Source organism: Clostridium magnum DSM 2767 (genome assembly GCF_001623875.1).
Classification (GTDB): domain Bacteria; phylum Bacillota; class Clostridia; order Clostridiales; family Clostridiaceae; genus Clostridium_AM; species Clostridium_AM magnum.
This window is the reverse complement of record NZ_LWAE01000004.1, coordinates 115,344-230,686: the sequence shown is the minus strand read 5'-3', so window position 1 is coordinate 230,686 and position 115,343 is coordinate 115,344. Positions and strand designations below refer to the sequence as shown.

At 33.1% G+C, this 115,343-nt stretch carries 95 protein-coding genes, 6 rRNA genes, 3 pseudogenes, 2 riboswitches and 1 other annotated feature (1 of these 107 only partly in view); of the genes and pseudogenes, 88 read left to right on the top strand and 16 right to left on the bottom strand.

Annotation, left to right across the window (positions count from 1 at the left end):
* The first annotated feature begins 159 nt into the window (after positions 1-159).
* The 26 genes from CLMAG_RS17860 (at position 160) to CLMAG_RS17735 (ending at position 25,136) form a co-directional block, all read left to right on the top strand.
* A complete protein-coding gene (locus CLMAG_RS17860) occupies positions 160-1,677 on the top strand; it encodes a cobyric acid synthase (protein WP_066625692.1) in 1,518 nt (505 codons plus the stop codon).
* 11 nt (positions 1,678-1,688) lie between these two features.
* On the top strand, positions 1,689-2,678 hold the full coding sequence (cbiB, locus tag CLMAG_RS17855) for an adenosylcobinamide-phosphate synthase CbiB (RefSeq protein ID WP_066625689.1): 990 nt from the start codon (positions 1,689-1,691) through the stop codon (positions 2,676-2,678).
* Between the two features lie 50 nt (positions 2,679-2,728).
* On the top strand, positions 2,729-3,832 hold the full coding sequence (locus CLMAG_RS17850) for a pyridoxal phosphate-dependent aminotransferase (protein ID WP_066625686.1): 1,104 nt from the start codon (positions 2,729-2,731) through the stop codon (positions 3,830-3,832).
* A gap of 12 nt (positions 3,833-3,844) precedes the next feature.
* A complete protein-coding gene (locus tag CLMAG_RS17845) occupies positions 3,845-4,564 on the top strand; it encodes an energy-coupling factor ABC transporter permease (RefSeq protein WP_066625683.1) in 720 nt (239 codons plus the stop codon).
* A 3-nt stretch (positions 4,565-4,567) separates the two neighbouring features.
* Entirely contained in the window at positions 4,568-4,867 is a 300-nt protein-coding gene (locus CLMAG_RS17840) for an energy-coupling factor ABC transporter substrate-binding protein (RefSeq protein ID WP_066625680.1), read from the top strand.
* Positions 4,830-5,531, top strand: a complete 702-nt coding sequence (cbiQ, locus tag CLMAG_RS17835) for a cobalt ECF transporter T component CbiQ (protein ID WP_242873070.1) — start codon at positions 4,830-4,832, stop codon at positions 5,529-5,531. Before CLMAG_RS17840 ends, cbiQ begins: the two co-directional genes overlap by 38 nt.
* A gap of 47 nt (positions 5,532-5,578) precedes the next feature.
* Positions 5,579-6,778, top strand: a complete 1,200-nt coding sequence (hemA, locus tag CLMAG_RS17830) for a glutamyl-tRNA reductase (RefSeq protein ID WP_066625678.1) — start codon at positions 5,579-5,581, stop codon at positions 6,776-6,778.
* Positions 6,736-7,389, top strand: coding sequence for an NAD(P)-dependent oxidoreductase (locus CLMAG_RS17825; protein ID WP_073393183.1), 654 nt, complete (start codon positions 6,736-6,738; stop codon positions 7,387-7,389). The genes hemA and CLMAG_RS17825 overlap by 43 nt, the downstream gene beginning before the upstream one ends.
* Positions 7,390-7,403: 14 nt before the next feature.
* A complete protein-coding gene (gene hemC / locus CLMAG_RS17820; protein ID WP_066625676.1) occupies positions 7,404-8,276 on the top strand; it encodes a hydroxymethylbilane synthase in 873 nt (290 codons plus the stop codon).
* 12 nt (positions 8,277-8,288) lie between these two features.
* Positions 8,289-9,746, top strand: coding sequence for a uroporphyrinogen-III C-methyltransferase (gene cobA, locus CLMAG_RS17815; RefSeq protein ID WP_066625674.1), 1,458 nt, complete (start codon positions 8,289-8,291; stop codon positions 9,744-9,746).
* A gap of 60 nt (positions 9,747-9,806) precedes the next feature.
* Positions 9,807-10,775 (top strand): porphobilinogen synthase, encoded by a 969-nt coding sequence (hemB, locus tag CLMAG_RS17810; RefSeq protein WP_066625671.1) that lies wholly within the window; start codon positions 9,807-9,809, stop codon positions 10,773-10,775.
* A gap of 218 nt (positions 10,776-10,993) precedes the next feature.
* Positions 10,994-12,262, top strand: a complete 1,269-nt coding sequence (gene hemL / locus CLMAG_RS17805; protein ID WP_066625668.1) for a glutamate-1-semialdehyde 2,1-aminomutase — start codon at positions 10,994-10,996, stop codon at positions 12,260-12,262.
* Between the two features lie 64 nt (positions 12,263-12,326).
* A complete protein-coding gene (locus tag CLMAG_RS17800; protein ID WP_066625665.1) occupies positions 12,327-13,658 on the top strand; it encodes a cobyrinic acid a,c-diamide synthase CobB in 1,332 nt (443 codons plus the stop codon).
* A gap of 232 nt (positions 13,659-13,890) precedes the next feature.
* Positions 13,891-14,970: a nicotinate-nucleotide--dimethylbenzimidazole phosphoribosyltransferase gene (gene cobT, locus CLMAG_RS17795; RefSeq protein WP_066625661.1), complete on the top strand. Its 1,080-nt coding sequence runs from the start codon at positions 13,891-13,893 to the stop codon at positions 14,968-14,970.
* A 173-nt stretch (positions 14,971-15,143) separates the two neighbouring features.
* Positions 15,144-15,767 (top strand): precorrin-8X methylmutase, encoded by a 624-nt coding sequence (locus tag CLMAG_RS17790; protein ID WP_175562186.1) that lies wholly within the window; start codon positions 15,144-15,146, stop codon positions 15,765-15,767.
* Between the two features lie 337 nt (positions 15,768-16,104).
* Complete coding sequence (gene cbiD / locus CLMAG_RS17785) at positions 16,105-17,184, top strand: cobalt-precorrin-5B (C(1))-methyltransferase CbiD (RefSeq protein ID WP_066625658.1); 1,080 nt, start codon at positions 16,105-16,107, stop codon at positions 17,182-17,184.
* 19 nt (positions 17,185-17,203) lie between these two features.
* Positions 17,204-17,830 carry a precorrin-6y C5,15-methyltransferase (decarboxylating) subunit CbiE gene (gene cbiE / locus CLMAG_RS17780; protein WP_066625655.1) on the top strand — a complete coding sequence of 209 codons (627 nt, stop codon included), beginning with the start codon at positions 17,204-17,206 and terminating at the stop codon, positions 17,828-17,830.
* 31 nt (positions 17,831-17,861) lie between these two features.
* On the top strand, positions 17,862-18,431 hold the full coding sequence (cbiT, locus tag CLMAG_RS17775) for a precorrin-6Y C5,15-methyltransferase (decarboxylating) subunit CbiT (protein ID WP_066625652.1): 570 nt from the start codon (positions 17,862-17,864) through the stop codon (positions 18,429-18,431).
* 30 nt (positions 18,432-18,461) lie between these two features.
* Positions 18,462-19,148, top strand: a complete 687-nt coding sequence (locus CLMAG_RS17770; protein ID WP_066625648.1) for a cobalt-factor II C(20)-methyltransferase — start codon at positions 18,462-18,464, stop codon at positions 19,146-19,148.
* A 71-nt stretch (positions 19,149-19,219) separates the two neighbouring features.
* On the top strand, positions 19,220-19,996 hold the full coding sequence (gene cobM, locus CLMAG_RS17765) for a precorrin-4 C(11)-methyltransferase (protein ID WP_066625646.1): 777 nt from the start codon (positions 19,220-19,222) through the stop codon (positions 19,994-19,996).
* Positions 19,977-20,996, top strand: a complete 1,020-nt coding sequence (gene cbiG / locus CLMAG_RS17760) for a cobalt-precorrin 5A hydrolase (protein ID WP_066626272.1) — start codon at positions 19,977-19,979, stop codon at positions 20,994-20,996. The genes cobM and cbiG overlap by 20 nt, the downstream gene beginning before the upstream one ends.
* A 40-nt stretch (positions 20,997-21,036) precedes the next feature.
* The gene (gene cobJ / locus CLMAG_RS17755) at positions 21,037-21,753 is read left to right on the top strand and encodes a precorrin-3B C(17)-methyltransferase (protein WP_066625643.1); all 717 of its coding nucleotides are present in this window, start codon (positions 21,037-21,039) and stop codon (positions 21,751-21,753) included.
* Positions 21,754-21,775: 22 nt separating this feature from the next.
* Positions 21,776-22,582 (top strand): sirohydrochlorin cobaltochelatase, encoded by an 807-nt coding sequence (locus CLMAG_RS17750; protein WP_066625641.1) that lies wholly within the window; start codon positions 21,776-21,778, stop codon positions 22,580-22,582.
* 18 nt (positions 22,583-22,600) lie between these two features.
* Positions 22,601-23,362, top strand: a complete 762-nt coding sequence (locus CLMAG_RS17745; RefSeq protein WP_066625639.1) for a cobalt-precorrin-6A reductase — start codon at positions 22,601-22,603, stop codon at positions 23,360-23,362.
* A 133-nt stretch (positions 23,363-23,495) separates the two neighbouring features.
* Complete coding sequence (locus CLMAG_RS17740; RefSeq protein WP_066625630.1) at positions 23,496-24,332, top strand: GHMP family kinase ATP-binding protein; 837 nt, start codon at positions 23,496-23,498, stop codon at positions 24,330-24,332.
* A 288-nt stretch (positions 24,333-24,620) separates the two neighbouring features.
* Positions 24,621-25,136, top strand: a complete 516-nt coding sequence (locus CLMAG_RS17735) for a cob(I)yrinic acid a,c-diamide adenosyltransferase (RefSeq protein WP_066625627.1) — start codon at positions 24,621-24,623, stop codon at positions 25,134-25,136.
* 388 nt (positions 25,137-25,524) lie between these two features.
* Here the strand turns inward: CLMAG_RS17735 and CLMAG_RS17730 are convergent, their stop codons facing one another.
* Positions 25,525-25,944 (bottom strand): TOBE domain-containing protein, encoded by a 420-nt coding sequence (locus CLMAG_RS17730; RefSeq protein ID WP_066625625.1) that lies wholly within the window; start codon positions 25,942-25,944, stop codon positions 25,525-25,527.
* Positions 25,945-26,343: 399 nt separating this feature from the next.
* On the opposite strand from CLMAG_RS17730, the gene CLMAG_RS17725 reads away from it, so the two are divergent.
* Positions 26,344-27,312: a substrate-binding domain-containing protein gene (locus CLMAG_RS17725; RefSeq protein WP_066626268.1), complete on the top strand. Its 969-nt coding sequence runs from the start codon at positions 26,344-26,346 to the stop codon at positions 27,310-27,312.
* A gap of 106 nt (positions 27,313-27,418) precedes the next feature.
* Here the strand turns inward: CLMAG_RS17725 and CLMAG_RS17720 are convergent, their stop codons facing one another.
* From CLMAG_RS17720 to modA, 3 genes are read right to left on the bottom strand one after another with little or no spacing between them, the layout of a single operon-like run.
* Positions 27,419-28,483: a sulfate/molybdate ABC transporter ATP-binding protein gene (locus CLMAG_RS17720; RefSeq protein ID WP_066625622.1), complete on the bottom strand. Its 1,065-nt coding sequence runs from the start codon at positions 28,481-28,483 to the stop codon at positions 27,419-27,421.
* Complete coding sequence (gene modB / locus CLMAG_RS17715) at positions 28,467-29,171, bottom strand: molybdate ABC transporter permease subunit (RefSeq protein ID WP_066625618.1); 705 nt, start codon at positions 29,169-29,171, stop codon at positions 28,467-28,469. The genes CLMAG_RS17720 and modB overlap by 17 nt, the downstream gene beginning before the upstream one ends.
* Positions 29,172-29,212: 41 nt before the next feature.
* Entirely contained in the window at positions 29,213-30,040 is an 828-nt protein-coding gene (gene modA / locus CLMAG_RS17710; protein ID WP_066625615.1) for a molybdate ABC transporter substrate-binding protein, read from the bottom strand.
* Between the two features lie 558 nt (positions 30,041-30,598).
* Between modA and CLMAG_RS17705 the strand changes: the two genes are divergently transcribed.
* Both CLMAG_RS17705 and CLMAG_RS17700 read left to right on the top strand, forming a co-directional pair.
* On the top strand, positions 30,599-31,450 hold the full coding sequence (locus CLMAG_RS17705) for a YitT family protein (protein ID WP_066625612.1): 852 nt from the start codon (positions 30,599-30,601) through the stop codon (positions 31,448-31,450).
* A gap of 423 nt (positions 31,451-31,873) precedes the next feature.
* A complete protein-coding gene (locus tag CLMAG_RS17700) occupies positions 31,874-33,907 on the top strand; it encodes a cell wall-binding repeat-containing protein (protein ID WP_139264194.1) in 2,034 nt (677 codons plus the stop codon).
* Between the two features lie 496 nt (positions 33,908-34,403).
* Here the strand turns inward: CLMAG_RS17700 and CLMAG_RS17695 are convergent, their stop codons facing one another.
* Positions 34,404-35,195, bottom strand: a complete 792-nt coding sequence (locus CLMAG_RS17695; RefSeq protein WP_066625609.1) for a metal ABC transporter permease — start codon at positions 35,193-35,195, stop codon at positions 34,404-34,406.
* Between the two features lie 30 nt (positions 35,196-35,225).
* Positions 35,226-35,870, bottom strand: coding sequence for a metal ABC transporter ATP-binding protein (locus CLMAG_RS17690; protein WP_066625606.1), 645 nt, complete (start codon positions 35,868-35,870; stop codon positions 35,226-35,228).
* Between the two features lie 200 nt (positions 35,871-36,070).
* Between CLMAG_RS17690 and CLMAG_RS17685 the strand changes: the two genes are divergently transcribed.
* From CLMAG_RS17685 to CLMAG_RS17650, 8 genes and pseudogenes are all read left to right on the top strand, one after another.
* Positions 36,071-37,000 carry a metal ABC transporter substrate-binding protein gene (locus CLMAG_RS17685; RefSeq protein ID WP_066625603.1) on the top strand — a complete coding sequence of 310 codons (930 nt, stop codon included), beginning with the start codon at positions 36,071-36,073 and terminating at the stop codon, positions 36,998-37,000.
* Between the two features lie 200 nt (positions 37,001-37,200).
* Positions 37,201-38,576: pseudogene (locus CLMAG_RS17680) on the top strand (PhoH family protein).
* Positions 38,577-38,816: 240 nt separating this feature from the next.
* Positions 38,817-39,824, top strand: coding sequence for a phosphodiester glycosidase family protein (locus CLMAG_RS17675; RefSeq protein ID WP_066625595.1), 1,008 nt, complete (start codon positions 38,817-38,819; stop codon positions 39,822-39,824).
* Positions 39,825-40,030: 206 nt separating this feature from the next.
* Positions 40,031-41,059 (top strand): hypothetical protein, encoded by a 1,029-nt coding sequence (locus CLMAG_RS17670; protein WP_066625593.1) that lies wholly within the window; start codon positions 40,031-40,033, stop codon positions 41,057-41,059.
* Positions 41,060-41,231: 172 nt separating this feature from the next.
* Positions 41,232-41,876: a site-2 protease family protein gene (locus CLMAG_RS17665; protein WP_066625591.1), complete on the top strand. Its 645-nt coding sequence runs from the start codon at positions 41,232-41,234 to the stop codon at positions 41,874-41,876.
* Between the two features lie 303 nt (positions 41,877-42,179).
* Positions 42,180-42,815 carry a tRNA (guanosine(46)-N7)-methyltransferase TrmB gene (gene trmB / locus CLMAG_RS17660; protein ID WP_066625585.1) on the top strand — a complete coding sequence of 212 codons (636 nt, stop codon included), beginning with the start codon at positions 42,180-42,182 and terminating at the stop codon, positions 42,813-42,815.
* 24 nt (positions 42,816-42,839) lie between these two features.
* Positions 42,840-43,649, top strand: a complete 810-nt coding sequence (locus tag CLMAG_RS17655; RefSeq protein WP_066625583.1) for a hypothetical protein — start codon at positions 42,840-42,842, stop codon at positions 43,647-43,649.
* A 164-nt stretch (positions 43,650-43,813) separates the two neighbouring features.
* Positions 43,814-44,185: a DUF3232 domain-containing protein gene (locus tag CLMAG_RS17650; RefSeq protein WP_066625581.1), complete on the top strand. Its 372-nt coding sequence runs from the start codon at positions 43,814-43,816 to the stop codon at positions 44,183-44,185.
* Between the two features lie 108 nt (positions 44,186-44,293).
* Here the strand turns inward: CLMAG_RS17650 and CLMAG_RS17645 are convergent, their stop codons facing one another.
* Positions 44,294-44,695 carry a hypothetical protein gene (locus CLMAG_RS17645; protein ID WP_066625578.1) on the bottom strand — a complete coding sequence of 134 codons (402 nt, stop codon included), beginning with the start codon at positions 44,693-44,695 and terminating at the stop codon, positions 44,294-44,296.
* A 371-nt stretch (positions 44,696-45,066) separates the two neighbouring features.
* Here CLMAG_RS17645 and CLMAG_RS17640 point away from each other — a divergent pair, with 371 nt between their 5' ends.
* A complete protein-coding gene (locus CLMAG_RS17640; protein WP_066625571.1) occupies positions 45,067-46,236 on the top strand; it encodes an iron-containing alcohol dehydrogenase in 1,170 nt (389 codons plus the stop codon).
* 196 nt (positions 46,237-46,432) lie between these two features.
* Here the strand turns inward: CLMAG_RS17640 and CLMAG_RS17635 are convergent, their stop codons facing one another.
* Positions 46,433-47,509 carry an AI-2E family transporter gene (locus CLMAG_RS17635; RefSeq protein WP_066625568.1) on the bottom strand — a complete coding sequence of 359 codons (1,077 nt, stop codon included), beginning with the start codon at positions 47,507-47,509 and terminating at the stop codon, positions 46,433-46,435.
* Between the two features lie 16 nt (positions 47,510-47,525).
* Entirely contained in the window at positions 47,526-48,416 is an 891-nt protein-coding gene (locus tag CLMAG_RS17630) for a DUF2156 domain-containing protein (RefSeq protein WP_066625565.1), read from the bottom strand.
* A gap of 204 nt (positions 48,417-48,620) precedes the next feature.
* On the opposite strand from CLMAG_RS17630, the gene CLMAG_RS17625 reads away from it, so the two are divergent.
* From CLMAG_RS17625 to CLMAG_RS17605, 5 genes are all read left to right on the top strand, one after another.
* Positions 48,621-50,792, top strand: a complete 2,172-nt coding sequence (locus CLMAG_RS17625) for a methyl-accepting chemotaxis protein (RefSeq protein ID WP_082831988.1) — start codon at positions 48,621-48,623, stop codon at positions 50,790-50,792.
* Positions 50,793-50,960: 168 nt separating this feature from the next.
* Positions 50,961-51,704, top strand: coding sequence for an elongation factor P 5-aminopentanone reductase (gene ymfI / locus CLMAG_RS17620; protein WP_066625563.1), 744 nt, complete (start codon positions 50,961-50,963; stop codon positions 51,702-51,704).
* 110 nt (positions 51,705-51,814) lie between these two features.
* Entirely contained in the window at positions 51,815-53,461 is a 1,647-nt protein-coding gene (locus CLMAG_RS17615; RefSeq protein WP_066625561.1) for a methyl-accepting chemotaxis protein, read from the top strand.
* 168 nt (positions 53,462-53,629) lie between these two features.
* The gene (locus tag CLMAG_RS17610) at positions 53,630-53,971 is read left to right on the top strand and encodes an SdpI family protein (protein ID WP_066625559.1); all 342 of its coding nucleotides are present in this window, start codon (positions 53,630-53,632) and stop codon (positions 53,969-53,971) included.
* Between the two features lie 57 nt (positions 53,972-54,028).
* Positions 54,029-54,349 carry a DUF1540 domain-containing protein gene (locus tag CLMAG_RS17605; protein WP_066625557.1) on the top strand — a complete coding sequence of 107 codons (321 nt, stop codon included), beginning with the start codon at positions 54,029-54,031 and terminating at the stop codon, positions 54,347-54,349.
* Between the two features lie 52 nt (positions 54,350-54,401).
* Here the strand turns inward: CLMAG_RS17605 and CLMAG_RS17600 are convergent, their stop codons facing one another.
* Positions 54,402-54,947, bottom strand: coding sequence for an NADH peroxidase (locus CLMAG_RS17600; protein ID WP_066625555.1), 546 nt, complete (start codon positions 54,945-54,947; stop codon positions 54,402-54,404).
* A gap of 118 nt (positions 54,948-55,065) precedes the next feature.
* Entirely contained in the window at positions 55,066-56,352 is a 1,287-nt protein-coding gene (locus CLMAG_RS17595; protein WP_066625553.1) for an SH3 domain-containing protein, read from the bottom strand.
* 348 nt (positions 56,353-56,700) lie between these two features.
* Between CLMAG_RS17595 and CLMAG_RS17590 the strand changes: the two genes are divergently transcribed.
* From CLMAG_RS17590 to CLMAG_RS17540, 11 genes and pseudogenes are all read left to right on the top strand, one after another.
* On the top strand, positions 56,701-59,103 hold the full coding sequence (locus CLMAG_RS17590) for an ATP-dependent DNA helicase (protein ID WP_066625550.1): 2,403 nt from the start codon (positions 56,701-56,703) through the stop codon (positions 59,101-59,103).
* A gap of 66 nt (positions 59,104-59,169) precedes the next feature.
* Positions 59,170-59,808: an HD domain-containing protein gene (locus tag CLMAG_RS17585; protein ID WP_066625548.1), complete on the top strand. Its 639-nt coding sequence runs from the start codon at positions 59,170-59,172 to the stop codon at positions 59,806-59,808.
* Between the two features lie 383 nt (positions 59,809-60,191).
* Complete coding sequence (locus CLMAG_RS17580; RefSeq protein ID WP_066625546.1) at positions 60,192-60,623, top strand: hypothetical protein; 432 nt, start codon at positions 60,192-60,194, stop codon at positions 60,621-60,623.
* A 187-nt stretch (positions 60,624-60,810) separates the two neighbouring features.
* A complete protein-coding gene (locus tag CLMAG_RS17575) occupies positions 60,811-61,479 on the top strand; it encodes a L,D-transpeptidase family protein (RefSeq protein ID WP_066625543.1) in 669 nt (222 codons plus the stop codon).
* Positions 61,480-61,643: 164 nt separating this feature from the next.
* On the top strand, positions 61,644-62,054 hold the full coding sequence (locus CLMAG_RS17570) for a DUF3888 domain-containing protein (RefSeq protein WP_066625540.1): 411 nt from the start codon (positions 61,644-61,646) through the stop codon (positions 62,052-62,054).
* Positions 62,055-62,240: 186 nt separating this feature from the next.
* Positions 62,241-62,504, top strand: a complete 264-nt coding sequence (locus tag CLMAG_RS17565) for a spore germination protein (RefSeq protein ID WP_066625537.1) — start codon at positions 62,241-62,243, stop codon at positions 62,502-62,504.
* Positions 62,505-62,509: 5 nt separating this feature from the next.
* Positions 62,510-62,971 (top strand): annotated as a pseudogene (locus tag CLMAG_RS35030) (spore germination protein).
* Between the two features lie 30 nt (positions 62,972-63,001).
* Positions 63,002-63,253, top strand: coding sequence for a hypothetical protein (locus CLMAG_RS17560; protein ID WP_066625535.1), 252 nt, complete (start codon positions 63,002-63,004; stop codon positions 63,251-63,253).
* Between the two features lie 44 nt (positions 63,254-63,297).
* Positions 63,298-63,930: a GerAB/ArcD/ProY family transporter gene (locus CLMAG_RS17555; RefSeq protein WP_082831986.1), complete on the top strand. Its 633-nt coding sequence runs from the start codon at positions 63,298-63,300 to the stop codon at positions 63,928-63,930.
* A gap of 169 nt (positions 63,931-64,099) precedes the next feature.
* A pseudogene (locus tag CLMAG_RS17550) lies at positions 64,100-65,434 on the top strand (Ger(x)C family spore germination protein).
* A gap of 83 nt (positions 65,435-65,517) precedes the next feature.
* Positions 65,518-65,715: an alpha/beta-type small acid-soluble spore protein gene (locus CLMAG_RS17540; RefSeq protein WP_066625525.1), complete on the top strand. Its 198-nt coding sequence runs from the start codon at positions 65,518-65,520 to the stop codon at positions 65,713-65,715.
* Positions 65,716-65,832: 117 nt separating this feature from the next.
* On the opposite strand, the gene CLMAG_RS17535 is transcribed toward CLMAG_RS17540, so the two are convergent.
* Positions 65,833-66,534, bottom strand: coding sequence for a response regulator (locus tag CLMAG_RS17535; protein ID WP_066626260.1), 702 nt, complete (start codon positions 66,532-66,534; stop codon positions 65,833-65,835).
* 278 nt (positions 66,535-66,812) lie between these two features.
* Between CLMAG_RS17535 and CLMAG_RS17530 the strand changes: the two genes are divergently transcribed.
* Complete coding sequence (locus CLMAG_RS17530) at positions 66,813-67,670, top strand: YitT family protein (protein ID WP_066625524.1); 858 nt, start codon at positions 66,813-66,815, stop codon at positions 67,668-67,670.
* 100 nt (positions 67,671-67,770) lie between these two features.
* Here CLMAG_RS17530 and CLMAG_RS17525 read toward each other — a convergent pair whose 3' ends face one another.
* From CLMAG_RS17525 to CLMAG_RS17515, 3 genes are all read right to left on the bottom strand, one after another.
* Positions 67,771-68,424: a DUF4397 domain-containing protein gene (locus tag CLMAG_RS17525; protein WP_066625522.1), complete on the bottom strand. Its 654-nt coding sequence runs from the start codon at positions 68,422-68,424 to the stop codon at positions 67,771-67,773.
* Between the two features lie 179 nt (positions 68,425-68,603).
* Positions 68,604-69,062, bottom strand: coding sequence for a hypothetical protein (locus CLMAG_RS17520; protein WP_066625520.1), 459 nt, complete (start codon positions 69,060-69,062; stop codon positions 68,604-68,606).
* A 151-nt stretch (positions 69,063-69,213) separates the two neighbouring features.
* A complete protein-coding gene (locus tag CLMAG_RS17515; RefSeq protein WP_066625518.1) occupies positions 69,214-70,122 on the bottom strand; it encodes a peptidoglycan-binding domain-containing protein in 909 nt (302 codons plus the stop codon).
* Positions 70,123-70,838: 716 nt separating this feature from the next.
* On the opposite strand from CLMAG_RS17515, the gene CLMAG_RS17510 reads away from it, so the two are divergent.
* The 4 genes from CLMAG_RS17510 (at position 70,839) to alr (ending at position 77,195) form a co-directional block, all read left to right on the top strand.
* A 16S ribosomal RNA gene (locus CLMAG_RS17510) occupies positions 70,839-72,348 on the top strand.
* Positions 72,349-72,578: 230 nt separating this feature from the next.
* Positions 72,579-75,482: ribosomal RNA gene (locus tag CLMAG_RS17505) — 23S ribosomal RNA — on the top strand.
* A gap of 263 nt (positions 75,483-75,745) precedes the next feature.
* Positions 75,746-75,862, top strand: a 5S ribosomal RNA gene (rrf, locus tag CLMAG_RS17500).
* The 16S, 23S and 5S rRNA genes sit together here, the layout of an rRNA operon.
* 148 nt (positions 75,863-76,010) lie before the next feature.
* A complete protein-coding gene (gene alr, locus CLMAG_RS17495; protein ID WP_066625515.1) occupies positions 76,011-77,195 on the top strand; it encodes an alanine racemase in 1,185 nt (394 codons plus the stop codon).
* 80 nt (positions 77,196-77,275) lie between these two features.
* Here the strand turns inward: alr and ndk are convergent, their stop codons facing one another.
* Entirely contained in the window at positions 77,276-77,695 is a 420-nt protein-coding gene (gene ndk / locus CLMAG_RS17490; RefSeq protein WP_066625512.1) for a nucleoside-diphosphate kinase, read from the bottom strand.
* 215 nt (positions 77,696-77,910) lie between these two features.
* Between ndk and CLMAG_RS17485 the strand changes: the two genes are divergently transcribed.
* The 29 genes from CLMAG_RS17485 to orr all read left to right on the top strand — a co-directional run.
* A complete protein-coding gene (locus tag CLMAG_RS17485; RefSeq protein ID WP_066625509.1) occupies positions 77,911-78,318 on the top strand; it encodes an FMN-binding protein in 408 nt (135 codons plus the stop codon).
* Between the two features lie 63 nt (positions 78,319-78,381).
* Positions 78,382-78,617, top strand: a binding site (T-box leader).
* A 264-nt stretch (positions 78,618-78,881) separates the two neighbouring features.
* Positions 78,882-80,312: an anthranilate synthase component I gene (trpE, locus tag CLMAG_RS17480; RefSeq protein ID WP_066625506.1), complete on the top strand. Its 1,431-nt coding sequence runs from the start codon at positions 78,882-78,884 to the stop codon at positions 80,310-80,312.
* Entirely contained in the window at positions 80,313-80,903 is a 591-nt protein-coding gene (locus CLMAG_RS17475; protein ID WP_066625503.1) for an anthranilate synthase component II, read from the top strand.
* Positions 80,884-81,897, top strand: coding sequence for an anthranilate phosphoribosyltransferase (gene trpD / locus CLMAG_RS17470; protein ID WP_066625500.1), 1,014 nt, complete (start codon positions 80,884-80,886; stop codon positions 81,895-81,897). The genes CLMAG_RS17475 and trpD overlap by 20 nt, the downstream gene beginning before the upstream one ends.
* 69 nt (positions 81,898-81,966) lie before the next feature.
* On the top strand, positions 81,967-82,746 hold the full coding sequence (gene trpC / locus CLMAG_RS17465) for an indole-3-glycerol phosphate synthase TrpC (RefSeq protein WP_066625489.1): 780 nt from the start codon (positions 81,967-81,969) through the stop codon (positions 82,744-82,746).
* Between the two features lie 3 nt (positions 82,747-82,749).
* Entirely contained in the window at positions 82,750-83,409 is a 660-nt protein-coding gene (locus tag CLMAG_RS17460) for a phosphoribosylanthranilate isomerase (protein WP_066625487.1), read from the top strand.
* On the top strand, positions 83,406-84,575 hold the full coding sequence (trpB, locus tag CLMAG_RS17455; protein ID WP_066625485.1) for a tryptophan synthase subunit beta: 1,170 nt from the start codon (positions 83,406-83,408) through the stop codon (positions 84,573-84,575). Before CLMAG_RS17460 ends, trpB begins: the two co-directional genes overlap by 4 nt.
* Before the next feature lie 107 nt (positions 84,576-84,682).
* Positions 84,683-85,477: a tryptophan synthase subunit alpha gene (gene trpA, locus CLMAG_RS17450; RefSeq protein WP_066625478.1), complete on the top strand. Its 795-nt coding sequence runs from the start codon at positions 84,683-84,685 to the stop codon at positions 85,475-85,477.
* 150 nt (positions 85,478-85,627) lie between these two features.
* Positions 85,628-85,729, top strand: a riboswitch (purine riboswitch).
* A 122-nt stretch (positions 85,730-85,851) separates the two neighbouring features.
* Positions 85,852-86,424, top strand: coding sequence for a xanthine phosphoribosyltransferase (locus tag CLMAG_RS17445; protein WP_066625468.1), 573 nt, complete (start codon positions 85,852-85,854; stop codon positions 86,422-86,424).
* A 177-nt stretch (positions 86,425-86,601) separates the two neighbouring features.
* Positions 86,602-88,881, top strand: coding sequence for a sensor domain-containing diguanylate cyclase (locus CLMAG_RS17440; protein WP_066625465.1), 2,280 nt, complete (start codon positions 86,602-86,604; stop codon positions 88,879-88,881).
* A 205-nt stretch (positions 88,882-89,086) separates the two neighbouring features.
* On the top strand, positions 89,087-90,052 hold the full coding sequence (locus CLMAG_RS17435; protein WP_242873069.1) for an FIST C-terminal domain-containing protein: 966 nt from the start codon (positions 89,087-89,089) through the stop codon (positions 90,050-90,052).
* A 260-nt stretch (positions 90,053-90,312) separates the two neighbouring features.
* A complete protein-coding gene (locus CLMAG_RS17430) occupies positions 90,313-91,098 on the top strand; it encodes a DUF2278 family protein (RefSeq protein WP_066625460.1) in 786 nt (261 codons plus the stop codon).
* A 567-nt stretch (positions 91,099-91,665) separates the two neighbouring features.
* Positions 91,666-93,175 (top strand): 16S ribosomal RNA (locus tag CLMAG_RS17425).
* Positions 93,176-93,444: 269 nt separating this feature from the next.
* Positions 93,445-96,348: ribosomal RNA gene (locus CLMAG_RS17420) — 23S ribosomal RNA — on the top strand.
* A gap of 263 nt (positions 96,349-96,611) precedes the next feature.
* Positions 96,612-96,728 (top strand): 5S ribosomal RNA (rrf, locus tag CLMAG_RS17415).
* A 415-nt stretch (positions 96,729-97,143) separates the two neighbouring features.
* Positions 97,144-97,235: riboswitch (glycine riboswitch) on the top strand.
* A gap of 73 nt (positions 97,236-97,308) precedes the next feature.
* On the top strand, positions 97,309-98,415 hold the full coding sequence (gene gcvT / locus CLMAG_RS17410; RefSeq protein ID WP_066625457.1) for a glycine cleavage system aminomethyltransferase GcvT: 1,107 nt from the start codon (positions 97,309-97,311) through the stop codon (positions 98,413-98,415).
* A 57-nt stretch (positions 98,416-98,472) separates the two neighbouring features.
* Entirely contained in the window at positions 98,473-98,847 is a 375-nt protein-coding gene (gene gcvH, locus CLMAG_RS17405; RefSeq protein WP_066625448.1) for a glycine cleavage system protein GcvH, read from the top strand.
* 10 nt (positions 98,848-98,857) lie between these two features.
* Positions 98,858-100,201 carry an aminomethyl-transferring glycine dehydrogenase subunit GcvPA gene (gene gcvPA, locus CLMAG_RS17400; RefSeq protein ID WP_066625445.1) on the top strand — a complete coding sequence of 448 codons (1,344 nt, stop codon included), beginning with the start codon at positions 98,858-98,860 and terminating at the stop codon, positions 100,199-100,201.
* Entirely contained in the window at positions 100,201-101,661 is a 1,461-nt protein-coding gene (gene gcvPB, locus CLMAG_RS17395; protein ID WP_066625443.1) for an aminomethyl-transferring glycine dehydrogenase subunit GcvPB, read from the top strand. Before gcvPA ends, gcvPB begins: the two co-directional genes overlap by 1 nt.
* 203 nt (positions 101,662-101,864) lie before the next feature.
* Complete coding sequence (locus CLMAG_RS17390) at positions 101,865-103,262, top strand: sigma-54 interaction domain-containing protein (protein ID WP_066625440.1); 1,398 nt, start codon at positions 101,865-101,867, stop codon at positions 103,260-103,262.
* A gap of 602 nt (positions 103,263-103,864) precedes the next feature.
* Positions 103,865-105,256: a sigma-54 interaction domain-containing protein gene (locus tag CLMAG_RS17385; protein ID WP_066625437.1), complete on the top strand. Its 1,392-nt coding sequence runs from the start codon at positions 103,865-103,867 to the stop codon at positions 105,254-105,256.
* A 284-nt stretch (positions 105,257-105,540) separates the two neighbouring features.
* The gene (locus CLMAG_RS17380) at positions 105,541-106,956 is read left to right on the top strand and encodes an APC family permease (RefSeq protein WP_066625436.1); all 1,416 of its coding nucleotides are present in this window, start codon (positions 105,541-105,543) and stop codon (positions 106,954-106,956) included.
* Positions 106,957-107,350: 394 nt separating this feature from the next.
* Complete coding sequence (ord, locus tag CLMAG_RS17375) at positions 107,351-108,409, top strand: 2,4-diaminopentanoate dehydrogenase (RefSeq protein WP_066625430.1); 1,059 nt, start codon at positions 107,351-107,353, stop codon at positions 108,407-108,409.
* 553 nt (positions 108,410-108,962) lie between these two features.
* Positions 108,963-109,256, top strand: a complete 294-nt coding sequence (gene ortA, locus CLMAG_RS17370; protein WP_066625428.1) for a 2-amino-4-oxopentanoate thiolase subunit OrtA — start codon at positions 108,963-108,965, stop codon at positions 109,254-109,256.
* Positions 109,257-109,272: 16 nt separating this feature from the next.
* Positions 109,273-110,685: a 2-amino-4-oxopentanoate thiolase subunit OrtB gene (gene ortB, locus CLMAG_RS17365; RefSeq protein ID WP_066625426.1), complete on the top strand. Its 1,413-nt coding sequence runs from the start codon at positions 109,273-109,275 to the stop codon at positions 110,683-110,685.
* An 11-nt stretch (positions 110,686-110,696) separates the two neighbouring features.
* Positions 110,697-111,062: an ornithine aminomutase subunit alpha gene (locus CLMAG_RS17360; protein ID WP_066625424.1), complete on the top strand. Its 366-nt coding sequence runs from the start codon at positions 110,697-110,699 to the stop codon at positions 111,060-111,062.
* The gene (gene oraE / locus CLMAG_RS17355; RefSeq protein ID WP_066625421.1) at positions 111,062-113,266 is read left to right on the top strand and encodes a D-ornithine 4,5-aminomutase subunit OraE; all 2,205 of its coding nucleotides are present in this window, start codon (positions 111,062-111,064) and stop codon (positions 113,264-113,266) included. The genes CLMAG_RS17360 and oraE overlap by 1 nt, the downstream gene beginning before the upstream one ends.
* Positions 113,267-113,382: 116 nt before the next feature.
* Positions 113,383-114,756 carry a GlmL-related ornithine degradation protein gene (locus CLMAG_RS17350; protein ID WP_066625419.1) on the top strand — a complete coding sequence of 458 codons (1,374 nt, stop codon included), beginning with the start codon at positions 113,383-113,385 and terminating at the stop codon, positions 114,754-114,756.
* Between the two features lie 110 nt (positions 114,757-114,866).
* A protein-coding gene (orr, locus tag CLMAG_RS17345; RefSeq protein WP_066625416.1) for an ornithine racemase Orr crosses the window boundary here: on the top strand, positions 114,867-115,343 show its start. The gene runs 615 nt beyond the window's last position; the window shows 477 of its 1,092 coding nt (coding positions 1-477); its start codon is at positions 114,867-114,869; its stop codon lies off the right edge, out of view.

Genomic DNA, 115,343 nt, shown 5'->3' with positions numbered 1-115,343 from the left:
CATCGGATAAACTTTCGGAGGGAGAGTACTTTTAATTTGAGTGCTTCCGGCTTTGGCCGGTTTTTTAGTTAAAAGCAGTAAACCTTCAAGGTTTACTGCTTTTTTATTACATAGTTGGGAAAATGAGCTTTAATTATAAAAAACTAGGGGGAGTTTATTATGGCTAAAATAATGATTCAAGGAACAGGTTCTTCAGTGGGAAAAAGTGCTTTAGTTGCAGCACTTTGTAGAATTTTTAAGCAAGATGGATATTCAGTGTGTCCTTTCAAATCACAAAACATGTCTTTAAATTCATATATAACTTTGGATGGTAAAGAAATGGGTCGAGCTCAAGTGCTTCAAGCTTATGCAGCTGGACTTCAACCAGAAGCTTATATGAATCCAATACTTTTAAAGCCTACATCAGATAAAAAGTGTCAGGTTATAGTCAATGGTAAGGTATATAGTAACAGCACTGCAATGGAATACCACAACATGAAGATTCAATTTAAAGATATGCTTAAAGAGCACTTTCAAAATATGGAGAAACAGTTTGATATAATAGTTATGGAAGGTGCAGGAAGCCCAGCTGAAATAAACCTAAGAGATAGAGATGTTGTAAATATGGGAATGGCTGAACTTGTTGATGCTCCTGTGCTTTTAGTTGGAGACATAGATAAAGGTGGGGTTTTTGCATCACTTGTTGGTACAATGGTACTTTTTACAGAAGAAGAAAAAAGTAGGGTTAAAGGAACTATAATAAATAAATTTAGAGGAGATGTTGAAATACTAAAACCAGGCCTTAATATGCTTGAGGATATAGTTAATATACCATGTGTTGGTGTAGTTCCTTATTTTTATTTAGCACTTGAGGATGAAGATGGTGCAGTAGAATTTAATACAAAGGTAACGGCGCCTATAGACATAGCTGTAATTAAACTTCCTCATATATCAAACTTTACAGACTTAGATGCGTTAAAGATAGAAGAGGATGTTTCAGTAAGATTTATCACTTCAGTAGAAGAGTTTGGAACTCCAGACTTGCTTATAATTCCAGGAAGTAAAAATACTATTGAAGATTTATTGAAATTGAGAGAGTGTGGACTTGAGAGACGTATTAAAGAATATAGTGAAACAGGACTTACAATCGGGGTATGTGGAGGTTATCAGATGCTTGGAAAGCTGATAAAAGATCCATATGGTGTAGAGACTGATGTAAAAGAAGTAGAAGCAATGGGGATTTTAGATATAGAAACCGTTTTCGAAGAAGAAAAGGTAACTACAAGGGTTAATGCGGAGAGCATAGAAGAGTTTAACACCTATAAAGATGATAACTCTACAGAAAATAGAAAACTTAATGTGTACGGTTATGAAATTCACATGGGAGTATGTAATTACGGGAAAAGTGCACAACCTTTATTTAAAATTGTGGATAAAAATGGAGAAAAGGTTAATATAGAAGATGGTGCGATAAATACAAAAGGAAATATTATGGGAACTTACATACATGGGGTATTTGATGGAGTGGATTTTAGAGAATATATTATAAACAAAATCAGATTACAAAAGGAAATGAAGTGTAAGGCTTCTTTAACTTATGAGAATCTCAGAGAAAAAGAATTGGATACACTTGCAGATATCGTTAGAGAAAACATGGATATAGATAAAATTTATGATATCATGGGTATAAGAAGATAGGAGGATTTATTTTGATAACATCTTTCTTTGCTATTAATGCTATATCAATACTTTTAGCAGTAATAATAGATTGGATAATTGGAGATCCAATTTGGTTTCCACATCCAATCATATATATAGGAAAGCTTATAGCTTTCTTAGATAAAAAGGGAAGAAAGCTCTGTAAAACTGATAAAGGTATAAAAGCCTTTGGAGGATTTATCGTAATTACAGTGGCAGCCATAACTTTTATAATACCTTTTGCCATTCTTATGTTAGTAAAGCAAATTACGTGGTTATATATTGTTCTAAATGTTCTAATAATATGGACGACTTTAGCAGCAAAGTGTTTAAGTGAGGAAGCAAAAAAAGTATATTATGCATTGAGAAATAAGGACCTAGATGATGCTAGAATAAAGCTTTCATATATAGTTGGAAGAGATACAAAGGAGCTTACTGATAAGGAGATAATAAGGGCGGATGTTGAAACTGTAGCAGAAAATACAGCGGATGGAATAATAGCACCTCTGTTTTATGCAATTATTGGAGGAGCACCTCTTGCTATGATGTATAAGGGCATAAATACAATGGATTCAATGCTTGGATACATGAATGAAAAGTATAGACATATAGGATTTTTTCCAGCCAAAGTAGATGATGTATTTAATTTTATACCTGCAAGAGTTACAGGTCTTCTCATATGTATGGTTTCTTTTGTAGTAAAGGGTAACATATTTACAAGCTTTAAAATAATGATCAGAGATAGAAAGAATCACAAAAGTCCTAACTGTGCATATCCTGAAGGAGCAGCAGCAGGTGCTATGGGAGTACAATTAGGAGGTACCAATGTTTATTTTGGTGAGGTTGTGTATAAGCCTACAATTGGAGATAAAGTAAAGGAGTTAAGCTTTGAACATATAAATGATTCCATAAAGCTTATGTATGCGGCAGAGGCGCTAATGATGGTTTTGTATCTGATTGTATTTTGGGTGATTAATGTTCTACCATATAGCTGTTTTTAGAAGCCTAACAAATGTAGAAAATGAAAATAATAGTATAGGAAGTGATAACATTGGAGCATGGTGGAGATGTATATACTGAGGGAATTTTAAAGGGAAAGGAACTTATAGATTTTAGTTCAAATATTAACCCACTGGGAGTACCAAGTAGCTTTAAAGAAAACATAAATGAGGCCTTGGAAAGTATGGAAAGGTATCCAGATGTTAAATATAGAAATGTAAAAAAGCATCTAAAGAATTATATGAAATTCAGTAGCAGCTATTTTGATTCTGAGAATCAATCTTTGCAAAAGTATATAATAGATGAAGAAGATATAGTTATTGGAAATGGTGCGGCTGAAATTATAGACTTGGCTATTAGTTGCTTTAAAAACATATGTATAGTGGTACCATCCTTTATTGAATATGAAAAAAATGCTGTAAAATGGGAATGTGAAATAGAATATTCTTATCTAAAAAAGAATATGGACTTTGATTACAAAGATATACTTTCTAAAATGAAAAATTCAGAAGCTTTAATTATAGGAAATCCTAATAATCCTAATGGAAATGTAATAGATAAGGATAAATTTAAGGCCATTATAGATTATTGTCAGAAAAATAATAAAGTTATTTTAGTAGATGAAGCTTTCAGCGAGTTCACAGGAAAAAGAGGATTTAGCCTTTTGAAGGATATGGAAAATAACCATTGTATTTTCATAATAAAGGCTTTGACAAAATTTTATGCAATGCCAGGAATAAGAATGGGATATGGTGTAAGTAAAAATAGAGAATTAATAAAAAAAATACAGGAAAAACAGAATCCCTGGAATATAAACTGTTTTGCAGAAGTAGCAGTAAAATATGTTCTAAAGGATCAGCAGTATATAGAAGAGTCGTTAAAATGGATTGAAGAGGAGAGAAGTTTTATAACACATAAGTTAAAAAATATAGGTTTCATAGAAAAAGTTTATACAACTTATAGTAATTTTGTACTATGCAGGCTTAAAAATATGGACTGTAATAAGTTATACGATCTATGCTTAGAACAAGGAATTGCAATAAGAAAATGTGATAATTTTAAGGGGTTAAATGAAGAGTATGTAAGGTTTGCAATTAAGGATAGACAAAGCAATGAAAAAATTATTGAAGTATTAAATTCTATAAATCATTTTTAGGGGGAGAAAGATATGAAAAAAAGAAATACTCTATTCATGTGTCTAGCCTTGATTATGGCTTTAAGCACTAATGTATATGCAATGCACATATCAGAAGGATTTCTACCACCAATGTGGTGCGGGGTATACTTTGTTCTTTCAGCACCTTTTATAATTATAGGTATAAAGCAAATAAAGAAGAAGACAGTAAAAAGCAGGGATTTAAAAATGCTTTTAGGTTTAGTAGCAGCATACTGTTTTATATTATCTGCTATGAAATTACCATCTGTTACAGGAAGCAGCTCTCATCCTACGGGAACAGGACTTAGTGCTATGTTGTTTGGTCCTTTTGTTACAGCCGTGATAGCAGTATTAGTGTTAACATTTCAAGCTATATTACTTGCACACGGTGGAATAACTACGCTAGGAGCTAATGTCTTCTCTATGGGAATCGTAGGACCTATAGTGTCTTTCCTAGTATTCAAAGTAGTGAAGAGTAAAAATAAAAAGTTAGCAATATTTTTAGGAGCTATGCTTGGAGATTTAACTACTTATTTAACTACATCAGTACAGCTAGCGTTAGCCTTTCCAGCTCATACTGGTGGAGTTCTAGCTTCATTTATAAAGTTTGTTTCAATATTTGCCATAACACAGATACCTTTGGCTATAGTAGAAGGTATAGTAACTGTTATGATATTTGGATTTATAGAAAGCTACTCATCAAAAGAACTAAAAGATTTAAGAGAGGTGTAAGCTTTGAAAAAGAAAAACTTGATTTTAAGTGTTATATGTGTGTTCTTAATAGTAGGGTCTTACTGTATAGGATCAATTAGAGGTGGAGAATTCGGAGGCGCAGATGATCAAATACAAGAGACTGTTAAGGAAGTAAATGGTAATTATAAGCCTTGGTTTAATCATGTATGGGAACCGCCATCAGGAGAAATAGAAAGTCTATTATTTGCATTACAAGCTTCTATAGGTGCTGTATTTATAGGATATTATATAGGAAAGAAGAAAAATGCTAAGACTAATAATGGCGCTGTCAAGAACCAGTAGGATAGCTTTCATACATCCTGTAGAAAAAGTATTTTTAAGTATATTGCCTATTATAATTATAGGATTTACTAATAGAAGCATTCCTATAATTATAAATATAATTATATTTATTCTTTTGCATATGCTTTGTAAAAATAATAAAAATGTAGTTATTAAATTCGCTTTTGAGATTGCTGTTTTTGCAGCTATTTCATCCATAACTTTTGTGCTAGATTATGGTTTAAGTTATTGTGGAGTAGTTATACTTAAGAGTTTATCTGCAGGATTATGTTTATCTTTCTTTGCATTGACTACCCCTATAGATGACGTTTTAAATATTATGGCTAAAAATAAATGGCTAAAGGACATATGTGATATAGCTAAGACTATGGAAAGATTTTTAGTAGTTATAAATGATGAGTATTCAATTTTGTACAATTCCATTAAAAGTAGAGGTGGATTTGATAATTTTAAATTAAAAATAACAAACACAGGAAAAATGGCAGGGCTTTTATTTGTAAATACCATGCATAGATGGAGAAATATAAAGGATGGTATTGATAGTAGAGGTTATAGAGGATATATGCCTTATCTAGTAAAGGATTTTAATTTTTCATACTTAAGGATGGGAAGTATATGTATATATATATTTAGCTTAGCTATGATTATATATATAAAAGTATGATAAATAATAAAAAGCTTTAATTCTAAGTATAATTAGGGGTTGATGTTATGATACAGCTTATAGCACTTAAAGACGACGTAAAGCTTGAAATAAGGGAAAAGTTTTCTGTAATACAGAAGCGTTGTGAAAATTCCCTAAAAAACTTATCAAAAATATGTGATGAGGTACTTATAATAAGTACTTGTAATAGAACGGAGATATATTTTAGCTCCAAGTGTGAAGATTCAAGTATAGTTGAAGAAATATTTGAGGTTTTAAACTGGGATAAAGAATTAGTGGAATATATTTTCCATTACAAAGAAAAACAAGTTACAAAACATCTTATGAAAGTAGTTTGTGGCTTTGAATCTTTGATACTAGGTGAAGATCAAATATTAGCACAGGTAAAAGAGGCTTATGAAACTGCAATGAAGGCAAAAACAATACACAAGGAATTGCAAAAGCTTTTTCATCTTGCAGTAACCTGTGGAAAAGAGTTTAGGACTGAATCCAACTTATATAAAATACCAGTGTCATCTTCTTCTATAGCAGTTAGTGAAAGTAGAAAAAAAGGCATGAACAGATTTATGATATTAGGTTTTGGGGAAGTTGGTCAGTTAACTGCTAAATATATAATGTCAGGAGCCTTTGAGGTTCTGTATATAGCAGTAAGAGATCCTAAAGTAGTGAATATTGAGGATGGTAGAGTAAGAGTAATACCTTTTGAAGAAAAGATAAAATATTATGAAGAAGTAAATTGTATAATATCATGTACTTCAGCACCTCATATTGTAATAAAAAAAGATGATTTGCCTAATAATAGAAGGATGATTTTATTTGATTTAGCAGTTCCAAGAGATTTAGACAAGGATGTAAGTACTTTAGGAAATGTTCAGGTATATGATATTGACACTGTCAGTCGTATGGATGATAACAATAGAAAATTGAGAAAAAACATAATGAAGGAAAATAAGTTTATATTAGATAAATACATAAAAGAGTTTGAGGAATGGCAAAGTTTGCAAAGTATTTCTCAGGAAATAATAAAGTTAAAGCAATCTGGAGAAAGAGTATATAAAGATAGATATAAAACCTTTAAAAATAAAAGAGGAACAAAAGACACTGATAAACTAGCAGAAATGTTATTAAAAAGTACATCAGATGCTTTTATAAATAGAGCTATAGATGTATTAAAAGAGGAGCAGTTGAAGGGAAGTGTCAATGAGTGTATGAGGATAATACAAAAGATATTTTATGTAGCGGAATAGAATATACAATGCTTTCCCTTATATCCGAAAAGATAAATGTACTTATTGTAGGCGGTGGAAAGGCTGCATTAACTAAAACACGGACTTTTGCAAAGAGAGGGTGCAAATTATCCATTGTATCGAAGGAATTCTTAGAAGAATTCGAAGGATTAGAAAACTGTAACAATATTAATTTTATAGTTGATGAGTATAATAAAAAATATATACAGGATAAACATCTTATTATTATTGCTACTAATTCTGAGAAAGTAAATGAACAGATAAGAATTGACTGTCAGCAACTATATAAGTTATTTATAGATTGCAGTGATCCAAAAGAGGGAACATGTATTACACCTTGTCAAAGGAATACTGAAAACATCTTCTTTGGGTTACATACAAAAAGCGTTAGCCCTAAAACTTCAGTCTATTTATCAAATAAAATAAAAAATGAACTGAAAAAATATGATGAATTTATAAGCTTTTCATCTTCTGTTAGAAATAGAATTAAAGAATGGCATAAAAAACAAGAAATAATGAATTTTATATGCTCAGATGATTTTTATTTCTTTTATGAAAAGGAAAGAGAAAAAGTTATATTAAAAATGTTTTATGAAGAACTTAAAGATTAGGATGGTGATATATTTTGACTCTAAAGATAGCAACTCGTAGAAGTAAGTTGGCTCAGGTTCAAGCAGATACTGTAATAGGGATGCTGAAAGAACAGCATAATGCAGAAGCGGAAAAACTCCTTATTGAAACTACAGGAGATTTAAGGTTAGATGTAACTTTAGATAAAATAGGTGGAAAAGGACTTTTTGTTAAAGAAATCGAGATGGCGTTATTTGAGGAAGAAGCTGACGCAGCTGTACATAGTATGAAGGATGTACCCTTCGAAATTCCAGAGGTATTTGAGATGATAGCGATTCCACAAAGAGAAGATGTAAGAGATGCCTTTGTATCTATAAGTGGTGTACATTTTCAGGAATTAAAAAAAGGAGCCAGGATAGGTACAAGTAGCAACAGAAGAGCTGACCAGTTAAAATTATTAAGACCTGATTTAGAAATAGTACCTATAAGAGGTAATGTTCAGACTAGAATTGATAAAATTGAAAGAGAAAATTTAGACGGTATAATACTTGCAGCAGCTGGACTTAAGAGACTTGGAATGGAAAACATTATTACTGATTATTTTGCTGTAGAAGATATGATACCGGCAGTGGGACAAGGAGCTTTAGGAATAGAGGTTAAAAAGAATAGTTTAAATGGAGAATTATTTAAAATACTTGATTGCCCAGAAGCGAGAATATGTGTAGAGGCAGAAAGAAGCTTTATGAGGGAATTAAAGGGTGATTGTCATTCAACTATAGGAGCCTATGCGGAATTAGAAGGAAATATGATTAATATTGTAGGAATATTCCAGATAGGAACTAAATTAATAAAGAAAGATATAAGAGGAAGAAAAGAAGATTATTTAGAATTAGGTAAAAATTTAGCTAAAAAAATATTAGGTGCATAGGGGTGACTTAAAATGGGAAAAGTTTATCTTATTGGGGCAGGTCCTGGAGATGAGGAACTTATAACACTAAAGGCTGTAAGAAAGTTAAAAGAATGTACAGCAGTAATGTATGACAGATTATCAGGCACAGGGGTTTTAAAGTATTTAAATGAAAACTGCAAGCTATACTATTGTGGAAAAGAACCAGGCTGTCACTATAAAACTCAAGATGAAATAAATGATATGCTTGTACAATTAGCTAAAGAAGGGCACATAGTTGGAAGAGTTAAAGGTGGAGATCCTTACATATTTGGAAGAGGTGGGGAAGAAGCTTTAAGACTTATAGATGAAGGAATAGAGTTCGAAGTTGTTCCTGGTATCACCTCACCAATTTCAGTATTAAATTATGGCGGAATACCTGTTACTCATAGAAAAATTGCTCAGAGCTTTCATGTGTTTACTGGAATGAGTGCTGAAAAGTTAAATATGAACTGGAAGGCAACAGCTACAATTGGTGGAACACTTATATTTTTAATGGGCTTTGAAAACTTAGGTTTTATATCTGGAAAACTAGTTGAAAATGGAATGAGTGAAAGCACACCTTGTGCTGTGGTAATGAGAGGAACTACTGCTAAACAAAGAAAAGTAGTAGGTACACTAGCAGATATAAAGGAAAAAGCTACAGAAGCGGGGCTGCATTCACCTTGTATAATAGTAGTTGGTGAAGTTGTTAAGTTCAATGATAAGTTAAATTGGTTTGAGAAGAAGCAATTATTTGGAAAAAATGTGTGCATCACACGTACGAAAGAACAGTCAAAAGAAATAAGAGAAAAATTAATAGATTTAGGAGCTCAGGTTACAGAAATAAACTCTATAGAAATAAAACGCACTACTGAGAATCTAGATGAGTTTGTAAATAAATTAAGTGATTATGATTACATCGTTTGTACTAGTGTAAATGGGGTAAATAGCCTATTTGATTATTTAAGTGATAAAAACTATGATGTAAGAAAAATAAAAGGAACCTTTGCAGCTATAGGTCCTGCTACAGAAGAAGCAATTAAACAAAGGGGTATTATCCCAGAAGTTGTTGCAGAAAAATTTGTGGCTGAAAGCTTATTCGACGCTATGAAGAATGTTGTAAAACCAGGAGATAAGGTGTTTATACCAAGAGCTAAAAATGCAAGACCTTATTTAGTGGCTGTATTGAAGGAAGCGGGATGCGTAGTTGATGAGTGCCATGCTTATGAAACTGTAACTGGCAGCTCACAAAATAAAGATTCTTTCGAAGAAGTAGATACAGTAATATTTACAAGTCCTAGTACAGTAGAAAATATGATAAAAATAGTAGGTTTAGAATCAATAAAGCAAAAGCGGGTTATATCTATTGGACCTATAACAGGTAAAGCTTTAGAAAAACATGAAATAAGCTTCGAAATCTGTGATGAATACACTACAAAGGGTGTTATAGATAAGTTGCTTGAAAGCTAACATATAGCAAAGAAAATAGTGAATTGTAATAAAAGTAAATTATAAAAGGAGTAATGAGAGATGTTTAGAAGACATAGAAGACTTAGACAAAATGAAGTTATAAGATCTATGGTTAGGGAAACTTTCCTTCACCCAAGTGATTTTATATATCCTATATTTGTTGTAGAGGGAACAAATATTAAGAAAGAAATTTCATCATTACCGGGAAACTATCATTTTTCTATAGATAGATTGCACGAAATAGTAAAAGAAATGACAGAGGTAAGAGTTAAAAGTGTAATATTATTTGGAATTCCAGATCATAAGGATGAATGTGGCAGCGGAGCTTATGATGAAAATGGAATAATACAAAAAGCTATAAGAAAAATAAAGGAATTAAATAAGGACATCTACATTATTACAGACGTTTGTATGTGTGAATATACAAGTCATGGACATTGTGGAATAATTCACGGTGAGGATGTAGATAACGATGAAACTTTAGAATACATAGCTAAAATATCTTTATCCCATGCTAAAGCAGGTGCAGATATGATAGCTCCTTCTGATATGATGGATGGAAGAATAGATGCTATAAGAGATATTCTAGATGAGAATGGTTATAAAAACATTCCTATTATGGCATATAGCGCTAAATATTGCTCAGCTTTTTATGGTCCTTTTAGAGAAGCAGCAGACTCAACTCCTGAATTTGGAGATAGAAAAACCTATCAAATGGATCCTGCAAATGTAAGAGAAGCTATGCTTGAGATTGAAGATGATATAGATGAGGGAGCAGACATTATAATGGTTAAACCAGCACTGTCTTATCTAGATGTAATAAGAGTGGCTAGAGACAGATATGATGTACCAGTAGCAGCCTATAACGTAAGTGGTGAATATGCCATGATTAAAGTTGCAGCTAAGGCAGGACTTATAGATGAAAAAAGAATTGCTTTGGAGATGCTAACATCAATAAAAAGAGCAGGAGCAAAGATGATTATAACTTATTATGCTTTAGAAGCAGCTAGATGGCTAAAAGAAGAATAATGAAGTGAAACTTGAATCAGATGGGGTTTCGTCTACGACCCGGGGCTTTGCCCGTTAAATGCCATTTAGGCATTTAACCCCCAACTGATTCTTAGTTGAACGAATCCAGGGACGTAGCCGCTCGTAACATACACTTTGAAGAAGATGGGAGTATTAGAGCGGGTAGTCATCGGGTAAGATTGGACTATAAAAAGATAAGTAATTGGGAGATGAAGATAGTGAGAAATTCAGATATATTTAATGAATCAAAGATATACATGCCAGGTGGAGTAAACAGTCCTGTTAGAGCCTATGTAGGATTAGATGTAGACCCTCCTGTAATAAAAAAGGGAATAGGAGCACATGTATTTGATGAAGACGGAAAAGAGTACGTAGATTTTATTAGTGCATGGGGACCTATGATATTAGGGCATTGTGATGAAGATGTAGTAAAAGCAATAAAGGATACAGTAGAAGATGCAATATCCTTTGGTGCACCTACAGATCTTGAATTAAAATTGGCAAAGCATATATGCACTACAATAGACAACGTGGATATGATCAGAATGGTAAACTCTGGGACAGAGGCTACTATGAGTGCCGTGAAGGTTGCAAGAGGATGTACTAAAAGAGATAAAATTATAAAATTTGCAGGCTGTTACCATGGACATTTTGATGGATTTTTAGTAGAAGCAGGTTCAGGAGTACTTACATCAAATATACCGGGCTCACCAGGAGTACCAAAGGGTAGCATAGAAAATACTTTAATTGCTCAGTACAATGATATAGGAAGTGTTAAGGAACTTTTTGAAAAGTATCCTGAAGATATAGCAGCAGTTATCATAGAACCTATAGCAGGAAATATGGGAGTTATACCTGCAAAGCAGAAGTTCCTAGAGGACTTAAGAGAACTTTGTACAAAACATGGAACTATACTAATATTTGATGAAGTTATGACTGGATTTAGGGTAGCTTATAAAGGAGCTCAAAGTCTTTATGGAATAAAGCCAGATTTATCAACTTTTGCTAAGATTATGGGTGGTGGGCTTCCATCTGGTGCGTATGGTGGAAGAAGAGATTTAATGGAACAGTTAACACCTATGGGGCCAGTTTATCAGGCAGGAACTATGTCTGGAAGTCCTATAGTTATGGCGGCTGGATATGCAACAGTTACAAAGCTTTATAATAATCCACATTACTATGATTATATGGATAAAATAGCAGAAAAACTTCAAAAAGAAGCAGAAGAAGTAGCTAAGGAAAAAGGTCTTCCTCTAGTTATAAATAGACGTGTAAATATGATGACTATGTTCTTTAATGAAGGCGGAGAAGTTACTAATTACAAGCAAGCAAAAGCTTGTGATACTAAATTATATGGAAGATTCTTTGAACATATGCTAAAGGGTGGAATGTTTATGTCACCATCACAGTTTGAAGCTATGTTCATAGGCGTAAAGCACACAGAAGAAGATATAGAAAAATTTATAGATTTAGCGAGAAAGTTCTAAATTTAATACTTTGCTTAGCACTGGTAGTGTAATACCAGTGTTAAGCAAAAAGGTGGTGAGGTAGTTGAAGGGATTGGTTATATCTTCCAATAGCAGTGGCGGAGGAAAGACTACTGTAACTTTGGGAATTATGAAGGCTTTGATGAAAAAGGGATTCGATGTACAGGGATATAAGGTTGGGCCAGATTACATAGATCCTGCCTTTCACAGTTATATAACTGGTAAAGCTTCAAGAAATTTAGATTTGTTTCTTATGGGTGAAGAAGGAGTTAAAGCATCTTTTTCAAGAGGTATAGGTGACTTAGGTATAGTAGAAGGTGTAATGGGACTTTATGATGGTAAAGGTATAGACTCGGAATACTCTACTGCTCATGTAGCTAGAGTTTTAAACCTTCCAATACTATTAGTTATAACACCTAAGGCTCAAAGTGCTACATTATGTGCTGAACTTAATGGGTTATTAAATTTTGAAAAAGTTAATATATCTGGAGTTATATTTAATAATATAAGTGAAAAGTATTATAAATTACTAAAAGCTGCAGTTGAGAAAAATTGTAATATTAAGGTCTTCGGATATGTACCTAAGAATGAAAAGCTCTCTCTGAAGAGTAGACATTTAGGTTTAGTGCAAAGTAGCGAAGTTGATGATTTAAAGGAAAAAATAGATTTATGTAGTGATTTAATACTGGAGCATGTAGATGTGGAAACTCTTTTAGGTTATTTCAAAAAGACTGAAAATTATGATGATAAGTATCATTTGGAGAGTAGGGCAATAAGAATAGCAGTAGCGTACGATAAGGCTTTCAGTTTTTATTATAAAGAAAATCTAGAACTTTTAGAAGAGGCAGGCGAAGTTGTATATTTCAGCCCCTTAAAGGACAAAAAACTACCGGATAATATAGATTTTCTCTATATCGGCGGTGGATATCCTGAGGTTTTTATAGAAGAGCTTAGCAAAAATAAATCAATGCTTAATAGCATAAAAGAGAGCTTGGAAAAAGGCTTAAAATGCTACTCCGAATGTGGCGGTCTAATGTATCTTACTGAAGCTATAGAAAGTATAGATGGAGAAAAAAATTTTAGCACTGTAGGTTTTTTTAAAGGAACTACTCATATGACAAAGACTCTTCAAAACTTTGGGTATGCTAGGATTAAGGTAGAAAAGAAGAATAATGTTTTGTCAACGGGTATGGAAATAAACTGTCATGAGTTTCATAAATCTTACGTTAGTTTAGAGGATGAAAAAGTTTATCTTCTTACAAAAGAAATGTATGATGGGGAATTAAAAAAATGGAATTGTGGGTATGTAAAAAATAATGTATTAGGAGCTTATGGACATGTTCATTTCTTCGGCAATATAGATATATTAAAGAACTTGTTGAATTTAGATGTTTAAACTAAGGTCCTGAGCTGTTACATGTATTGATATGAGCATCACTTCGACACTATTAACAACTTTAAATTTTCTTAAGTACCTTGCCAAGAGCTAATTTAAAATTGTTAAATGTGCTATCTGGGATACTTATATCAATACATGTAACTACTAAGATATTAGATTACAAACACCTATCTAAATAATACTATGAGATTATATAATATATTGGATGTAAGAAAAAAGGGGGAAAAACATGGGATTATTAGAAGAAACACTGATTAGCATAAAGCCAGCTAATAAAGAAGTAGTAGAAAAAGCATGGAATATAATAGATGGTCTTACAAAACCAATAGGAAGCTTGGGAGAATTAGAAGAAATAGCTGCAAAAATATCAGGAGTTACAGGAAAAACATATAACAAAATAAATAAAAAAAGTGTAGTTATTATGTGCTCAGATAACGGAGTTTGTGAAGAAGGAGTAAGTAATAACCCTCAGGAAACTACAGCTATAGTTACTAATAATTTTACAAAAGGTATAACTGGTGTATGTGTTTTATCTCAGTTCGCCAATTCAGATGTTACTGTAGTAGACGTAGGCATAAAAAGTGATATTAATAATCCTAAAGTAATCAATAAGAAAGTTGAATATGGAACAAAAAATATTGCTAAGGAAGCAGCAATGACTAGGATACAGGCTATACAAGCTATTGAAGCAGGTATAGAAGTTGTGGACAACTTGGTTAAAGATGGATATGACTTGCTAGGTACAGGTGAGATGGGAGTTGGTAATACAACTACTAGTGCAGCAGTACTAAGTGCTTTATCAGATTTTCCAGTTGATGTTGTAGTAGGAAAAGGTTCAGGCCTTACAGAAGAACAATATGTAAATAAAAAAATGGTGGTACAGAGAGCCATTGATATAAATAAACCAGACAAAAATGATCCTATAGATGTTTTATCTAAAGTTGGAGGATTTGATATAGCTGGAATCTGTGGTTGCTTTTTAGGAGCTGCAAAGAATAGAACTCCTATAGTAATAGATGGGTTCATATCTTCAGCAGCAGCAGTATGTGCTTGTAGATTAAACCCTAAGGTTAAAGATTTTTTATTTCCCTCACATCTTTCAGCAGAGCCAGGCGCTGAGTATATGATGAAGGAGTTAGGTTTAAGCCCAATGCTTAATCTAAGAATGAGATTAGGGGAAGGTTCAGGATGCCCTTTAGCATTCAATATTATTGAAGCAGCACTGCATGCTATGAATAATATGGCCACCTATGAAGAGGCAGCACTAAATAGAAGCGCTTATGTAGATATTAGAGAGAAAAAAAATTAAGTTCATCCGATAACTAACTGCCACTAATCCCCCTGCTTTTTCAAGCGGAGACATAAGTGGCACTAAGTTCCTGGATTCGTTCAACTAAGAATCATATGGAGTTGAAACACCATATGATTCAAGTTTCACTTCATATAGATAATAAGCTAAAGTTAAGGAATGGAGAAGGATATATTATGGATTATATAAAAGTTCCTATGGACATAGAAAAAAGAAGTTTTGAAATAATCGGAGAAGAAATGGGCGACCATAATTTTTCTGATAGGGAACTTCAAATAATAAAGAGAGTAATACATACTACAGCGGATTTTCAATTAAAGGATTTGACATATATTAGAGAGGGATCAATAGACAGTGCCCTTGAATTATTCAAAAAAGGTGTAACTATATATACAGATACTAATATGGCTGCATCAGGCATCAGCAAAGCCACACTAAAAAAATTAAATTGTAAAGTAGAGTGCTATGTGGGAAGGGAAGATATTGCGGAGATTGCTAAGGAAAGAGGAATCACTCGTTCCATGGCTGCGGTAGAAAAGGCAGTAGAAGAAGGCGTAGAATTTTTTGTGTTTGGTAATGCGCCAACAGCCTTATTTAAGCTTAAGGAGTTTACAATAGCAGGAAAAGCAAATCCTAAGTTTATAATAGGTGCACCTGTAGGATTTGTAGGGGCAGCTGAATCAAAAGAAGAAATAGAAAAGTTAGATATTCCTATGATAACTATAAGAGGAAGAAAAGGTGGAAGTAATATAGCAGCAGCTATAGTTAATGCACTTATGTACATGATAATTAGATAAGTGTCCTCGAAAGTTAATTTCGCGCCAGGTATATATAATCAACTCTTTCATACATTTAACTGCCATCAAGTACTCTAAAGATTATAAATTCAGAAAGCCTAAGAACTTATGTTAACTCGCTTGATGCTCAAACAAACAAAAGTTCTAAGTCTTTCTTAATTTATAATCTAAGAGTACTAAGAAGTCAGTTAAATGTATTTTCAGAGTTGATTATATATACCTTCACAAAAATAACTTTCAAACTTATTTGTCTAAATAAATGTAAGAAAAATGAAGCTAGCTGAAGATTTTGTTGAAAGAAGCAAAAATTACGAACCACTCATGAGAAGGTGATATTATGTTAGATATGTACGTGAATTGTGATGGAAAAAGGCTAAGGTGTGGTTATACCACTGGTTCTTGTGCAACTGGAGCGGCGAAGGCGGCGACTCGGATGCTTTACTTTGGAGAGGAACTGAAAGAGATAAAAATAGACACTCCGAAGGGAATAGAGCTTTTACTCCCTATAGAAAAGATAAACCGGGGAGAAAACTATGTTGAGTGTTGTGTGGTGAAGGATGGTGGAGACGATCCTGATGCTACTCATGGTTTGGAAATATGGGCAAGAGCAGAAAAAAGAAATGATGGGTATACTTTAAAAGGTGGAAAAGGTGTTGGTGTAGTTCATAGTGATGGTCTTTATGTAAAAAAGGGTGAACCAGCTATAAATCCAGTTCCACGAAAGATGATAGAAAAAGAAGTAAAAGAAGTACTTCCTAAGGATAAAGGAATAGAAATAACTATATTTGTACCTAGAGGGGAAGAAATAGCAAAGAAAACCTTCAATCCAAGACTTAATATACTAGGTGGAATATCCATACTTGGAACTACAGGTATAGTAATGCCTATGTCTGAAGAAGCTCTTATGCAATCTGTGGAACTTGAAATGAATCAAAAGGTTGCACAGGGACAAAAGAATTTAATACTTTTGTTTGGTAATATGGGAGAAGATATGGCAAATAAGCTTGGGCTTGACAAAGATAAGATGGTTATAATGTCTAACTATGTTGGGTTTGCTTTGAACTGCTGTATGGGTAGAGACATAAAGAAGATTGTTATGGTTGGTCACATAGGTAAGCTATGCAAGATTGCTTCAGGATGCTTTAATACTCACAGTAGAGTTTGTGATGTGAGATTAGAAACTCTAGCATTAGAACTTGCTCTAATGGGAAAAGATAAAGAGTTAGTTGAAAAAGTTTATAATGAAGAAACTACTGAGGGGGCTGTAAGACTTCTTGGAGATGGATATGAGGAACTGTATAAGAATATAGGGATTAAGGTTAAAAAGAAACTAGAACAGTATACATATGATACCATTGAAGCGGATGTCATTATGTATTCTATGGATAGAGGAATATTGTATAACAGTGTAGAATAAAAGGAATAGAGGTTTTATTATGAGTAGCAAGGTATATGTGGTAGGCATAGGTCCTGGGAATAGGGATTATATAATACCTAAGGCTGTAGATATCATGAAAAAATCTGATTTAATTGTTGGGTTTGAAAGAGCTATTGAAAGCTTGGATTTCATTGAAGGAAATAAAATTGTTGTGAAAAAGCTTTCAGAAATAATAAGTTTGGTTAATTCAGATAAATATGAAAATATATCAATAGCAGCTTCAGGAGATCCTCTTTTTTATGGTGTGACTGATTATTTAAAAAAGAATTACTCCGAAAATATTGAAGTAATACCTGGGCTTAGTTCTTTTCAATATATGATGGGAAGGTTAGGCAAGAGCTGGCAGGGCAGTTTCCTAGGAAGTCTTCATGGAAGAGAGGAAAGTTTCCACCAAATAGTAGAAACAAGTCCTCTTTCAATATGGCTTACAGATACTAAGCATTCCCCTTCCTACATGTGTAATGTATTAGAACAAAAGGGTATTAAAGCAAAGATTTATGTAGGGGAGAATCTTTCTTATGATGATGAAAAAATCACTATAGGAACTATAGAAGAAATGAAGAATATGGAATTTGGTAATTTATGTGTAGTGGTAGTAGAAAACTTAAGTAAGATTACTATGTAATTATATTTCATCTCAGGAGGAGAATCTATTTATGATTTATATAAAAGACGAAGAATTTATTCGGGGCGATTGTCCTATGACTAAAGAAGAAGTAAGAATTCTAAGTACTGCAAAGATGCAGTTAAAAGAGGACTATAAAGTTTTGGATATTGGAGCGGGCACAGGATCCGTAAGTATACAAGTAGCTAAAATCTGTACTAAGGGTGAGGTAGTGGCTGTAGAAAAGGATGAGGAAGCATTAAAAGCTATAAAAAATAACATCGAAAAATTTGATGTTTCCAATCTAACCGTCATATCCGGTGAAGCTTTAGAGGTGGAAGAAAAAATAGATATGCTATTCGATTCCATATTCATTGGAGGAAGCGGTGGAAATATAGAAGACATAATTAAACGTTGTCATTTAAAACTAAAGAGTGGATGTAATATGGTTTTGAATTTTATTACACTAGATAATCTATATAAATCTATGAGTACTTTAAAAGCTTTAAATTACGACATTGAGTGTATACAGGTTTCTATAAATAAAACTAGAGGAAAAAGCTATATGATGTCTGCAAATAATAGTATATTTATTTTAACAGGAACAAAGCCAGAAAATTAATAACATAAAGGTAGAAGGGCGGGAACAGATATGGAAAGTAACACTAAAAAACTAGGAACTTTATACGGCATAGGTGTTGGACCAGGAGATGAGGAACTACTAACCCTTAAGGCTGTAAATACTATTAAAAAATGTCCAGTTATAATAGCACCATCTGCAAAGGATGGAGGAAGCAGTATAGCTTTAGATACAGCTAGAAACTTTATAAGTGAAGAACAAGAAGTTATAATAAAACATTTTCCTATGGGTGGAGAAGAGCAGGAAGAAAAAATATATCAAGCCTTTAAATTTATAGAGGAAAAGCTTCATGAAGGGAAAGATATAGCATTCTTAACAATAGGTGATCCTTTTGTTTACAGTACTTATATATATCTATTAAGGTATATAAAAGAACAAGGATACAATACTGAAACAGTACCTGGGATTACTTCTTTCTGTGCAGCAGCTAGTCTTGCAGGAGAGATGATAGTTATAGGAGATGAAAGGGTTACAATTTTTCCAGCAAATCAAGTAGATAAAATAACAGATGAGAAATTTGTAGTAATAATGAAAGTATATAGATTGGAAGAGCAGGTTCTAAATACTCTTGAGGAAAAAGGATTTAGATATGTATTTGTAAAGAGAGCCTATAGAGAAGGACAGCAGGTACTTAGAGATAGAGAAGAAATATTACAGAATAGAGACTATATGTCACTTATTTTAGCGCAAAGAGATTAAGGTGTTTTCAAAAACAACTAGTCGCTAGTATATTTCAGATGACTAAACTGATTAAGAAGGAGAGACTTAAGATGGAGAATAAATTGTATTTTATAGGAGCAGGTCCAGGAGACCCAGATTTAATAACAGTAAAGGGAAGAAGAATTTTATCAGAGGCAGATGTAATAATATATGCTGGTTCATTAGTTAGCAATGAACATTTTAAGTATTGTAAGGAGAATGTAGAAGTATATAATTCTGCTTCAATGACTTTAGAAGAAGTTATTGATGTTATAGCAAAGTCTCATAAAGAAAATAAGAAGACAGTAAGACTTCATACTGGAGACCCGGCTATATATGGAGCTATAAAGGAGCAGATGGATGAACTTGAAAAATTAGATATACCTTATGAAGTTATACCTGGTGTAAGTTCATTTACAGCAGCGGCGGCTGCTATACAGAAGGAATTTACTCTTCCTAATGTAAGCCAAACAATCATACTTACAAGAGTAGAAGGTAGAACTCCTGTACCAGAAAAAGAAAATTTAGAAAGACTGGCTAGCATAGGGGCTTCTATGGCTTTATTCCTATCTGTAAACATGATAGATAAAGTTGTTGAAAAATTGAAAAAGGGATATGGAAGAAATGTGCCAGTAGCAGTAATTCAAAGGGCAACCTGGGGAGATCAAAAATGTGTTATTGGAACACTAGATGATATTGCAGAAAAAGTAAAAGAGGAAAATATAACAAAGACAGCTCAGATACTTGTAGGAGATTTTATAAACTGTGAGTATGATAAGAGTCTTTTATACGATGGAAGCTTCACTCATATGTTTAGACAAGGTAAAGATGAAAATAGCAGTAATTAGTGTTACAAAATCTGGAGATGTTATTTCTGGAAAACTAAAACATAAATTAGATATAAATTTGTACTCTAAAACAACTATAAAAGATTTTAGTATTAAACAAATTGCTAAAAAGGTAATGGAAGAGTATGAAGCAGTAATATTTATAAGTTCTACAGGAATAGCAGTTCGTGCTATAGCAGAGCATATAAAATCGAAAGACAAAGATCCAGCAGTATTAGTTATAGATAGCTGTGGGAATTTTGTAATAAGTCTTTTGAGTGGACATTTAGGTGGTGCTAATGAGCTTGCACTAACAATTGCTCAAATGATAAATAGTACACCTGTAATTACTACAGCTACTGATAATATGGGAATAACAGCTCCAGACATGATTGCAAAAAATAACGGGTTATTAATAGATAATCTTAAGGATGCTAAAAATATAGCTGCTTTATTAGTAGATGGGAAAAAAGTGGGTTTTATTGATGATAAATCTAATATATCTATTCCTAAGGGATATACTAATAATTTAGAAGAGTCAGAGGGAATAGTTTATGTTACTAATAAATTATATAACCATATAAGTAACTGCAATCAGAATAATTTATATAATAAAAATAAAGAAATATTTACTCTAAAGTTAGTAAGAAAGGATATAGTATTGGGCATTGGGTGTAGAAAAGACTTTAATTCTGATGACATGAGGCAAACTGTACAAAGTTTATTAAAGGATAGAAATATAGATAAGAGATCTGTAAAATTCATTGGTACAGTGGAAGTAAAAAAAGATGAGCAGGCCATATTAAAACTTGCAGAATATTTGGGCTGTGAGCTTAAAATATTTTCTATTGAGGAGATAAATAAGGTACATAACAAATACGAAGGAAGTAATTTTGTTGAAAAAACTATAGGTGTGAGGGCAGTCTGTGAGCCATGTGTAGAGTTAACAGGAGCAAAACTAATTACTGAAAAAATTAAGGCTAATGGTATGACTGTATGTATAGGAGAGTTGGATATATAGTAAAACAAAAATATAAAATTGCAGAAAAGGAAGTGTTAAAGTGGGTAAATTATACGTTGTTGGAATCGGTCCAGGAGGACTTGATTATATGACTTTAAAAGCAGTAAAAGCCATTGAAGAAAGTGAAGTTATAGTAGGATATACTAAATACATAGAATTCATTAATCCATTAATTAAGGATAAAGCTGTAGTTTCTACAGGTATGCGTGGAGAGGTAGAAAGATGTAAACAGGCATTAGAGCTTGCTAAAGATAAAGTAGTTTCAATAGTAAGTACTGGAGATGCTGGAATCTACGGTATGGCAGGACTTATTTTAGAAATGAGAGAAGATGAGGAGGTAGAAGTAATTCCGGGAGTAACAGCATCCTCAGCGGCAGCTTCAATAGTAGGAGCACCTCTAATGCATGATAATTGTAATATAAGTTTAAGTGACCTTATGACACCATATGATTTAATAAAGAAGAGAGTAAGCTTAGCCGCAGAAGGAGACTTTATTATTTCTCTTTATAATCCTAAAAGCCATGGAAGACCTCTTTACCTTAAAGAGTGTATGGATATAATAAGAAATCATAGACAGGGAAACACTCCTGTAGCTGTAGTTAAAAATGCTCTAAGAGATGGTGAGAAAAGTACAATATTTACACTAGAAACATTTGATGATAGTGAAGTTGATATGTTTTCTATAGTAATAATAGGAAATAGTAAAAGTTATATAAAGGATGGACAATTTATAACTCCTAGAGGATATCAAGTATAATACAAGATCAGAGGTGAAATAAATGAGTGAAGTAAAAAAAGGTATATTAGTAGTAAGTTTTGGAACAAGTTTTTTTGACACATTTAAGGCTTGTATTGAAAGCACAGAGAACAGAATAAAGGAGTGTTTTCCAGAATATGAAGTAAGAAGAGCATTTACTTCGTACATGATACTTAATAAATTAAAGAAAGAACATAACATTCATATAGACAGAACTGAAGAAGCTTTAGAGAAAATGAAACAGGATGGTTTTACTGAGGTTTATGTTCAGCCGCTTCATATCATGCCTGGAGATGAATATGATAAGATAATAAATGGAGTGAACCAATATAAAGAATGCTTTGATAAATTAGTCTTGGGAAGACCTATATTATACAGAGAGAAAGATTATACAATAGCAGTAGAAGCGTTAAAAACTCAGCTTCCACAAATGGATGAAAGGCAAGCAGTAGTGCTAATGGGACATGGATCAACTCATCCAGCTAATGCTTGTTATGCACTACTTCAGTCTATACTAAATGATAATGGGCTGGATAACGTTTATGTGGCAACTGTAGAAGGTTATCCAATGTTAGAAAATATAATTCCTAAATTAAAAGAAAAAAATATAAGAGAAGTTACTTTAATGCCATATATGTTAGTAGCAGGGGATCATGCAACAAATGATATGGCTAGTGATGAAGAAGATTCATGGAAAAGTCAGCTTGAAAATGAAGATATTAAGACCAACATCTATCTTCATGGATTAGGTGAAAATAAAGCTTATCAAGATATATATGTACAGCATTTGAGAGATTGTATTGACGGAAATCCTTTAATGATAGACTAAGATTGGAGATTTCTAATTATGATAGGATTAATTCTTGGAACTTCTGAGGGGAGAAAAATTCTCTCCCTTTTAAACAATCATACAGAAGATATATTTGTTTCTACTGCTACAGAATATGGTGGTGAAATTTTAAAGGATTATAAGTATGCAAATCTAAATACAAAACCACTTGCTTTTGATCAACTAGTAGATACTCTTAGAGAACAGGGAGTAAATAAGCTAGTAGATGCATCTCATCCATATGCAATAGAAATTTCAAAGAATGCTATGAAAGCCTGTGAAATTCTTAGCATAGAGTATATTAGATATGAAAGACCTTCTACTGTAGATAAATTTAGGAATGAAAAATATATCATAGAGGTAAAGGATTATGATGAACTTTATAATAAACTGAAAGATATAGATGGAAATATACTAAATACTACTGGCAGTAGAAATTTGGACAAAATACTAGGGATGAAGCTGAAGAATAGAATAATTCACAGAGTTTTGCCCTCTGTGAAGGTTATGCAGGAATGTATTGATAAAGGTGTTGATATTGAGGACATAATTGCAATAAAAGGCCCTATAAGTTATGAATTTAATTGTGCTTTCATTAAAGAGTATAAAGCTAAAGCTATCATTCTTAAAGACAGTGGAACTGCAGGGGGGACAGAAGAAAAACTTAAGGTCTGTGTAGATAACTGCATATATGCAATTGTAGTTGGAAGAAAATCAGTGGAATATAAAAAAGTCTTTTATAATATAGAAAATTTAGTTGAGTACCTGGTACAAAGCTAAAAGTGTAAAAATTTAGTGCCACTAGTACTTTTGCTAAAGAAGGACTGGTGGCAATTAACTAAGGGCATCTTTGACTTGTTATTTCTTTTCAGATGCCTAAGATAAGAGAATCAGTATGTAGAGGGTGTAGCTTATGGAGTTTACAGTAAATTACCCTGGAAGCTTCGGAGAAGTGCTGCAGGGTAGAATAAATAGCAAAGATCTTTTACTATCTTGTCCAGTAAATGTTTATACTACCGTTAAGGTCTTTGAAAGTAATAATGCTGAGAAAAAATTTAATAATCAAAAATCAGCTGCTTTCCTAAAGAATGTTTTAAAGCTTTGGGACTATGAAGCACACTATAAAGATTTTGATATTGAAATAAATTCTCAAATACCTTATGGCAAAGGCTTAGCAAGTAGTACAGCAGATTTATGTGGAGTATATTATTGTTTACTGAAACTTTTTAACAAAGTATTTAATGAAGAAGAATTAGTAGAACAGTGTATAAAAATAGAGCCCACAGATAGTATTATTTTTAAAAAAATGACGCTGTTTGATTATAAGAAGGGTTTATATAAGAAAACTATGGGGGATTACCTGAATTATAACATACTTGCATTTGAGGGAAATAGGGTTGTAGACACAGTGGAATTTAATAATAAAAATTTACCCTCTCTAAGTGATGTTGATGATTTACTTCCAATCTTAGAAGAAGCTATAAAAGAGAAAAATTTAGAAAAGCTTGCTTATGTATCTACTGAAAGTATTGTAAGAAATCAAAAGAGACTTCAGTATGAATTTTTACAAGAAGTAATAAATATAAAAAATAAGACAGCTGGATTAGGAATAATAGGTGCTCACAGTGGGAACGTTTTGGGAATTATATATGAAGACTCAGCTTCCCTTGATTATGCATTAAAGCTGGGAGAAAAGCTGGATATGTGTAAGATGTATCCTGTGAAAACTTTAAGTAAAATGGACATATAGCTTATTATATTGAAGCAAGATCTTAATTCAGATGGGGATTCTTTTACCCCATCTGAATTTTAGAACTGCGAATGCATGGCTTACTTGGCGTTGAACTCCCAGTTAAGCAGAGAACCAAAATCTACGATTTTGTGTGAATCGGTCAAGCAGACATCCCAAATCTATGATTTGGTGATGGTCGCTTACTCTGTGAGTACTCCTCTGACGCTAGGAAGAGGAGTTTCATATGAAGTGGGAGACTTACGCCAAGTTAGTCAGGTAAAAATCTTTTAGAAAGAAGGAATTATCATGGAAAAAGGGTATATTCAGATTTATACTGGTAATGGAAAAGGGAAAACTACTTGTGCTTTAGGGTTATCACTTAGGGCGGTTTGTGCAGGAAAAAAAGTTTTTTTTGGACAATTTACTAAAGGGATGGAGTATAGTGAATTAAATGCACCTAAGTATTTGACTACCTTTACATTAGAGCAGTTTGGAAGAAATGCTTTCATATTTGGAAATCCAATTAAGGAAGATATAGAATTGGCTAAAAAGGGATTGAAAAGAGCAGAAGAAGTTTTAACCTCTGGAGAATATGATGTTGTAGTTCTAGATGAAATAAATATTGCTATACATTATAAGCTTTTTTCTGTTGAAGAGGTTATTAAAATGTTAGATAAAAAAGCAGAGCATGTAGAAGTAATTCTTACTGGAAGATATGCAGATGAAAAACTTGTACAAAAAGCAGATTTAGTTACAGAAATGAAAGAGATTAAACATTACTATACTCAAGGTGTTCCAGCAAGAAAGGGTATAGAAGATTAAATCAATGGGAGATTCTGCTGAAAGATTAGGTCAGTTAATTTATGGTGTTCCAACAATTTATATATTCTTAAAAACATAATTAAAAAATACACAAAAAATTATAGTTAATATAGCTTAGAACATCCTTTCTTGATTAAGAAAGGGTGTTTTATATTATGGCTAAAATATAACTTATCAATATGTGATAAAATAGAGAGAGGTTTATAATCAAACGTTAGATAAATAAACAAAACGTGACTATATCGTGTTGGAAAAAATAATTTTCAATATTATAATTTATTTATGAAGTGTTATGGGATTTTTGGTTCAGAAATAACGATTGCTTTTATAAAAAATAAGCTGAATTCTATGATTCAGCTTATATGAAAGATGCTAAATTTATAATAAGTTATTCAGTTGCTAACATAACAGAAGTTGATTTAATAATAGCAGTAACTTCTGAACCAACTGCAATTTCTAGCTCTTTAACAGCACTTACAGAGATAGTAGCAGAAACTTTATTACCACCAGCGATTTCTACTATAACTATATTATTAACAGCACCTTCTTTAATTTCAATAACTTTTCCAGTTAGTTGATTTCTTGCGCTAATTTTTAGATTGGAGCTAGCTAACATAACAGAAGTTGACTTAATAACAGCAGTGGCTGTTCTACCAACTACAATTTCAAGGTCTTTAACAGCGTTTAAAGAGATAGTAGATGAAACTTTATTACCACCAGCAATTTCTAATATAACTATAGCATTAACTGCACCCTCTTTAACTTCGATAATTTTTCCGATAAATTGATTTCTTGCACTAATTTTCATAATAATACTCCTTAAATAATATTTTTTTACAATTAATTCATAAATAGTATATCACATGGTGTGATTTTTGACAATGTGTTAATAAAAGCACTTATTTATTGACAAAATGACATTTTTGATAATTAGTGTGTAATTTTATATATAGAAGCTAGTGTGATAATTTATATTTTATTTTTATAGCCTAATATTTATAATTAAATTTTGAAAAATCAAAATTTCATGTCGTATTCCAGCTATTTGTCCTATCTATTGTAAATTTACAATAGATAGGATTTCTCTTAATGGAGACTTTATTTTTTATGTTATCAATAATTGTTAAAATATAAAAAGTAATGATATAATATAATAAGTATAATTTAGTGTTGTTGCTACATTTTTATAGCAAAAGGAGGAAAAATGATCGAAGAAAATTCAGTATTAACACCAGAAGAAGTTGCAGATATATTAAAAATTGCTAAAAATACGGTTTATGAACTCATTAAAAGAGGAGAATTAAACGCATATAAAGTTGGTAAAAAATTTAGGATAGATTTAAAAGATATAGAAGAATATAAAAACAGTAGTAAAAGGAAGAAATCTTCAACATCAGAAAGTCGTCTAAATCAAAATCTTAGTAGTGCTATTTCTAATGCTAATATATTAAAAAGCGAAACAATTTCAGGTAGTGGATTGGTTATTTGTGGTCAAGATTCAGTATTGGATATATTATCCCGTTACCTTGAAGTGCATCCGAAAGGCGTGAGAGCCCTTCGTTCTTACGTAGGAAGCTATAATGGACTGTATGAATTATATAATGGAACAGCTCAAATAGCCACAGCTCATTTATGGGATGGAGATTCTGGAGAATATAATATCCCATATGTTAGGAGAATGGTGCCTGGAGTTCCAACAATAATTGTTCATATAGCATGCAGAATGTTGGGATTCTATGTAGCAAAGGGAAATCCCAAGAAAATTTTATCCTGGGAAGATCTAAAGCGAGATGATATAACAATTGTAAATAGAGAAAAGGGAAGCGGCACAAGAATACTGCTTGATGAACATTTAAGAAAAATTGGAGTCTTAGGAACGCAGATAAATGGATATGAAAGAGAATGCATTTCACATCTAGCTGCAGCTAGTACTGTAGCTAGAGGGGGAGCTGATTTAGGAATTGGTAATGAGATGGCAAGTCTATCTGTAAAAGATGTGGATTTTATTCCTATTCAAAAGGAACGATTTGAGCTTGTAATGAAAAAAGAGGATATGCTCAAAGGTCCATTTCAAGCTATACTTGAAATATTACAATCAGATGGATTTAAATCAGAGCTTAAGGGGATAGGAGGCTATGACCTTGAGGAAACTGGAAAAATAGTAGCGGAGATTTAGAAAAATAACATAATTAAAAATTAGGTAGGGGATAAGGTGCACTCATTTCCTACCTGATTTAAGTTTAATTGTATTTATTAGATTTACTTTTTTAATAATATAATTTTTACTCAGCTAAAAATAGTTGCTCTGGAGAAAGGTGTATATTTAAAGGTTCCTTTAAATCTTTTACTTCTAGCCATTGTTCCCTTGAAATTTCCCAGTGCAAGTTAACAGATTGAAAATATTTTTCTCCTTCAAGTCCTTTTAAGTAAACTGTAACTCCGAAAGGTCCTTCAATTACATAACTAACAACACATTTAAAGGTATTAATGAAATCTTCATTAGGTACAATGGAAATATAATGAGCACGAATCCCTATATAGGAAGTTTCGTTATTTATTTTTTTGCTTACATTAAGAGTACATCCCCAGTCTAATGCCTCGACTATATCTGGTCCTATTAACCTAGTTTTAGATATATTTTTACAGCCTGTAAGTTGAGCAGATGTAAGGTTTGGTGGATTGTCAAATATATCCTTCTTAAAGCCGTAAGCAGTTACCGTCCCTTTTGATATCACGGCTAAGTTATCACATATTCGATATACTTCATCCATATTATGAGATACAAATATTGTAGCGCCCTTATAATCTACAAGAGTGTCTATTAGCTGTCTTTGTACTTGAGATCTAAGATAATTGTCTAAGGCCGAAAAAGGTTCATCTAGCAATAGTATTTCTGGTTTTACAGCTAATGCTCTAGCAAAAGCTGCTCTCTGCTGCTGTCCTCCTGAAAGCTGGTGAGGAAATCTATCCTCAAGTCCATTTAGCTGCATCATATTTATTTTTTCTTCTACTACTCTTTTTTTTTCCTCTTTGCTTAAAGAAGTTAAAGCAAAACTAATATTTTCTGCTATTGTCATATGAGGAAAAAGAGCATAGTTTTGAAATAAAAATCCTACTTTTCTCTTATGAATTGGAAGATTTATACCATTTTCTGAATCATAAAAAATCCTATCGTTTAAAATGATTTTTCCCCGTGTAGGAGTATCTATACCAGCAATGCATCTAAGAGTCATGCTTTTTCCAGAACCTGAGGCACCTAATAATCCCAAAGTACCTTGGTCAATACTAAATTTAACTTTTAAATTAAAATCCGGTAAAGTTTTTTCAATATCAACGTAAAGTCTCATCTGATGTCCTCCTAGTTCCTGACAAAAGTTTTCCCTGATGATCAGTCCAATAATTCATTAAGAACATTACTGTTGCGGAAATGATTACAATTAAAATTACCCATATAAGTGCTTTATCCATTTCTCCACCTTCTGCGGTAAAATAAATGGCTACAGGAATTGTTTGGGTCTTACCAGGTATATTTCCAGCTACCATAAGGGTTGCACCAAACTCTCCAAGGGCTCTAGCAAAAGAAAGTACTGTAGCAGCAGCTATACCGGGCCAAGCTAAAGGCAAAGTAATCTTCCAAAACACTCGCCATTCCGATACTCCAAGAGTTCTTGCTGCATTTACAATATTTCTATCTATCTGTTCAAGGGCAGCACGAGAAGTTTTATACATAAGAGGGAATGAAACCACAACAGCGGCAATAACAGTAGCAGACCAAGAAAATATTATACTAGTATCAAGTTTTAAAAGAATTTTACCCAAAGGTCCATTCATTCCAAATATCAAAAGTAAAAAGAATCCTACCACTGTAGGTGGAAGTACAAGAGGCAAAGTAAATATAGTATCAAGTATGCCTTTTAGCTTACCCTTATAATTTGACATCCATTGTGCTACTGCAAGACCAATAAAAAATGTTATAGCTGTAGCAGTAAGTGATGTTTTTAAAGAAATCCACATAGGAGATAAATCTAGTACCATATTATTTGCCTCCTTCATCATTAGTTTAAATATATTATTTTCTATTTAGTAACTTTAAATCCGTATTTTTCAAATACAGCTTTTCCTTTATCACTAGCTATAAAGTTAAGAAAATCTTTTGCTGCATCTACATTCTTACTATTTTTAATAACAGCTACTGGATATAGAACAGGCTTATGAGTATTTGCTGGTGCAGTAGCTACTATTTTAACTTTATCTGATACTTTTGCATCTGTTTCATAAACAATACCTGCATCTACATTTTTTGTTTCTACCCAAGTTAACACTTCTTTTACATCCTTTGCTAAAACAGCTTTAGGCTGAACTTTGTCCATTATTTTCAAAGAGTTTAAAACATCTTGAGAGTATTGTCCAACTGGTACGCTTTTAGGTTCTCCTAATGCTACCTTTTTAACTTTATCACCTGCTAAATCTGCAAAATCTTTAATTTCTGAAGAATCTTTAGGTGCTATTAATACAACATTATTTTCTAAAAGATTTTTTACTGTATCATCTACTAGGAGATTTTTCTGCTTCAACGCATCCATTTGTTTTGTTGCAGCTGACATAAATATATCTGCTGGAGCCCCTTGTTCTATTTGTTGTTGCAATGTTCCTGAAGCTCCAAAATTGTATGTAATTTTGACATTAGGTTTTTCTGTAGCATAAAGTTTTTGAAGTTCCTGCATAGAATCTTTTAAACTGGCTGCTGCGGATATAGTTAATGTTATATTTTTATCATCTTTAGTTTGAGTTGTAGAATTACTTCCTTGCTGATTTTGAGATTGATTAGTGTTTCCACAGGCAACTGACATAATTATAATAGATAAAATAAAAGGAATAAATAATAGTTTTTTAACAATTTTCATTTTACTACCCCCATCAATAAAGTTTATCATTTTACATGATTTTATATAGTGATACATAATATTAGTGATATAACAGTAATAATTATATTTAATATTATTATTACTAATATGATCAATACCGTTATATTTAGTATTATTATGTTTTATTACGTTTAATTATAGTTAAATATTAGTGTTAATTCAAGTGGTTTTATTTAATATTATGAAAGTTTATACATGGTTAAAATAGGTGTTTGGGTTTTTGGTAATATACCAGTTGGTTTTGGACGAAAAGGCCTGATGGAATTATTTTAATTTTCTGTTATTTGATAAATTAGAATTCATGAGTTTTTATATATTAAATAAAGAAAAGCTATGATTTGTTAATGAATATAAGCTAATGGACTTGCAATTGGATTAATATTTGGATTAATCCAATCACAAGTCCTTTGACACATATTCAAAGCTGTAATAAAATTTATATAGTACATAATAGTTCTAATAAGCAGAGCTAATCAGATGTTGTTGTATATAAGATATTTTGTTGATAAGAAGGATTTTGAGGAGGCATATGAATATATGTTTATTAAAAAAGAAAAAGTATTAAGATTATTAACAGTTATAATAGGTAGTTTGATATATTCTATTGGAGTTAACTTATTTATTGTACCTCATAAGCTTCTTAGTGGCGGAGTAGCTGGTGTAGCAATAATTTTTCAATATCTAACAGGAATACAGTCTGGTTACTTTGTAATTCTTATTAATATTCCTATATTTTTAATAGGGATTAAAGCCATTGATAAAGAATTTGGAGTTTTCAGTTTTATAGGAATGACAGCTATGTCACTATCATTGATATTTACAAGAAATCTTTATAATCTATACTATATACCAGATTCATTAATTGCTTCATTATGTGGAGGATTACTAACAGGTTTAGGTGCAGGAATAATATTTAAAAGTAGAGCATCACAGGGTGGCACAGATATTATAGCTGTAGTAGTTAAAAAGAAGTATGGTATATCTATAGGAAGAATAGCCTTTATGATCAATGTAGTAATAGTTGCAATGGGAATGTTTATGGGAAGTTTAGAAGTAGCTGTTTATACTTTAATTGCAATGTATATGAATGCTACGATAGTTGATAAGTTTATACAAGGGTTTGACAAGGAAAAAGTAGTCTTTATAGTAACTGGAGAATGTGATAAAGTAAAACAAGCTATACTAGAAAGCTTAGGCAGAGGAGTAACCTATCTTTATGGTGAGGGTGCTTATACAGGAGATAGAAAGAAAGTTATTTATTGTATATTAAGTCCTAGAGAGCTGGAAAGAGCGAAAAACTTAATAGAGAATATAGATTGTACAGCAGTAGTGTCAGTTATGGATACAACTGAAGTGCGAGGAAAAGGATTTAGGGCAGCAGCATTTTAAAAAATTCCTTAGTTATATTAATTGTATAGCTAAGGTTTTTTTTATTTACTCAAATATATAAAATCTAATCCAATGTATAACTCCTAAATAGTTTTATCTAATTCAGGTTTTAATTCATAAAACTTACTAATATAGGAACAAACCTTACATTGAATTAGGTATATACATAGGTTAAACTGTCACTATCGTAGGGATTATTTGAAGCAAGATCTTAATTCAGATGGGTATTCTTTTACCCCATCTGAATTTTAGAGCTGCGAATGCATGGCTTACTTGGCGTTGAACTCCCACTTAAGCAGAGAACCAAAATCTATGATTTTATGTGAATCGCTTACTCCTCTGATGGTAGGAAGAGGAGTTTCATATAAAGTGGGAGACTTACGCCAAGTTAGTCAGGTTAAATATTTATAGGAGGGCAATGAGGTGAATAGACGAAAAAGTATTACCTTATTCTTGTCAACTCTTGCAATAAGTATGTGCTGTTTAACTAGCAAAGCTTATGCAGCTTCGCCTATGTTATCATATATTTCGAGACAAGAAGCACAGGATAGAGCATATAAAATGACAGATGCTCTATGGCGCTATGTAAAAAGCTTAAATGGAAATGTTCAAAGTGATATAAAACTACCAGATCAGTTAAAAAATGAGACGAATTCACAGCAAATTGGAATTCCCTATGCATGGGGTGGGTCAGATGGAATTGACACCAGATCAACAAGTCAATGGAGTAACTTTTTTGATGCTATAAATAAAGGTGCCATGGCGGGTAATATTAATTATACTGGCGGATACAAGGCAGGAACAGCAGGAATAGATTGTTCGGGCTTTGTCCAAAGTGTTTTGAAAATTCCTGGAGAAAAACAATCTACTGGAACTCTAGGTAAATATTTAACACCTATATCTATTTATGATTTAAAAAATATGGACGTGCTTCTATATAGTTCATCACATGTAGCGTTCTTCCAATCCTGGGTTTACGATGATTATGGTAATATAATAGGAGCTAATACTATAGAAGCTACTGCCGGAAATTATGATGGAACTGGGCAAAAGGTTAAGGAGTACTATAGATCAAAAGAAGAGATAATGAGCGACTATATCCCTGGAAGGTTTAATGGCATAGGCAGTGACTTTATAGAGAATAATTCGGCTCAACCAACTATAGAAAGTCCATTATATAGACAATCTATAAATAAGAATGATGGTAAGTTATATATTAAGTGGGGGTTTAACGATACTATAAGTGGGGGATATCAAACAGCCTATAGAATCAGGGTTTATAGTGGAGATATAAATCAAAGTAATAATGTATCAGGAAAACTTATTACTCAAATTTCTGAAAATACATCAGCTAATGAAAAAATAATAGCTTTTAATAATATGTCTGGAGGAAATTATTATTTTATTTTAGAAACTAGAAACAGTAGAGGCTACTGGAGTAGTCCTATAGCAACTCCATTTAAAGTGGTAGCGGATATAAACAGTGTACCATCAAAGATTGAAGAAGTTGTAAGATTTGGTGGACAAGATAGATATGAAACTTCTAAATTAATAGCAGAAAATAATTTTGGGAGCAATTTGGATAATGTAATCATAGCTAGCGGTAGTGATTTCCCAGATGGGTTAGTGGGAGTTACCTTAGCCAAGAAGCTTAATGCTCCACTATTACTTTTGGATAAGAGTGTGGAAAGCGAAGGAAGTACAGTTGTATTACAATATATCTTAAATAAGCTTAATAAGAATGGAAATATATATATTCTTGGCGGAGAAGGAGCAGTTAGCCAGTTTTATGTAGACTATTTTATAAAGAGTGGATATTTAAAAAATAATATCATAAGAATTGGTGGAACAAATAGAAATGAAACTAGTGTTAAAATTGCAGAAAATCTAAATTTGTCACAAGGAACTCCTATCGTAATATCTAATGATTCAGCTTTTGCTGATGCTTTAAGTATTTCACCTAAAGCTGGATATAGCCAATGGCCGGTTTTATTGACGTCTTCAAGTAAATTAAGCGAGGATGTAGAAAGTTATATTATAAATATGAAACCATCTGTAGTATATATTGTAGGTGGTAGTGCTGCAGTATCTGAAAGTGTTAAAAATAGAATTAAAGAAATCACAGGATATGATGATAAGAGTATTATAAGATTGGGTGGAAAAGATAGATACGAAACAGTAGAAAAGATCAATAGCCATTTTTATGAAAATAATTTGGACAAGGTATATGTTGCTTCTGGCGAGAATTTTCCAGATTCATTAAGTGGAAGCGTTGTGGCAGCAATACGAGGTAAGCCGTTAGTTCTAGTATCTGAATCTTCTTATATAAGTGGAGCTAGATCAATAAATGATGTTACAGGAAGCAATAAAGTTACCATTAATGTATTTGGTGGAGATAAAATAATAACTAATTATCTCATATCAAAAATCAACAATATATCTTTAAAATTGCAATAAATATAAAAAAATGTTGAAAAAATTTTTTTTAATATTTACCCTAAATTTAGGGATAGTTTCTAATTGAGAGTATCCCTAAATTGGTTTAAGTTTATTTAGGCTTTCGATTAAATAAATTGAAGATATAACTTTAAAATAGTTTTAATGGAATCATGTCTAATACAATCATAAAGTATTATTTATATTATTACATAAACTATAAATGGATAATGAACTTTAAAATTAAATAAAAAAGGAGGAAAATTATGAAAAAAATTTTAGCCTCTCTTTTATTAATTAGTTCTATAATGTGTTGCAATAACTTTGAGTCTGATAACCACCAGAAAGCAAAGCATAGATATGGAGAAAAAATTTTAGTATTTATCCGGTAACTATTTTCTGATTATATAGTGTAAAGATGATTTGTAATTAATTGTTTATAATAAAAATGACCCTTTGGTTAGTAAATTATATATTATTATCAACTAAAGGGTTATTTTTATACCATCTTTCTCGTTCATTTAAAGATTTTTTTGCTTAATAATACTATAAGTAACACTGCAACTGAGGTTAGTGCAATTGTTCCTCCTGGAGCGCTGTTTATAAAGTAGGATAGAAATAAACCAACAATTATATCAATAAATCCAAATATAATAGAAAGTATTAGAGTTGCTTTAAAGCTTCTTCTTAATTGAAGCGCTGCTGCTACTGGCATTGCTATCATTGATGATATAACTAGGATGCCCATAATTCTTATGGAAACGGAGATAGTAGCACCTACAAGCAGAGCAAAAAGGTAATTTATAAGTCTAACTTTTATGCCTGCGATTTTAGCACCATTTTCATCAAAGGTAATATAAAGCAGCTGATTATAAAGTAGAGAAAGTGTTATAACTGATATAATGCTCAATACAAATACGGTATAAAGTTCATTTTTAGATACTGTTAATATACTGCCAAATAAATAAGAATTTACATTGGCATTAGTTCTGCCAGTACTTATCAATGTAATAGCTATACCTATAGCAAGAGTCATAACAATTACAAGAATAAGTTCTGCATATTTTTTATAGTAATCCCTTAAGAGTTCAATTAAAAGTCCACAAACTGATGTAAATAGAAAGGCACATATTATTGGGTTATAACCAAGAATCAGTCCAAGAGAAACTCCAGCAAGAGATGCGTGAGACAAAGCATCTCCCATCATAGAATATCTTTTAAGTACAAGAAACACTCCTACAGCAGGGCACAAAATTGAAATAAATATTCCTGCGATAATTGCATTTTGAATAAAACTATATTGTAACATTAAGTATCCTCCAAAATAAGTTTTTAATTATTATAACATTTCTTTGTATTCATCTATTGGATACAAAGTTGCAGACCCATTCTCCATTAGGCAGATATGGGTTGAATTATCCAATGCCGCTTTTAAATTATGCTCTACAGCTAAAACAGTAATCCCTAGATGTAGATTTAGATGTTTAATTATACTATATATTTCTTGTTGACTTTGTATATCTATGCCTGTAGAAGGCTCATCTAATATGAGTAGTTTTGGATTTCCCATCAAGGCACGAGCAATAAATATCTTTTGCTGTTGTCCTCCAGACATATCGCCTATAAGAGTATTTTTAAAATTTTCCATACCCACAGCTTCAAGGCTATTGAGAATAGATCTTGAGTTTTTTAGCTTTAGTACTTTCATATGACATTTTAACATTTCTGAAACTGTTATTGGAAATTGTGAGTTGAAATTCTCAACTCTTTGAGGTACATAGCCAATTTTTTCAGTATCTAGAGTTATTATTCCACTTAAAGGTTTAAGTAAATTTAATATAAGCTTGACAAGAGTAGTTTTAGCACTTCCGTTTTCGCCAAGGATAGATACGTAACTTCTTTCCATAATGTTTAAGTTTATCTTATCTAGTATATAAGGTGTATTGCCAGTATATGAGAAAATTAAATTTCTAATTTGAATCATAAAAAAATTTTCCTCCAAATATATATAATTTTAGAAAAATTGTAAATAATAACAGATAAATTATATTATTAACATTTATTTAAAGCAATAGTCACTGCTAATTATGATTGACAAAAAAGGATTATAGTACTATTATATATCTAAATGCGAATGATTTGCAATAACCTATTGGTGATAATTTTAAGGAGGATTAAAATATTATGTTTAGAAAAGTAATTTTATCATTAATATCTATAATTTTATTAATGACTTTAGTAGCTTGTGGAGATAAAAATGTTGGTGTTTCTGTAAATGAAAATAATAGTTCGGATAATAACGGAAAAATAAAAGTGGTGGCAAGTTTTAATGCTATGACTCAATTTATAAAAGCAGTTGGTAAAGATAAGGTTGATGTTCAAACAATGATACCAAGTGGAACAGAACCTCATGATTTTGAGCCAAAGCCTAAAGATTTAGAAAATATAAGCAAGGCACAAATTTTTGTATATAATGGTCTTGGCATGGAGAATTGGGTAGATAAAACTATAAAAGCTGCAGATAATAAGAATTTGATAGTAGTTGAAGCTTCTAGAGGAGGTAATCCTATAAAGAACAGCGATGAGGATGCTGTGAAGGAGCATGGTCAGTATGACCCTCACATGTGGATAAGTTTAAGTGGTGCAAAAATAGAAGCTAAAAATATAAAGGATGCTTTAGTTAAAGTAGACCCTTCTAATAAAGATTATTATGAAAAAAACTATAATGAATTTGCATCTAAATTAGACGTAATTTTAAATGATTATAAAACAAAGTTTGATCAAACTTCCAGCAAAAATTTTATAACTGGCCATGCTGCTTTTGCATACTTCTGTAGAGATTTTGGCTTACAACAAAACAGTGTTGAAAATGTATTTGCAGAGGGTGAACCAACTGCTAAAAGATTGGAAGAGCTTGTAGACTACTGTAAAAAAAATGATGTGAAAACTGTTTTTATGGAAGAAATGGCAAGTCCTAAAGTTTCTGAAACTTTAGCTAAAGAGGTGGATGCAAAGGTTGAAAAAATATATACTGCAGAAAGTGAAGAAGACGGAAAAGATTACATAGAAAGTATGAAAGAAAATTTAGATAAGGTGTACGAAAGTTTGAAATAGAACATGTCAAAAGGTTGAATCTAAACTCAATGAGTAGGATTCAGCCTTTTTATTTTATTTGATGACTATCTGCTCTAACACTTTCATATAGCTTAAGTTGTACTTTATAATTTAAAAAAGCATATACAATTTTTAAAAATTAATACATTTATAAAATTTCGTGAATATAATAATAGTAATGGAAGAGGGGAGGAATGGTTTTGAAGAGGACCTATGTTTTAGATACCAATGTTATTCTATACTCACCAGGAGCGATTTTTACCTTTGGAGACAATGATGTAGTCATACCTGAAGTTGTACTTGAGGAACTAGATACTTTCAAAAAAGATAAAAATGATCTTGGAGCTAATGCTAGGCATGCAGCAAGAGTAATTGATAAGCTCAGAAGTGAGGGTAAACTGAGCAAAGGGGTAAAGCTTCCTGGGGGGGAAACCTAAGAGTTGAGATGAATCATTATGATACTAAAATCCCTCCATCCTGGGATAAAGGTAAGCCTGATAATAGAATAATACAGGTATGTAAAGGTCTCAAAGAACAGGGAGAAGATGTTTGTCTTATTACTAAGGACACTTTTGAAAGGATAAAAGCGGATACAGTCAATGTAGATGTAGAGGATTTTCATGAAAAATTCGTACCTGAACATGAAAGTCAATATACAGGGAGAATGGATGTTTACGCTACTTCAGAAAAAATATCAGAATTTTATCGAAATAAATCCATAGAGTCAAAGGATATATCATATTATTCAGAAGAAAGAAATGAATATTTAACTCCAGAACTTTATAAAAATCAATTCGTTATAATTCATGGACTTAATAATCCTAAGCAAACTGCCCTAGGCAGATTTGATGGTGAAAAAATTGTACAATTATATTATAAAGATAGTACACCTTTAGGTATAAGCGCAAGAAATGTAGGACAAAAATTTATGTTAGAGTCTTTAGCTATAGGTGCAGATAAAGCACCACTGGTAATAATAAAAGGACCGGCAGGAACAGCGAAAACTTTATTTTCTTTAGCTGTTGGACTGCATAAAATTATAGAAGAAGGAACAGATCAGTATAGGAGAGTACTTGTATGTAGGCCAAATGTAACTATGGATGAAGAGATAGGATTCTTGCCAGGAACTGAGCAGGAAAAAATATCGCCATTTATGAGACCTGTACTAGACAATCTAGAAATATTAATAGATTCAGACGAAAAAGAGCGATATAAAAATGAAAAAGAGTTATCTGATAAAATTAGAGAGTTATTTGACAGAAGAATTATAACTACAGAAGCTGTAGCCTATTTAAGAGGAAGATCTATAGTCAAGAACTGGGTGGTTATTGATGAGGCACAAAATTTAACACCAAAACAGGTTAAAGCTATTATTACTAGAGTAGGATTTGGTACAAAACTTATATTAATTGGAGATCCAGAGCAAATAGATCAACCATTTCTTGATTCTAGATCTAACGGTCTTTGTTATGCTTCCGAAAAAATGAAAGGGAGCCAATTATGTTATCAAGTTACCTTAAAATACGATGAATGTGAAAGATCTCCACTTGCATATGAAGCCTCCAAGAGATTATAATTGCATTATGCAAATAAACTTATTCGATATGTTTTTAATAAAAAACACTAGAGACGTAACGCCTTTGGTGTTTTTATTTGGATAAAAGTTTAATAAAGATTAAATTGTGGAGTAATTATATTAAGCCCATAAGGCTTATTGATGAACTTTTTATGTATTTATAATTATTTCTATTTAAAAAATATAGCATTTATTGTACAATATTGAGGGATGAGTTTGTAGAAAGGAAAGGTTTAACATATGAATAAAAGAAAAACCGAAGGCAAGAAAATAAGATCCTTTTGGAAAATAGTTTTAGGTTTTTTAATATTTGAGATTATATTTACTGGGGTAACTGCTCCACTTATAATATTTCATGGACCCTTTGACAATGTAAAAAGAACAATAGTAGGTGCTGCTATGACTACTCTGAGTCATCAGTATATTGCTAAAACTTTTTTATCTGATGAAGAAATAAATAATATTTTGAGTGAAAATACTGTAGAAGTAATTGAGCAGGACAGCAACCAACAAATAAAATTTAACAATAATCATGATAGTAGTATTGAAAGAGAAGAAATTAGTGATGGAAGAAAGTTCAAAGGATATATGTTGATTATACATGATCCTAGCAGAGTAAAAGTTGGATTAACCAAAAAGCTTGGTGTACAAGGAGAATTAACTAGCCAGATAGCTAAGGATAAAGGTGCAGTAGCAGCTATTAATGGTGGTGGTTTTACAGATAGTTCTTCAGGAGACAGTAAGTGGACGGGTACTGGAGGAAAGCCAGTTGGAATACTAATGACTGACGGAAAAGTAGTATATAATGATGTAACTGATGAAACTGCTAAGATTGAAGTAATGGCTATGACTAAAGAAGGAGTTCTTTTAGTTGGACAACATAGTTTAGAGGAGATGCAGGAACAAGGCGTCACGGAAGCTATTTCCTTTGGACCAGCATTAGTTGTAAATGGTAGAGGAACTATAAAATCAGGTGATGGCGGATGGGGAATAGCTCCTAGAACTGCTATAGGACAAAGAAAAGATGGAGCTATTCTGTTTTTAGTCATAGATGGAAGGCAAACAAGCAGTGTAGGTGCTACTTTAAAGGATGTTCAGACTATAATGCTTCAGTATGGAGCTATTAATGCTACAAATTTAGATGGTGGTTCATCTTCTACTATGTATTATGAAGGAGAAGTAATAAATAATCCTTGTGATCCCCTAGGAGAACGATCAGTACCATCTATTGTTTATGTAAAGCCTTAGACATCTTCAAAAAACAACTAGTCAATCTGCTAGTCTATTTTGCGTCATACTGCGTCGGCAGAACCCTTAGATAGAATCGGCTATTTGCTGAACCTGTCTCCTTGTCCGACACAAAATATCCGTCGCATCTTTGACTTGTTATTTTCTTTCAGATGTCTTAAAAGCACAGAAGATAATTATTTAGAGGATTTAAAGGGGAATGAGAAATGAAACTTTTTATGAGAATTTTTTTATGGATAATGATATCCCTTGCCGTACAGTTTGCTGGGCTTTTCTATGCGAATAATTATTTATTCACTTCTAATACATCTATACAAACTAAAAAAATAGTAAAAAGTGATGTAAAGAAACCGGATGCTGAAATAAAGGTTCCGGAAAATGCAAAGCATGTTAGCGTTTCTTATGATGCTAGGTATTTGGCTTATTATGATGAAGATATACTAAAAGTTGTTAATGTAAAAACTGGTGAAGAGAAAAATGTAGAGTTTGATGAAGGAGTAAAGGTATCCTTATATAAATGGCTTCCTGATAGAAATAGAATGCTTATAGCTGAAAAAGAAACTTCAAATCGCAGCTCCAACTTTAAATTAGCTTATTATGATGTGGATAAGTCTGTGAAGGAAGATATAAAAGAGTTAGACTGGGCAGACAAAAAGGCAGAGGTTGAAGACATACAGGCATCTCCTTTAACTAATATAATATACGTTAAAGTTGCTAATAGTGGGAAAAGAAGTAGTATTTATTGGATTAACATAATGAAAGAAATGAAAAAAGTTGATACTAAGGGTTCTTACATGATAGGTAAAATAAAGGTTGTCCCTCATGAGGATAATCTTTTATATGAAGATTTGACTTATCACAAAATATATGCAACAGGAAGTGATGAACCTATAACCATAGAGAGTATCAAGACTCCATCTTTATTAGGCGTAGATGATAACGATGTTGCATATATCGGAGATACAGAAAATGACTTAGTTTCTAAAATTTATTATGGAAATGTAAAAGATGAAGGAAGTAAGTTTCAAGTTGTGGATTTAAGGGGTTCTGTAAATAAAAGCGATATATTTATAAATGAACAAGGCAAGATTTATGTGAATGATAATCTTAAAGGAATTGTAAGAGAGTTTGGCAGCGGAAAAGAGTACACTTATCAAGGAACTTTTGTACAGATATATAGTGGTGGTATTATATCTATAAGTGATGGAAAAATGGTGAAAACTCAACTAAATTAATTGAAAGGATTGGTGATAAAGTCTATCACCAATCCTTTCTAAGTATTCTAATCTTAAAGTAAAGTTAATACAGATCTAGTCTAAGTATATTGATTGAGAATTAAAGTAACTTCTGTTATAATTGAGATACTTTTAATTTGAAAATGTTAGCAAAGAGAAGGGATGATTTTATTTGAATAATTGGTTATTGGGAAAAATTCTTGTAATACCGGCTATACTAATAGGGCTTACTTTTCATGAATATGCCCATGCAATAGTAGCTGATAAACTTGGTGATAAAACACCAAAGTTTCAAGGAAGGCTTACGTTAAATCCATTTGTCCATATAGATCTTTTAGGTTTTATAATGATAATGATAATAGGATTTGGGTGGGCAAAGCCAGTAGAAACTAATCCTAGTGCTTTCAAAAATAGATACAAGGATGATTTAAAGGTATCAATTGCAGGACCAATTGCGAATCTAATAGTAGCCTTTTTAGGTGCTATACTTATGGCACTTTTGGCTAGGTTTGGATTGACAGCCTTAAGTGGAATGCCTACGCTTTATGCCATACTTGCAAGTATATTGTCAGCTATAATCAGTATAAATTGTATGCTTTTTATATTTAACTTGCTTCCGATGCCAGGACTTGATGGATTTCACGTTCTAAGAGATTTATTTCCATCAGCATATTATAAAATATCGGAGGCTGTATACAGATACCAACTTATTATACTTCTTCTTTTTATAGCAACTCCATTAGCAAGTTATATAGTGGGAATTCCATCTAGCTTTTTATATAGTATGTTTATGGGGATGGCCAATTTTATAATTTAGTCAAAAGAGGGTAGTTAGCTTGTGAGTTAACTACCATTTTAATTTGCACCTGACTAACTTGGCGTAAGTCTCCCACTTCTTAAAGTGGGAGACTTACGCCAAGTAAGCCATGCATTCGCAGCTCTAAAATTCAGATGGGGTAAAAGAATCCCCATCTGAATTAAGATCTTGCTTCAATAGTTTTTCTTTAATTAAACAATTCCATGCTTATACAATTGACAATATTAATAGAAGAATGCATAATTATTTTGTAGAAAATATGCTAATGATTTAAATTTAACTTAGTAAATTAGGAGGAAACTGATGAGATTAAGAAAAAAGTGGTGGGCTAGACCTGAAATGGAAGCGAGTTCTTTAACAATAGTAAAACCACAGGAACATAAAGGAAAGTGGCATGAGGAATTTAAAAATGACAATGATATATATTTGGAATTAGGTTGTGGAAGAGGTAAATTTATATCTACCCATGCACAGCAAAATCCAGGCATAAATTATATAGGTGTAGATCTTAAGGATGAAGTAATAATATATGCATTGAAAAAGTTGATTGAAGCTGAATTGGAAAATGCAAGAGTTATTCCTATGAATATAGCTGGTATTAGTGAAGTATTTGATAAGGATGAGATTAGTAGAATATACATAAACTTTTGTAATCCATGGCCTAAAGAGAGACATAATAAAAGAAGACTTACTCATACAAAATTTTTGACAGAGTACAAAAAATTTATAAAACCTGGCTGTGAAATATGGTTTAAGACAGATAACGTGGAGTTGTTTGAAGATTCACAGACTTATTTTAAAGAGAACGGTTTTAGTATAGAGTACTTAAGTTATGATTTACATAATAGCGATTTCCAAGGAAATGTTGTCACAGAATACGAAGAGAAGTTCACTTCACTTGGTATGAAGACAATGTTTTTATTAGCAAAGTTGTTGTAGACCACAAATAAGGTTATGAAATATATGAATTTTTTTATTGAGTTATTTATTAGAAGTTTTATTGAAACATTTTATTTACTAGGTGTTATTATATTAATAGGACTGCTTCTTGGTATGCTAAGATCATATTCAATAAGAAATTTACAAAGAAGTTTTGGCAGTAAAGCAGTAATGGTTACCGGAACTATAGGTGTTCCTATCCATGAATTGAGTCATGCCATCTTTGCTTTATTATTCGGTCATAGGATTGCCAAAATAAAATTACTTCAAAAACCAGATGGAAATGGAGTAATGGGATATGTACAACATAGCTATAATCAGCATAGTATTTATCAACAGATAGGAAATTTCTTTATAGGCGTGGCACCAATATTTGGAGGAGTTATTTCTATAATTACGTTAATGCGTTTTATAATACCTCAAGCTTATGATAGATTTATTAGTATACTAACAAGAAGTTTGCAGATTACGGAGTTGAATAAGGCTACAATTCAAGGAATAATTAATTCTTATGAGGGGTTAATAAAAAGTATATTTTCATTCAGTAATTTTGGAAATCCATACTTTTACTTATTTTTATTTATGGCAATATGTATATCTTCTCATATATCTTTAAGTTCTGCAGATATAAAAGGAGCATCTAGAGGGTTAGGGATAATATTTTTAATAATATTATTGTTAAATATATCCGGTTTATCAAAATATGTATTAGCTTTTAACATAATGACATATAACATTTTAATTACAGGTTTTTTAATTGTAGCAGTAATTCTTTCAGTAATAACTTTTTTGGTAAGCTTAATTTTATTAACTATAAGCAAGTTTAGTTCTTAAGATTATTAATATAGGAAAACAATCCCTATCTCGAGAATAAATCGAGATGGGGATTGTTTTATTATAAAATAAGTTGAATATGTGGAATAATTTGTAAAGGTATCATAATTGTGTTAAAATGTTATTGTATAAAAATTGGGAATTGAAGAGTTGGGGGTTATATTATGTTTAGAGAAAAAATCAATGAATTTATCAAAGTTATTTCTGAAACTGAGGATTCCAAATGTTTAGATATGATGGAGGAATTGATAGAGTCTGCTTCTGATTATATGAGAAGGGTAAATGTATTAGAGATTGGAGTTATGGTTGGAAAGTATAGTAAAGAAGGTGATGAATATAGAGAATATATTCAAAAACTTGATAAACAGAGAAGCAGTGCACATAATTCTTTAATATTAAATGTTAAAGTTATAAATAGACTTTGTAGAAATCATGATCTTCCATTAATATACGAGGGAAATGAAGACGATAGAGTAGAAGTAAGTGAATTTGCTCAAAAAGTTGTAGATGAATTATTTAGTACAAGAAGGTTGTAGAAAGTAATGTAATATGGTTGAAATAACGGCATAGATTTGATTTTAGTAAATCTATGCCGTTATTTCGGTATACTCCACTTAATGTAATTATCCGCATGTTTAAATTTTTTAGATGGTGATTTTTCGGTGATTATTTTCAATCAATAAAGTTCGAATTCTATCCTTTATGTATTGATTTTGATAAACAGCATCTGAGTTAAATTTACATTTATTTATTATTGATATAAAAGTTATACTTTTGTTAGCTTTTAATAAGCTGTTAACTGCTCTGTCTATTTTTTTATTTATAATATTTATTTCTTTATAGTATACCATTCTTTGCAGTATGTAATTTCTGAGTTCAGGATACTGCCTTACAACAAAGCGAGTTACTCCTGCCTTTTCAGCAACAATGGCAAATACTAATCTTTCATTTTTAGAAATTATATGTTCAATAGTATTATTAATATCAATTTTATATTCCTCTATATCCTTATAGTATGTATCTATATTATTTAAACAGTTTTCCACTTCTAATCCCCTCATTCGACAGCATTTATCCGATGACTACCCGCTCTAATACTCCCTCTTATCAAAGAGGGAGTAAAGGACGGCTACGTCCCTGGATTCGTTCAACTAAGAATCAGATGGGGGTTAAATGCCTAAATGGCATTTAACGGGCAAAGCCCCGGGTCGTAGACGAAACCCCACCTGATTCAAGTTTCCACTTCATAATTTAATCATATAGCATTATCGATATATTGTAAATCCATTTATTTTCAATTTTAGACAATTTTTGTCTAAGAATACTATACTAATGAATTGTAAAATAAAACTTAATATGATATATTAAGTTAAAATTGATGATGCTAATTTTATGTGAATTTAAAAGGAGTGACACTATGAATAATTTTACATTTAGAAATGCAACTAAAATTATATTTGGTAAAGATACTGAGAACCTTGTTGGCAATGAGGTTAAGCAGTATGCTGATAAAATTCTTCTTTGTTATGGTGGAGGAAGTATAAAAAAAAGTGGTCTTTATGATAGAGTTGTAAAGTCGTTAACTGAAAATGGTATTGGTTTTGTAGAGCTTTCGGGAGTTAGACCTAATCCAAGATTAAGTCTCGTTCGAGAAGGTATAAAGCTATGCTGTGATAATGGTATAAAGTTTATTTTAGCTGTTGGTGGCGGTAGCGCTGCTGATACAGCCAAAGCAATTGCTGTAGGAGTGCCTTATGATGGAGATGTATGGGATTTTAACGAAGGAAAGGCCGTTGTTAAAGAGGCATTGCCTATTGGAGTTGTCTTAACTATACCTGCAACGGGTACAGAAGCTAGTGATAGTGCTGTTATAACAAATGAGGATGGATGGTATAAGAAGGGATTACATTCAGAATTTATTAGACCTCAATTTTCTATTTTAAATCCAGTATTAACATATACGTTACCACATTACCAAACTGCTAGCGGCGCAGCAGATATTATGGCACATATAATGGAGAGATATTTCACTAATGTTGATCATGTAGATCTTACAGATAGATTATGTGAAGCAGCATTAAAGACAATAATAAATAACCTTCCAGTAGTTTTAGAACAACCGGAAAACTATGATGCAAGGGCAGAAATCATGTGGACAGGAACTATAGCTCACAATGATTTACTAAGCACAGGGAGAATAGGAGATTGGGCATCACATAAAATAGAACATGAGTTAAGTGCTATATATGATATAGCTCATGGTGCAGGATTATCCATTGTTTTTCCAGCATGGATGAAATATGTATATAAACATAATATTAATAAATTTGTACAATTTGCAGTAAGAGTGTGGGATGTTGATTTATCTTTTGAATCATCTGAAGTAATAGCCTTAGAAGGAATTAACAGAATGATAGAATTCTTTAGAAAGGCAGGCCTTCCTGTAACTTTAGAAGAAGCAAATATTTCTAGAGATAGATTTGAAGAGATGGCAGATAAATGTACAGCTTCAGATACTAAAACTATTGGAGGTCTTGTAAAACTAGATAAGAAAGATATTATAAACATATATGAATTAGCAAAATAGATTGAATTTTAGCTATGATACTATAGGGTTTTTCGCTAAAAAACTATAGTACCATAGCTTTATTTATCCGATGGCTACCTGCTCTAATACTTCCTCTTCTCAAAGAGTGAGTAAAGAGCGGCTACGCCCCTGGATTCGTTCAACTAAGAATCAGATGGGGATTGAAACCTCATCTGATTCAAGTTTCACTTCATCTTCACTGAAATTTCTTTAATCTATACTCATGCAAATTTATAATTAGAACTTTAATAATCGCATAAATAGGAACTATACAAAAGGCACTGATAGGTCCTCCTAAGGCGATTGCGCCAATAACTAAGAATATATCTGTTAAAGGGTGAATTTTCATTGAGCTTGCCATAATTGCAGGGACGACAACTCTACCTTTTAGAGTTTGAACTATAGCAAATGTAATTGCTAATTTTATTATCATAGAAACCCCCATGCTTAGAGCTATAGCAGTAGGAAAAATCATTGATATAAAAAAGCCTATAAAAGGTATAAAAGCCAAAACAAAAGTAATTGATGATAATAATAAGGCATTAGGAATTCCTATTATTTTGTATCCTATAAATATCATAACTGATAAGGCAAGGGCTACTTTAGCTTGACCGTTAACATATGAACTTAAAGCAGTATTGCTTTCAGAAAGTATTTTGGATAAGATTTCCTTATACTTATATGAAAGCAGGGATAAAACACTAATCTTAAATTTGTGACCATCTTTAAATAAGTAGAATAATATTACAAGTATTAAAAAAACTTTAGAGAATGTATCCATTATATAATTAATAAAAGATAAAAAATCACTTTCAATATTTTGTATGTAGTTCTGAGCAATATTAGTTAATCTCTTATATAAGCTGTTATATAGAAGACTAATATTTATGTATTTATCTATTTTTGAGGCAATTCCATTCAGTGAATTGTTGTTTATCATAATATTACTAAATTGTTTTGTTAACTCATTAAATTGTTGTATCATGTAACTCCAAAAATATGACAATACACCTGAAATAATAAAAGTAGTTATGGTTAAGGTTAGTAATGCAGAAATTCCAGGTTTTAAACCTTTTTTTATAAAAATATCATTTAAAGGCTTTCCTATATAATATAAAAATAATGATATTAGAAAAGGAATTAAAAAAGATTTAGACAATATTTTTATCAATTTATGAATGTAAAACATTTTACCAAAAAGTATTATAGCAAGGAAGCTTAAATTAATAATTACTAGATTTTTTATTGATTTACTAACAAGTATAAAAATCATCTCCTTAAACTTTTAATTAAGTGTTTACAATAAACTTTTTTGCAAACCTTACAGGCATATAAGATGACTTTGCGTGTCTTAAACCTTCAAGGCCAAGGTCTTGTTCTCGATTTATATAAGGAACATCTTTATAGCAGGTTTCCACGAAGGTTTTATTTATAAAGTTAGATAGCCCTCTAATATCAGTATCAGCCTTTTCTATATGGATTATAGCCATGCTCTCATTTACCTTCTCTCCTATGGTAAAAGCTGAAATTTTATCATTTACATATACCACCATGCCTGTGAAATCTAGGTTTGAGCTATTTTTAAGCATTTCTTCTATGGATTTTAGCTCATAAAGCAAGTAGCCCTTACATATATTTTTATGGCACCATTCTCGAGCTGCCCTTATACAAGGCTGGATTAGCTCAGAGGTTATTGGAGCAGTTTCATATTGATAGTTTTTTATAAAATAATTATAATGATTTTTCTTTTTATGAAGTTTTTTACCAGATAAAGTTGCAAGTGCATTGCTTTCATATATATAATCAAAGTTATCTCTATCTTCTTCTATAGTAAAATTAGTATCGCTATAAGTATCTAATATATCTTTAATAAACATCTCTTCTGCATCCTTAAAAAGATATTTTATCTCTAATTGTTTTTTCTGTGCAATTAAAAAATCTGTGAGTTCTTTTAAGTTTTCTTTTTTATAACCAATAGGCTGCATAAAATGAAAATTTCCGTTAAAGTCCATTTTCATAACAATCATTACATCATTATAAAGAGCATATTGTATATCTAAGGCTTTTCTCCATATAAAAAGGTTTGTAAAGGAATACTCACAAGTTTCATAAACATATGGCTTTAAATATTTATCAAACATATCTTTATCTTTAATAGTTAAAGGTTTAAACTCAAGCATATTGGGAACATCCTTTCTCCGAATAATATATACTAAATAGTATTTATAAAAAAACATAATAAATACATTTTAATATAACTTGGCTAATGTTAAATGTTGGTTAAGCATTGGTTAAAACATACAATATTTAATATCAAATAGGGAATATGATGTTACAATGTTTATTGAAACTAGAAGTAATATCCTATCTTAGGGGGAGCAGATATGAAGAAAATTTTAAACACTTTTTTAGTAAAAGATTATTTCAAAAGGATTACAAATTGTATAAAAAAAGAAAATAGATTAAGCTTTCTAAAAAGTATAAATTTGAATTTTATAAATAGTGTAGGAATAAAAATAATGCTTCAGATAACATTACTATTAATAGTTGTATGTGGGGTTTTGGGGGCTGTCTCTTACATTAATTCTTATAAAGCTTTAGAAGATACCATTAGTTCATCTCTTCAATCTAGAGCAATGGAGGCATCTAAGCTTATAAACTCAACCTTAGAACAAGACATAAAAGCAATGAATGAAATAGCTGCAAGACCTGAAATTCAGTCTATGGAAACTCAAACCCAAATGCCAGTACTTATATCACAGGGTAAAAGTTTAGGATATGAAAGCTTAAATATTGTAGAATTAAATGGAATAATACATTTGCCTAGCGGTGCAAAGTCACAAATAGACCTTTCAAGCGAAACTGAGGATGTTAAATATTTAAGAAAAGCTTTATTGGGAATACCATCTATATCTGATCCTATAACTAACGTAGATGGACAGCAAATTATAGCTATTGCAGTGCCTATAAAGGATAAGGATGATGAAGTTATAGGGGTCCTGCTTTCTAATATGTCTATGGCAAAGCTCAATGAGATAGTTCAGAGAACAAAGGTAGGTAATGACGGGTTTTGCTTTATAATAAGAAAGGATGGGACAAAGGTTGCCCATAAGGATTTGAAATTAGTTTTAAATAAAGATAATACTTTTAAAAATGTGGAGAAAGATTCATCTATTAAACCATTAGCAGATTTGGAGAGTAAAATGGTTAAAGGAGAAGTTGGATCAGGATACTATACACAAAGCAACATAGAAATGTTTATGTCCTATGCACCTGTGCCAAATATGAATTGGTATTTAGCTTTAACTATACCTAAAAGTGAGATATTTAGTGCAGCAAATAGTCTTAAATATGAAGCAGCAGTTATTACTATAATATTTATTTTAGTAGGCATGGTTGTAGCATTTGCAATATCTAAATCCATAAAAAATCCATTACTTGAAATTAAGAAATATGCACAAAGGCTTTCAGAATGTAACTTATCTCACAGAATTGAAATTAAAAGAAAAGATGAGTTTGGGCAAACTGCTGCTGCTTTAAATTCTGCAATTGATAGTGTGGAAAAAATAATTTATTATGTAAAAGAAGAAAGTAAAAATACACTTAGTTCGACAAATGATATAAATAATATGCTAATAGATGTACATAAAAGAGTTCAAAGCGTTTCTGAAACATCAGAAGAAATTTCTTCAAGTATGCAGGAATCTTCGGCGACTATACAAGAAGTAACTTCGCAATCTATGATTGTTAGAGAGGAAATAAACAATACAGTTGAAGAAGCAAACCAAGGACTTGAACTTGCAAATAAGATAAAAGATAAAGCTGCTTTAATAAAAGAAGAAACGGAAGAATCTAGATTGAGAATAAAAGAGGCTTATTCAATGTCTAGAAGTAAGGTTAATAAGGCGTTACAAGATGCTAAAGTAGTTAAAAAGATTTCTATTATTGCAGAAAATATAAGGGATATAGCAAAGAAAACAAAGATTTTATCTTTGAATGCTACTATAGAAGCGGCTAAAGCAGGAGAGCAGGGAAGAGGCTTCTCAGTAGTGGCTAAGGAAGTTAGGAATTTGGCAGAACAGTCAGCTTTGGCTGTTACAGATATACAAAATAATATTAAAGGTGTTTTTGCAGCGGTGGGAGAACTTGCAGATTCAGCAGAATTTATACTGAAGGTTATGGAGAATGAAGTTATTAAGGATTATGAAAAAGTTATAAAAATAAGCGAAGATTACAAAGGCGATGGGGAAATTTTTCAACAAGTTATTCAAAGATTTTCAGAGCTATCTACAAAAATATATATGTCCGTAGAAGATATATCAGAGAATATGAGGACTCTGAGTTCATCTGTAAGTAGTTGCACTGAGGCTTCCATAGATATTTCAGGTAACATAGGTGAGATAAGTGAAGAAAATGAACGTATAACAGGTAAGTCTGCTGAGAATGCAGAAGGTGCGGATACTTTGATAATGCTTGTAAGTGAATTTAAAATAAGAGAACAGGATACAGAATATTTAGAGGGAAATTGTGCAACTGAGCAATTAGCCACCGAATAAATTAATATAATAGTTTAAAAGTAAAACTCTACTTAAGTTAAGCAAATTCGTACAAATAACTTGGGTAGAGTTTCTATGTTTTGTAAAGATATGTTGTGGTTTAGCATAAAAAGTAATAAAATATTAAGTGAAACTTAAATTGGGTTGATAAGGAGTGATTACATTTAGATGAAAAGTTTAAGTGGAAAGGTAGCAGTGATTACGGGAGCCTCAAGAGGAATAGGAAGAAGTATTGCAATAGAATTAGCTAAGGCTGGTGCTAGCATAATTGTAAATTATAAAAACAATGAAGAAGCGGCAAAAAATACTTTGGAAATTATAAAGTCATTAGATAGCTTTGGAATCTTAGTTAAAGGTGACGTTAGTATTTATGATGAGGCAAAGTTTCTTATAGACAAGGCTATAGAAAAATTTGGTAAAATTGATATATTAGTTAATAATGCTGGAATATCTAAAATAGGACTATTTATTGATATGAATGAGAAGGAATGGGATAACATAATTGATATAAATCTAAAAGGAGTGATAAATGGTTCTCATAATGCTCTTAAATATATGGTTTCACAAAAAAGTGGAACTATAATCAATATATCTTCTATGTGGGGAAATGTAGGTGCATCCTGTGAGGCTGTATATTCAGCTACAAAAGGTGCAGTGAACTTGTTTACAAAAGCATTAGCAAAAGAAATGGCACCTGCAAACATAAGAATTAATGCTGTGGCACCAGGGGTTATAGATACAGAAATGAATAATTGTTTGAGTGTTGATGAGAAGAAGGAACTGGAAGAGGAAATACCTATAGGCAGATTTGGAGAGGGAGAAGATATAGGTAAAACAGTTGTTTTCTTAGCTAGTGAAGCTTCAAAATACATAACAGGCCAAGTAATCACAGTAGACGGTGGTATGATTTAATTGAATATATGTTTATAAGCTGTTAATGTAAGTATTAGTAAGTTTTATAGGAAAAAATTATATAAATGTGATATAATGATAATTTATAACAAATATGAAGGGGGTAAACTATGGTTTTTAATACGGTAAGAAAAAGAATCAATGTTGGATTTATTTCAATAACTCTTTTGTGTATTTTATCGATAACGGCATTATCAATATATCAGATGATACAAGTAGGTCGAAATCAAATGGCAGGTGATGGTGCAACCATTATATCAGCAATAAGTCTAGATTTAAGTGATTTTACTATAGAGAAGGATTTAGATAAAATAACTAAAGAACTTAAAGATATAAAGAAAAATGGCAAAGGAATATCATATGCTTCCGTAATAGACAATAGTTGCAAGATAATAGCTCATGATGATGACAGTATGTTAGGTAAAAGTTCAGACAGAAGCAAGTTTGCTAAAGTTCTTGATGAAGGTCAAATAGATGGATTTATGTTTGTAAGACCTACAGGTGAGAATGTTTATAATGTATCTGCTCCTATTAAGGAAAATGGCAGAATAGTAGGAGCTGTTTCTGTTGGATTGTCATTAGATACTATGAAAGAAATTACCGAAAAAGGCTATAAATTATTAATTATTATATCATTATTAATCCTCGTGCTATCTATAACTATAGGATCAATAATATCAGTTAATATTTCAAAACCGTTAAAAGCTATACAACATAAAATGGAGAATCTTGCTAGTGGAGATTTTACTGTAAACTTTCATGCTAAATCCACTGACGAGATAGGACAACTTATGACTACATTGGGTTTTGTAGTAGAACAAGTGCGAGAAATTATGGCAAAGATAAGGGGGTCAGTAGAAAATTTAGATAGAATGTCTTCAAATCTTTCAGCTTCTAGCGAGGAAGTATCAGCATCAAGTGAAGAAGTTACAAGTTCGATAGCAGAAGTAAGTAATTCTACCACAAATCAGAGTGAACATATAGAAAATATGACGGATTCACTAGAACATTTTGCAAAATCTCTAGACATAATAGATGATAAGCTCAGAAATGTATCTAAAAGAACTGAAAAAATCAAGGACTCTGCAGATAATGGATCCTTAGAATTAGAGCAGCTTACAAAATCAATAGATGAAATAAGAAGAGAATTTGTAGATACAGAAAAAAGAATCACTTCTCTAAATGAAAATGTAAGTAAGATATCAGAAATAACAGATGTAATTAATGCTGTAGCGGAGCAAACAAATCTTCTTGCCTTGAATGCAGCTATTGAAGCAGCACGAGCAGGTGAATCAGGAAGAGGTTTTTCAGTTGTAGCAGAAGAAATAAGAAAGCTTGCGGAACAAGTTCTGGAATCTTCAAAAAGTATAAATAATATTATTGATACTGTTACCAGTAATACAGAAGATGTTTCTAAGATGACAAAAGAAGTATCAAATAAGATGCAAAACCAGATAAAATCTGTTAATGGTACAGTGGAATCCTTTAGAGATATATTAGCTCAAATAGAGGCTATATTGCCACAGGTTGATAATGTTTATGAAGCACTTGGTAACTCTGTAGAAGAAAAAAATAGAATTTTAGAGAAATCAAGATTAATAGCACAATCATCAGAAACTATAGCAACTTCTTCACAAGAAATAGCTGCAGCTATTGAAGAGCAAAGTTCAGCTACCCAGGAGCTATCTGCTTCTGCTGAAGAACTTAAAAATACAGCAGATATTTTAGCAGAGGGCCTACATAAATTTAAACTGTGAAGTAAAAGTACATTAGGGTGTATTTTATCTATAGCCTAATGTGCTTTTTTATGCATAAAATGGGAAAAACAATTATGACAAATAGGCTAGTTTTTTTTTCAAATTTGTTTTATTATAATGACATGATTATTTGATAAGTAATGTGTTTTAGGAAAGGATGTTAGCGTTATGTTAAATTCGTTGATTTTTGGTCTAGTAACATTAGGTTTTGGGTTAATACCAAAAATAGTAAGACCAAAGAAGATTAATTCTTGGTATGGTTATCGCACAGATATGTCAATGAAAAATGAAGATACATGGTATGAGGGAAATAGACATTCTACAAATCAGTATATAATCGCTGGAATCATATTATTAATATTAGGTAAAATAGGATATACTTTTTTAACTTTTAAAGGTTATTTAGTCCCATTAATAGGTTTTATTCCAGTATTATATTTTACTGTATTTCAAACAGAAAATCATTTAAAAAAGGTTTTTGACAGTAATGGAATGAGAAGAATTGGATAAATATTTTAGTTTCTTATTGGTTAAACTTCTTAATAGATATATTAAGGAGGAGATATAATGGCAAGAATTAATTGTTCCGTTACAAATTGTTCACATAATAACGAAAGAATATGTTACGCTAATGTTATAAATGTTGGGGGAAAAAGTGCAAGAAAAGATAGTCAGACTTCTTGTGGTTCTTTTTTAGATTCTACACTCTATAGTGATCTCACAAATAATGTTAATCAACAGGGTAGTGATTGTAGAGCGATTACATGTAATGTAGGTACTTGTACTTATAACGCGGATAATATTTGTCATGCTGACTCTATACAGGTTAGTGGTGAAAATGTAAATATCTATACAGAAGCTAATTGTATAACTTTTAGAAATGAATAATTTAATTATAAAAAGGGTTCCTTAAAGATTAATATAAGGAACCCTTAATAATTTACATATGAAAGTATCTGTCTAAAAGACCTTTGAAGGCTCTTCCGTGTCTTGCCTCATCTTTACACATTTCATGTACTGTATCGTGAACAGCATCAAGATTTTTTTGTTTCGCAAGGGTTGCAAGTTTTTTCTTTCCTTCGCAAGCCCCATACTCTGCCTCAACTCGTGCCTTTAAGTTTTCTTTAGTATTAGGTTTTACCAATTCTCCTAAGAGTTCTGCAAACTTAGCTGCATGTTCAGCTTCCTCAAAAGCTATTCTCTTATAAGCTTCAGCAACCTCAGGAAAACCTTCCCTATCTGCCTGTCTTGACATGGCAAGGTACATGCCAACTTCTGTACATTCACCCATAAAGTTTGCTCTTAAATCTGCTACCACTTCAGCATCAACATCGTTTGCGACACCGATTCTATGTTCATCTGCCCATGCAAGACCATCCTCTAATTCTTTAAATTTACTTGCGTCAGCTTTACAAATAGGACATTGTTCTGGCGGTTGTTCTCCTTCGTGAATATAACCGCATACTGTACAAACAAATTTTTTCATACTATAATCCTCCTACAAAATATACTTTTCTTCTGTAGTATTTTTCTCTTTTGTAGTTTTTAATCAAAAATTATAATAATTTTATAAAATAAAATTATTATAATTTTCTACTTCATAACTATAGTTTTACATAGTCTGAATGAACATATCCGATTTCAGAACCAAATTTAACCTTATACCAACGGCCGTTATTTCCTAAAATTTCAACTTTGCTTCCATAGGAAAGGGTTGAAAGTACTCGGCCAGTCCAGGGTGAATTTCTTAAATTTAATGTAGAAGATGTATCGCTAAGAACTACAGTACCAACTTTACCTTCAGATACAGAGGTGTTTTGAGGGGGAGTAATATTCTCAGTGCTGGTCTTTGTAGCTTCATAGTTATTTATATATGCAGAAAGAACGTAGCCTACGATACCGTTTGTGTTTATTTTATACCAGCTTCCATCAGAACCTAAAATTTCTATCTTAGTACCATTACTTAAAGTTGTTAGCACTTGGCCACCAGGATTACTCCTTAAGTTTAAATAAGAAGATTTATCATGTAAACTTATAATCCCAGATTTCGAAGCAGATGTGGTAGCTGTACTTAGTGTTTGTGCAGGAGGAGTACTTACACTTGCACTTTTCACACTTATGTATTTTGAACTTACATATCCATAGGAGGAATTGTACTGAATTTTATACCAATCACCAAATTTACCAACTATATTGACAGATGCACCTTTTTTCAGAGAACCTATAACACTGGAAGAGGTATTTCCAGATCTTCTAACATTAAGTGAAGAACTAGAGGTTGAAATATTCACATATCCAGTATCGATTATCTTTTCAGCAACAGAAGATGTTTGTCCACTATTATTTGGTGATTTTGAATTATCGGTCTCAGAATTTTTATCAGTAATATAAATATATCCTTTTAAATATAGATTTCCTCTATTCTTTATTTCTTCAGTGGAAACTGCTTTAATTTTACCATCATAAGCTCCCCTGACACTAAAATTTCCCTCATTAAAATAAATAGTATTTCCTTCTACATTCTCAACAAAACCTACATGGCCATAACCGTAATTTCCACCACCCCATACAACTATAGAATTAGGTTTTGGGTCTGAACCATAGTCGTATGTTTTATCTTTTGCATTAGCATACCACCAATCTACTGCATTTCCATAAAACTCTGTAGGAAGTGAAATCCCCATTTTCTCAAGCACTCTTCCATATGTGAACCAAGTACACTGACCTTTGTATCCATATTTAGTGAAGATATTTTCATCGCTGTTATAAGCGCTGCTTTGCGGATTTGGTGATAATCCAGAGGCATGTACATTATTATGCAATAAGCATTTACTATTCATGATAGCTGCAGATATAAAGAAAGCAAAAACTAATTTTTTAGATTTATTCATGCGAGTAACCTCCTAGGATATATGTGTAAATTAAATTAAAATTTATATTAAAGTTTATATTATTCCAAACTCATTATCGTAATTATTTTTAAAAAGTTAATAGATACTTTAGAATATTTTACTTAAATATATAATATACTTATATATTACCACAAATTTCAGAAGATTTGGAAGTAAACTGGCAAAATTCTTTTTAAATTAAAACTTCTATTAACATTTTATATTGAAAAATAAAATAAGCTTATATAAAATGTTAATTAAAACATCTAGTTATGGTTAACTTGATGTAGATGGTTAATATTAAGTTTAAGTTCACCTGATTTCTTATTTTAGAAAAGAGCTGATTTTGTGGAAAATAATAAAATTAAGATATCCGTAAGAAATTTAGTAGAGTTTGTTTTAAAAAGTGGAGATCTGGATAGCAGATTTACAGGAACCAGTAGAGCGATGGAAGGTACAAAGGCTCATCAAAAGATTCAAAAGGAGTATAAAAATAAATTTTCTAAGGAAAAGCAAATTCCCTTAGAAGAATTTGAAGCAAATAAGAAGATTGAGTATATGGCGGAGGTAATCTTAAAATATGATATAGAATATAAGAATTTTCATTTTATAATAGAAGGTCGTGCAGATGGAATTATAGTAGAAGGCTTGGATATTACTATAGATGAGATAAAGAGTTTAACAAAGCCTTTAGAACTTGTAGATGAAGAGTATAATTATCTGCACTGGGCACAGGCCAAATGTTATGGATATATTTATGCAATTCAAAATAATTTAGAGGATATAAACGTCCAAATAACATATTATAATATAAATAGTGAAGAAACTAAAAGCTTAAGAAAAAACTTTAATGTGAAGGAATTAGAGATATTTTTCTTTAGTTTATTAGATGGATATTACTTTTGGGCAAGCTTTATGAAGGATTGGAAAATCAAAAGAAATTTTTCGATAAAAAAGATGTCATTTCCATTTAAGTGTTATAGAAAAGGCCAAAGAGAGTTAGCTGTAGCAGTTTATGGAACAATAAAAGAGGGAAGAAAAATTTTTGCTCAAGCTTCTACTGGTATAGGTAAAACTATGTCAACATTATTCCCATCCATTAAGGCTATGGGAGAAGGGTTTGTTTCTAAAATATTTTATCTAACTGCTAAAACAATAACTAGAAATGTAGCAGAGGATGCAATAATCAAAATGGCTTCCGGTGGTTTGAGTTTAAAAGTAGTAATTTTGACAGCTAAAGATAAGATATGTTTCAAGGAAAAAACATCCTGTAATCCTGAAGATTGTGAATTTGCTAAAGGTCATTTTGACAGAGTAAATAATGCTATAAGCGAAATTTTAAACAAAGAGAATATTATAAACAGAGAAGTTGTAGTAAAATATTCAAAGCAATTTAGTATATGCCCTTTTGAATTTTCGCTAGATCTAGCTTTATGGGCTGATTGTATTATATGTGATTATAATTATGTATTTGATCCACGAGTATATTTAAGAAGGTTTTTTGATAACGAAGAAGAATACACTTTTCTTATTGATGAAGCACACAACTTAGTAGATAGAGCTAGGGAAATGTTTTCTGCAGAACTTGATAAACAGCCCTTCTTAGAGGTGAAGAAGATAATGAAGAGCAAGGAGCCTAAAATTGCTAAGGCTCTCGATAAAATAAACTCCTGTATGATAAAGTTTAGAAAGCTATGTGAAGAGCAAGAACATAATGTATATATTCAAAAAAGTCAGATGGAAGAGGTATATCCCCTTTTAAGAAGGCTTATATCTGAATCGGAAGAATGGCTTACTAAAAATAATAAGTTAGAGGGGTATGAACAGCTGTTGGAAATCTATTTTAATTCCTTAGCTTTTATTAGAATATCTGAACTGTACGATGACAGATTTATAACTTATGTAGAGAAACAGGGTAGTAATGTAAGAATAAAGATATTCTGCTTAGATCCATCCTATCTCTTAAATGAAAGTATGAAAAGAGGTAAATCTGTAGTTTTATTTTCTGCTACATTATCTCCTATAGGTTATTTTAAAGAAATATTAGGTGGATCAGATAGTGATTATATAATAAGGTTGCCTTCTCCTTTTTCATTAGAAAAAAGAAAGCTTTTAATTGCAGATAGAGTTTCTACAAAATACAAAGATAGAGAAAGTAGTTTAACATCTATTATAGAATACATAGCGGCTATGATTAGTGCTAAGAAAGGAAATTATATAGTATTTTTACCTTCTTATAGTTATATGACGAAAATTTATGAAAAATTTTGTGAAGAATATCCGTTAATTAATACTATGATACAAGAAAGTAATATGATAGAAGAAAATAGAGAAAAATACTTATTTAATTTTAAAGAAGATAATAAAGAAACTTTAGTAGCCTTTGCTGTACTTGGTGGTATGTTTTCAGAAGGTATAGATTTAAAAGGTGATAGATTAATTGGTGCGATAATCGTAGGTGTAGGTCTTCCACAGCTTTGTTTAGAAAGAGATATAATTAAGGATTACTTTAAAGAGAAGAATAATTTTGGGTATGAATATGCTTATATGTATCCAGGTATGAATAAGGTGTTGCAAGCAGCAGGAAGAGTTATTAGAACGGAAGATGATAGAGGTAGTATTCTTTTAATTGATGAAAGATTTGGGAATTCAGCCTATAAAATGATTTTTCCAAAAGAGTGGTATTCAAATATAACTGTTAGAAGTGTTAAAGATATACAAAATAATCTCGCTGAGTTTTGGAGAAAATAAGTTTACTATAGGTATTTTCTAAAAGTACAGATAAGTAAAAAATTATAAAAGAAGGTGAAAGCTTTAATGGAAAATTTAAAAGAATTATTTAAAGAATTTGATAGACATTTAATGTCGGACAAAGAGCCTTCAGAGTATTTTAATAGCTTAATAGAAACTGGAATATTTGAAAATACCTATCCTTTAACAATGTTAGGGGATTTAATAAAAACACCTCAATCCCCAGTGTATCATCCAGAAGGAAGTGTTTGGAATCATACAATGATGGTGGTTGATGAGGCAGCTAAAAGAAAAGATAACAGTGAAAATCCAAAAGCATTTATGTGGGCAGCACTTTTGCATGATATAGGAAAAGGACCAACAACTAAATTAAAGAAAGGCAGAATAACTTCCTATGACCATGATAAAGTAGGGAAAAATCTTTCAGTACAGTTTTTAAATGAATTTGATTGTGATGAAGAATTTATAAAAAAGGTATCAATTATAGTAAGATGGCATATGCATACTTTATTTGTAGCAAAAAAATTACCTTTTGCAGATATACCAGGGATGTTAAAAGAAATAAATGCTCAAGAAATAGCCCTATTTTCATTATGTGATAGACTGGGGAGAGGAAACATTACTCCACAGAAAATTAAAGATGTGGAAGACAATATAGAGGCTTTTATCCGCAAGTGTGAAGAATATGAAACAATTGTAGTGTGAAGTGAAACTTGAATCAGATGAGGTTTCAAACCCATATGATTCTTAGTTGAACGAATCCAGGGACGTAGCCGCTCTTTACTGCAAGTTAAGCAGAGAGCCCAAATCTATGATTTGGTGCGAATAGCTTACTCCTCTGACGTAGGAAGAGGAGTTGTATATAAAGCATAGGAGTATTAGAGCGGCTAGTCATCGGGTGAAGTGAAACTAAAGAGATATTGCAAAATATTAAGCAATATCTCTTTTTTGCATATCTATAATGATTTAATAAAAAATATTGAATTTTAGTAATAATGTAATCTGAATAATCATATGGTAAAATATGTATAATAACCAACAAAATGGTAAGTGTTTCAAATATACTAAATTGTTTAGGAGATGTTATTATGGAAAGGTTAAAATCATTTATAGAAGATATTTTTATGGTATTAATAATACTTTTTATAGTCTGCTTAGCAGGGCTTGTAGATATGAAGGCGGGAGAATCTCCGAAGGCTTCGCCAATCATTAAGGAAATGAGTCAATCGTTGGAGAAGGATCAAAAGTATATTGAAGATATGGGTAATAAAGTGGCTAAAGAAAGTAAAGAGATTGATAGTTGCAAAAAACAAATGGAAGTGATAAAAGCTAGTGGTAATTCTGAGGAATGGAATTACAGTGTAATAAATTATAATAATAAATTAGTCAAGTATAGAAAAGATATGGATGAATATAATGCAAAGCTAGAGGAATATAATAAAAAGTATAATCAATATAAATTACTTGGACAGAAAAATGAAAATATAATAGAATGGGTTAAATCAGTGTTCGGTGTTTAAGAATATTACTATAGAATAAAATTTATCTTAGACAACTGCATATTAACGTAATTAAGTGACATAGATAAAATATTTAATGAGCTATTAAAAACAATTAAAGTTTTAATGGCTCATTTTTGTAATTTATGTTAAAATTTTTGTATAGATGATATTTTGATCTGTGAAATTATAGAGTGGAGTGATCAGTATGAGTAAAAAGTATAAATCTTTTCCTATTATATTTCTAATATTTGGGCTGGTTTTAATTGCACTTATTTCTGGTTATTCAATAAGAAAGCACATAAAAACTATGGATAAGTTAGATCAACAATCAGGTATGGTATCTGCTGAAGCATCAAAGGAAGATAGAAGCGAAGATTCAAAAATATTTTTCAATAAACCTGACGTTATGCCATCTGATTCAATAATAAAAATATATAAGGATAAAAGGATACTAGAACTGTATGGTGATAAAAAACTTATAGGTAGATTTAAGATAGGACTTGGAAGAGACCCATGGTTAGATAAAGAAAAAGAGGGAGATAATAGAACCCCCGAAGGTACATATTATATTTGCACTAAAACTAGCGAGACAAAATACACTTATTTTATGGGGTTAAGTTATCCAAGTACTAAGGATGCACAAAAAGGCCTGGAAAAGGGAATTATAAATCAGGATACATATAATAGAATAAAAAAAGCTATAGACTCAAAACAACAGCCCCCATGGAACACCCCATTAGGTGGAGCTGTAGGTATTCATGGCGGAGGAAATAAGGATAATTGGACTTATGGATGCATTGCTGTGTCAAATGAAGACATTAATATACTTAAACTGTATACTCCTTTTAAGACCCCTGTTGAGATTTATAAATGAAGTGGAAACTTGAATCAGATGGGGGTAGTCATCGGATAAGCTAAGAATTCCTCTAAGAAATTCTATAATGAAATTAAAATTTAAAAACTACTATAATAATTTACATTTAATTAACACAAAATAAAAATAGTAGAAAATAGGAAAGAGGAATTGGAGGCAAAAATGTGAAACGTATATTAATAAAATTTATTTTAGTTTTTATGTGTATAACAAGTATATCTAACATAACTGGATATAGTGTATGTGCAGCTAATCTAAAGGAAGCAAACAGTTTTAGTTTTACGGAGGACAAAGAAGAACTATACGAAGATTTTCTAACTATACTGTTATCTCCATATTTAGATAATGCAATTGAGAGTTACTATGGAAAAACTAAAAAATATAGTGAGGCCAAAATTATAAATATAAAACGTGTTGAGGAGCAATCTTATTATTTTACTGTAACATTTCAAGTAAAGACTTTTGACGATAATAACCTTATTGGGGTAGAGAATATTACTATGAGAAATGATGATGGAGAAATCGAAGTAATCAATTTTATACATCAAGACGTACCTGTTAAAGCTAGTAGATAACTTTTGTCTGTTATATTTTGGATAAAAAGATCAATTGCTAAAATAAAGTATAGTGATTGATCTTTTCTATTTGTAATTTTGTAATGCTATAAGTTAAAATGTATCAAGCACTTTTGATTTAAAGTTTCCTCCTAAAGCACTGTTCATTTATATCTTGAGCATAAAAGTGAAGAAACAAACAGCAGCATGATCATCAAAAGACTTCCTATATCTGAACTTCAATTTGAAACATTTACAGTTGGAAAACTTTCCCGTACAAGTTCAAAGCTTATATGGATCGAAGGTATCTCAAATTGTAAGTTGCTAGATGAGATAAGAAATAGAATCAACAATATAGATATTGATATGGTGGATGGGGTAGGGGTTTTAGCAGAGCTTATTAAGGATAAAGGAACAGGAATATTTCTGTTGGAAGGGAAGGTGTACCATTTCCTTCGATTATTGAGTTAATAGGAATGACTATTATTATTGATATAATCCGGGAAGCGGGAATACGTATGCCAGGAATGATAGGATAGTTTATAGGAACATTAGGAGCTGTTATTATAGGTCAGGCGGCTGTAACTGCAGGTTATGTAAGTGCATCTCTTATTATAGTGGTTGCTTTTTCTGCAATAGCTTCCTTTGCTATTTCATCAACAACAATAGTAAATCCCTCAAGATTGCTTAACTATTTTTTAATACTATTATCTGGCATATTTGGTATGTTTGGTTTTCTGAATGGGATTTTTATTTTTATGTAGTGGATAGCAACATTGGAGTCCTTTGGGATTCCTTATTTATATCCAGTAATTCCAATTGAGTTTGGAGGCTGGAAAGATGTATTTATACGAGCTCCTTTTAGAAAACTACAAGAAAGGTTAAATCTTATGGCACCTAAAAATGACAATAAAACTGGGAATAAAACCAATAAGTAAAATATTATGTAGCACTAGGTAGGGGGGATTGTGGATTATAATAAATTTACAAGAGAGCAAGTACTTTTTCTTATATTTGATGCTGGTTGTGCTAATATGGCATATACTCTTAGTTGGACTGCTTACCTAGCAGAAAGGAGCAGTTGGGTTGTATCAGCTATTGGAATCTTAATGATGATTCCCTTTGCTATAGGAATACTATATATTTGTAAGGATTATAAAGATCATACAATCTTTGATGTTATAGAGGATGGTTTTGGTAAGTTTATATATATATTATAGTAGTTTTAGTCTATTCAGTAATAACAATTGCATTAGGAACTTTTATGACGAATATGTTTATTGGAGCAGTAAAAATATACTTTTTACAATTTACACCTTCATGGATTTTAATGTTATTTATTATATTTATGTCAGCTCTGTTTGTGAATAATCGCACTTTGTTGTTTGGAAGGGTGGCTGAATTATTTACAGCATGGTATATACTTAACTATTTTATTGGATTTTCTCTTTCATTTGTAAAAGAGTTTAAAATTGAGAATATGATTCCTATGTTTGATGTTACCTTGTTAAAATTCTCAGAAGGTGTACTTTTTTCAATGGGAGCCGCATCGGAAATTTTGATGGCTGTAATGGTTATGGCTAAGCATATTCCAGAACCTTATGCCCATCGTAGATGGGTGGTAAGAGGAATGGTATTTTGGGCATCCATATTGTCATTAGCGATGATTATGATGCAGGGAACATCCGGCTATGAATTGTTACAACGTACTGCTGAAGCAGGGGTAGGTATATCAAGGTCAATATATATTGGAGATTTTGTAAGAGGGTTAGAAGTGTTTATTTTAGCGACATATCAGCTTATTACTATATTAAAAATTTCAATATACATATATGGAATATGGATACCAGTAAAAAAATATTTAATGAAAAGTATTCCACTATTATATTATTCTTAATAGCAGTATTAATATTTTTACCATCAGTATGGTTAAATTCATCTAATGATGCATATTTTCTTTCAATATTTACAACTTCATTTATAGTTTTACCCTTTGCAATAATTGTCATGATGCTAGCTTGTTTAGGTATTCGCATAATAAAAAAAAGGTCTGGTGGTGACTAAAATTGAAAAAAATAAGAATTTTGTCAATCATATTAAGTTTAATGTTTTTGTTTACCGGATGTTGGGACTATGCTGAGTATCAGCAAATAGCTCAAATATATTCTTTAGGTATAGATTTTGAAAAAGAAACTAACGACATAACAGCAACCCTCCAATATATTTCAACAGGTAAAGCACAAGGAGGAAAAATAAGTGAGTCAATTACAGGAGCTGCTTATTCCGCTAAGGGCAAGACCATTATGGATGTTTTAAACAAGCTACAGGAGGTGACCTCAGGTAAATTATTTTTTGCTTATCTTCAAGTCTTAGTGATTGGTGAAGATGCTGCAAAATACATATTGAAAGATACAATCAGTCATACAGAGCGTACTCCCAGCATTCGTAATTCAGTTTATGTAATCATTGCACCTGGCAAAGCTGAATCATTAATAAGTACAGTTGATCCTTTTAATCCGGTAGCGTCAGGTAAGAAGATGCGCAATCTATTAAATACATATGAGAATGGGGGGCCTACAATTCCGGTTACTTTCCACCAGTTTATTCAAATGATGGTTAAACCGGGAATAGAGCCTATTGCTTCAAGAGTAATATCTACCGGAGCGAAAAATCCAACATTACAGGATAGTTCTAAAGTCTTAGGTGGAACACATGAAGATATAAAACTTCATTTAGAAAATGAGGGTAATTTTAGAGCTTGGGGACTGGCTGCTTTTAAAAAAGACAAATTTATTGGGTGGTTGAATGATGATGAAAGCTTAGGTTTATCTTGGATAAAAGGGAAAAAGATAACTACCTACAAGAGTACAAAGTCAGCTGAAGAAATTAATTTTAATAGTTCTTATTCAAATAATGTAAATTTTAATCCTGATGTAACAAATATATTATACTTTTATATAACAAGCTCAAAAAGCAAAATAAAAGCTCAAATTAATGATAAGAAACCAGAGATACAGGTTAATCTCAAAGTATAAGCTAATTTGAGAAAGTATTATACAGGTGAAGGTTCAACCTATTTAACTCCTGATATAATTAGGTCAATGGAAAAAAAGTTAGAAAATAGTATAAAATCAGATGTTATGGCTGCAATTGAAAAGGGGCAAAAGGAATTTAAATCAGATATATTTGGTTTTGGTTTTAATTTATATAGACAGCACCCTAGAGAGTGGCATAAAGATTATGAGAAAATATGGGATGATATATTTCCTGATATCCCTATTAAAGTTAATATAGATGCCAAGATTAATAATACTGGGACAAATATCAGAAAGTTTTTTTTAGATAATTATCTTTTTATTTTATCATCCAATAATGATAAAAATTGTGATTTTAACCTATAATTCTATAGACTAATAAATCTATAAATGCACAAACTTTAAATGCAAAGGATAAATATTATAAAATTACAAGGAGGAATAAAACCATGGCAAATAGAAGTAATAGAACATTAGTACCAGAAGCTAAGGCAGGATTAAATCAATTTAAAATGGAATCAGCTAGAGAAGTTGGTGTAAATTTAAAAGAAGGCTACAATGGAGATCTTACTTCTAGGGAAGCTGGATCAGTAGGTGGAAATATGGTTAAAAAGATGGTAGAAGCTTACGAACAAGGTTTAAAATAACAACATAGTAAAAGGCCTGTATCCTGCTATTAAAGGATGCAGGTCTTTTTATAAAAACTTTTTCTATTGTATTCTATGTGGTTCTATTTCTTAAGTGTATATATATAACTTCTAATTTTATATTTTTTCGTTAAATTTATATTTATGTTGGGGTCTTCCAACTTTTCCATATTCAATAATTTTAGATAAATATCCTTGCTTATCCATATATTCAAGATATCTTCTCACAGTAACCCTAGCTATTCTTAACTGTTCGGATAAATCTTCTGCTGTAAAATACACATCTTTATCTTTTTCTAGAGCATTCCATATCCTATTATAGGTATATTTATTAAAGCCTTTTTCAAGTGGATTTGAAGTACTATTATCAATGCTGTTAGCTATATTCCTGCTATTTATAATTAATTTATCTAATTCATTTTGTTCAATAGTTTTTTGATTGCTAAAACTATAATACCTCTCTTTAAATAAATTAAGAGCTTCTTTTAATCGTTCAAAAGTAAATGGCTTTATGAGATAGTCTATAGCACCAAATCTAAAAGCCTCCTGAACTCTTTCGATGGTTTTATCAGCGGTAATAAGAATGATATCTACAAAAATTTCTTCTTTTCTGAGCCATTTTAAAAAATTAAGGCCATTCTCTCCAGGTAAATAAACATCAAGAAGAATTAAATTTATTTTGTGTTTAGATATAAAATCTCTAGCTTCAGTAAGATTACTAGCTGATTTAACTAGATTAAATCCTTCAACTTTTGATAAAAATCTTGAATTTATTTCTCTCACCATAGGATCATCTTCAACAATCATTACTTCAATCATTTTATTTACCATAAAATAATAAACCTCTCTTAAATTAATTTTTGAGAACATTTGCATCTTTAATAATATCAGTAATCACGAAAAAATAAAATATTGTATAAATTAAATCCGTTTGTTAAGAAACTTTGCAGATACTTTAAAAAAAGGAGATTTTGTAAATATCTTATTAATATTCATTACGAAATTTTAAAAATAGACACTTTTAGTGTATAATTAAATTAAGATATGTGTACCAATAGGTATACAGAAAATAACAGATAAATAAAAGGAGGTAATACATGAAAAAAAAGTATAATAAGTATTTTAAGATCATTAGCAGAATTTTCTTTATGACATTCGGTGCAGCTTTAGCATCTATAGCTCTAGAGATATTTCTAATACCAAATAATGTAATTGATGGAGGAATAACTGGTATATCTATTATATTAAACCATCTAACAAAAGCTCAACTTGGATTATTCATATTTATTTTAAATATACCTTTCCTTATAATAGGGTACAAGCAGATAGGAAAAACTTTTACTCTATCAACTTTATATTCCGTAATAATACTATCTGTAGGAGTAACTATTCTTCATCCTGTTGAAAGTATAACTAAAGATATTCTTTTGGCATCGGTATTCGGCGGTATCTTACTGGGAATAGGAGTTGGATTGGTAATTAGAAATGGTGGTTCTTTAGATGGAACAGAAATAGTAGCTGTTATATTAGACAGAAGAACAGGTTTTTCAATAGGCGAAATAGTTATGTTCTTAAATCTATTTATATTAAGCAGTGCAGGCATTGTTTTTGGATGGGATAGAGCAATGTACTCATTAATAGCATATTTTATTGCATTTAAAGTAATAGATATTGTTGTTGAAGGTTTGGACGAAGCAAAATCAGTATATATTGTCTCTGAAAAACATCAGGATATTACAGATGCTTTATTGGCTAGACTTGGAAGAGGTGTAACCTTAATTCAAGGAGAAGGTGGATACAAAGGTGATCCAACAAAAGTAATATATGTTGTTGTAACACGTTTAGAAGTTGCTAAGTTGAAATCTATTGTGCAAGGGCTCGATGAAGATGCTCTTATGACTGTTGGAAGTGTAGAGGCAACTGGTAAGAGATATAAAAAGAAAGCAATCCATTAATTTATGATAAAAAGGCTGAAGTATGTTCATTTTCCATAAACATCTCTCAGCTCTTTTTGCATTTTGCTACATATATATCTTTAAATTTTACTGAACCTTTTTACCTAGGTATAGGGGGAACCTCTTCTATTATAAAGGCTTCTAAAGGTGGAGAACCACCAGCAACACCAACAGTATATATGGCATAATATTTATTTGGCATTAGTTGAACATCTGGTATAGTAAATAATACATTATTAGTACCTGTAGCAATAACCCGAAATGTATAAGTTCCAGGAGGAATACAGGCATATGTTGTATAATCTTCATATTTAACACTACTAAATATTTTGGTACCATCTTGTACTCTAATATCAAGGGGTGGCGAGTTTGGAGATAAATTTATAAGTCTTACACAGGCCCTGTTAAAATTTTGCGGTGTAGTAGGTTCTGGAATAGGATATAGAATTATATTAGGAAAGTATCCTATAGCTGCAATATTATAAACAAATCCAGGAGGAAGAGCTATGGGGGAATCTATTATCGGATTTACATTCTGGCCAGTGGGGTAAACCTTAATATTATTATTTCCTTTAGGAAATATCAGGTATTTGGAGAATTCTTTATAAGCAATATTTTTGGCAATAAGTTTATCATCTAAATAAACATCTATAGGTGGTGAATTAGGTGAAGCGTTAAGTATTCTGGCATACGAATTCATTTGATCAACTCTATAAAAATCATTGCACACATATTGAGAAGGATTATAAAACATAACTATTTATCCTTTCAAATTTCTAAATAATATATTATATGAAAATAAGTGTAACTGTGTGAGTATGATTTTTTATTTAACATATTTAAATGTAGAGACGCACAAAAATATCCATATAATAAAAAATCAGATACCTAGGATTAGGTATCTGACTAAAATAGGTTTCTAGTAAGTTTTCATTAATAGCATGTAAAACTATCTATTTGTCTTAAGTCCATTCCGAAGTACACCCATCTACGTCCATTCCAACGATAACCAGAAACTGACCTTCTTCCTACAAAAGTTAGCCAAGCCCAGAATCCTCTTCCTCTTCGAGGCCAAATATAAACAAATCTGAACACACATCGTCTTATAGTTTGAGGTTCAACTGCCATTACTCCAGGACCGGATTGAAACGTAGCGCTCTGTTTAGATGGTGTGATAGATGGTGGTGGTCCAGAAGGTGCACCGCTGCCTTGAGGTCCGCCTGGTTGGGCAAATGGTGGTCTGCCAGGTTGCCCAAAAGGAGGAGGTGGTGGTGAAAATTGACGATAATAAGGACAATAGTATGGAATATCTGTTGATTCTTCTTCAACCATATCATCTAAAGCATCAAATTCTTCAGGATCTTCGGATCTAAAGTAGTTACAATAATACATGTGTACACTCCTATTTTTTTGATTGCATTATATACTATGCTCTAAATGTTAAGAGTGTTACTATAAAAACTTAAATAAGATTATTCTATTACTACTTGCTCAATACTATTACTTTATTAAAGTCTTATATTAAGCAGAAGGATCGCTATTTCTAAAATACTTTTATAGTTGTTTTGACAGGTATTTCACTTAATAATTCAGCGCCTTCATCGCAAATTCTTAAACCACATCCTGAGTCCTGTTCAGCACAATAGAACACATTAAGACCATCAATTTGGGTGAAATTTTTCATTTCTACCTTATTGAGATTCAGGCTTTTACCTTGAAGTCCGGTTGTATAAAGTCCTTCGTCAATTTCTCCAGAAAGAATATTAAAACATTTAATTTCTCTCCATGTATTATTTTCTTTATAATAAATCCTGCATATGTGGTCAGAGGAGTTCACAGTTATATAGTAGTTAGTGTTTGACTTGAATTTTGCAGTTTCATCAGTTTCACCTTTGACTTTTCCATTAAGTATAGATAACATTTTGCTATCTATTTTACCAGTTATATTTAGACCATTCTTACTTTGAAAGCTTTTTATAGCTAATATGGTATCATAACTAGACAAATTACCATTTATGCTTATATTATAACCTAAAGATACAAGGGTTTTCTGAATTTGAATAGGTACTGGACTAAGGCCGTCTTTATCATCTATAGATCTATTGTTGATATAATTTAATAAAGCACTAGCTGTTCTGGGACCAAAGATACCATCAATACTTATACCTAGCTTTTTTTGTGCATCCTTAACGGCCTCTTCTGTAGCCTTTCCGTATATTCCATCTTCAGCAAGGCCGGCACCGAAGTGTAGATTTAAAGTGGATTGTATATATTTAACAATATCACCCTTGTGATTTAGTTTAATAATTGTTGAAGAATTTTTACTAATATTATATGTAGTAGGATTAGAAGCTTGATTGGTTACTGCCTGCTGAGCATGAACGGATTTTCCGCTTAAAGTTATTCCTGTTGCTATGGATGCTATTACTATTAATTGTTTTGAATTTTTCATTAAAGATATCCTCCTTAAAAAACATAAATACTAAATATATCTGATAGCTCATTGTATCGCTTAGCTTGTTGTATAAAAGATAAAAACTGTATATAATTGTGATTTTATTTCACTTTTGTGGAAATAAGTAAAAATCAAGTAGAATTTTGGTTATCCAGGTAATATATACGTAAGTGGTTAGGGATTTTAAGGGGTAGGTTTAAAAGTTGTATGAGGACTGCCTGTTCTAATTCAGATTTCACTTCATATATCCTCAATTATTAGAGAATAGTCAAGTAAACTGACCTAGGTGTATCTATGGGTCTAATAGAGAGAAAATGTGCGAAATATAGATTATTAATTAACTAGTTTCAAATAAAAGAATATGGCTCTAGAATATAATATTGTAAAAGGTGTTAGAATAACATTCGTTGCTTAATGAGCAGCAAATAAATGGACAAAGAGTAACAGCTAAAAAGTTGTTGACACTAATAAATGTTCATGATATCATGTAAAAGCTGTTAAGAACGTCAGAAAATAAAAAATATTTTAAATGTTCTTGACAAGATAAAATAAACATGATAAACTAAATAAGCTGTCGAGATGAGTCGACATGATCCTTGAAAATTAAACAGAGGTTGAAAGTCAAAATGACTTTTATTAAATAAACTAAACCAGCAATTCTTTAACTACTATATATTAGTAGTGAGTAAAACAGTAATGAGCATTCAAACTTTTAAATTGAGAGTTTGATCCTGGCTCAGGACGAACGCTGGCGGCGTGCCTAACACATGCAAGTCGAGCGATGAAGCCCTTCGGGGTAGATTAGCGGCGGACGGGTGAGTAACACGTGGGTAACCTGCCTCAAAGAGGGGGATAGCCTCCCGAAAGGGAGATTAATACCGCATAACATTAGTTTTTCGCATGAAGAACTAATTAAAGGAGTAATCCGCTTTGAGATGGACCCGCGGCGCATTAGCTAGTTGGTGAGGTAAAGGCTCACCAAGGCGACGATGCGTAGCCGACCTGAGAGGGTGATCGGCCACATTGGAACTGAGACACGGTCCAGACTCCTACGGGAGGCAGCAGTGGGGAATATTGCACAATGGGCGAAAGCCTGATGCAGCAACGCCGCGTGAGTGATGAAGGCCTTCGGGTTGTAAAGCTCTGTCTTTTGGGACGATAATGACGGTACCAAAGGAGGAAGCCACGGCTAACTACGTGCCAGCAGCCGCGGTAATACGTAGGTGGCGAGCGTTGTCCGGATTTACTGGGCGTAAAGGATGCGTAGGCGGATATTTAAGTGAGATGTGAAATACCCGAGCTTAACTTGGGTGCTGCATTTCAAACTGGATATCTAGAGTGCGGGAGAGGAGAATGGAATTCCTAGTGTAGCGGTGAAATGCGTAGAGATTAGGAAGAACACCAGTGGCGAAGGCGATTCTCTGGACCGTAACTGACGCTGAGGCATGAAAGCGTGGGTAGCAAACAGGATTAGATACCCTGGTAGTCCACGCCGTAAACGATGAGTACTAGGTGTAGGAGGGTCGAACCTTCTGTGCCGCAGTTAACACAATAAGTACTCCGCCTGGGAAGTACGATCGCAAGATTAAAACTCAAAGGAATTGACGGGGGCCCGCACAAGCAGCGGAGCATGTGGTTTAATTCGAAGCAACGCGAAGAACCTTACCTGGACTTGACATCCCCTGAATAGTGCAGAGATGCATGAAGCCCTTCGGGGCAGGGAGACAGGTGGTGCATGGTTGTCGTCAGCTCGTGTCGTGAGATGTTAGGTTAAGTCCTGCAACGAGCGCAACCCCTATCATTAGTTGCTACCATTAAGTTGAGCACTCTAGTGAGACTGCCCGGGTTAACCGGGAGGAAGGTGGGGATGACGTCAAATCATCATGCCCCTTATGTCCAGGGCTACACACGTGCTACAATGGTAGGTACAGAGAGATGCAAGACCGCGAGGTGGAGCAAAACTCAAAAACCTATCCCAGTTCGGATTGTAGGCTGCAACTCGCCTACATGAAGCCGGAGTTGCTAGTAATCGCGAATCAGAATGTCGCGGTGAATACGTTCCCGGGCCTTGTACACACCGCCCGTCACACCATGAGAGCTGGCAACACCCGAAGTCCGTGAGGTAACCTGTAAAGGGGCCAGCGGCCGAAGGTGGGGTTAGTGATTGGGGTGAAGTCGTAACAAGGTAGCCGTAGGAGAACCTGCGGCTGGATCACCTCCTTTCTAAGGATAATACAGACAGGTAATGCTGTCTGAAAGACTGGTTTAGCCTCTGTTTAATTTTGAAGGATTAAAACCTTCAAATTGTTCTTTGAAAATTGCACAGTGAATTAGTTAAACAACGCAATTGTTTAACATAAAAAAGTAAAGCTAAAGGTAAAACTACTTATGTAATAATAAGTAATAAACTTTTGTAACTTTAATCAAACTCATAGAAATATGAGCAATAAATTGGTCAAGCTACAAAGGGCGCATGGTGAATGCCTTGGCACCAGAAGCCGAAGAAGGACGCGATAAGCTGCGATAAGCTTTGGGTAGGCGCAAATAGCCAGTGATCCAGAGATTTCCGAATGGGGCAACCCACATTACTAACGTAATGTACTATAAACTGAATTCATAGGTTTATAGAGGTATACCCGGGGAACTGAAACATCTAAGTACCCGGAGGAAGAGAAAGAAAAATCGATTTTCTAAGTAGCGGCGAGCGAAAGGGAAAGAGCCCAAACCAGGAACTTGTTCCTGGGGTTGCGGATAGACCATAAATACTGCAATTTTTTAACTGAAGAGAGCTGGAAGGCTCCGCCGTAGAAGGTAAAAGCCCTGTAAGTGAAAGAAAAGAGCAGTCAGGTCTAATCCAGAGTACCACGAGACACGTGAAACCTTGTGGGAAGCAGGGAGGACCACCTCCCAAGGCTAAATACTAACTGGTGACCGATAGTGAAGCAGTACCGTGAGGGAAAGGTGAAAAGAACCCCGGAAGGGGAGTGAAATAGAACCTGAAACCGTGTGTCCACAATCAGTCGAAGCACTTTTATGTGCGACGGCGTGCTTTTTGTAGAACGAGCCAGCGAGTTACGATGTGTAGCAAGGTTAAATACTTAAGGTATGGAGCCGAAGGGAAACCGAGTCTGAATAGGGCAAAGAGTTGCATGTCGTAGACCCGAAACCGGGTGACCTATCCATGGACAGGTTGAAGCGGAAGTAAAATTCCGTGGAGGACCGAACCACGTTGGTGTTGAAAAACCATGGGATGAGCTGTGGATAGCGGAGAAATTCCAATCGAACTCGGAGATAGCTGGTTCTCCTCGAAATAGCTTTAGGGCTAGCGTTTTGAATGAGTAATGGAGGTAGAGCACTGAATGGGCTAGGGGCTGACAACAGTTACTGAACCCTATCAAACTCCGAATGCCATATACTTGAATCAAAGCAGTCAGACTACGAATGATAAGATCCGTGGTCAAAAGGGAAACAGCCCAGACCATCAGCTAAGGTCCCAAAGTGTAAGTTAAGTGGAAAAGGATGTGGGATTTCTAAGACAACTAGGATGTTGGCTTAGAAGCAGCCACTCATTTAAAGAGTGCGTAATAGCTCACTAGTCGAGAGATCCTGCGCCGAAGATGTCCGGGGCTAAAACTTACCACCGAAGCTATGGATTGATACGTAAGTATCAGTGGTAGAGGAGCTTCCTGTATGGGTTGAAGTCGTACCGTAAGGAGCGGTGGACTGTACAGGAGTGAGTATGCTGGCATAAGTAGCGAGAAATAAGTGAGAATCTTATTGGTCGAAAACCTAAGGTTTCCTGAGGAAGGCTCGTCCGCTCAGGGTTAGTCGGGGCCTAAGCCGAGGCCGAAAGGCGTAGGTGATGGACAATCGGTTGATATTCCGATACCGCCAACTGACGTTATTACAAATGGGATGACGCAGGAGGATAAGATGTGCGCACTATTGGATGTGCGTCTAAGCATCTAGACAGACTAGGCAGGCAAATCCGTTTAGTCAATGTTGAGGTGTGATGGGGAGCCCTTATGGGCGAAGTATCTGATTCCACGCTGCCAAGAAAAGTCTCTATGGAGGATGTTGGCGCCCGTACCGCAAACCGACACAGGTAGGTGAGGAGAGAATCCTAAGACCAGCGGAAGAATTGTTGTCAAGGAACTCGGCAAATTGACCCCGTAACTTCGGGAGAAGGGGTGCCTACGCAAGTAGGTCGCAGAGAATAGGCCCAAGCAACTGTTTAGCAAAAACACAGGTCTCTGCTAAAGCGAAAGCTGAAGTATAGGGGCTGACGCCTGCCCGGTGCTGGAAGGTTAAGGGGAATACTTAGCGCAAGCGAAGGTATGAACTTAAGCCCCAGTAAACGGCGGCCGTAACTATAACGGTCCTAAGGTAGCGAAATTCCTTGTCGGGTAAGTTCCGACCCGCACGAATGGCGTAATGATTTGGGCACTGTCTCGACAACAAATCCGGCGAAATTGTATTGCGAGTGAAGATGCTCGCTACCCGCGATTGGACGGAAAGACCCCGTAGAGCTTTACTGTAGCTTAGCATTGAATTTCGGTATTGTCTGTACAGGATAGGTGGGAGACTTGGAAGCAAGGGCGTCAGCCTTTGTGGAGTCAACCTTGGGATACCACCCTGACAGTACTGGGATTCTAACCGGCGGCCATGAAACTGGTCACGGGACATTGTTAGGTGGGCAGTTTGACTGGGGCGGTCGCCTCCAAAAAAGTAACGGAGGCGCCCAAAGGTTCCCTCAGAACGGTTGGAAATCGTTCGAAGAGTGCAAAGGCAGAAGGGAGCCTGACTGCGACACAAACAAGTGGAGCAGGGACGAAAGTCGGGCTTAGTGATCCGGTGGTTCCTCGTGGGAGGGCCATCGCTCAACGGATAAAAGCTACCTCGGGGATAACAGGCTGATCTCCCCCAAGAGTCCACATCGACGGGGAGGTTTGGCACCTCGATGTCGGCTCGTCGCATCCTGGGGCTGAAGTAGGTCCCAAGGGTTGGGCTGTTCGCCCATTAAAGCGGCACGCGAGCTGGGTTCAGAACGTCGTGAGACAGTTCGGTCCCTATCCGTCGCGGGCGTAGGAAATTTGAGAGGAGCTGTCCTTAGTACGAGAGGACCGGGATGGACTGACCTCTGGTGCACCAGTTGTTCCGCCAGGAGCACAGCTGGGTAGCTATGTCAGGACGGGATAAACGCTGAAAGCATCTAAGCGTGAAGCCCACCTCAAGATAAGATTTCCCATAGCATAAGCTAGTAAGACCCCTTGAAGAACACAAGGTTGATAGGTTAGAGGTGTAAGCATGGTAACATGTTCAGCTGACTAATACTAATAGGTCGAGGGCTTGACCAAAAAATAGTTAAGAGTGTAGAGTTGAGAATTAAGAGTTAATGATGATTTTCACTAGCGTGAAAATCTAAAATTTAAATTAATTAAGCTCTACATAAAAAAGCTATACTTATCACTGTGCAATTTTCAGAGAATAATATTCTCATAAGAGTTAATAATTTATTGTGTATAAAGTTATTAGTTAGTATAATTATCGTTTTTTCGACGTTAGGAGAAAAAACAACCATAACTCTTAACTATTAATTCTTAACTCTCAACTAAATAAATCTGGTGATTATGACGTAAAGGTAACACCCGTTCCCATTCCGAACACGAAGGTTAAGCTTTACAGTGCTGATGGTACTGCACGGGAGACTGTGTGGAAGAGTAGGTCGTCGCCAGGTAAGTAACAGGAAGACACTAAGTTTTGATACTTAGTGTCTTTTACTTTATATAAATAAATATTTGTTTACATAAAGTAAAAGTATAAACTAACATTGATGGGACACACTATGAGATGTATTTAAATTGCAAAGAAGAGGTGTGTTTGAGGTGGACAGAACAATAATATATAATCTTGTGAACTCTGTTGCTATTGGCGAAAAGGAGACTTTAAAATATCCTATACCAGAGGTAAATGAAATAGATATTAATTTGAGTCAATTTAGACGTAATTTTAATATAATTCGAAATCTAGTAAAGCCTAATGTAAAGTTTATGGCAGTTTTAAAAGGGGATGCCTATGGCCATGGCTTGATACCTATCGCATATGAGCTAGAAAAGTGTAAGTGTGATATTTTGGGTGTTGTTAGATTAGTTGAAGCCTTTACGTTAAGAGAGGCTGGAATTAAAATGCCTATCAATCTGCTTGCGCCGATTGTTCCATCACAAGCTCCATGGGTTGTTAAATATAACATTACTCCAATGATAGATAAAGAAGAAATTATAGATGCATTAGAAAAAGCCTCTACTGAAGCTGATAAAATAATCAATATACATATTAAAATAAATACTGGATTAAATAGATATGGAATCCAACCTGAAGAGGCTGTTGATTTTATTAGGAGAGTTCATGAGTTATATTCCCATATAAATATAGAAGCAATATATACACATTTTCAGGATCCTGATTTTAATCCAAAGTTTACTAAAATGCAAATAAAATGTTTTGATGAAGTTATTAATAAGTTAAAGAAAGAGAATTTAATGCCTAAGATAGCTCATGCAGCAGGTTCGACGGGCATACTTATGTATCCTGAGTCACACTATGATATGGTTCGCTGCGGAATTATTCTATTTGGTTTAGAGCATAAGTCTGGAGAAAAAAATTTACCTGAGGGTGTAAAACCATTAATAACTCTAAAAGGGCGTATTATGAAGCTTGGTTTAATAAAAGCAGGTGAAGCCGGAGGGTATGGAGATAAATTCATAGCCAAAAAAGATACACCAGTTGCAATTATTGGCCTTGGATATGCTGATGGGGTTACTAGAGAATGGAAAGAGGTTCTTATAGCTGGAAAGCGAGTTTCAGTGATTAATTATTTTATGGATAGCATGATAGTAGATATTTCAGATTTGAAAGAGGCTGTTATGGAATTTGATGAAGTAGTAATCATAGGAAGTCAAGGAGCAGAAAGCATAAGCTGGCAAGAGGCCTGTAAACATATTGGATCATACGTAGATGAGCAGATACAGCGTATCACTGAAAGGGTTCCAAGACATTATTTTTACGAATAGAAAGGTCGTGACATTATTAAGATTTTTTATTATTCTCACGACCTTTATTACGGCTAATAGTATAGATTAAAGAGATCTCTTTATTTTTCATTTTCAACTTTAGGGAACCAAAGCTTAATTTCTCTCTCTGCATTATCAATGTTATCAGATGCATGCACCAAGTTCCTTTGCTTTTCAATTCCAAACATTCCTCTAATACTACCCATATCTGCAGTTAGGGGATCTGTAGCCCCATTTATCTTTCTAACTAGATTGATAGCGTTTTCGCCTTCTATAACCATAGCTACAATATTACCTTCTGTAAGGTAATTTATTAAATCACTAAAAAATGGTTTATCTTTATGTTCCACATAATGTTGTTCAACAATCTTGTCATTTGCTCTAATCATTTTTAACGAAGATATAATTAAATTTTTATCTTCATAGAAAGTGATTATTTTTCCGATAAGCTTTCTTTTAACTCCATCTGGTTTAATTAATACAAGGGTTTTTTCAAACATAATATCATTCCTTTTTAATGTATTTTGTGGAAATTATATCATTATATTGGATGATTTCAATAGGGGGTAAACTTAAGGCGTGAGATTAAAAGTAAAATTATAGTGTAAGTGGTAAACTCACGGCATAAGTAGTATACTTATATGACTAAGTAGTGCTATGAAGTAGGTGAACATTCAATAAGAGTAGAAAATTAAAAGTTTTAAGGGGGGGTTCCATGAGGAATTTTAAGAAATTGGTTATAGGCGCTGTCAGCGTCATAATGTTATTTGGAGGAGCATATATCACTAATTATTTTTTTAATATGATGAAATATAGAACTATAATTAAAGAGTTATCAATAAGCAAAGTTGATTTATCGAAAATACCTGATGGAAATTTTACAGGCTCCTTTGACGCTATTTTTGTAGAGGCTAAAGTAAATGTAATAGTTAAAAATCATAAGATCGTTGATGTTAAGCTGATTAATCATAAGAATGAAAGAGGCCAAAAAGCTGAAGTTATTCCCCAAAAAGTAGTACATGCTCAATCTCTTCAAGTTGATGCTGTTTCAGGTGCTACTAATAGTAGTAAGGTTATTTTAAAAGCTATAGAAAATGCATTAATAAGTGGTGAAAATAAATAAAAAAATATTAAATAATCAATAATTTAATATTGACAATTATCTGAATAAAGTATATTATATAAATCAAAGTCAATGAAGAGAAGTAGTAAATACAGGAACTTAGTTAAAGCGAGTTTGGAATGGTGAAAGCCGAACACTGTAGCCTATATTGAATGGATCTCTGAGACGTGATGCGAAATAGTAGTAGCAATAACCGGTAGTCTACCGTTAAAAAGACAGGGTATCGAGTAAAATCTGTACCTGGAAGAGAGAGTTTTGTACTAAGGTGGTATAACGAGATTTAACATTTCGTCCTTTGAAGGATGAAGTGTTTTTTTATTTTAATGGAAATGAGCATATTGATTAATGACTAAGCTTTAATATGATAAAGCTGTTAAATAATTAATATAATCGTTAGTGACATTAAAACTAGTTATATGTTTCATCATAGATAATAAAACTAATATGGGTGGCACCACGGCTACTTCGTCCCATTATATGGACGAAGTGGCCTTTTTTGTTATTAAGGTTACGCAAATATTCTTATATATCTTTATTCTTAATTTTACTTAGAGGTGATAGTAATGATAAGTTTATCAGAAAAAGAATTTAAGCAACATAAAAAGTTCCAAAAAGTATTTCCACTATATTTAAAGGTTAATGCTGATCAGCTTACTCCAATAGGAATTTATTATAGCTTAAGGGGTGAAAATAAATTTTTATTTGAAAGTGTTTATTCGGAGACGGAGATAAGCAGATACTCTTTTATTGGAGTAGATCCGTACATGAATATAAAAAGCTATGGTGAAGAAGTAATTATAGAGAACAGTGGAAATGTTAAAAGCTACAAAGGCAAGGTTTTAGATTATGTTAAAAAGTATGTAAATTTCGAATATGAGTCATCTGAGCTGCCTATCCCTTTTGTAGGTGGTGCTATAGGTTATGTTGGTTATGATGTAATAAGACAATATGAAAAGTTGCCACATAACAATGAGGATGAACTAAAGGTACCAGAGGCTTATTTGATGTTTTATAAAATATTTATTTGTTATGATCATTTTGAACACAAAATGAGTATAGTTTACAATGTGCTTCCTGAGGATAATGAGGATTATAACTCCATAGTATCAAAGCTTAATATCATAGATCGTATGATCAAGGATAATAATGCAGTACATGAATTTAAGGAAGTAGATTTGGATAAAGAATTACAATCTAACGTTACTGAAGAAAAGTTTTGTAGCCTAGTAGAAAAGGCTAAGGAGTATATCAAAGCAGGGGATATATTTCAAGTAGTTTTATCCCAAAGATTAAGGTTTAAAACCAAAGTGCATCCTTTTGATGTTTATAGAAGATTAAGATCCAAAAATCCATCGCCCTATCTTTTTTATATAGATTTTGCTGATTTTCAGATAGCTGGTTCATCACCTGAAAGTCTTGTTGCTGTACAAGACAATAGAGTTATAACTAATCCTATTGCAGGAACAAGAGTCAGAGGAAAAAATTTGGAAGAAGATATGAGACTAAAAGAAGAGCTTTTAGAAGATGAGAAAGAGAAAGCAGAGCATGTCATGTTAGTAGATTTAGGTAGAAATGATATAGGAAGAATAAGTGAATTTGGCACAGTAAAATTAGATAGATTTATGGATGTGGATTTTTACTCCCATGTAATGCATATAGTTTCAAAGGTTTCTGGTGAATTAAAGAAAGGTTTAACTTGTTTTGAGGCATTAAGTTCTTGCCTGCCTGTTGGAACAGTATCAGGTGCACCTAAAATCAGAGCTATGGAGATAATTGATGAACTTGAAGAAACTAAAAGAGGAATCTATGCAGGAGCAGTAGGGTACTTCTCCTATAATGGCAATATGGATACCTGTATTGCAATTAGAACAATATTATTTAAAGATGAGTATGCATATGTTCAAGCTGGTGCGGGAATTGTATACGACTCTGTACCTAAGTCTGAATATATAGAAACACTAAATAAGGCTATGGCTATGAAAGAGGTGATTTAATTGATACTAATAATAGATAATTATGATTCATTTACCTATAACCTTTATCAATACATTGGAGAGATATATGAAAATATTAAGGTTGTAAGAAATGATGAGATAACAGTTAGTGATATAAATCAAATGAATCTAGAAGGCATTATTTTATCACCAGGGCCTGGGGTACCAGAAAAGGCTGGGATATGTATAGAGGTTATAAAAGAGTTTGCTGGGAAAGTGCCAATTCTAGGCATTTGTCTTGGACACCAAGCAATTGGATATGCCTATGGTGGAAAAATAATTAGAGCAGAGTTTGTAAAGCATGGAAAGACTTCTAAAGTCGAACATCAAGGTGATAATTTATTTAAATCAATAAATAAGGTGTTTAATGTTATGAGATATCATTCTTTAGTAGTAGATAAAAATACATTTCCAGAGGAACTTTTAGTGACATCTAGAAGCTTAGATGATGATGTGATAATGTCAATGAAACACAAGCAGCATAAGGTTTATGGGGTACAATTTCATCCTGAATCCATATTTACTGAGCAGGGTAAGGAGATTATAAAAAACTTTTTGGAGGGGATATGCTGTGTTACAAGAAGCAATTAAAAAGATTGTAGATAAAAAAGATTTAAGTGAAAGTGAAGCATATAGTGCTATGAATGAAATAATGAAAGGAGAAGGTGCTGAATCACAAATAGGAGCATTTCTTGTAGGGCTTAGAATGAAAGGCGAAAAAATAGATGAAATAACTGGATGCGCTAGAGCGATGAGGGATAATGCTTTACAAGTTAAACTTCAATCAGAGTTTGTTATTGATACCTGCGGAACAGGGGGAGATGGAGGTAAAACCTTTAATATATCTACCGCTGTTGCTATAGTTGCTGCTGCAGGAGGCGTTAAGGTTGCAAAGCATGGTAATAGAGCTGTTTCAAGTAAAAGTGGAAGTGCCGATGTACTAACTGAGCTAGGTTTTAATATAGAATTAGAATCAGAAAAAGCAGCAAAATGTATTGATGAAAAAGGAATGGCATTTTTATTTGCTCAAAAATATCATCATGCTATGAAGAATGTTGCTCCTACGAGAAAAATATTGGCTACAAGAACTATATTTAATATATTAGGACCACTTACCAACCCTGGATTCGTAAAAGGTCAGGTCTTAGGAGTATACGATAAGGATTTAACTAATACTTTAGCACAGGTACTTTTAAATTTAGGCTGCGAAAAAGCATTAGTAGTATGTGGAGGAGATGGCTTAGATGAAATTACTACAACCACATTTACTTATGTAAGTGAAATAAAGGATGGCAAGGTAAAGGATTATATAATAAATCCAGAAAAGCTCGGAATAAATTTAGCAACACATGAAGATATAAAAGGTGGTAGTGCGAAAGAGAATGCTGAAGTGATAATAAATGTGTTAAAAGGTCATAAGGGACACAAAAGGAATATTGTGGTGTTAAATAGTGCCGCAGCATTATATGTAGGAAATGCATGTGAAAGTATAGAGGCTGGAATAAAGTTAGCAGAAGAGCTTATAGATTCAGGAAAGGCCTATAAAAAAATGAATGAGCTTATTGAATATAGTAGGGCGATGTAGGTGTGGAGTCAAAATTGAGGAAAGCAGTATTAGGAAAAGAAAATTTTTCAATATAAAGGAGATGTAATTATGATACTAGATGATATAGTTGCATATAAAAGAAGGCAAATAGAGAAGGAAAAAGAAATAAAATCTATTGAAGCGTACTCTATTAATTTACAACACATGCCTATAAGAGATTTCAAAAGGGCATTAAGCAAAGAAAGTATATCCATTATTTCAGAGATAAAAAAAGCATCTCCTTCTAAAGGAATAATTAAAGAGGACTTTGATCCTGTTAAAATAGCAAAAGTTTATGAAGAAATAGACATTGATGCTGTGTCTGTACTCACTGAAAAGCAGTTTTTCAAAGGTAAGGATGAGTATATCGAGATAGTTAAGAAGGTTAACTCAAAACCTATACTTAGAAAGGATTTTATCATAGATGAGTATCAAATATTTCAAGCAAAGGCTATAGGAGCTGATGCAGTTTTGTTGATAGCATCAATTTTAGAGAATAATATAAAAAAGTTCTATAATCTAGCAAAAGAACTTGGCCTATACTGCCTTACAGAGGTACACAATGAAAAGGAGTTAGACTCGGCTTTAAGTGCAGGATGTGATATTGTTGGAATAAATAATAGGGATCTTAGAGATTTTACAGTAGACTTAAAAACTACAGAAAAGTTAATAAAACATATACCCAAGGATACTATAGTGGTATCTGAAAGTGGCATAAAAACTTCCGAGGATATTAAGTATCTAAGATCTCTAGGAGTGAATGCAGTATTAATAGGGGAAACATTTATGAGAAATATAGAGGATATTCAAGAAGTTAGGGATTTTATTCTAAAAGCAAAGGGTATTTAATTTATGACAAAAGTAAAAATATGTGGGTTAACCAGAAAAGAAGATATAGGGTATGTAAATGAGCTCCTTCCAGATTACGTAGGGTTTGTGTTTGCCAAAAGTAAGAGGCAGGTTTCCTTAGATAAAGCAAAGGAATTGATAAATTTGCTAGATAAGAATATACAAACTGTTGGGGTATTTGTAGATGAAGATGCAGACAAAGTAAAAAATACAGCGGAATACTTAAAGCTTGATATAATTCAGCTTCATGGAAGAGAAGATGGAAATTATGTAAAAAAGTTATATCCCTTTAAAACATGGAAGTGTATGAGTATTGATGTGGCAGATTCTTTAAGCTGTAAGGATTTATCAAAACAAGTTAAGTTCCATCAAGAAAATTTAGATAATTTATCTAAGTATGAGGTAGAAGCCTTACTTGTGGACAGCAGTGTGAAAGGTACCAAAGGTGGTACTGGTATGAGTTTTAACTGGGATGTACTAAATGATTTAGTATTAAGTAAAAAATTTATTCTTGCAGGTGGACTTAACTGTGAGAATATAGAAAAAGCCATAGAAAAAGTAAAACCCTATGCTGTGGATATATCCAGCGGTGTAGAGGAAAATGGAATAAAAAATTATAACAAAATGAGAAGTCTTATAGAGAAAGTGAGGAAAATAATATGAATGGAAGATTTGGAAAATTTGGAGGACAATACGTACCTGAAACTATAATGAATGTATTAATAGAGTTAGAAACAGAATATGAGAAGGCAATCAAAGATGAAAAATTTATGGAGGAGTATAGATATTACTTGAAGGAGTATGTTGGAAGAGAGACGCCTCTTTATTATGCTGAAAATTTAACTAAAAAACTTGGTGGAGCTAAGATATATTTAAAAAGAGAAGATTTGAATCATACTGGTGCGCATAAGGTAAATAATGCAATAGGTCAGGCGCTATTGGCTAGAAGAATGGGTAAAAAGAGAGTTATAGCAGAAACAGGTGCAGGGCAGCATGGTGTTGCAACAGCAACAGCCGCTGCAATGTTTGGTTTAGAATGTGAAATATTCATGGGAGAAGAGGATATCGAAAGACAAGCCCTTAACGTTGTAAGAATGAGAATGCTTGGAGCAAAGGTTACAGCTGTTACATCCGGTACTGGAACTTTAAAGGATGCAGTAAATGAAGCAATGAGAAACTGGGTTGAAAAAATAGAGAATACTTTTTATGTTTTTGGAACGGCAGCAGGTCCACATCCATACCCAACTATAGTAAGGGACTTCCAGAGAGTTATAGGTGATGAGGTTAAAAAGCAAATTTTAGAAAAGGAAGGCAGGCTTCCAGATTATATTATTGCATGTGTTGGTGGTGGTAGTAATTCTATAGGCATATTCTATCCTTTTCTAGAAGATAAAGAGGTAGCTTTAATTGGAGCAGAGGCGGCAGGACTTGGAGCTGATACAGATCAGCATGCTGCTACTATAACAAAAGGCTCAGTTGGAGTCCTTCATGGAATGATGACTTATGTACTGCAGGATGAGGATGGACAGATAATGCCGGTTTACTCTATATCAGCAGGTTTGGATTATCCTGGAGTGGGACCTGAACATGCTTATTTAAGTGAGATAGGAAGAGCGAAATATGTACCAATCACAGATAAGGAAGCAGTAGATGCCTTTATGATTTTATGTAAAACAGAGGGGATAATACCAGCAATAGAAAGTTCCCATGCATTAGCAGAGGCTATAAAAATTGTACCTACACTAGATAAAGATAAGATAGTGGTAGTTAATCTTTCTGGTAGAGGAGACAAAGACGTAGATACCATAGCTAAACTTCTTTCTATCTAGGTTTGGGGAAGGCCGAAACTTAACTTAGTACTATGAGATGTGCTGCTAAACTTCAGCAGGATTAAAGTTGGAATGTTGTTGAAAATTAATAAAAGCGAGGTTGAATTATGAATAGAATAGATGAAAAGTTTCAATTATTAAAAGAAAAAAATGAAAAAGCTATGATATCATTTGTAACAGCAGGGGATCCAGACTTAGATACAACAGTGGATTTAGTAATTGCAATGGAGAAATCTGGTGCAGATATTATAGAGCTTGGAATCCCTTATTCAGATCCATTGGCGGATGGTGTCACTATTCAGCAATCATCTACTAGAGCCTTGAAGAATGGAGCAAAGATTGCAAAAATAATGGATAGTGTGGAAGAGATAAGAAAAAAGAGTCAAGTTCCTTTGGTATATTTGGTATATTATAATTCCATATTCAAATACGGTATGGAGAAATTTATTGGAGAGTGCAGTGATGTAGGCATTGATGCTGTTATTATACCTGATCTACCTATTGAGGAGAGAAAAGATATAATAGATGTGGCTGATAAATATGGAGTATATCTAATACCGTTAGTAGCGCCAACCTCAAAGGATCGTATTAAAGCAATAACGGAAGATGGGAAAGGCTTTGTATATTGTGTGTCAACTACTGGTGTTACCGGCGTAAGACAGGCTATAAGCACAAATATCGAGGAATATATGAATATAGTATCTCAATATACTAAGATGCCTAAGGCATTAGGTTTCGGTATATCAAGTGCAGAAATGGCAAAAGAATTTAAGCCATATTGTGATGCAATTATTGTGGGAAGTGCTATTGTAAAAAAGGTAGCAGAAGGAAAAAATAAAGAAGAAATTATAGAGAAGGTATCAAATTTTGTATCAGGAATCAAAGATGTTTTAAAAAGTTGATAAATGGGAGCTCAAATAGGTTTGTGTAAATTCAAATCTATTTGAGCTCTCTATTTTTTCAATAAGCTCATAATTCACTAGAAAATTTAATGTTATTGTATATTTATAATATTAATGAAATGTTTTTTTTGATAAAATATGTTATAATGCTCATATATCATATAAAAAACTCGTATATCGTCGGTAATATGGTTCGAAAGTTTCTACCTGCTAGCCGTAAATTAGCAGACTACGAGGTTTTGTGTATTTAGATTAGATATATTATAAATATGTCTAGCTAAATTTTAACAATGCCTCAATTTATTTTGAGGTTTTTTTATTTGGCAATTTTAATATCAAAAGAAGAGAAAGGTCTTATAGAGTAGGTGATATAAATGGAAATGTTACATAAACGTATTTTAGAAGATGGAAATGCATTATCTGAGAATGTATTAAAGGTTGATTCTTTCTTAAACCATCAAGTAGATCCAGAGTTAATGTATGAAATGGGTACTCAGTTCAAAAATTATTTTAAAGAGCATGGAATTACAAAAATATTTACTATTGAAAGTTCAGGAATTGCTCCAGCTGTTATGACTGCAATGCAGATGAATTTACCAATGGTAACCTTAAAAAAAGAGGCATCTAAGATTTTAAATGGCGATGTGTATCAGACAACAGTACATTCATTTACAAAGGGAAAAGATTATGAGTTAACTTTATCAAAAAAATATGTTACAGCAGAAGATTGTGTTTTAGTTATTGATGATTTTTTAGCAAATGGTGAGGCTGCATTAGGTGCTGCTCGTTTAGCTGAAGAATCAGGAGCTAAAGTTGCTGGAATTGGAATTGTTATAGAAAAATCCTTTCAGCCTGGACGCAAAATGTTGGAGGATAAGGGGTATGAAGTATATTCTTTAGCACGTATAGCTAAGTTAGGAAAAGATTTAATTGAATTTGTAAAATAAAACTGATTATTTTTTATTGAAAAAAAGCAAGGAAAATCTTGCTTTTTTTTCATAATATTATTTAATTATATTTCCTAAGAAATTTTCGTGAAATATCCCTATTATGTTATAATGTTATTAATATAATGTTGATAATTTAATACTTGTTGTGTGTAGAGATGCAGGAGGCTTAGTGTTATGAAGCAATACGGATTTGTATATAGTAATTTCTGTGAATTGCAAACTTTTATTTATAGTAGGAATATTAATATGAAAGATAATATTTTTGTTCAAATTTTTACTGGAATAATTGAGATTAAATTTATTAGTAAGATTATGGATGAAATAACATCTATACTACCGCAAGCAGAAATTATAGGCACAACAACTGCTGGTGAAATATATAAAGAAAATGTGTTAACTAATACTACTACGATATCTTTTACTATTTTTGAAACAGTAAAAATTAAAACAAAACTTTTAAGTCATGATAATGAGTATAAATTAGGAATAAATATTGTTGAAGAATTAGTTGAAGAGGATACGAAAGTTGTTATTTTATTTGCAGATGGGTTAGTAACAAGTGGTAGAGATATTCTTAAAGGAATAGAATTAGCAAATAGTAATGTTATCGTTTGTGGTGGTAAAGCCGGAGATAATGGCTATTTAGAAGAAACACTTGTATTTACTAAGGAGGGGATTACCAAAAATGGTGTTGCTGTTGCCTCCCTTACTGGAAAGCAATTAAATGTTATAACTGACCGCAGCTTTGGATGGTCAACTATTGGAAAACCAATGACTATTACCCAAGCATACGGTAGTAGGATTTTTACAATAGATAATGTTAAAGCAGTTGATATTTATAAAAAGTATCTTGGAGAAGACATTGCAAAAGGACTGCCAATGTCTGCAACGGAATTTCCATTGATAATTACAAAGAGAGGTATTCATTTAGCAAGAGTGGCTTTTGGATGCTATGGTGATGGGTCGTTAAGTTTTTCAGGAAATGTTGAAATTGGGGACAAGGTTCAGTTTGGTTATGGCAATGTAAATATGCTAACGGAGCAGTCATTAGAAATAGCTAATAAATTAAAAAACAAAAATATTGAAGCAATTTTTATTTATTCATGTTCGGTAAGAAGAGCCTTTATGCAAGATAAAATTAATCTTGAGATATGTCCACTAAATAGTATTGCTCCAACTTTTGGTTTCTTTACTTATGGTGAATTTTTTACATTTAAAAATTCAAATGAACTCTTAAGTGTAACAATGACAATGCTAGCAATTTCTGAAGGTGAAGAAACTTTTGAGAAAGATGAACTTGTATTAACTAAAACTGAAAATCCATCGAGAAACTTTTTCGATGGAAAAGATTTGGGTGTAATTAAAGTGTTTACCAATCTTGTGAATCAAGTTACGAAAGAATTGCAACAAGCAAATGAAACATTAGAGGAACAAAAATGTAAAATAGAGCAGATAAATAGTTTTACAAAGTCTGTAATGGAAATAAATAATGAAATGTTATCTTCTGGAGAAATTGATAACTTACTTCAGGTAATACTCGATAAGGCACTAGATATTATTCCAAATGGCAAATTTGGAAGTGTTTTATTGGTGGAGAGTGGTAAATTGCGCTATAAAGCGATAAATGGATATCTTTCAGATAAAATAAAAGAGATAGAATATGAAATGGAAGATATAAACTATAGTAATGATGAATTATTTAATCCCATAATTGTAGATGATGTAAGACAATATCTATCATGTAAAGTATATAACAATGAACTTTGGAGGAAAACGATAAATAAAACACCAAAGCAGCTGTTAACTTGTGGAATTGGTGTTGGTGGCAAATTTATGGGAATTATCAATGTGTTTAATACAGATGATGAAGGAAATTTTAATGAGGCAGATAAAAATTTGCTTAAATACTTATGTTATGATATTGAAATAGCATTAAAGAATGTTCAGTTGTTAGAAAACATATTATATATGTCCAGATATGATAGTTTAACCGGATTATATAACAGATACTATTTTAAAGAAATATTAAATAAAACTTTGAACAAAGCAAAGTATACAAATGAAACCTTTGTTATATGTATGATAGATCTAAATAACTTGAAAACCATTAATGATACCTATGGGCATGATGCAGGTGATAGTATTTTGGTAAAATTTGTAAATGCGTTTAAAGCAGGGATTGATGGAAATGATGTTTTTGGAAGAACTGGGGGAGACGAATTTGCAGTAATATTCATTAATAAAAATAGGGATCAAGCAGAAGAGGTTATTGGTAGAATATCTAATATGTTAAGAGAATATTCCTTTCATTTTGATGGGGATAAGAAAAAGATTAGTTTTGCATACGGATTCTCCGAATTCACAGCTGATTCCCATGACATTAATGAACTATTAAAAATAGCAGATAAGAGAATGTATGAAAAAAAGAAAATAATGAAGGAAAAGCAGAGATGATATAAAATTTAAAACCGTACTGAATTCAGTACGGTTTTTACTAAATAAAAGTAATTATTATTCTAATGAGCTTTTAATGATAGGTATATATTTCTAAAATAAACAAGTCTATGTAGAAATTACATAAAGGAAAATAGTATAATGTAGTAAAGATCGTGTATATGACTGGTTTAATCGATTTTTTATTTTAAAGGAGGTATGTAACTTGTATTTAAAATCATTTTTTGAGCTAAAAGAATATATTGAGAATGTCAAGGTGGAATCCACAGAAAATTTAATGATAATGGTAGCTGAAAAGTCAGCAGAAAACGTAAATGAGTTAATAGGATATGCAAATGATAAAAATATTAAAATCTTCGGTGGAATATACTCTAGGTTGCTTGTTGGGAATAAAAGCCATTCAGAAGGCTTTATAATTCAGAAATATGAGCCTCTATATACGGCTATGGTTCTTCCATACTTAATGAGGTTTAAGTTAAGCTTAGAAAACTTCAGTAATTGTACAGCTATTGTTTTAGTAGATGGATTATCAAGCAAAATGAAAGATTTAACAGATACTGTTTATAATAAGTTAGGGAAAAATGTTAAGTATATTGGTGGTGGAGCTGGTTTTTATGACTTAAAACACAGACCATGTATTTTTGATAACAAGGGCTTATTTTCAGATGTACTATATATATGTATTGTAAAATCAGACGCTAAAATAGCAGTAAAACATGGGTGGAACAAATTGGAAGGGCCTTTTTTAGCAAAAGTATCCGAAGAAAATACTTTAGCACAATTGGATGAATATAGTGCTTTTGAGGTATATAAAGATGTAATAGAAGAACATGAAAATATAAGATTGCTTAAGCAGGATTTTTTTGTATATGCAAAAGATCATCCTTTTGGAATAGCTAAGGAAAATCAGGTGGAATTAATAGTGAGAGATCCAATTAGAGTTAACGACAATAATGAGATAGTTTGTGTTGCAGATATACCTCAAGGAAGTGAAATATATGTTCTAAAGGGGGATGCAAATACATTACTAAGTTCATCTCTGCAAATAGCAGAACAGTGTGCAGCAATAGCACCTAAAAACTATATACCATTACTTTTTGACTGTATTTCTCGTGCAATGTTTTTAGAAGAACTTTTTGAGGAGGAATTAAAAATATTCAGGACAATCTAAGCTTTACTGTTGAAGGAGCATTATCTATAGGAGAAATTGCATCTCAAGATAATGGACAACTAGTAATCCATAATAAATCTACTATTTTAGGATTGTTGCAAATAGACTAGAATTTAAGGTTTAAGAGTTGTTAGTATGTATTTTTGGGATAACGAAGATTATCTATGTAAAAACTAAAAATAAAGCATTATTTACGTTTTAATTATACAAGGTATATAAGTTTTACTTCTGTTTAAGATATGTGTAAGGAGGCGATAATAGTGGCTATTCCTATATATGTTGTTTGCAAAGCAAGAGGTAGTACAATTACTGGTATTGGTTGTGAAGTTCCTAAAAAAGAGGGTAGGCTAATTTTGGACGAAAATATTTGCTGTCGATATGAAAAAATAGGAGGAGTATTTCATTATTATTTCAAAGTACGAGCGGAGACACTATATCTTGGAGATGAAAAACTTAATTTTGATAATAGCGATATTGAAGTTCAAATTAATGTTAGATCACATGAAGGAAGAAAAACTCCAAAACTGGAATATCTCTTCAAAGAAAATTTGCAGACCCTAGATGATGAGAGGTTTTCTCTAAGTGAACTTATAAGTCTAGATTATGGGATTAAAGTATTCAATTATGAAGATCATAATAAAGAAAGTAAAATAGTTTTAGATTATATAAGAAGCGGTTTATTTAATATGAATGAATTTATACAGGCAACCACAACTACTGATTTGAATGAAGAAATACATAAATACATTAATAAAGCAAAACAGCAGAATTTAGATATATATATCTTGGGAGACTTATATCCAGTTGGATGTAAGGGGGCAGAGTTAAGGGATGAAAGACTATGGCTTTTAAGGAATAATGGAGCAAAAGGGATACATGATGTCCATATGAATCAAGGAAATTCACACAAAAAGGAATGGATACAAGATAGTGATATGTATCAAGATGGAGGAATATTAATTCATTTTAATTCAAAAGATGAAGATAGATGGAATGGTATTTTTTTAAGATTTGAAGGTCAGTATACAGAAATATCATATGATTAAACTTGTCATTATAAATAATATTAAAATAATATAGTTGTATTCTAATATGTAAAATTAGGCCACATTAAGAATTGGCTTAATGTGGTAGTATATCTTTGAAGATATATACTTATAATATATAATGAAGTAAACTGAATCTAGTGTGTCAATAGGATAAATACGGAGGCATCATGAGAAAGGATTAGGAAAATCCATATAACTTACTTTTAGAACGATGTTTCTTAGTATTTATTAATATTAAACGTGCTAGAATAACATTCGTTGCTTGATGAGCGACAAACAGATGAACAAAGAGTAACAGCTAAAAAGTTGTTGACATTAATAAATGTTCATGATATCATATGAAAGCTGTTAAGAACGTCAGAAAATAAAAAATGTTTTAAATGTTCTTGACAAGATAAAATAAACATGATAAACTAAATAAGCTGTCGAGATGAGTCGACATGATCCTTGAAAATTAAACAGAGGTTGAAAGTCAAAATGACTTTTATTAAATAAACTAAACCAGCAATTCTTTAACTACTATATATTAGTAGTGAGTAAAACAGTAATGAGCATTCAAACTTTTAAATTGAGAGTTTGATCCTGGCTCAGGACGAACGCTGGCGGCGTGCCTAACACATGCAAGTCGAGCGATGAAGCCCTTCGGGGTGGATTAGCGGCGGACGGGTGAGTAACACGTGGGTAACCTGCCTCAAAGAGGGGGATAGCCTCCCGAAAGGGAGATTAATACCGCATAACATTGGTTTTTCGCATGAAGAACTAATTAAAGGAGTAATCCGCTTTGAGATGGACCCGCGGCGCATTAGCTAGTTGGTGAGGTAAAGGCTCACCAAGGCGACGATGCGTAGCCGACCTGAGAGGGTGATCGGCCACATTGGAACTGAGACACGGTCCAGACTCCTACGGGAGGCAGCAGTGGGGAATATTGCACAATGGGCGAAAGCCTGATGCAGCAACGCCGCGTGAGTGATGAAGGCCTTCGGGTTGTAAAGCTCTGTCTTTTGGGACGATAATGACGGTACCAAAGGAGGAAGCCACGGCTAACTACGTGCCAGCAGCCGCGGTAATACGTAGGTGGCGAGCGTTGTCCGGATTTACTGGGCGTAAAGGATGCGTAGGCGGATATTTAAGTGAGATGTGAAATACCCGAGCTTAACTTGGGTGCTGCATTTCAAACTGGATATCTAGAGTGCGGGAGAGGAGAATGGAATTCCTAGTGTAGCGGTGAAATGCGTAGAGATTAGGAAGAACACCAGTGGCGAAGGCGATTCTCTGGACCGTAACTGACGCTGAGGCATGAAAGCGTGGGTAGCAAACAGGATTAGATACCCTGGTAGTCCACGCCGTAAACGATGAGTACTAGGTGTAGGAGGGTCGAACCTTCTGTGCCGCAGTTAACACAATAAGTACTCCGCCTGGGAAGTACGATCGCAAGATTAAAACTCAAAGGAATTGACGGGGGCCCGCACAAGCAGCGGAGCATGTGGTTTAATTCGAAGCAACGCGAAGAACCTTACCTGGACTTGACATCCCCTGAATAGTGCAGAGATGCATGAAGCCCTTCGGGGCAGGGAGACAGGTGGTGCATGGTTGTCGTCAGCTCGTGTCGTGAGATGTTAGGTTAAGTCCTGCAACGAGCGCAACCCCTATCATTAGTTGCTACCATTAAGTTGAGCACTCTAGTGAGACTGCCCGGGTTAACCGGGAGGAAGGTGGGGATGACGTCAAATCATCATGCCCCTTATGTCCAGGGCTACACACGTGCTACAATGGTAGGTACAGAGAGATGCAAGACCGCGAGGTGGAGCAAAACTCAAAAACCTATCCCAGTTCGGATTGTAGGCTGCAACTCGCCTACATGAAGCCGGAGTTGCTAGTAATCGCGAATCAGAATGTCGCGGTGAATACGTTCCCGGGCCTTGTACACACCGCCCGTCACACCATGAGAGCTGGCAACACCCGAAGTCCGTGAGGTAACCTGTAAAGGGGCCAGCGGCCGAAGGTGGGGTTAGTGATTGGGGTGAAGTCGTAACAAGGTAGCCGTAGGAGAACCTGCGGCTGGATCACCTCCTTTCTAAGGATAATACAGACAGGTAATGCTGTCTGAAAGACTGGTTTAGCCTCTGTTTAATTTTGAGGGATTATTTATCCATTGACACGGTAGTGTTAAGGTGATAAAATAAATTCTCAAATTGTTCTTTGAAAATTGCACAGTGAAGAAACGTTAAACAACGCAATTGTTTAACAAAAATAGAAGTAAAGCTAAAGGTAGAACTACTTATATAATATAAGTAATAACCTTTGTAACTTTAATCAAACTCATAGAAATATGAGTGATAAATTGGTCAAGCTACAAAGGGCGCATGGTGAATGCCTTGGCACCAGAAGCCGAAGAAGGACGCGATAAGCTGCGATAAGCTTTGGGTAGGCGCAAATAGCCAGTGATCCAGAGATTTCCGAATGGGGCAACCCACATTGCTAACGCAATGTACTGTAAACTGAATTCATAGGTTTATAGAGGTATACCCGGGGAACTGAAACATCTAAGTACCCGGAGGAAGAGAAAGAAAAATCGATTTTCTAAGTAGCGGCGAGCGAAAGGGAAAGAGCCCAAACCAGGAACTTGTTCCTGGGGTTGCGGATAGACCATAAATACTGCAATTTTTTAACTGAAGAGAGCTGGAAGGCTCCGCCGTAGAAGGTAAAAGCCCTGTAAGTGAAAAGAAAAAGCAGTCAGGTCTAATCCAGAGTACCACGAGACACGTGAAACCTTGTGGGAAGCAGGGAGGACCACCTCCCAAGGCTAAATACTAACTGGTGACCGATAGTGAAGCAGTACCGTGAGGGAAAGGTGAAAAGAACCCCGGAAGGGGAGTGAAATAGAACCTGAAACCGTGTGTCCACAATCAGTCGAAGCACTTTTATGTGCGACGGCGTGCTTTTTGTAGAACGAGCCAGCGAGTTACGATGTGTAGCAAGGTTAAATACTTAAGGTATGGAGCCGAAGGGAAACCGAGTCTGAATAGGGCAAAGAGTTGCATGTCGTAGACCCGAAACCGGGTGACCTATCCATGGACAGGTTGAAGCGGAAGTAAAATTCCGTGGAGGACCGAACCACGTTGGTGTTGAAAAACCATGGGATGAGCTGTGGATAGCGGAGAAATTCCAATCGAACTCGGAGATAGCTGGTTCTCCTCGAAATAGCTTTAGGGCTAGCGTTTTGAATGAGTAATGGAGGTAGAGCACTGAATGGGCTAGGGGCTGACAACAGTTACTGAACCCTATCAAACTCCGAATGCCATATACTTGAATCAAAGCAGTCAGACTACGAATGATAAGATCCGTGGTCAAAAGGGAAACAGCCCAGACCATCAGCTAAGGTCCCAAAGTGTAAGTTAAGTGGAAAAGGATGTGGGATTTCTAAGACAACTAGGATGTTGGCTTAGAAGCAGCCACTCATTTAAAGAGTGCGTAATAGCTCACTAGTCGAGAGATCCTGCGCCGAAGATGTCCGGGGCTAAAACTTACCACCGAAGCTATGGATTGATACGTAAGTATCAGTGGTAGAGGAGCTTCCTGTATGGGTTGAAGTCGTACCGTAAGGAGCGGTGGACTGTACAGGAGTGAGTATGCTGGCATAAGTAGCGAGAAATAAGTGAGAATCTTATTGGTCGAAAACCTAAGGTTTCCTGAGGAAGGCTCGTCCGCTCAGGGTTAGTCGGGGCCTAAGCCGAGGCCGAAAGGCGTAGGTGATGGACAATCGGTTGATATTCCGATACCGCCAACTGACGTTATTACAAATGGGATGACGCAGGAGGATAAGATGTGCGCACTATTGGATGTGCGTCTAAGCATCTAGACAGACTAGGCAGGCAAATCCGTTTAGTCAATGTTGAGGTGTGATGGGGAGCCCTTATGGGCGAAGTATCTGATTCCACGCTGCCAAGAAAAGTCTCTATGGAGGATGTTGGCGCCCGTACCGCAAACCGACACAGGTAGGTGAGGAGAGAATCCTAAGACCAGCGGAAGAATTGTTGTCAAGGAACTCGGCAAATTGACCCCGTAACTTCGGGAGAAGGGGTGCCTACGCAAGTAGGTCGCAGAGAATAGGCCCAAGCAACTGTTTAGCAAAAACACAGGTCTCTGCTAAAGCGAAAGCTGAAGTATAGGGGCTGACGCCTGCCCGGTGCTGGAAGGTTAAGGGGAATACTTAGCGCAAGCGAAGGTATGAACTTAAGCCCCAGTAAACGGCGGCCGTAACTATAACGGTCCTAAGGTAGCGAAATTCCTTGTCGGGTAAGTTCCGACCCGCACGAATGGCGTAATGATTTGGGCACTGTCTCGACAACAAATCCGGCGAAATTGTATTGCGAGTGAAGATGCTCGCTACCCGCGATTGGACGGAAAGACCCCGTAGAGCTTTACTGTAGCTTAGCATTGAATTTCGGTATTGTCTGTACAGGATAGGTGGGAGACTGAGAAACAAGGGCGTCAGCCTTTGTGGAGTCAACCTTGGGATACCACCCTGACAGTACTGGGATTCTAACCGGCGGCCATGAAACTGGTCACGGGACATTGTTAGGTGGGCAGTTTGACTGGGGCGGTCGCCTCCAAAAAAGTAACGGAGGCGCCCAAAGGTTCCCTCAGAACGGTTGGAAATCGTTCGAAGAGTGCAAAGGCAGAAGGGAGCCTGACTGCGACACAAACAAGTGGAGCAGGGACGAAAGTCGGGCTTAGTGATCCGGTGGTTCCTCGTGGGAGGGCCATCGCTCAACGGATAAAAGCTACCTCGGGGATAACAGGCTGATCTCCCCCAAGAGTCCACATCGACGGGGAGGTTTGGCACCTCGATGTCGGCTCGTCGCATCCTGGGGCTGAAGTAGGTCCCAAGGGTTGGGCTGTTCGCCCATTAAAGCGGCACGCGAGCTGGGTTCAGAACGTCGTGAGACAGTTCGGTCCCTATCCGTCGCGGGCGTAGGAAATTTGAGAGGAGCTGTCCTTAGTACGAGAGGACCGGGATGGACTGACCTCTGGTGCACCAGTTGTTCCGCCAGGAGCACAGCTGGGTAGCTATGTCAGGACGGGATAAACGCTGAAAGCATCTAAGCGTGAAGCCCACCTCAAGATAAGATTTCCCATAGCATAAGCTAGTAAGACCCCTTGAAGAACACAAGGTTGATAGGTTAGAGGTGTAAGCATGGTAACATGTTCAGCTGACTAATACTAATAGGTCGAGGGCTTGACCAAAAAATAGTTAACAGTGTAGAGTTGAGAATTAAGAGTTAATGATGATTTTCACTAATGTGAAAATCTAAAATTTAAATTAATTAAGCTCTATATAAAAAAGCTATACTTATCACTGTGCAATTTTCAGAGAATAATATTCTCATAAGAGTTAATAATTTATTGTGTATAAAGTTATTAGTTAGTATAATTATCGTTTTTTCGACGCTACGAGAAAAAATAACCATAACTCTTAACTATTAATTCTTAACTCTCAACTAAATAAATCTGGTGATTATGACGTAAAGGTAACACCCGTTCCCATTCCGAACACGAAGGTTAAGCTTTACAGTGCTGATGGTACTGCACGGGAGACTGTGTGGAAGAGTAAGTCGTCGCCAGGTAAGTAACAGAAAAACACTAAGTTCTCATACTTAGTGTTTTTTTACTTTATTAGAGTGACTACGTCATCGGATTCGTTCAACTAAGAATCAGGTGATATTTGAAACCCTATCTGATTCAAGTTTCCACTTCATGTAAATAAAATAAATATTAAATGAAAAACTTACCAGTAATGTCTTGAAAAATTAATGATTTACCACTTAAAATCAAAAAAATATTAATTTCATAATATTGAGGGGTTTATTTTAAAAAAGTGTTGAAAAAGTTATTAAGATGGATTATAATTGATTTAATGAGTTAAATACAAATAAATATTTTCGGATGATTATAGCGCGAGATAACATTTTTGTTAACCGAAGAAGCAATGATATAGTTCCACGACTATATCAAAAACTTTCAGGTAAAAATAACGTTATAGGACGAAACTCTGAAGAGCCTGTTTTAGAAACAGCACCAAAGGTGAAAGATATATTATCGAAACTCTCGGGTAAATGAACAGAGGATGTGTGGGCTAAGTAGTTTTTTAGTTAGCCTTCATGTCCTCTTTTTGCTATATAAAAAATTATGGGGAGGTTATAGAATATGGAAAAACTGAAAAAAACACCATTATATGATTCTTATGAGAAATATGGTGGAAAGATAATTGATTTTGCTGGATGGGCACTTCCAGTGCAATTTGAAGGAATAATACCGGAACATGAAGCAGTACGTACAAAGGCAGGATTGTTTGATGTTTCTCACATGGGGGAAGTAGATGTAATTGGAGAAGATGCTTTTAAATTTGTTCAAAATTTAATAACAAATGATATATCTATATTAGAGGATAATCAAGTGCTATATAGTCCTATGTGCTATCCAGATGGAGGAATTGTTGATGATTTAATAGTATATAGATTTACTAAAAATCACTTCTTTCTAGTAATAAATGCTGGAAATATTGAAAAAGATTTTGAATGGATGCTAAAAAATAAAGGCAGTCTTAATGTAGATATAACGAATATATCATCCTCAGTCACTCAGCTTGCAATTCAGGGACCTAAAGCTGAAGAAATACTTCAAAAACTGACAGATACAAATTTGAGTGATATTAAATTTTTCTTTTGCAAGAGAGATGTTTTGGTGGCAGGAGCAAAATGCTTAGTATCAAGAACTGGTTACACTGGTGAGGATGGATTTGAAATTTATAGTGATAGAGAAAGTGCAACAGGGTTATGGGATAAAATACTCCAAGCTGGTAAAGAAGATGGTCTAAAGCCGATAGGATTAGGAGCTAGAGATACTTTAAGATTTGAAGTTAACCTACCTCTTTATGGTAATGAGTTATCAGAATCAATTACACCGCTTGAAGCAGGACTAGGATTCTTTGTTAAGTTAGATAAGGAGTATTTCATTGGCAAGGATGTTCTTGTTAAACAAAAGGAAGAGGGATTAAATAAAAAAATAATTGGATTTGAAATGAAGGATAGGGCTATTCCTAGACATGGATATGAGGTTTTCGTAGGAAATGAAAAAATAGGTGAGGTAACAACTGGATACCTTTCACCTTCTATTAAAAAGAATATAGGTCTAGCTTTAATAGATGCTAAATATTCTGAATTAGGCACTACTATTTTTGTTAAGATCAGAAACAAGCTTAATGAAGCCGTAGTAGTTAGTAAAAAATTTTATAAGAAAAATTATAATAAATAACTGTGATAAAGGTATTTTTCACAGAAAATTAAATTTAATTTAGGGAGGAATTTATAAATGAAAGTTTTAAATGAATTGCTTTATACTAAGGAGCATGAATGGGTAAAGGTTGATGGAGACAAAGCATATGTAGGAATTACTGATTTTGCACAGGATTCCCTAGGAGATATTGTATTTGTTGAATTACCAGAAGTAGACACAGAATTTTCAAAGGAGGATGCTTTTGGCGTTGTTGAATCAGTAAAGGCAGCTTCAGATTTATATATTCCAGTTAGCGGAAAGATAGTAGGGATAAATGAAGATCTTATAGATAATCCAGAGAAAGTTAATGAAGATGCTTATAAAAACTGGATGCTTATTGTTGAACTATCAGACAAATTAGAACTTGATGAATTATTAAAGCCTGAAGAGTATAAAAATTTATGCGGCTAGGAGGAATAGTATGAATAACTATTTGCCGATAACGGCAGAAGACAAAGATATAATGCTAAAAGCAATAGGAGTAAATTCTGTAGATGATCTATTTGAAGACATACCCAAAGAGGTTCGCCTAGAAAGATCCTTAAATATAAACAAGGGTATGTCTGAACTTGAAGTTGAAGCTTATATAAAGCAAATTACAGATTTAAATAGAGGATGTGATGACTTAGTTTGCTTTCTAGGAGCCGGAGCATATGATCACTATATACCTTCAGTAATTAAGCATTTAATATCAAGATCAGAATTCTATACTGCATATACTCCTTATCAAGCTGAAATAAGCCAAGGAACACTTCAGGCAATATTTGAATATCAAACGATGATAGCGAATCTAACCGGCATGGATGCTGCTAATGCTTCAATGTACGATGGAGCTACTGCTTGTGCAGAGGCGGCACAAATGGCTGTTGATGCAACAAGAAGAAAAAGTGTAATTATTTCTAAAACTGTTCATCCAGAAACGAGAAAAGTACTAAAGACTTATTCAAAATTTAAAAAATTAAATCTGATAGAAATAGATGAAGCAGATGGAGTTACCTGCATAGATAAACTTAAATCAGAATTAAATAAGGATATAGCTGCTGTTATTATCCAAACTCCAAATTTCTTTGGAATAATTGAAGAATTATCAGAAATAGAAAAGCTTGTTCACCAAAACAAATCTTTATTAATTGTAAGTTGTGATCCGATATCACTAGGAATCTTAAAAAATCCAGGAGAATATGGTGCAGACATAGTGGTAGGTGAGGGGCAATCCCTTGGAAATAACTTAAATTATGGAGGTCCATATTTAGGATTTTTAGCTACAACAAATAAAAATTTAAGAAAAATGCCTGGTAGAATTGTAGGTGAAACTGTAGACAAAGAAGGAAAGAGAGGCTTTGTTTTAACACTACAAGCAAGAGAACAGCATATAAGAAGAGACAAGGCTTCCTCTAATATTTGTTCCAATCAAGGCCTTAATGCTTTAATATCTTTAATATATCTAACAACTCTTGGTAAAAAAGGAATAAAAGAAGTTGCAGAGCAAAGTCTGCAAAAATCTCATTATACATTTAATGAGTTAACAAAGAGTGGTAAATACAAAGGAGCATTTAATAAGCCTTTCTTTAAGGAATTTGTGCTAACTTCTTCTAATTCAGTGGAGGAAGTAAATAAAGTTCTCTTACAAAATAGAATAATTGGTGGATATGACATAGGTAAAGAATACCCTCTTTACAAAAATTCAATGCTTATCTGTGTTACAGAAAAAAGAACGAAAGGCGAGATTGATAAATTAGCAGATGTACTGGAGGGGATTAAATAATGAAAGAATATAGTAAGCTTATCTTTGAAATATCCAAAGAAGGGAGAAAGGCCTATAGTCTCCCAAGTTGCGATGTGCCAAAACTAAGTATTGAAGAATTAATTCCTGAAGAATTATTGAGTAAAAAGGAACCTGAACTTCCTGAGGTTAGTGAAGTAGATGTGGTAAGACATTTTACTCTGCTTTCAAATAAGAACTATGGTGTTGATTCAGGATTCTATCCTCTTGGTTCTTGTACTATGAAGTATAATCCTAAAATTAATGAAGATATAGCATCTAAAGCTGAGTTCTTAAATCTACACCCATATCAAGCTGAAGAAACGGTTCAGGGAGCATTAAGATTAATGTATGAACTTAGTGAAAAACTTGCGGAGATAACTGGTCTTACAACTGTGTCATTGCAGCCAGCAGCAGGAGCTCATGGAGAGTTGTCTGGACTTATGGTTATTAAAGCTTACCATGAGAAAAGAGGAGATTTAAAAAGAACTAAGATAATAGTACCTGATTCAGCTCATGGAACAAATCCAGCTTCAGCATCTGTTGCAGGATTTGAAGTAATAGAAATTAAGTCAGATGAAAAAGGCGCTGTAGATATTGAAAACTTGAAAGCAGTTTTAAATGATGAAGTAGCAGGACTTATGCTTACTAATCCAAGTACTCTTGGATTGTTCGAAAAAGATATTGTGGAGATATCAAAACTTGTCCATGAATCTGGTGGACTTGTATACTATGATGGAGCTAATATGAATGCCATAATGGGTAGAACAAGACCAGGGGATATGGGCTTTGATGTATGTCATATTAACTTACACAAAACATTTTCTACACCACATGGGGGTGGAGGCCCAGGAAGTGGCCCTATAGGAGTAAGAGAAGACTTAGTCGAATTTTTACCAAAACCAATAGTAGCTAAAAGTGATGAAAAATATTATTTAGACTATGATAGACCTTATTCAATAGGAAAGATAAAGAGTTTTTATGGAAATTTTGGAGTTTTAGTTAGAGCTTTTGCATATTTATTAACTATGGGAGCTGAAGGATTAAAAGAGGCAAGTGAAATGGCAGTTTTAAATGCAAATTATTTAAAAGTTAAACTGAAAGAGCATTATAAACTACCTATAGACGATATCTGCAAGCATGAGTTTGTATTAGGTGGTTTAAAAGATGATGAAAATCACATAACAACTTTAGATGTAGCAAAGAGACTTTTGGATTATGGATATCATCCTCCAACTATCTATTTTCCATTAATTGTTGATCAAGCTTTAATGATAGAACCAACTGAAACAGAAAAGCTTGAAACTCTTGATGAATTTATTGATGCTATGATTAAAATTGCAGAAGAAGCAAAGGAAAATCCTGAACTTGTTAAATCTGCTCCTCACAGCACCTATATTAAGAGATTGGATGAAGTTAAGGCAGCACGAACTCCTGTGGTTAAGTGGAGTAACCAAAGTTAAACGTGAATGGGCTAGATCGTATTGGACAAATCCAGTACGGTCTTTTATTTATGCTATTGATAGAAAGAGTAATTAAACTTATAATTAATATATGGAATTATGTGGATTAGGGTCTTTTTCTCTGGGGTTAGATTTTGTGTGTATGCTTAAAGACACATATTATAAAATTTAGTATAACTATTAAAAGACTAATGGAGGATAATATGTTTAATAATTTACCATATGCAGAAAAAATACTAGAGTGTTTGTTAGAAAACTTAGATGAAGGCATCCAAATAGTAGATTATAATGGAAAAACCATATATTACAATAAGTCTATGGGGAAAATAGAAGGAATAGATCCAGAAGAGGTTCTAGGAAAGAAAGTTAGTGAATACTTAGAGGATGTAAAAGAAGACTCATCTACTCTTATGAATGCTTTAAAGAATGGTAAAAAAATTGTAGATTTAATTCAAAATTACAATAATGAGTATAAGAAGAAGGTAACCTCGATTAATACTACTGTACCTGTAAAGTTAAATGGAAAAAATATAGCAGCTATTGAAATAGCTAAGGATATGACTAGCTTAAAAGAGCTAACCGAGTGTATATGCAAATTGCAGGGAACAGATACAAAAGTGAAAAGGAACTATAACTTTAGTGACATATATGGTAGTAATCCAGCTATTAGAAGTTCTATAGAAAAAGCAAAAAAGGCAAGTATGTCTAATTCATCTGTTTTAATCTATGCTGAAACAGGTTGTGGCAAAGAAGTTTTTGCACAAAGTATTCATTATAATGGTTTAAGAAAGGACAAACCTTTCATACCAATAAATTGTGCAGCTATTCCAGCTGCCTTGCTTGAAGGTATGCTTTTTGGAACGGAAAAGGGCAGTTTTACAGGTGCAGAAAATAAGAAAGGATTGTTTGAGGAAGCAAATCATGGCACTATTTTATTAGATGAAGTTAATTCCATGGAACCTTATTTGCAATCTAAACTTTTAAGAGTCCTTCAGGATGGATATATAAGACCTGTTGGAGGCAGCAAAAGTATTGAAATAGATGTTAGGATAATAGCTACATTAAATGAAGATCCAGAGAAGTTAATAGAAAGTGGTAAACTAAGAAAAGATTTTTATTATAGACTAAGTGTAATAAGATTAAATATACCTCCTTTAAGAGAAAGAAAAGAAGATATCCCAAAACTTATACAGGGATTTATTAAAAATTATAATAATATTTTGGGTAAAAATATACAAGGCATAGGTGAGGAGGTTATGGAACAACTATTAGAATACAATTGGCCAGGAAATATTAGAGAATTAAAAAATGTAATTGAATCAGCTATGAATATGGCTGACAGAGATTCAGTTTTAAATTATAAACACTTTGAAACAGGAATATTTAAGAGATACTCTAATGGAACTTGTAGAGAAATTGGTGAGTTACAAATTAATGAAAATGGAAACTTTGATTTAGAAAAGTATATGGATAACATTGAAAAAGAAATAATAAAAAAAACGTTGGAGAAAAACAGTTTTAATATTAGTAAAACATCAAGACAATTAAATGTGTCAAGACAAAGCCTGCAATATAAGATAAGAAAACATAATATTAAATAAAGTTAGGATTTGGATAAAAAATACAAAAAAATAAAAAAAGACATATATAGGGAAAAGGTAAGTATATTGTCACATTGATGATATAATACTAAATCTATATAGGTGCTATCACAATAGAAATATTTCTATTGTGATAGCACCTTTTATTTTTTGATAATTGAAAAAAGATTGTAATCTCTAGCTAATATAACAAGCCAATAAGTAGCATAAAAAAGCTATACTCTAATACCATAATATTAGATGTGTTTAATCCCTATTTTTGTCGTACACAAAAATAAGAAACACCTGAAAGATCAATCTAGATATAGCTGGTTTTCTAGGTATTTCCTTAAGTCTAATATAGAAAAGGAGTTGTATTTTGAAATGATCTTTTTAATAATTTGGTAAAAATATTGTGTGTTTTTTGATTTATTGTTAAAAAAAACTTGAATTAGTAATAATGTCATTATATAATACAACGTATAATATTTACATGCAAAAAACATGGCATTTAAGTTTTCAGAAGACATTTTTGGATAAAACTTGTGAATATAATTAAAATAGGAATACCGCCAAAATGTTGCTTTGTTTTTACATTGTACAAGAGGGGATAGGGGGATAACATGAGTACTGATTTAGTAAATGTAGAGAAAATACTAGGATGTCTATTAGATAATTTAGATGAAGGAATCCAAATAGTAGATTCTACTGGGAAAACTATTTATTATAATGAAGCTATGGGGAAGATAGAAGGAATAAATCCTAAAGTAGTTCTGGGGAAAAAAGTTAGTGATTACTTAGAGGATATAAATGAAGATTCATCTACTCTTATGAATGTTTTGAAGACAGGTAAAAAAATTGTAGATTTAATCCAATACTATAGTAATGAATATAAGAAAAAAGTGACTACTATAAACACTACTGTTCCTGTAATATTAGATGGTAAAAAAATAGCAGCAATTGAAATAGCTAAAGATATGACAAGACTAAAGGAGTTAACTGAGAGTATATGTAAGCTCCAAGGAACAGATAGAAATGTTAGGACAAATTTTACTTTTAATGATATATGCGGAAATAATTACGCTGTGAAGAGCGCCATTGAAAAGGCGAAAAAGGCAAGTTTATCAAATTCATCTGTGTTGATTTACGGTGAGACTGGATCAGGAAAAGAACTTTTTGCTCAAAGTATTCATTATAATGGCTTAAGAAAGGACAAACCATTTATACCTATAAATTGTGCAGCTATTCCAGCTGCCTTACTTGAAGGAATGCTTTTTGGAACTGAAAAAGGAAGTTTTACAGGTGCAGAAAATAAAAAGGGATTATTTGAAGCAGCAAATCATGGGACTATTTTATTAGATGAAGTTAATTCCATGGAACCTTATCTTCAATCTAAACTTCTTAGAGTGCTTCAAGATGGTTGCATAAGGCCTATTGGAAGTAATAAAACTATGGACATAGATGTAAGAATAATAGCTACGTTAAATGAAGAAACGGAAAAACTTATAGAAAGCGGAAAACTGCGAAAAGATTTTTATTATAGACTAAGTGTAATAAGAATTAATATACCTCCATTAAGAGAGAGAAAAGAAGACATACCTATGTTGGTAAAAAAGATTATTGACAAATATAATAATATATTAGGAAAAAACATAAAGGGAATAGATGACGAAATAATGAAAAAATTTTTAGATTATAATTGGCCAGGAAACATAAGAGAGTTAAATAATGTAATTGAATCATCTATAAATATGAGTGACGATAACTCAACGTTAACGTATCAACATTTTGATGGAAGAATAATTAACAAAACTTCAGGTGGAATCTATAAAAGTATTAATAATATGATAATAGATGAAGACTTTAATTTAGAAAGATATATTATTGGTATAGAAAAATCAATAATAGATAAAGCTTTGAAAAAGAATGATTATAATATTAGTAAAACTTCAAGGCAATTAAATATTTCAAGACAAAACTTACAACATAAGATAAAAAAATATAATTTAAAATGAATAATTTGATTTTTGTTGCATAATTTTTAAAATTTAAAATATTAAATTATATGCAAAAATATTTGCGTTATATGCAAATATAATTCCATATAATATATATGGCTCAATGTCTCATTTATTCTAAGCTTTATTAAGATAAGTAATAGAAATTCATGCAAAAAAATTTTCATATAAAAAAGAAATTCATATAGAAGATGCAGATATGGAGTGAATATTAATTTTATTTATTTGGCATAAAAATTGCTCTATAAATATCAAAAATTAAAATTTGGGAGGATATTTTTATGAATGTATTTAGAAAAAGAGGATTAAGCGACTTTAAAGAATCAGAGGAAGGCAATGGTCTGCGAAAACAATTAACTGCTTTTGATATTGCGTTACTGGGGATAGGATCAGTTATAGGAACAGGTATATTTGTTGCAACAGGTCAGGGATCTCAATTGGCAGGTCCGGCTGTTACAATATCTTATATAATTGCTGCAATAACAAGTGTACTATGTGCTTTAACCTATGCAGAACTTGCTACTATGTTTCCTGTTGCTGGAAGTACATATTCTTATACTTATGTTGCATTTGGAGAGATTATAGCATGGCTTATTGGTTGGAACTTAATACTTGAATATACTGTTGTTTCTGCAGCTATTGCATCAGGATGGTCTTCAACTTTAGTAGGAATTTTTGATGCCTATAATATACATTTACCTGAAATGTTGGTAAAATCCCCACTAAGTGGTGGAATTATAGATTTGCCAGCAGTTTTAGTTGTAGCTTTTTTAACTTGGTTGCTTTATATTGGAGTGTCAGAAAGTGCAAAGGTAAACAATATTATAGTTATTATAAAGGTATCAGTGATACTTGTATTCATATTTATTGGAGCGACTCATATAAATCCTGTTAATTATCATCCATTTGCACCTTATGGCACTAAAGGAATAATGTCAGCTGCTGCAATTATATTTTTTGCATACATAGGGTTTGATGCAGTTTCTACTGCAGCTGAAGAGACAAAAAATCCTAAAAGGGATATTCCTATTGGATTAGGTATTTGCATGGTTGTTATTGCAATATTGTATGTGGCGGTTTCATTAACACTTACAGGAATGGTTCCATTTAAGGATATAGATGTAAATAATGCTCTTCCAGCTTCATTGGCACGAATAGGAATTAATTGGGGATCTACACTAGTTGGAGTTGGAGCCGTTGTAGGAATGATCTCTAGTCTTCTTGTTACAATATATGGACAAGTTAGAATATTTATGGTTATGGCAAGAGATGGACTAATACCAAAATCCTTTGCTGATATATCAAAAAAACGCGGTACACCTGCAAAATGTACTATAGCTACAGGAGCTCTAACAGCTGTTATTGGTGGATTTTTACCACTAACTGTACTAATGGATTTGTGTAATATAGGTACATTATCTGCCTTTATAGTTGTATCAATAGGAGTTATTGTTTTGAGAAAAACTATGCCTGATGTTGAAAGAAAATTTAAATGTCCAGGTGTTCCTTTTACACCGATTCTAACAATATTTTTCTGTTTCTATCTTATGTATAGTTTACCAGGAGTTACTTGGATTAGATTTGCAATATGGACTATAGTTGGTATTCTAATCTACTTCTTATATGGTATGTCACATAGTGCATTAAATAAAGAAAATAATTTAAAATTGGATGAAAAATTACAAAATAAAGCTTAATAGAATAATAGATGAAGAAGCACTAATCTAAACGGTTAGTGTTTTTTTTATTAAAAAATATGTGCAACCCCCTTTGCATGTACTGCAAACAATTTTGCATGTATTTTAAACATTTAAATATATACTTTCTTCTAACATATGTTTAGATAAACAATATAAGCGCGTGCAAAAAGTTTTCATATAAAGAGAATATGTACTGCACCTAAACCTCTATGTATGAGGTAAATATATGTTTTTAGGTTTAGCATGATATTTGCTAAGTGTATATGTAATTACTAAAAGTTAGCATAAGGTAGGTGGAATATAGTGCTTCTTTATATTTATCATTAACAAGATAGAGTATGAAAGACCAGGTATTTACAAAAGTAAAATAAATTTTTGGAGGAACTTGTATATGAAAAGAAAAGTAAAAGTTGTAATTTGGGGATTAGGATCAATGGGAAGCGGTATTGCTAAAATGATACTTAGTAAAAAAGGTTTTACAATTATAGGTGCTATTGATTTAGATCCTAATAAAGTTGGTAAAAAACTTTATGAAGTTTTAGGAGTAGTGGAAAATGAGGATAGCTCTTGTATAGTTACATATAATTTTAAAGAGTTTATAAAAACTGATTTTGCAGATGTATGTATGATTGCGACAGCTTCATTTACAAAGGTTGTATTTCCACAGATAAAAGTGGCTGCAGAAGCTGGAATGAATGTAGTAACAACAGCTGAAGAAATGTCATATCCAAGAGCTTTAGATTCAGAACTATCAGATGAAATGGATAGAATAGCTAAAGAAAATAATGTATCAATATTAGGGACAGGTGTAAACCCTGGATTCATAATGGATTTGATGGTTATTGCACTAACAGGAGTTTGTGATACAGTTGAAGGTATTAATGTTGCTAGGATTAATGATTTAGCTTGTTTTGGTAAAGCAGTTATGACTGAACAAGGTATAGGATTAAAACCTAAAGAATTTATAGAAGGTGTTAAGAACAATACGATAGCTGGACATGTTGGATTTATACAATCTTTTGGAATGTTTGAAGAAGCATTCAAAATTAAATTTAATGGTGTAATACAGGAAAAGGAACCAATTCTTACAAGTGTTCCACGTTCAACTGATATTGTTTCAATTGAGCCAGGAGAAGTTGCAGGATGTAGGCAATTAGGATATGCAAAGCTAGATGGTAAAGAGTTTATAACAATGGAACATCCTCAACAAATAAGACCAGAGGCAGAAACCGTAAAGACTGGTGATTATATAACAATTAATGGAACACCTAATATTAACCTTAGTATACAACCAGAAATTCCAGGAGGAATTGCTACAATAGCAATATGTGTTAACATGATTCCACATGTAATTAATGCTACATCTGGGTTAAAAACTATGTTAGATTTACCAATTCCAAGGGCTATTATTGGTGATGTTAGAGATTTAGTAGAAGATAATAACTATTAAAGAAATTTAGTCTGTTAATTAAAAAGTTTAGGTGGAGTCTAGACTCTATCTAGATTTTTTTGCAACTAATATAACCTTACTTTGATAAGATATATTTTTACAATCTTAATTTGTATTAAAAAGCCAACAGTATTTTAATACTATTTATTCTATTATAATTAAAGCCGTTTAAGTGCTATAAAGTTTTTATCATCTACACCTCAAGTAGATACTATGAATAAATATTCGGGGAATACAATGAGTTGAAATTTACCGCAAAAATTCTTGCGGTAATAGCAAATATTTTTGCAGTTAAAGGGGTTAACTGTAATGGTTGGTATTATATATTTGTGGTAAGGTTGGATAATAGATGCAAATTTTTTTGACTAAATGTATATATGTATATATACATTTATTCATAAAAAAACCTAAAATACAGGCTTTTAATGGTTGGCATAGCAATTGCTATATTAATAGATATAGAAATAAGCTTATAAAAACTTAAAGTATATTAAATTGAAATGGGCTATTTCACTGTAAAAGTAAAAATTCAATATATGGTAGGTGAATTATTATGATAAAAAAAGGTACATGGGTTGAAATTGAAGAAGTTGTTCTTACACCAGAGGATAGGGCACAAAATATACCAGAGGAGACTAGGAAAACACCACTTAAGTGTTGGATAAGAGGAAATTGTTTAAGTGACTGTGAAATTGGCGATGAAGTAGAAGTTGAAACAAATGTAGGAAGAATATCTAAAGGAAAAGTGGTAGATATAGAACCAGGATACTATCATTCCTTTGGGAAATATGTAGGAGAAATAGGGTATATAGGAAAACAGGCAAGAGAGATTATTAGTTTAAATTAAGGGAGGTCTAGAAAGTATGAATAAATACGAGGAGCTTATCTCAAGAAAAAATGAAATAATGCTCAAATCCGTTGGCATTGACTTTGAAAAGTATGAAAGGGGTAAACTCTCCTTTGACTATGAAGCACTAATGAGAGATATAGGGTATTCTTTTCAAGAGGTTACGGAGATCCAAAGAGAAGTTGGTGTAGGGAACACTCCATTATTGGAACTTAAAAACATTACTGCATTAGCCAGAAAAGTTTCTAAAACAGGAAAGGCAGCTAGAATATTTATAAAGGATGAGAGCTGCAATCCGTCAGGTAGTTTTAAGGATAGAAGAGCATCTGTATCTGTATATGATGCAATGAAAAGAGGTTATAAAGGAGTAGCAGCGGCTACATCAGGAAACTATGGTGCTGCAGTTGCATCACAGGCTAACATAAGAGGTCTTAAATGTATAATAGCTAATGAGTGCTATGATTCAAAAAAAGTTGGACAGCCAGAAATAATAGAAAAAGGAAGAAAGTGTGAAGGTTATGGATCAGAAGTCGTTAGACTAACTGTGGGGCCAGAATTATTTTATACTTACTTAAAAATATTAGAAGATACAGGTTATTATAATGCTTCATTGTATTCATCCTATGGAGTAGCTGGAGTAGAAACTTTAGGCTATGAAATAGCTGAACAGTGCAGAGAAAAATTAGGAAAAGATCCAACAGCTGTTGTTATAACTCATGCAGGGGGAGGAAATGTTACAGGAACTGCAAGAGGTTTTATAAAAGCAGGGGCTATAGAAACAAAGATAATAGGAGCATCTGTAGACCTTTCAGGATTGCATATGGCATCAGATATTGCTTTCAATAAAAAATCATTTACTACAGGTCATACTGGTTTTGGAATTCCATTTATGACTAATCCAGATAGATCGGACGTACCAAGAAGTGCAGCAAGACCATTAAGGTATATGGATAGATATGTAACGATAAGCCAGGGTGAGGTATTCTGGATGACAGAAATACTAGCTCAACTAGAAGGTTTAGAAAGAGGACCTGCTGGTAATACATCACTAGCATCTGCCTTTGCAATTGCACAGGAATATGATGACGAGGACATAATAGTTGTTCAAGAAACTGAATATACAGGAGCAGGAAAACATTTGTTGCCACAACTTAATTTTGCTAAAGAAAATGGAATCAAAATATACGTAGGAGATCCAAAAGATCAGATACCAGGAGAGAATATAGTATTACCTTCCCATCCATCATTAGTTTCTGTTAATGATATAAGTATGGAGGATTTAAGAAATTCCTATCTAAAAAATGCTTTCAAGAAATTGAAAGAAAACAAGGTTGAAGAAGTTGATGTTAATTTCTTAGCTGAAGAAATTAAGATGGGTAAAGAGGAAATAGTGGAAATATTAAAACTTAATAATATTGAAATAGATTAGGAGGAAGCAACATGAAAAGGACAAGCGATTTTGAAGCAAGAAGACAACACTTAAAGGATTTGACAGATCAACAGTTGTATGAAAGATTTTGGAGTTTAACAGAAGAGATTGTAAAACCATTGGTAGATTTATCATATAACCACACATCACCAGGTATAGAACGTTCAGTACTTTTAAGAATGGGATTTTCAAGCTTAGAAGCACAACCAATAGTTGATTATGGCACAAAGTGGAACTTGCTTGGCAAGGGTATGGGAAATGTAGTTCTAACTTATGCCAAATTAAAAGATATAGACTATATAAAGGCTGGAGAAGAGTTGAGCAAAGGAATTGGTTGGGATTTAGTTGTTGAAAAAATGAAGGCAGGTGACAAATAATGATAGAAAGATTAGATGAAAATAAAAAGCTTAATGTGGAAGAAATACTAAAGGATTTAGATAAATATGAACCAAAGTGGAGAGGCTGGCACTGGAGAGAGGCTGATTTAGAAGGAAAAGTTGGAGAATTCACATACAGAGAGATATCACAGTCTCTAAAAAATAGTCAACCGCTTCCAGCAGCAAGAAGTTTTGCAGGCATAGACCCTCAACCAAAGGCCGTTATTACAACAGAAATAGCATCAGGCAGATTTGAAGATGACTTAAGAAGAATGAGAATGGCTGCTTGGCATGGATCAGACCACCTAATGGTTATAAGAACAGCTGGACAAAGTCATTTTGATGGATTAATCGAGGGAACACCAGAAGGTATAGGCGGAGTTCCTATAACAAGAAAGCAGGTTAGAGCAACAAGAAAGGCTATAGATCTAATAGAGGAAGAAGTAGGAAGAAAAATTAATTTTCATTCTTATGTATCCGGTGTGGCAGGTCCTGATATAGCAGTTATGTTTGCTGAAGAGGGAGTAAATGGAGCACATCAAGATCCTCAATATAATGTACTTTATAGAAATGTAAATATGTTTAGATCCTTTGTAGATGCTGCTGTAGCTAAGAGAATAATGAGCTGGGCAGATATGCTACAAATAGATGGTGCTCATAATGCTAATGCTACTGCAATGAAGGGTTATAATGTAATGCCAGAACTTATGGTACAGCATGCTATAAATGCTAAATTCTCAGAGATGGTTGGGATGAAACCAGAAAATATAGCTCTTTCAACAGTACCTCCAACATCAGCTCCAGCTCCTTGTATGAGATATGATTTGCCTTATGCAGTAGCTTTAAGAGAATTATTTGATGAATATAAAATGAGAGCTCAAATGAACACTAAATATATAGAGTCATGTGAAAGGGAAGCTACAGTTGGACATACACTAAATCTACTAATATCAGAGTTAACTTCAGCGGATATTCAAAGTACTATAACTCCTGATGAAGGGAGAAACGTACCATGGCATTACAATAATATTCATGCTGTAAACACAGCAAAACAAGCATTCATAGGAATGGATGGATTAATGGATATGGTAGAGCTAAGGAAGGATGGCTACCTGCCAGAGAAAGTAAGAGAATTAAAGGAAAGGGCTGTTTTGTTCCTAGAGGAAATGATTGAAGCTGGTGGATATTTTAAAGCAGTTGATTCTGGATTCTTTGTGGATTCGGGAGAATATCCAGAAAGAAATGGAGACGGTATTGCAAGAAAAATGGACGGAGGAGATGCAGTAGGCACAATAGTAAAGAGGGAAGAAGACTACTTTGCTCCAGTTTGTGCTCACTTTGGATATAATAATGTTCTCAAAGAATACAAAAAAGCTTGTGATGATATACATGAATGTACATTATGCAACCATTCAAAAATTAAATATATAGATGAATTAGATGATAATGACAATGTATTTAAGAGAATGGAAAGAGTTAAGGAAGACGGCACAGTAATTCCTGAAGTTCAATGGGCTAAGGACGGATATGTAAAAGTTACTTTATGCTTACCAGAAAATGAACAGATTAGTGAAGCAGCGGCTCTTGAAATAGGAAAAAGAATGAATTTAAAAGATGTAGAGATTCTCCATAAGCAAGTGCTTCAGAAAGCTGAAGGAACCCTTGTAGAAATTAAAGGAGTTTGTGATTTTACTCCAGTTAAGCGTGATGAGCTAGTTCTCCCAAAGAGAAGAAAGGTACTTGGACAGCAGCAAATGAAAGATTATGTAAAGGATCATCCAATAAAAGTTGTTGCTGCAACAGTAGGAGAGGATGAACACTCAGTGGGTTTAAGAGAGGTTATTGATATTAAACACGGTGGAGTTGAGAGATTTGGTATAGAGGCAATTTACCTTGGAACTTCATGTCCTGTAGAGAAGCTCGTAGATGCGGCTATAGAATCGAAGGCTCAAGCTATATTATGCAGTACAATAATTACTCATAATGATGTCCATACGAAGAACATGCAGAAGCTTCATGATTTATGTGTGGAAAAAGGTGTGAGAGATAAACTTATACTGGTATCTGGTGGAACTCAGGTAACTGATGAGATTGCAAAAGCACATGGTATGGATGTTGGATTTGGAAGAGGATCTAATGGAACTGATGTGGCTTCCTTTATAATTAAAAAGCTAATGGGACTTGATACAGAGGCAGAGGAATAGCATAAAAGCAATTTTTAGGGATAGTATTAATAATCAATTTCTCAATACTGTAACTAACTTTAAAAATAGTTTTGTAGTGAAAAGTTTGTAAGTTCATCTAAAGGGAGGTGACTACGATGAAGGTAGATTATTTAGTCGCTGAGATAGGCAGTACTACTACATTAGTGACAGCTTTTAATGTGAAGCATGATGAAGATGAGAAAATTTTAGTAGATAGGCCTTTTCAAGGGAAGGCCTGTACTACAGTATTAGATGGTGATGTAACTATAGGACTTAAAGCCGCAATAAAAGACATTGAAGAGCAAATAGGCGAATCACTTTTATGGGGAAAAATGCTTGCTACTAGCAGTGCTGCTGGTGGTCTTAAGATAACAGTTCATGGATTAATGGAGCAGATGACTGTTAAAGCTGCAAAGGAAGCTGCATTAGGTGCTGGTGGAATAATAAAAATGGTTACGGCAGGAAAGATGAGAAAAAGTGACATAAAAAAAATACACAATATCAACCCTAACATGATAATGATTGCTGGGGGAACAGATTATGGAGAGAGAGAAACAGCTATTTATAATGCGGAACTCATTAGTGCAGAAAATTTCAACAAGCCTATAGTTTACTGTGGGAATATTGAAAATAGGGAAGAGATAAGCGAAATATTTGAAGGACAAGAATTGTATATCATAGACAATGTTTATCCAAGAGTAGATGAATTAAACGTAGAGCCGGCTAGAAAGATAATACAACAGGCCTTTGAAAAGAATATCGTCAAGGCACCGGGAATGAGTAAAATAAAGGAAATGGTGGATGGTAGTATAATGCCTACTCCAGGTGCGGTTATGGAAAGTGCAAAGATTCTTTATGACATAATAGGAGATTTAATGGTTTTGGATGTTGGAGGTGCTACAACGGATGTTCACTCTGTGACGGAGGGAAGTGCAGTAGTTTTAGATATGTTGGTAAATCCAGAGCCAAAGGCTAAAAGGACTGTAGAGGGAGATATTGGAGTCTTTGTAAATAGTGCAAATGTAATAGACTTACTTGATATTAGAGATCTGGGAGAAGTCAAAAAAGAATATATAGCGGAGCATATAAAGCCTATACCTATAGAAAAAGAGGAGGTAAGAGCTAGTTCGCTACTTACTAAAAAAGCTGTGGAAGTTGCAGTAAATAGACATGTGGGAGCAATAAAAAGAAAATTTGGAGGAGAAAGTGGTTTTATAGCTTACGGTAAGGATCTGTCACAAGTTAAATATATAATAGGCACTGGAGGGGCGTTAACAAGGCTGGCAGGAGGAGAAAAGATTCTTCTAGGTATAAGGTATTTAAAGGATGATGTTACTATGCTGCCAAGAAAAGGTGCTAAAGCATTGCTTGATAGGGATTATATAATGGCCTGCGCTGGAGTTTTAAGTAGAGATGATAAAGAAGCAGCAGAGGCTCTTTTAAGACAAAGTTTAAATATAACCGATGACATAGAAATTATAAAAGAATAGATAGAATAAAATTTAGAACAGATGAAATATTAAAGTGGACAGTCATAGGATAAAAATCTATGAGTGTGTGGATAGTAAATTAGTATTATTAGAAAAAGGAGAGCCTTATTATGAGAAAAGAATACCCATGTGTAGAAGTTAAGCTGTCAAAGATAACACATAATGCAAAACAAGTTCTATCCATGTGTAATGCAAAGGGCATAGAGGTTATTGGAGTAACTAAGGTTTTCTGTGCTGAATCACCAATTATACAAGCTATGCTCCGAGGAGGTATTACACAAGTTGGAGACTCTAGAATACAGAACTTAAAGAAGATTAAGGATATGAAATGCAGAAAAATGTTACTAAGAATTTCTATGGAAAGTGAAGTGGAAGACGTTGTTAAGTATAGCGATGTAAGTCTAAATTCAGAATTGGACACGATAAAAGCGTTATCCAGAGCAGCTAGAAGACTAAATAAATTTCACAATATTATCCTGATGGTAGATGTTGGAGATTTAAGGGAGGGGGTTCTAGTTGAAGATGTTATTCCCACAGTCCAAGAAATATTTAAACTAGATAATATAAATTTAGTGGGTTTAGGAACT

Bases quoted from the DNA above. Each gene is read 5' to 3' on its own strand.
- CLMAG_RS17860 (WP_066625692.1), top strand. From the start codon at position 160: ATGGCTAAAATAATGATTCAAGGAACAGGTTCTTCAGTGGGAAAAAGT.
- CLMAG_RS17845 (WP_066625683.1), top strand. From the start codon at position 3,845: ATGAAAAAAAGAAATACTCTATTCATGTGTCTAGCCTTGATTATGGCT.
- cbiQ (WP_242873070.1), top strand. From the start codon at position 4,830: ATGCTAAGACTAATAATGGCGCTGTCAAGAACCAGTAGGATAGCTTTC.
- hemA (WP_066625678.1), top strand. From the start codon at position 5,579: ATGATACAGCTTATAGCACTTAAAGACGACGTAAAGCTTGAAATAAGG.
- cobA (WP_066625674.1), top strand. From the start codon at position 8,289: ATGGGAAAAGTTTATCTTATTGGGGCAGGTCCTGGAGATGAGGAACTT.
- hemB (WP_066625671.1), top strand. From the start codon at position 9,807: ATGTTTAGAAGACATAGAAGACTTAGACAAAATGAAGTTATAAGATCT.
- cobT (WP_066625661.1), top strand. From the start codon at position 13,891: ATGGGATTATTAGAAGAAACACTGATTAGCATAAAGCCAGCTAATAAA.
- cbiD (WP_066625658.1), top strand. From the start codon at position 16,105: ATGTTAGATATGTACGTGAATTGTGATGGAAAAAGGCTAAGGTGTGGT.
- cbiE (WP_066625655.1), top strand. From the start codon at position 17,204: ATGAGTAGCAAGGTATATGTGGTAGGCATAGGTCCTGGGAATAGGGAT.
- cbiT (WP_066625652.1), top strand. From the start codon at position 17,862: ATGATTTATATAAAAGACGAAGAATTTATTCGGGGCGATTGTCCTATG.
- CLMAG_RS17770 (WP_066625648.1), top strand. From the start codon at position 18,462: ATGGAAAGTAACACTAAAAAACTAGGAACTTTATACGGCATAGGTGTT.
- cobM (WP_066625646.1), top strand. From the start codon at position 19,220: ATGGAGAATAAATTGTATTTTATAGGAGCAGGTCCAGGAGACCCAGAT.
- cbiG (WP_066626272.1), top strand. From the start codon at position 19,977: ATGAAAATAGCAGTAATTAGTGTTACAAAATCTGGAGATGTTATTTCT.
- CLMAG_RS17750 (WP_066625641.1), top strand. From the start codon at position 21,776: ATGAGTGAAGTAAAAAAAGGTATATTAGTAGTAAGTTTTGGAACAAGT.
- CLMAG_RS17745 (WP_066625639.1), top strand. From the start codon at position 22,601: ATGATAGGATTAATTCTTGGAACTTCTGAGGGGAGAAAAATTCTCTCC.
- CLMAG_RS17740 (WP_066625630.1), top strand. From the start codon at position 23,496: ATGGAGTTTACAGTAAATTACCCTGGAAGCTTCGGAGAAGTGCTGCAG.
- CLMAG_RS17735 (WP_066625627.1), top strand. From the start codon at position 24,621: ATGGAAAAAGGGTATATTCAGATTTATACTGGTAATGGAAAAGGGAAA.
- CLMAG_RS17730 (WP_066625625.1), bottom strand. From the start codon at position 25,944: ATGAAAATTAGTGCAAGAAATCAATTTATCGGAAAAATTATCGAAGTT.
- CLMAG_RS17720 (WP_066625622.1), bottom strand. From the start codon at position 28,483: ATGAGACTTTACGTTGATATTGAAAAAACTTTACCGGATTTTAATTTA.
- modB (WP_066625618.1), bottom strand. From the start codon at position 29,171: ATGGTACTAGATTTATCTCCTATGTGGATTTCTTTAAAAACATCACTT.
- modA (WP_066625615.1), bottom strand. From the start codon at position 30,040: ATGAAAATTGTTAAAAAACTATTATTTATTCCTTTTATTTTATCTATT.
- CLMAG_RS17705 (WP_066625612.1), top strand. From the start codon at position 30,599: ATGTTTATTAAAAAAGAAAAAGTATTAAGATTATTAACAGTTATAATA.
- CLMAG_RS17695 (WP_066625609.1), bottom strand. From the start codon at position 35,195: ATGTTACAATATAGTTTTATTCAAAATGCAATTATCGCAGGAATATTT.
- CLMAG_RS17690 (WP_066625606.1), bottom strand. From the start codon at position 35,870: ATGATTCAAATTAGAAATTTAATTTTCTCATATACTGGCAATACACCT.
- CLMAG_RS17685 (WP_066625603.1), top strand. From the start codon at position 36,071: ATGTTTAGAAAAGTAATTTTATCATTAATATCTATAATTTTATTAATG.
- CLMAG_RS17675 (WP_066625595.1), top strand. From the start codon at position 38,817: ATGAATAAAAGAAAAACCGAAGGCAAGAAAATAAGATCCTTTTGGAAA.
- CLMAG_RS17670 (WP_066625593.1), top strand. From the start codon at position 40,031: ATGAAACTTTTTATGAGAATTTTTTTATGGATAATGATATCCCTTGCC.
- trmB (WP_066625585.1), top strand. From the start codon at position 42,180: ATGAGATTAAGAAAAAAGTGGTGGGCTAGACCTGAAATGGAAGCGAGT.
- CLMAG_RS17655 (WP_066625583.1), top strand. From the start codon at position 42,840: ATGAATTTTTTTATTGAGTTATTTATTAGAAGTTTTATTGAAACATTT.
- CLMAG_RS17650 (WP_066625581.1), top strand. From the start codon at position 43,814: ATGTTTAGAGAAAAAATCAATGAATTTATCAAAGTTATTTCTGAAACT.
- CLMAG_RS17640 (WP_066625571.1), top strand. From the start codon at position 45,067: ATGAATAATTTTACATTTAGAAATGCAACTAAAATTATATTTGGTAAA.
- CLMAG_RS17635 (WP_066625568.1), bottom strand. From the start codon at position 47,509: ATGATTTTTATACTTGTTAGTAAATCAATAAAAAATCTAGTAATTATT.
- CLMAG_RS17630 (WP_066625565.1), bottom strand. From the start codon at position 48,416: ATGCTTGAGTTTAAACCTTTAACTATTAAAGATAAAGATATGTTTGAT.
- CLMAG_RS17625 (WP_082831988.1), top strand. From the start codon at position 48,621: ATGAAGAAAATTTTAAACACTTTTTTAGTAAAAGATTATTTCAAAAGG.
- ymfI (WP_066625563.1), top strand. From the start codon at position 50,961: ATGAAAAGTTTAAGTGGAAAGGTAGCAGTGATTACGGGAGCCTCAAGA.
- CLMAG_RS17615 (WP_066625561.1), top strand. From the start codon at position 51,815: ATGGTTTTTAATACGGTAAGAAAAAGAATCAATGTTGGATTTATTTCA.
- CLMAG_RS17610 (WP_066625559.1), top strand. From the start codon at position 53,630: ATGTTAAATTCGTTGATTTTTGGTCTAGTAACATTAGGTTTTGGGTTA.
- CLMAG_RS17605 (WP_066625557.1), top strand. From the start codon at position 54,029: ATGGCAAGAATTAATTGTTCCGTTACAAATTGTTCACATAATAACGAA.
- CLMAG_RS17600 (WP_066625555.1), bottom strand. From the start codon at position 54,947: ATGAAAAAATTTGTTTGTACAGTATGCGGTTATATTCACGAAGGAGAA.
- CLMAG_RS17595 (WP_066625553.1), bottom strand. From the start codon at position 56,352: ATGAATAAATCTAAAAAATTAGTTTTTGCTTTCTTTATATCTGCAGCT.
- CLMAG_RS17585 (WP_066625548.1), top strand. From the start codon at position 59,170: ATGGAAAATTTAAAAGAATTATTTAAAGAATTTGATAGACATTTAATG.
- CLMAG_RS17580 (WP_066625546.1), top strand. From the start codon at position 60,192: ATGGAAAGGTTAAAATCATTTATAGAAGATATTTTTATGGTATTAATA.
- CLMAG_RS17575 (WP_066625543.1), top strand. From the start codon at position 60,811: ATGAGTAAAAAGTATAAATCTTTTCCTATTATATTTCTAATATTTGGG.
- CLMAG_RS17565 (WP_066625537.1), top strand. From the start codon at position 62,241: ATGATCATCAAAAGACTTCCTATATCTGAACTTCAATTTGAAACATTT.
- CLMAG_RS17555 (WP_082831986.1), top strand. From the start codon at position 63,298: ATGACGAATATGTTTATTGGAGCAGTAAAAATATACTTTTTACAATTT.
- CLMAG_RS17540 (WP_066625525.1), top strand. From the start codon at position 65,518: ATGGCAAATAGAAGTAATAGAACATTAGTACCAGAAGCTAAGGCAGGA.
- CLMAG_RS17535 (WP_066626260.1), bottom strand. From the start codon at position 66,534: ATGATTGAAGTAATGATTGTTGAAGATGATCCTATGGTGAGAGAAATA.
- CLMAG_RS17530 (WP_066625524.1), top strand. From the start codon at position 66,813: ATGAAAAAAAAGTATAATAAGTATTTTAAGATCATTAGCAGAATTTTC.
- CLMAG_RS17525 (WP_066625522.1), bottom strand. From the start codon at position 68,424: ATGTTTTATAATCCTTCTCAATATGTGTGCAATGATTTTTATAGAGTT.
- CLMAG_RS17520 (WP_066625520.1), bottom strand. From the start codon at position 69,062: ATGTATTATTGTAACTACTTTAGATCCGAAGATCCTGAAGAATTTGAT.
- CLMAG_RS17515 (WP_066625518.1), bottom strand. From the start codon at position 70,122: ATGAAAAATTCAAAACAATTAATAGTAATAGCATCCATAGCAACAGGA.
- ndk (WP_066625512.1), bottom strand. From the start codon at position 77,695: ATGTTTGAAAAAACCCTTGTATTAATTAAACCAGATGGAGTTAAAAGA.
- CLMAG_RS17485 (WP_066625509.1), top strand. From the start codon at position 77,911: ATGAGGAATTTTAAGAAATTGGTTATAGGCGCTGTCAGCGTCATAATG.
- trpE (WP_066625506.1), top strand. From the start codon at position 78,882: ATGATAAGTTTATCAGAAAAAGAATTTAAGCAACATAAAAAGTTCCAA.
- trpC (WP_066625489.1), top strand. From the start codon at position 81,967: ATGATACTAGATGATATAGTTGCATATAAAAGAAGGCAAATAGAGAAG.
- CLMAG_RS17460 (WP_066625487.1), top strand. From the start codon at position 82,750: ATGACAAAAGTAAAAATATGTGGGTTAACCAGAAAAGAAGATATAGGG.
- trpB (WP_066625485.1), top strand. From the start codon at position 83,406: ATGAATGGAAGATTTGGAAAATTTGGAGGACAATACGTACCTGAAACT.
- trpA (WP_066625478.1), top strand. From the start codon at position 84,683: ATGAATAGAATAGATGAAAAGTTTCAATTATTAAAAGAAAAAAATGAA.
- CLMAG_RS17445 (WP_066625468.1), top strand. From the start codon at position 85,852: ATGGAAATGTTACATAAACGTATTTTAGAAGATGGAAATGCATTATCT.
- CLMAG_RS17440 (WP_066625465.1), top strand. From the start codon at position 86,602: ATGAAGCAATACGGATTTGTATATAGTAATTTCTGTGAATTGCAAACT.
- gcvT (WP_066625457.1), top strand. From the start codon at position 97,309: ATGGAAAAACTGAAAAAAACACCATTATATGATTCTTATGAGAAATAT.
- gcvH (WP_066625448.1), top strand. From the start codon at position 98,473: ATGAAAGTTTTAAATGAATTGCTTTATACTAAGGAGCATGAATGGGTA.
- gcvPA (WP_066625445.1), top strand. From the start codon at position 98,858: ATGAATAACTATTTGCCGATAACGGCAGAAGACAAAGATATAATGCTA.
- gcvPB (WP_066625443.1), top strand. From the start codon at position 100,201: ATGAAAGAATATAGTAAGCTTATCTTTGAAATATCCAAAGAAGGGAGA.
- CLMAG_RS17390 (WP_066625440.1), top strand. From the start codon at position 101,865: ATGTTTAATAATTTACCATATGCAGAAAAAATACTAGAGTGTTTGTTA.
- CLMAG_RS17385 (WP_066625437.1), top strand. From the start codon at position 103,865: ATGAGTACTGATTTAGTAAATGTAGAGAAAATACTAGGATGTCTATTA.
- CLMAG_RS17380 (WP_066625436.1), top strand. From the start codon at position 105,541: ATGAATGTATTTAGAAAAAGAGGATTAAGCGACTTTAAAGAATCAGAG.
- ord (WP_066625430.1), top strand. From the start codon at position 107,351: ATGAAAAGAAAAGTAAAAGTTGTAATTTGGGGATTAGGATCAATGGGA.
- ortA (WP_066625428.1), top strand. From the start codon at position 108,963: ATGATAAAAAAAGGTACATGGGTTGAAATTGAAGAAGTTGTTCTTACA.
- ortB (WP_066625426.1), top strand. From the start codon at position 109,273: ATGAATAAATACGAGGAGCTTATCTCAAGAAAAAATGAAATAATGCTC.
- CLMAG_RS17360 (WP_066625424.1), top strand. From the start codon at position 110,697: ATGAAAAGGACAAGCGATTTTGAAGCAAGAAGACAACACTTAAAGGAT.
- oraE (WP_066625421.1), top strand. From the start codon at position 111,062: ATGATAGAAAGATTAGATGAAAATAAAAAGCTTAATGTGGAAGAAATA.
- CLMAG_RS17350 (WP_066625419.1), top strand. From the start codon at position 113,383: ATGAAGGTAGATTATTTAGTCGCTGAGATAGGCAGTACTACTACATTA.